The sequence below is a fragment of the Pseudomonas sp. PvP025 genome (assembly GCF_017832155.1).
In the GTDB taxonomy this organism is placed as follows: domain Bacteria; phylum Pseudomonadota; class Gammaproteobacteria; order Pseudomonadales; family Pseudomonadaceae; genus Aquipseudomonas.
This window is the reverse complement of record NZ_JAFIBJ010000001.1, coordinates 460,417-575,759: the sequence shown is the minus strand read 5'-3', so window position 1 is coordinate 575,759 and position 115,343 is coordinate 460,417. Positions and strand designations below refer to the sequence as shown.

Genomic DNA, 115,343 nt, shown 5'->3' with positions numbered 1-115,343 from the left:
CCCTCCGACGTGTCCTGAGCAATCGACACTGTGCGTGAGCAGAAGGTTTAAAGAGTTTTGAACGTGCGGGTGCGCAGTCTTGCCAGGTCGTACATGGATGCCAACAGGATGCACACTACGATATTTGCATTGAACGATCGCCCGCGCCGCGGGCTCTACCGCTTGGCAAGATTGCCCCTATCACCTGAGGTAACTCCGCATGTCTTACGACTATCAAGGTCCTGCCAGCGTTATCACCGCGTCGCGCCACCTGGGCACCGAGGCCGTTGAACGCCTGAATGAGTCGGTTGATATCCAGATGACCGGCAGTGGTAAACCGACCATCGTGCGCCTGAGTTTCCAAACGCCGCTGCAGTGGCCGGGTCACCCCAACCATGTGACCGTCAACCTGCCTGATGGCACCACCGTGGGTGGTGTGATCGTCGAGATTGAACGGCCAAATGACGGGCCAGGCTTTGTCACCTTCACCGTGGACGATTGACGTCTCAGTTATTTTGAATCTTCTGTGAGGTCAATCATCTGTTACTCATGAGCATAGGGAGGTCTCATGAAACGCAACGATTTATTCACTATTTACTACCAGCTGCACGGTGACCCCAAGTCCTTCATCGTGCGGGCATCGCAGATGAACAATGCCGAAGCCTGGCATTGGGCAAGCTGCGATGCAGGGGTGGCTGTGATACCCAGGTTTGGTCAGCAGAACCTCAAGCGTGTCTCCCGCCCCACGGCCGAGAAATACGGCATCACTGATGTGCAGTGGAGCAGCGCTACCGAGATTAATTGGGCACAGAGCGTTACATCATGAACAGTCAGACACTCAATCGCAGCACCAGCCCCAGCCATACCTGGGATGACGAGATCGCGCAGAACACCGCCCTGTTCTTCGAAGCCGACCGACTGGACGCCCTGGCGTACCAGTTGATCGAGTCCTACAGCGGCGATCCGCTCACCTGGGCACGTTTTACCGAAGCGAAAAAACTCGCTGATACCCAGCGCACAGCGGCGTATCGCGAGTGGATGCGCATTCAGCGCGCAATGCGCACGTAGCGCGAAGCTTGCACCAAACAGGGACCTTGACCGGTTCCGGCCGATGCCTGGGAGTGCCTGATGCTCATCTACCCCAAGAGTCACTTCCAGCCCTACCCCCACGCCAGTGGCGGATGGGGTTCTGCCCAATCGGTAATGCGCATCCTGTGGCGCGAACAGGCGCTGGGTAAAGCGCCGGCGGCATTGCTCAAACAGAACAAGCCGGACGGCTTCGCCTGCGTGAGTTGCGCCTGGGCAAAACCCGGCCGTCCCCATGCGCTGGAGTTTTGCGAGAACGGCGCCAAGGCCACCGCCTGGGAACTCACCTCACTCAAGACCGACCCGGCCTTCTTTGCCGAGCATAGCCTCAGCGAGCTGCGCGAATGGTCGGACTATGCGCTGGAGCAACAGGGTCGCCTGACCCACCCCATGCGCTACGACCCCGTCACGGACCGCTACCGCGAAACCTCCTGGGCAGAGGCCTACCGCGACATCGGCGCGCAGCTCAAGGCCATGGACCCGGACAGCGTGGTGTTTTATGCCTCGGGGCGCGCGTCGCTGGAAACCTCGTTCATGTACCAGCTGTTCGCCCGTGCCTACGGCAGCAACAACCTGCCCGACAGCTCCAACATGTGCCACGAAAGCACCTCGGTGGGGTTGCAGGAGAGCATCGGGGTGCCGGTGGGCACCGTGACCCTCGACGATTTCGAGCACACCGACTGCCTGTTCTTCTTTGGCCAGAACGTCGGCAGCAACAGCCCGCGCATGCTGCACCCACTGCAGGATGCACGCCGGCGCGACGTGCCGATCATCACCTTCAACCCCTTGCGCGAGCGCGGCCTGGAGCGCTTCGTCAACCCGCAGTCGCCCAGAGAAATGCTCACGCCCGAGTCGACCCTGATCAGCACCCAATACCACCAGGTCGCCATTGGTGGCGACACGGCGGCCATCACCGGCATCGCCAAGGCGTTGCTGGCCATGGATGACCAGGCCACCGAGCACGGCACGCCGGCGGTGTTGGACTATGACTTCATCGCCAGCCACACCGAAGGCTTCGAGGCGTTCACCACCTACGTACGCGGCTGCGACTGGGCGCAACTGGAACGCCAGAGCGGGCTGACCCGTGGCGCGCTGGAAGCCGCCGCCACCGTGTATGCGCGCAGCCAGCGCGTGATGCTGGTGTATGGCATGGGCATCACCCAGCACCGACACGGCGTGACGAACGTGCAGATGCTGGTCAACCTGCTGCTGCTGCGCGGCAATATCGGCAAGCCGGGCGCGGGCATCTGCCCGGTGCGCGGCCATTCCAACGTGCAGGGCCAGCGCACCGTGGGCATTACCGAAGACCCGAAGAAAGTCCCGGTGGACCTGATCGAACAGCACTTCGGTTTCAGCGTGCCGCCGCACAAGGGCCTGTGCACGGTGGATGCCTGCGAAGGCATTCTCGACGGCCGTGTGCGCGGCTTCATCGGCCTGGGCGGCAACTTCCTGCGGGCGATTCCCGACACCTCGCGCATGGAACCGGCCTGGCAAAATCTGCAGTTGAACGTGCAAGTGGCGACCAAGCTCAACCGCACTCACCTGCTGCCCGCGCGCGCCATGTGGCTGCTGCCTTGCCTGGGACGCATCGAAATCGATCGCCAGAACGGCGTGCCGCAGCTGTATACCACCGAGGACAGCACCGGCTGCATCCACAGCTGGCGCGGCAATGCCGAACCGGTCGGGCCGCAGGTGCGCGCCGAAACCAGCATCGTCGCCGGGCTGGCCATGGCCACCCTCGCCAACGGCTGCACCATCGACTGGCAAGCCTGGAACGACGACTACGCCAGGATCCGGACCGCCATCGCCACGGTCTATCCGAAGATTTTCCACGACATGGAAACCCGCATGGCCGAGCCCGGCGGCTTCCATCGCCCGATTGCCGCCGCGCAAAGACAGTGGGAGACGCCCAGCGGCAAGGCGCAATTCGTCACCCCCGTGACCCTCGCCGAAGACGATGACGTCAACCTCGCCGAACCTGACCGCGATGTGCTGCAACTGATGACGCTGCGCAGCAACGATCAGTTCAACACCACCATCTATGGGTTCGACGACCGTTTTCGCGGGGTAAGCGGCACCCGTGAGGTCATTTTCCTGCATGCCAACGACATCGTGCGCCTGGGGTTCGCGGCCGGCCAGCAGGTCATGCTGACCACAGCCATCGAGCCTGCGGTAAAGCGCCAGGTGGGGCCGTTCGAGATCATCGCCTACGACATTCCCGAAGGCTGTGCCGCCGCGTATTACCCTGAATGCAACCCGCTGCTGCCGCTGTGGCACCACGCCGAACGCAGCAAGGTGCCGGCCGCCAAATCGGTGCCGGTGCGGCTCAGCGCGAAAAGGGTAAACGGCCACTGAAGGTGGCCGCAAGGCGCTTGCCTGCTGCACGCAGGCAAGCGGGGGTTTATCGCTTAGCTCAAGACCACATCGCGCATTGGCGGGATATAGCCGTAGTCATAGGCTTCGCGCACAAACGAGCGGTCGCCGTGCAGCTCGATTCTGACGGTGGGCGCCTCGGTGCCGCCGATGCGGAAGTCGCCATCCTGAGTGGGGACGCTGTCGATGAATGACGTCACCAGGCCGTTGGGCATCACGCAATGCGAGTAGGTCTGGAAAGGCTGCGCGGGTGGATTACCGAGCACCAGCCCGGAGGCGTTCATCGGGCGGTACGGGCCGAACAGGTGTTCGCTGACAAAGCCGTACACGCCATCCGGGCCGGTAACGCCGTCGGCATAGGTGAACTTGTGGCTGATGGTGAACAGGTAGTATTTGTTGTCCTGGAATACGTAATGCGGGCGTTCGGTCTGGTCGTTGACGCCGACTGCCGTCACCAGAGGCGGCAGTATTTCCCACTCTTCGCCCGTCAGGTCCTTGGCCACGGCGATGCCGATACAGCCCACCTGAAAACGCGCGCCGCCGACTTCTTCATGCCCCGGCGGGACCAGGCCCATTTCATCAGGGCCGACCGTATGAGTGCCGCGCTCGCCGGCTACATTGCCTTCGAACACCATATATAACTTGCCATCCTGCGGATCGATAAACGGGCTCGGGTCCCGAAAGTTCCACGTCGCGTTTTGTGCTTCGGTTTGATAATAAGTGCCGTCTGCCGCAAATAAAAACTTCACCTTATTGAAATTGACAAGTTGCACGCCTTCTTCACTTGTCACGATCTGGCCTTTTACTTTGGCAATGGTCGCGCCCGGCGTAACACAGGTGTAATACAGGTCAATATCACCGTTGTTATTTAACAGAATAGGCGTGCCTGCCCATTCCCGGGTGGTGGGCGACACACCTTCGGCCATGACACGGCCGCCGAAAATCCAGTCCTTGCCGGTGCGTGAATACCAGTAGCAGATGCGCGCGTGGCCATGGCGATCCTCCCAGTCGCGCTTGATGTCATAGCGCCCGTTGGCATCGATAAACTGCGGGTCGTGGGGGCGGCGGTCGGCGGTGAGCGTGAAGATCACCGACCAGCCATCGACGGAAACCACCGCGCCGTCGAGGTCGCGCAGGGGCATGGTGTCCCAGATAAAGACAGTGTCACTCATGACGGGGAAGTCAGGCCGTACTAACGGTTGCGTGGTAGTCGGGTCATTTTCATTGACTTTCAGCGCATCAGCCCGGGTCCAGCGTGTGGGTGTGTGATTCGCAGGTTTCATGTTGATGTCCTTTTACTGACGCTCAAGTGACAAGCGGTATTTGAATTCAAGGCGCACGATGACTTCGAATGATTAATGGCATTCAGTCCAACAGCGCTAATAGTGCGAAACAAGGTTTAACATAGAACTTGCAACAGGCATTATGAAAAATTATTTAAGGAGTCAAAGGCCACTATCTACAACATGGCAAGTTGATGGCCTTGAGCAACTACTTACAACTAGATCAATCAAGATTGCTATATAACCAACCCGGCCGCTACAGCAAAAATTCCGCCCTGATCAGGGTGCCGCCGCCCTCGCGATTGCTGGCGGTGATCGACCCGCCATGGGCCTGGCAGATCGCGCGGGCGATGGACAGGCCCAGCCCGCTGCCGCCGGAGTAACGGGCACGGGAGCGCTCCGCACGCCAGAAGCGATCGAACACGCTGTCCAGGTGCTCGGCTTCGATGCCCGGCCCTCGATCCGCGATCTCGATCACGATGCGCGCCTGGACCTGCTGCGCGGTGATGGTCAACGCGCCGCCACCGGCCGCGTAGCGCAGCAGGTTGTCGATGAGGATGTTGAGCACCTGGCCCAGGCGATCGCGATCGGCATTGATCGACAACGTGCGGGCAATGCTGACGTGGGTCTTGATGGCGGCCTCGTCCAGTTGCGGCTGGAACCACGCCAGGCGTTCGCTCACCAGCGCTGCCAGGGAGAACTCGCCGCGCTCCAGCACCAGCCGCCCTGCCCTGGCCATCGACAACAGGTGCAGGTCATCCACCAGTTTGCGCAGTTGGTCGAGCTGGCGCTTGACCATGCTCAGTTGCACGGCATCGCTGGGGAACACCTCATCGAGCATGCCCTGCACCCGGCCCATGGCTGCGTTCAACGGGGTGCGCAACTCGTGGGCGATCACCGCGCTGGACTCGCGCACATCGCGCTCGTAGCGCTGCAACTGGGTCGTCATGCTGTTGAAGTCGCCGATCAAGCGGCGCAGTTCGTCCGGTGTGTGCGGCTGGATCGGCAGGCGTGTGAGGAAATCCCCCCCGGCGACCCGTCGCGCGCCCTGGGCAATCGCCGAGAACTGGCTGGACAAGGGCCGCGAAAACCACAGGCCAAAGAAAATAATGATCGGAATGGCGACCAGCACCAGGCCGGCGAGGATCAGCCAGTCGCGATTGGCGATGTCCGGCTGGAAGAACTCCACCGGGTAATACTCGGCCACCAACTGACGCAGGCGCACCTCGTTGAGTTGCGGCTCGGCGCGCAGTTGCAGCAACTCCTCGCGCGCTTCGGGCGGCAGGTGCTGGAGGAAATACCAGTCCGACACCCAGAAGTTGATCCACATGCACAGCGCAATCACCACCACCGCGCCAATCGCCAGCAGGCTCATGCGCATGCCCACCCAGCGCCACAGGGGTTTGTCGTTGACGCGAGACGTCTCAGTCATGGCGATTACCGGAACCGATAGCCAATGGAGCGTACCGTCACCAGCACGCCGGCGATGCCATGGGTTTCCAGTTTGCGCCGCAGGTTATGCACGTGGGCATCGACCACGCGGGCCAGCGCTTCGCTGTCGGGCAGGCAGATTTCCAGCAATTCGTCGCGGGTGAAGGCCTTGGACGGGGTCTTGAGCAGGGTCGCCAGCAACTTGAATTCGGTGGGCGTAAGGTCCAGCCACTGCGGCGGCGCGTCACGCTGTTCAATCGCGGCGGTGAAGGCGTCGAGGTCCACCCGCAGGTTCTGGTGCCGCAGCACCTGCTCCACTGGCTGGCTGGCGCCGGTGCGCCGCAGCACCGCATGCACCCGCGCCACCACCTCGCGCGGGCTGTAGGGCTTGACCACATAGTCGTCGGCGCCATAGCGCAGGGCACCGAGTTTTTCCGGCTCGTCGCCCATGGCCGTGACCATGATCACCGGTGTGTCGCTGCTGCGGCGCACGGCGGACAACACGTCGGTGCCACTCAGGTGCGGCAGCATCACGTCGAGCAATATCAGGTCTGGTTGCCAGCTTTTGTGCAGGTCAAGCGCGCGCCGGCCATCCTCGGCCAGGGCCACCTCGAAGCCGTCGCGGCGCAGGTAGGCTTCGAGGATATTGGCGCTGTCGGCGTCGTCTTCGACAATGAGGATACGTTTTCCTGACACAAAGAAGCCTCTTGATGAAACCTTGATAATTCACGAACGGTTTATTGAAAGTCCGCTGTCAGTATCGCCCTACCCCGACTTTCGCGAACCGATGCTATGCCGACCACCGCACCGCTGTCCAAGCCTATCAAGCTGCCTGAACGCCTCTGTGCGGTTTTGCTGCTGAACGGCGCGCTGACTGCTTGTGCACTGGCGCCTGCCTACCAGACGCCAGCGCTGCCAGTGCCGGGCAGTTGGACCGACGCACCGGTAACCGCCCTGGCACCCACCACGCAAAACCCCGTGGAGCCGCTGTCCGGCGAAGAAACACAACTGCTGACCGGGCTGGATAGCTCGGCGCAGTTGCCCCATTTGGTTGAGCAGGCGCTGGCCTACAACCGCGACCTGCGCCTGGCGATATTGCGCGTCGAACAGGCCCGCGCCGAGTACGGCCTATCTCGTGCCGAGCGCCTGCCCACCGTCGGCCTGGGGCTGCAACGCAACCGCCAGCACCTGCACGACCAGGCCGCCGACGAGCGCTACGGGCAGGACATCGCGGTGGCGTCCGTGGGCATTGCGGATTTCGAACTGGATTTTTTCGGCCGGGTCCGCAGCCTGTCCGACGCGGCCCGGCATGACTACCTGGCCACACGCTACGGCGCCCTTGCCGCGCGCAAGGCGTTGATCGTCGAGGTGGCGCGCCTGTATTTGCAGGAGCGCTTGCAGGCCGGCATCCAGCTCGATACCCAGACCCTCCTCGAGCACCAGAACCAGTTGCTGCACCTGATCGACGGCCAGCAACAGGCAGGCCTGGTGGCCCAGGACACACTCGACACGCAACGCCTGCAGGTGCGCCGCGCCGCGCTGCAAGCGCAGGACGCGCGTGCCGAGCATGAGCGCGCCGTGCAGGCGCTGTCGTGGGTCAGCGACTATCAGGTGGCCCCTTCAACGGCGGCCACCCTCGGCCCCTCGGTGGACCTGAGCACCCCGCCATGGCTGGTCGACCTGCCCTCGCAACGGCTGCTGCAGCGCTTCGATGTGCGCCAGTGCGAAGAGGCACTGCGCGCCGCCAATGCCAACATCGGTGCCGCCCGTGCGGCGTTCTTCCCGTCGATCACCTTGAGCACCGGCGCCGGCATCGCCAGCCCGCACCTGAGCAGCCTGTTCGCCTCCGGCAGCGGTGCCTGGCTGTTCACGCCGCAACTGAACCTGCCGCTGTTCGACGGCGGGCGCAATCAGGCCAACCTTGACCTGGCCCACGTGCGCCAACAAGCGGCCGTCGCCCAGTACGAAAAGACCGTGCAGGACGCCTTCCGCGACATCGCCGACCTGCTGAGCCAGCGCCGGCAAGCCCTGGCCGATGCCGCCACGCAGGTCGAGGTGGCGGCCTTGACGGCAGCGCAGGTCAGACGTGTCGAGCAGCAGATTGCCGTCGGTGCGGCAGCGCAAATGGAGCAGCCGGTCGCCGCGATTCGACTCGCCGAGTCCACCCTCCAGCTGCGCAACGCCGCCTACCCCGTGTTGTTCAATCGCCTGGCGCTGTATCGCGCGCTGTCGGGCGCACCGTTGGCCTCCTTTGCAGACAGGGTTTCACCATGAACGTGAGCACCTCCGCGCTTCGCCTCTGGGCCCATTGCCTGCTGCTTGGCCTGACCTGCCTGATGGTGGCAGCCTGTTCGCGCGAGGAGCCGCTGCCGGAGCCGGCCGTGAGGTCGGTGAAAGTCACCCGCGTGCACGCCGCCGATGCCGAGGGCCTGCCGTTGACCGGCGTGGTGCGCCAGCGCCAACGTGCCGAACTGGCCTTTGAGGGCGCGGGACGCCTGGTCGCGTTGAACGTCGACGTGGGCGATACCGTAAAGCAGGGCCAGGTCCTTGCGAGCCTGGACAGCGCAGTGGTGCAACTGCGCCTGAAGCAGGCGCAGGCCAGCCTGTTTGCCAGCGTCGCGCAGACCGGCGAACGCAAGCGCAACCGGCTGCGCCAGCAACAGTTGTTTGCCCAGGGCAACGTCGCCGCCAGCGCCGTGGAGCAAGCCGAAACGGCCTGGCAAGCGGCCGTCGCGCAACAGGCCGCGGATGAAACGGCGCTGAATCTGCTGCGCCGCGATCAGCGCCAGGGCCAGCTTGTTGCGCCGTTCAACGGGCGCATCGTGGCGCGCACGGCGCAGCTGTACAGCGAGCTGTCGCCGGGTCAGGTGGTGATGGAGCTGGAGGCCGCCGATGCTGCGCAGGTCATCGTACCGATCCCGGTGGAACAGGCCATCGGCCTCAAACCGGGGGATCGCGCGGTCGCCACCGACCCGAGCGCGCCCGGCTCAAGCCTGCCGCTGGTGCTGGAGGGCCTGTCGATGCGCGCGCAGAACGGCGTGCTGCAAAACGCGCGCTTTCGCCTGCTCGCCAACGACCTTGCGCTGCCCAGCGGCGTGAACCTCACGGTGAATCTGGTGAGTGGCGCGCCGCTGCCGCTGTCCATTCCGACCCAGGCGCTGCGCATCGGCGCCGACCCCAGGCAGGTGCAGGTATTCGTGTATGACCCGGCCCAGGGCAAGGTCACGCTGCGCGACATCCGCATCGGCCTGATCGACCAGGGCCGCGTCGCCATCGACGCGGGCCTGGCGGACGGCGAACAGGTGGTGACCACCGGCGTTGCGTTTCTCGATGACGGCCAGCCCGTCAACCTGCTGCCATCTTCCAGCCGCTTGAGCGTCACCCAATGAGCAACCTGACCCTGCATGCCTTGAATGCCAGCCGTCTGACGTTATTCAGCGCGCTGCTGATGCTGCTGGCGGGCGTGGCCACCTTCCTCGGTTTCCCGACCCAGGAAGAACCGTCGGTCACCCTCCGCGATGCACTGGTGAGCATCCAGTTCCCGGGGCTGCCCAGCGAGCGCGTGGAAGAACTGCTGGCGCGGCCCACCGAAGAAAAACTGCGCGAGTTGCCGCAGATCAAGACCATCGCCACCACCCTCCACCCCGGCAGCGTGATCATCCAGGTGACCGCCCGCGACGACATCAAGGACCTCGGCGTGCTGTGGCAACAGGTGCGCAACAAGGCGACCGAGGCTGGCGCGGGCTTTCCGCCCGGCACCCAGGGGCCGTTTGTGGATGACAATTTCGGTCGGGTCGCCGTGGCCTCCATTGCCGTCACCGCGCCCGGTTACAGCATGAGCGAGATGCGCGGGCCGCTCAAACGCCTGCGCGATCAGTTGGGCGGCTTGCCCGGCATCGGCCAGGTGACGTTACACGGCGTGCAGGAGCAGCAACTGTCCATCGACTTCAACCCGCAGCGCCTGGCGGGGCTGGGCCTGTCGCCACAGCAGCTGTTCCAGCAGTTGCAGCAACAGAACGTGCTGGCGCCCGGCGGCATCGCCGAGATCGGCGGGCAGAGCACCACCCTCACGGTCAGCGGCGAACTGCTCGGCGTGGAGCAACTGCGCCAGTTGCCGATCCAGTTGCCGGGCGCCGCCGGCGGCGCGCAGTCGGTCGCGCTCGGCGCCATCGCACAGGTGTCGGTGATGGCCGCCGACCCGCCGCAGACTGCCGCGATCTATCAGGGTGAAGACGCGGTGGTGCTGGCCGTGTCCATGGCCGACGGGCAGAACATCCAGCAGTTCGGCGCCGCGCTGCGCAGCCGTCTGGCGCAGCTGGAAGCGCAATTGCCGCTGGGGTTCGCCACCCATATGGTGACGTTCCAGGCGGATGTGGTCGATCAGCAGATGAGCAAGATGAAGCACGTGATGATCGAGACGGTGGTCATCGTGATGGCGGTGGTGATGCTGTTTCTCGGCTGGCGCACCGGACTGGTGGTGGGCGCCATCGTGCCGTTGACCATTCTCGGCACCTTGATTGCCATGCGCATGCTCGGCGTCGAACTGCAGACCGTGTCGATTGCGGCGATCATCCTCGCCCTCGGTTTGCTGGTGGACAACGGCATCGTGATCGCCGAGGACATCGAGCGCCGCCTGCATGCCGGCGAGGCACGGCGCCAGGCCTGCGTGGAGGCCGGACGGACCCTGGCGATTCCGTTGCTGACCTCGTCGCTGGTGATCGTGCTGGCGTTCTCGCCGTTCTTTCTGGGCCAGACCAGCACCAACGAATACCTGCGCTCACTGGCCATCGTGCTGGCGCTGACGCTGCTCGGCTCATGGCTGCTGAGCATCACGGTGACGCCGCTGCTGTGCCTGTATTTCACCAGGGCCGCGCCCAACGAGGCGGCGGACGAGGGTTACGACAGCGGCTTTTACCGTGGCTATCGCACCGTGATCAGCCGCGTGTTGCAGCACAAGCTGCTGTTCCTGGCGGCGATGCTGGTGCTGCTGGCCGCCGCCGTGTTCGAGCTGATGCGCGTGCCCTATGACTTTTTGCCGCAGTCGGACCGTTTGCAGTTCCAGGTGCCGATCACCCTGGAGCCGGGCAGCGGTTCGCGCAAGACCCTGCAAAGCGTGCGCGAGATCAGCGTGTGGCTGAGCAAGGAGCCGGCGGTGGTCGACAGCATCGGCTACGTCGGCGACGGCGGGCCGCGCATCGTGCTGGGCCTCAACCCGCCGCTGCCGGCGCCGGAGACCGCGTACTTCACCGTCAGCGTCAAGGCCGGCAGCGACCTCGACGCGGTGATCGCCAACGTGCGCCGCTACCTGCTCAAGCAACACCCGGAACTGCGCGCCGAGCCCAAACGGTTTTCCCTGGGCACCACCGAGGCCGGCGTGGCGATCTATCGCGTCATCGGCCCGGATGAAAACGTATTGCGCGCCCTCGCTGCGCAGATCGAAGCCGCCCTGCTGCACGTGCCGGGCACCCTGGATGTGCGCGACGACTGGAGCACGCGGCTCACGCGCTATACCGTTGAGGTCGATCAGCCCGGCGCGCGGCGCGCCGGCGTGGACACCCAGGCCATCGCCCAGGCCCTGCAACTGCATTTTGGCGGCCTCCAGGTTTCGTCCCTGCAGGACGGTGAAACCCGCGTGCCGCTGGTGGTGCGCGAGCCGGCGCCGGTGAGCGGCGCCGCGCCTGACCTGCGCGGCATTCTGGTGTATCCGGCCGATGGCTCGACGCCCGTGCCGTTGACGGCGATTGCACAGATTCGTGCGTCCAGCGAGCCGTCGACCCTGGTGCGCCGCAATGGGGAGCGGGCAATCACCGTGGTCGGGCACACCCCGGGATTGACCGCCACCTCCATCGTCGAACGGCTCGCGCCGCACGTGGCCGCCCTGCGCCTGCCGCCCGGCTACCGGATTGAGCTGGGCGGCGAGATCGAAGATTCGGCGGAGGCCAACCAGGCGCTCCTGCAATACCTGCCCCACGCGCTGGTGGCCATGCTGTTGCTGTTCGTCTGGCAATTCAATTCGCTGCGCAAGGTGCTGATCGTGGTATCGGCCATCCCGTTCGTGTTGATCGGCGTGGCGGCCGCGCTGCTGATCACCGGCTACCCGTTCGGCTTCATGGCCACGTTCGGTCTGCTGTCACTGGCGGGGATTATCGTCAACAACGCGGTGCTGCTGCTCGAACGCATCGAAGCGGAACTGCAGGACGGCCTGGCGGTGCACGACGCGGTGGTGAATGCCGCCGTCAAACGCCTGCGCCCCATCGTCATGACCAAACTGACCTGCATCATCGGGCTGGTCCCGCTGATGCTGTTTGCCGGGCCGCTATGGGAAGGCATGGCGATCACCCTGATGGGCGGCCTGGCGCTTGGCACCCTGGTCACGCTGGGACTGATCCCGGTGCTTTACGTCATGCTGTTCACGCAGCGCAGGATTCCACACACAGAGGCGACAACACGATGAACGTTCTGCTCAAGGCAACGCGCGGTATCCAGCAATTATCCAAAGGGGCCGTGCTGCTTGGCGCGTTGTCGGTGAGTCTCGGCGCCCTCGCCTCCACCACACACACTGGGGCCTTCGTGCACCCGGGCCTGTTGCAGACCCAGCAGGACTTCACGCGCATCCGCGAAAAAATCGTCAACCGTAACCATCCCTGGCTGGAGGGCTGGCAGAAGCTGATCGACAACAGGCACGCGTCACTGACCTGGCAAGCCAACCCGGTGCCGGTGGTTTACCGTACCTCCGGCGGCCCCAACAACTACAACAAACTGTTCAACGACGCCGCGGCAGCCTATGCCCTGGCCCTGCGCTGGCAGATCTCCGGCGATGCGGCCTATGCCGACAAGGCCGTGAGTATCCTCGACCAGTGGGCCTCCACCCTCACCGGCATCGAGGGCGAAAACGGCAGGTCCCTGGCGGCAGGCTTGTACGGTTACCAACTGGCCAATGCCGGGGAAATCCTGCGCGGCTACCCGAAATGGAAGGCTGAGGACTTTCATCGATTTCAAAGCATGATGCTCAGCGTGTTCTACCCCATCAACCATGACTTCCTGGTCCATCAGGACGGCATGCTGCCGGATCACCACTGGGCCAACTGGGACCTGGCGAACATGAACTCGATCCTGGCCATCGGCGTGTTGACCGACCGCCGCGATCTTTATAACGAAGCCATCGACTACTTCAAGCACGGGGCCGGCAACGGCGCCATCGAACACGCCGTGTGGAAGCTCTACCCCGAGGGCCTGGGCCAGGTCCAGGAAAGCGGCCGCGACCAGGCCCACACGATGCTCGACATCGCCCTGCTCGGCAGCTTCTGCCAGATGGCCTGGAGCCAGGGCGACGATCTGTTCGGCTACCAGAACAACCGCGTGCTGCAAGGCGCCGAGTATGTGGCCAAGTACAACCTGAACCATGAAGTGCCGTTCACCCCATTTATCAACAGCGCGTTCAAGCAGAAGGTGATCTCGCCCGACAAGCGTGGCGATATCCGCCCGATCTGGGAGTTGCTCTACAACCACTACGTGGTACTCAAGGGCCTCAACGCGCCCTATGTGAAAGCCTTCGCGCAAAAGGTCCAGCCCGAAGGCGGCGGCGGCGACTACGGCCCCGACAGCGGCGGCTACGATCAGTTGGGGTATGGGACCTTGCTGTATTCGCTGGGGGAGTATGGTTTGAGCAAGGCTGAACTGGTGCCGTGAGGCAGGCGTTGTGGCAATCGGGCTTGGTATAGGGAGCAGGTTTGCGTGGCAAGCGGGCTCGTTGTAGGAGCAGTTTTTTCTTGGCCAGCGGGCTTGTTGTGGCAAGCCCTAATGCCGTTCAGTGAAGCGCAGATTCCCTGTGGCGAGCAGGCTTGTCCTGCGTTGGGCTGCGCAGCAGCCCCAAAGCCAGGCGCTGAGCCGTATCAGGTACACCGCGTTTTGCTCGATGGGGGGCGCTTCGCACCCCAACGCGGGGCAAGCCCGCTCGCCACAATAAGCTCTTTAGCCACAGCGCCGGTTTGCCCGCAACTGAACAGCAGCTGAAGCACATCGCAATCAGCTTCAAACCATTTGATAAAGCCGTCCGGGTATTTGGATGATGGCCGGCCTGCGGTAGGCCACTCAGGAACATGCCGATCGTGGCGAGCGGGCTTGCCCTAATGCCGTTCAGTTAAGCGCAGATTCCCTGTGGCGAGCAGGCTTGTCCTGCGTTGGGCTGCGCAGCAGCCCCAAAGCCAGACGCTGAGCCGTATCAGGTACACCGCGTTTTGCTCGATGGGGGGCGCTTCGCACCCCAACGCGGGGCAAGCCCGCTCGCCACAACAAGCTCTTTAGCCACAGCGCCGGTTTGCCCGCAACTGAACAGCAGTTGAAGAACATCGCAATCAGCTTCAAACCATTTGATAAATCCGTCCGGATATTTGGATGATGGCCGGCCTGCGGTAGGCCACTCAGGAACATGCCGATCGTGGCGAGCGGGCTTGCCGTAATGCCGTTCAGTTAAGCGCAGATTCCCTGTGGCGAGCAGGCTTGTCCTGCGTTGGGCTGCGCAGCAGCCCCAAAGCCAGACGCTGAGCCGTATCAGGTACACCGCGTTTTGCTCGATGGGGGGCGCTTCGCACCCCAACGCGGGGCAAGCCCGCTCGCCACAACAAGCTCTTTAGCCACAGCGCCGGTTTGCCCGCAACTGAACAGCAGCTGAAGCACATCGCAATCAGCTTCAAACCATTTGATAAATCCGTCCGGGTATTTGGATGATGGCCGGCCTGCGGTAGGCCACTCAGGAACATGCCGATCGTGGCGAGCGGGCTTGCCCTAATGCCGTTCAGTTAAGCGCAGATTCCCTGTGGCGAGCAGGCTTGTCCTGCGTTGGGCTGCGCAGCAGCCCCAAAGCCAGGCGCTGAGCCGTATCAGGTACACCGCGTTTTGCTCGATGGGGGCGCTTCGCACCCCAACGCGGGGCAAGCCCGCTCGCCACAACAAGCTCTTTAGCCACAGCGCCGGTTTGCCCGCAACTGAACGGCAGCTGAAGCACATCGCAATCGGTTTCAAACCATTTGATAAATCCGTCCGGATATTTGGATGATGGCCGGCCTGCGGTAGGCCACTCAGGAACATGCCGATGATGCGTCGAAATTCTTTTGTGCTCTGCCTGTGTTTGCTGGCGGCGCCGCTGTGCCACGCCGCTGCGGCGCCTGAAGGCTTTGCCCGAGGGGTCAGCGGCGGCGGCCAGGCTGCCGCCGTGCACCCCGCCACCCTGGAGGAGTTGAAAAACGCTCTGTGCGACCGCTTCGATGCGCGCGGCAACTGCATCGACACCACGCCGCGCGTGATCGCTCTGGACCATACGTTCGATTTTCGCGGCTCCGTAGTAACCGACGGCAGCGCCCGGGTGACCGAGGCCGGTTGCATGGCCAACGCTTGCCCCAAGGGCGGTGGCCAGTGGGCCATCGACGGCGCCAACCATTTTTGCCAGTCCAAGCCGCCGGCCACGGTGAGCTATGACAAGGCCGGCCTGCAGCGCTTGAAGGTCGGTTCGAACAAGACGTTGCTGGGCGTGGGCGCCCATGCCGGGATTCAGGGCATCGGCTTGTTGATCGGCGGCGGCGCGCGCAATGTCATCGTGCGTAACCTCACGCTCTCGGACATTAACCCCCGCGTGGTCTGGGGCGGCGATGCGCTGACGCTGGACGACGCCGACGGCGTGTGGATCGACCACAACACCTTCGCGCGGATCGGCCGGCAGATGATCGTGAGCGGCTGGGGCAGCGCCACCCATGTGACGATTTCCAACAATGAATTCGACGGCCGCACGCCCTATTCGGCGACCTGTGACGGTCACCACTACTGGGTCTGGCTGTTTCTCGGTCATCACGACACCCTGACGCTGGTGGGCAACTACGTGCACGACACCTCGGGACGTGCGCCTCACGCCGGCGGAATGGGCGATGCCGAGGTGCGTGCGCAACTGGTCAACAATGTGTTCGCCCACCTGACTTACCAGGGCGCGATCATGTCGCGCACCGCCAGCGCCCATCTGCTGGTGGAAGGCAATGTCTTCGACGACGTGTCCCACCCGCTGTTCAACGATACCCGCCAGCCCGGCACCGCCTTCGCCCTCTTCGCCCCGGCCGCCGATAACGCGTGCCGGGCAGCCATCGGCAGGCCCTGTGTGCCGAACCAGCAGCATCAGAGTGGCGACGATTATCGCCCGCAGGACGCGGCGGCACTGGAGGCGTTCAGCCAATACCGCCAGTACCTCGTCGCACCGCAGCCGCCCGACAGGATGCGCCTGCAGGTGCCCCGCGATGCCGGTGCGGGCCATATGAACCTGGAGAAAAGCTGATGCGACGTCTCATGCTGATCATGCTGTGCACCCTGACAGCCCAGGCCCACGCCGCCGGTTTCGGCTTTACCCGCAGTGACTCGCACATCGTGGTCGACACCGGCGCCAACCTGGTCTTCAGTGTGGACACGCACAATGGCGACCTGGTCTCGATGCGCTATCGCGGCAACGAACTGCAGACCACCGAACCCAAGGCTTCGCAGATTGCTTCGGGCCTTGGCAGCGCACAGGTGGAGGCGCGCACCGTGGGCGATGTGATTGTGATCAGCGCGCGGTCAGGTGAGCTGATCCACTACTACCTCGCCAACAAAGGCCGCGCGGCGATCTACATGGCGACCTACGCGCCGACCCTGCTGCCGGTGGGCGAGCTGCGCTTTGTGGCGCGGCTGGATGTCAGCAAGCTGCCCAAGGCCCAGCGTGGCACCGACTCCAATGTCGGCACGGCCATCGAAGGCAAGGACGTGTTTTTGCTGGCCGACGGGCGCACCAGTTCCAAGTTCTATTCGGCGCAACCGATGATCGATGACCCCCTGCACGGCGTCAAAGGCCCGGGGGTGGCGGTGTACATGCTGATGGGCAACCGCGAGCTGAGCGCGGGCGGCCCGTTCTTCAAGGACATCGCCACGCAGAAAACCCCGGTCACCCACGAGCTGTACAACTATATGTTCTCCAACCACACCCAGACCGAGCCCTATCGCGGCGGCCTGCACGGCGTCTATGGGTTGCTGTTCACCGACGGTGACGCGCCAGGCGCAGCGTTGACCGACCTTGGGTTCGTCGACGACCGCCTGGGACTTGCCGGCTTTGTCGGCAGCGCAGAACGCGGTGCCCTCGCCGGCCAGGTTGGCGGCGTGGCCCATGGCCTGCCGGCAGTGGTGGGCTTGAGCAATGCCAACGCCCAATACTGGGCGCGGGCCGACGGCAACGGGCGGTTCCAGTTGACGGCGATGCGGCCGGGGCATTACCGCATGACGCTGTATCAGGGTGAACGTGAGGTGGCGCAGAGCTGGGTGGATATCAGCGCAGGCGCTACCAGCCAGGCGAGCTTGCAGGCACACCCGCCAGCGGGTCATGTGAAATGGCAGATCGGCACACCCGATGGCACGCCGGCCGGGTTTCTCAATGCGCGTCTGCTGCCCTGCGCCCATCCCAGTGATGCGCGCATGACCCCTTGGGCGCCCGTCACCTACAGCGTTGGCACCAGCAAGCCCGACGCCTTCCCCGCCGCGCAATGGCGCGACGTCAACAGCCCTACGCGCATCCAATTCGTCCTGGCTGCCAATGAGCTGCGCGCTTACCGCCTGCGCCTGTTCATCTCGCTGGCCCAGGCTGGCGGAAGGCCGACGGTGAGCGTGAATCAGCAGTGGACAGCGCCGCTGCCGCAGGCCTCCAACCAGCCGGACAGCCGTGGCATCACCCGTGGGACGTATCGAGGCAACAACACGGTGTTCGACGTCAATGTGCCGGCCACGGCCTTGCATGCAGGGGTAAATTCACTGGAGATTGGCGTGGCTTCGGGTAAAACGGGCCAGGGTTTTCTGAGCCCGGGCTTTGTGTTCGACAGTGTGCAGTGGGTGCAGGACTGATGCCTCGCGAACCCTGAAACAATTAGACATCTAATTGTTATTGACTCAATACAGAGCCAAAAAAATCAACACTATATTTCGAACAAACTTAAAGTTGCGAACAAGAGTGTCGATATTAATTCCACGGGTGAAAGCGCCCACACCTGAGGAGTTACCATGTTTTTGCGAAAACTAAATCTCGCACCGCGATCGGCTGTTTGTTTCGGTTTTTTCTGCCTGATCATTATTGCGATGGGGTTGCTGGCACTCAGGCAAGCCGGGCTGCTTAGAACAGCAGAGAAGTATGTCGAAACCAACGTGTTGCCCAGCGTACAACTGTTGGGCCAACTGGACCGGGAGTTTGTCACCATCCGAGGCAACAACGCCCGGGTGCGCAACCCGATCGAGCCCCAGGAGCGCCGGACCAAGGCGGTCAGCGATATCCAGCAATCGCGGCAGTTGATCGATCAATATGCGCAGTCCTTGAAAAACCTCATCGTCACGCCGCAAGGCCAGGAAGCGTTTGCACGTTTACGCGAAGTACAAGCCGACTATTTCAAGACTCAGGACAATTACCTTGCGTTAGTTAGCGCACAGCAATTGGAAGGCGCAGTCGCCATATCAAACGGGCCAATGAAAGTAGCGGCGGATAATGTCGAAACTGCATTAAAAGCGCTTATCAGCGTTAACCAGGACAAAGCAAAAAAAGCCGGACAGGAGGCCGATGACGTTTATGCGCAAACACTGATGATCGTCGGCGTGTTCCTGCTCCTGTCGATAACCGCCTCTTTACTGTTGGCCTGGCTTTACACCCGCAGCCTTACAGTGCCGATCAATCAATCCCTGCTGATGGCCCAGCGCATTGCCGCCAATGACTTGAGCCAGCGCATCGAGGTGGACGGCTCCGACGAAGCGGCGCAACTGTCAAAAGCCATCGCCACCATGCAGTCCAATCTGCGTGATGCACTGGCGCTGATCGGCGACTCCTCCACGCAACTGGCGGCCACCGCCGAAGAAATGCACGCCGTGACCGAGGGCGCGTCGCGCACCATCCAGCGGCAGAACCACGAAATTGAAATGGCGGCCACCGCCGTGACCGAAATGACCGCCGCCGTGGAGGAAGTCGCAGGCAATGCGGCCACCACCTCCGATCTGACCGCGCAATCCAGCTCGGCCGCCATCGCCGGGCGCAATCAGGTGAACGACACGGTCGCGGCCATCAACATGATGGTCGCCAACGTGCAGTCCACCTCCGGTGAAGTGCAAGTGCTGGCGACCATGGCCAATGACATCAGCAAGGTGCTGGACGTGATCCGGGCGATTGCCGAGCAAACCAACTTGCTGGCGTTGAACGCCGCCATTGAAGCCGCGCGCGCCGGTGAAGCCGGTCGTGGCTTCGCGGTGGTGGCCGATGAAGTAAGAGCCCTGGCCCATCGCACGCAGAAATCCACCCAGGAAATCGAGCAGATGGTCAGCTCGATCCAGACGGGCACGGGCAATGCGGTGTCGTCGATGAACCAGACCAGCGCTCAAGCCAGCAAGACCCTGGACATGGCCAACGGCGCCGGCAAAGTGCTGGGCGACATCACCGACTCCCTGAGTCAGATCAACGAGCGCAACCTGATGATTGCCACCGCCGCCGAGGAACAGGCCCAGGTCGCGCGCGAAGTGGATCGCAACCTGGTGAGCATCCGCGACTTGTCCAGCGAGGCCTCCGAAGGCTCGAACCAGACGGCGATTGCCACAGCCGAGCTGACCAAGCTGGCGACCGACCTCAATCAGCTGACCCGCCAGTTCAAGCTTTAGGCCGGGTCGCCAGCCGGTTGCAGCCGTACAACAGCATGCCCAACAGCAGCAGTGCGCCGCCCCGCAACCAGGTGTCGAGGCTCTGCTGGCTGAGCAGGAGCAGGCACGACACAATCGCCAGCACCGGCACCCAGGTGGGCACGCGAAAATGGTCGACGTCGAGGGTGTCACGGCGCAGTACCAGCACCGCCAGGTTGGTGCTCAGAAACACAAAGAGCAGCAACAGCACCACCGTCTGCGCCAAGGCCGCCAGGGTGCCGGTCAACGTCAATGCAATGGCCACCAGGCTGCTGGCGATGATTGCCACCCAGGGCGTACGCCGCTTGGGCAGCACCCGCGACAACGGCTCGGGCAGCAGGCCCAGGCGGGCCATGCCGTAGGTCAGGCGGCTGGCCATGATCATGGTCAGCAGCGCGCCGTTGGCCACCGCCACCAGGGCAATGAACGCAAACAGCCTGGGCGGGATGTTCAAGCCTGAGGCGCGCACCACTTCCAGTAACGGCGCCGAGGTCGCCATCAGCCTGTCCATTGGCAGCACGGTGGACGCGGCGACACCTACCGCCATGTAAACAACGCCCGCCGTCACCAGCGCGCCGAACAGCGCACGCGGGTACACCTTGCGCACGTCACGGATTTCTTCGGCGAGGTTGGCCGATGTCTCGAAGCCGACAAACGAGTAGAACGCCAGCAACGCCGCGCCGAGCACGGCGAGCATCGGGTTGATGCCGGGCTTGAATTCGAACGCGCGGCCCAGGTTGGCGTCGCCCATCTGGAAACACCAGGCCGCCGCGACCACCACCAGTAACAGCCCGGACAGTTCAATCGCCGTCATGAGCATGTTGGCGCCCAGCGACTCCTTGATCCCGCGCGCATTCAGCAGCGCAATCACCAGCAGAAAGATCGGCGCAGCCAGAGGGGGCGAGATATCGATGAACGCTGCCAGGTAGTCGCCGGCAAACGCCAGCGAAAGCCCGGCGGCGCTGGTCACCGCTGCGGCGAGCATGCTGAAGCCGACCAGAAAGGAAATCAGTGGCGACTTGAAGGCCTTTTCGGCGAACACCGACGCGGCGCCCGCGTGCGGGTATTTGGTCACCAGCTCCGCGTAGGAGCCGGCAGTGAGCATGGCGAAGAACAGTGCCACCAGCAGCGGCACCCAGATCGCCCCGCCCACCTCGCCGGCAATGGTGCCGGCCAGCGCATAGACGCCGGCGCCGAGCACGTCACCGAGGATGAACAGAAACAGCATCGGGCCGCTAATGGCCCGGCGCAGGGACGGTTTGGCGCTACTGGGGGATTGGGTCATGGGCGGCTCTGGCGGCAGGTGATGAAGGCATCCTTGGTGGAGGACTGTTGCACAGTTGAAGTTCCATCAGGATGGCGAAGCTGCGGGCAAATGAGGCTCGCCCGTGCATTTCGTCGCCTCACCTCGCGCACCGTCCACATCGCAACTACTGTATAAATGAACAGTAAAAAAACACCTCACTTAAGGACAAGTATCATGACCGACGATCTGAAGCAGTCAGGCTCCAGCACCACTTCGCAGACCACTGTCTCACTGGAACAGGCCAAGGCCGGCAGGGTGCTGGAGTTCACCTGGGCCCCCAATACCAACACCACCACCACCATCCTCTCGGCAGACTGTGTCGACTATCGGGTCGACACCTCCCAGGGCAGCCCGACGGGCGACAGCCACTCCATTGCGCGGCTTACCTACGTGCAGGGCAAGGGCGGCGGCCAGATCGGCACGCTGTACCTCGAAGAACTGCGCACGGGCGTACGCACCAACACCCAGATCGGGCTGATGGTCGGTCGCAAATGGGTGTTTGACTCCGATGCCGACACCACCGGCAGCATCGGCACTTATGTGGTCGAGCAATTTGATGACATGCGCGCCAGCGTCAATTACGTGGGCGCTTTCGCCCGCGTCTTTGCCGACCCCAGGATGGTGACCTACCACGCCGGTGGCCACGTGCACACCAACACCTCGATCACCGGCAGTCGCCCCCTGACCATGGCCGATTCAGGCAAATCGATTCTGGTCATCAGCAACACCGACGTCACCCTGACGATAGGTGAGGAAGTCACCGAAGGGTTCAAGGTGACGCTGATCCAGGCCGCCGCCGGCAAGATCAACCTCGCTGCTGCGGGCGACCATACGCTGTACAGCAACGCCGGCAGCCGCATGAACACGCTCAATCCACTGGACGAGCTGGAAATCAGCTCCTTTCCCGCAGGCCCGGTGTTTCTGGCCTTTCGGGTCAGGCCTGCTGCTTAGCGGTCGGGGGCGCTGGCAAGGAGGGCAACAGGCGCTGATCTTCGCGCAGCAGACAACGGCCCACATAAGCGCCGTTGTGCTGCTTGCGATCAGAGCCTGACCCAATTCAGATCCACCGCCCCCTGAATACCGTCAACCTGTCCCTTGCTGCTGTGCTGCCACCATCGCCAACTCTTGCCCTGCTTGTTCCATGTTTGCGGAACTGTAGGTTCGGTGACGTTCCAGTTGGCGATCCACAGCGGGCATTCGCTAAAGTCATATGTGTGCCAGGCCACGCGGTTGTTCCAGATGTTGGGCGAGGCATAAATATGCGGATAGGCCCCCTCCAGCAGCGAAACCCGAACAAGCGTCACCAACTGGAACAGGGCGTCCGCCATCTGATCCGCAGTGGCGCTTTCGTTGCGATGGGTCTCGACATCAATGGCCAAAATGTCCTGCCCGAGCTTGAAGTCCACCTCGGCAAGGCGCGCCTTGATATTGGCCAGTTGCTCACACGGCGTGCTGCTCAACGCACGGAAATAGTGGTAAACCCCGGCCTTCAAGCCGTTCGCCTTCATCCCCTGGAAGTTCTCGACAAATGTGGGATCGGTGTAGTCACCGCCCTCGGTCATCTTCGCTATCGCATGGGTGATGCCGGCGCCCGCCACGCGCGCCCAGTCGATGTTGCCCTGCCAGCGCGACACGTCGATACCGCATGCATTTTCCCGACTGTTCGATTCTTCACAACTCATCTCTGCTCTCCTGCAATGGGTGATCGTCGCATTTTTCCATCGGCGATCAGCTCACATGCACTATCGGAGTAGCACTTTCTGGGGGTGCGCGTAGTGGACTTGCATAGTCACGCCTACTCAAGGATGCACCGGCGTCTCCCCTGTTCAGCTCCCAGTATTGATGCCTGCCTCGCCATCAAGCTCTACCGACTTGACTCCGGGTATGCCACGCAACCTCTGTTCAAGTTGGTCGGGATTATCTGACTTCGGCGTCTTGACGGCAAAGCCGCCAAGATTGTCATAAGTAAACAGGATCTTTGCGCCGGCTTTATTGATTTCACGCTGGATCAGCGTGCGCTTGAGGTGGGTATTACAATCACACAAGACGATGAACGTGGACGGGACGTGTGACGAAGGCGTCTTTATTTCCGTCGCTCCAGCGTTGAGCGACGAGACGGACAACACGCCTGCAATCAATAATAAAAGCCGATACTTCATAGCCGTAGCACTCCATTTTAAATACGCACGTTATAGACAGCGGTGTGACACAGACGACCCCGGAAACTTTCTATTCGACCCAACTGGGCGCGCGAAAATGGCCATCCGTTTCGTCGACCCCTTCCGACAAGATACTTAATGCAGCGTCAACGGCGGCCTCTTTGACAAAGAGTGAACAGTCGACCAGCCTGTGCGTGAAATCACCCAGCACCCACAGGCCTGGCTTTACTTCAGCGACTTTCGTATAGGTACCGAGCGCGTCCAGCAGCCTTTCACTTGCATTGATTACAACAATATCGGCATGACCACGCACAGGTTTCGCGTCAGCCCTCGAGTCGTCCATAAGACTGCATAGCGCTGCCATCTGCGCAGCACTCATGGCGCTCTCGAAGACGTGTTTAATATGGTGCTCGAAGTGATGATCCATTGAGGAACTCCTGTTTTTTTACCACTGTTACCAGGCTGACACCCTGTTGGTTTTTTTGGCAGACATGCAGGGAACGTTGTCATACAGACTTTCCGGCCCCTCGGAAAAAGCCAGGCGTGTCGCGATCTATAGTTTGAACCGCATGACCCTCTGATTAAGCTCAACCGCCAGGCGCGAAAGCTCATGGCTCGCCGAGTTGGTCTGATGGGCACCTGCTGATGTTTGCAGTGACAAATCACGGATGTTAACCAGGTTGCGGTCAACCTCTCGCGACACCTGGGCCTGCTCTTCGGCGGCGCTGGCAATCACCAGGTTTCGCTCGCAGATTTCGCCAACGCTGCGGGTAATTTCCTCCAGTGCTTGCCCCGCACTGCGGGCCACACCCAGTGTGGCCTGGGCTCGAACACTGCTGTTTTGCATTGACGCGACCGCCTGGCTGCTGCCCTGCTGTATGCCGCTGACCATCACCTCGATTTCCTGAGTGGACTGTTGCGTGCGATGAGCCAGCGCCCGCACTTCGTCGGCAACGACGGCAAAACCTCGGCCCGCCTCACCGGCTCGAGCAGCCTCGATGGCCGCGTTGAGGGCCAGCAGGTTGGTTTGCTCGGCAATGGCGCGAATCACATCCAGCACCTTGCCAATGTCGCGCGTCTGACCTGCCAGGCTGCCCACTTGCTCGGCAGTGACCTCGACATCGGTGGTCATCTGCTCAATGGCATTGACCGTGTCCTGGACGCGCTGACGGCCTTGCATCGCCGCCGCACTCGACTGTTGCGAGGCGGTCGACGTACTCACAGCATTGCTGGCCACTTCTTCAACGGCGGCGGTCATCTGATTGACGGCTGCCGCCGCCTGCTCGATCTGGTTGTTCTGCTGCTCGAGCGTACTTGAGCCTTCCTCGGTGACGGCGTTGAGCTCTTCGGCGGCCAACGCCAATTGGGTCGCCGAGCCGGAGATATGCTGCAAGGTATCGCGCAGGTTGGTCTGCATGGCTGTCAAAGCCTGTTGCAGGCGAGTCACCTCGTCACGGCCCTGAATGTGCACAGTCTGGGTCAGATCACCTCGGGCTACGTCTTCGGCTGTTCGTAGGGCGTCATTGAGGGGACGAATAATGCTTCGCGTCAGGATAACGGCCAGTAACGCGGTCAGAACGGCCGTCAATATCAGTACTGCGATGATGACGTTACGTGCCGTCAGGTAGTTGCTGGAAGACGCCATCACTGCAGCTTCTGAATCCTTGCGGTTATCCTCCAGCAGCCAGTCAACCAGTGGCGCCATTTGGCTTGAGTACTTCTTGAGATCCCCTTTGATCAAAGCCCGGATCTCATCTTCACGGTTGGCCAGCGATGCCTTGCGCAGTTCATCCTGCGCCTTCACATAATGACCAAGCGCTTCCTTGAACTGGCCAAACCTGGCCGTTTCTTCATCGCCATTGAGCAGCGGCTCGTAGTCATTGACTATTCGGTCTGCTTTTTTAGTCAACTCTTCGATGCGCGCATCAGACTTTTCAATATCCGCCTGGCCTGCGCTACGGTTGACCAATACCGCATAAGACATGGTGCGAAGGCGCGCTGTCGTATCCGCCAATTCTCCCAGAAGGCGAGTGGGCGCCAGCCCGCCTTTAACGATGGACTGGGTCGTGTGATACAGGTCAGCCATCTTGCCCAGGCTCATTACACCGAGGAACAGTACAAACAAGGCCATGAAGGCGAAAAAGAGTGAGGCACGCGGCGCGATACCAAGATTACGAAGCGTCATGATGGGTCGACTCAATAGGATACAGGCCAATAGCGAATCAGCGGGAGTCGGTTGCGAGAGCCGTTATAAGCCTTGAGCTCTAACGACCTCCCCCGCTGCTGCATGCAACTTCTCCTCCCGTTGGCCTTACATGAAGTTATAGGTGTAATCGAAAATAAGGCGGGTTTGATCGGTATTGGATCCCCCCGAGCCGTCGCCTCGATACGCACCGTGTCGCAGCGTCGCGCTCAGGTTTTTCAGCGGTCCTTCCTGCACGGTGTAGGCAACACGCATGTCGCGTTCCCACTCAGAATGATCACTGCCGTTTTTCACGTCCCTGATGTCATCACCGTGCAAGTAGGCGACGCTCATTTTCAAACCGGAAATGCCCATGGAAGCGAAGTTGAAGCTGTATTGGCCGAATGTCGTATTTTCCCCTGCACGGGCGAACTGATTGATCATGCTGTTGGTGAACAGATAGAAATCCGACCCGCCCTGGCCCTCGTTACGCCCACGGCTGTCGGCGATGCTTCCATTATTGACCCACACAAACCCGCCATCATCACTCACGCGCTGATGACCGACCATGATGGAGTGACCGCCGAGGGCATAAGTAAACATGGCACTCCATGTCTTGTTGGAAACCTCACCTGCCTCTTTTGCGTAACCACCATTGTTGTTGAAGCGATAACCCACCTGGCCATTCTTGCCATCGGAGTTGCTGTCGAAGTAACGCAGGTCGGTTTTCAGGGTTTGATCATTGCCAATCGGCACCAGATAAACCAGGCCGAGGAAGGTTTGATTGTAAAAATCCTTCAGTTGAGAGTGATAGGCTTGAGCGGTCAAGTTCCTGGTAATTTTCCAGTCGGCTCCCGCGAACTGGAAACTGTTGGAGTCCTTTGTTGCGCCGGATACAGACAGCCCGGAACTATTGCTGGAGGCGCGGCCAACAGCGTCCGTGATCTTGCCGACGTTCAGCGTTACATCATTGAGTACTTTGGAAGTTAACATACCGCCCTGGAAAGTCTGCGGCAGCACACGACTTTCGCTGGCATTGAGAATCGGCAGTTCAGGACTTAGTGCATTGCCCACCTTCAGCGTTGTATCGGCGAGTTTGACCTTCACGTTGGCGCCCGCGCGACTCCAGGTCTGTTCAGCAGAGCCATCCGAATCGCTTGGCGAAAACGTGTTTTTATCCGGATGATGCCCCCTGCCCCCATCCAGATGAATCCCCGTGAGCACTTGCGCATCCAGGCCCAGGCCAATCGTGCCTTGGGTATAGCCCGACGCATAATTGAAGAGCAGCCCCTGGGCGGCTTCCTTCTGATCCGCACCACCGGCGCGGTTGTCGTTATTGAAATACAGGGTGCGCGAGCTGATGCTTGCCTTGGATCCAGAGATAAAGTCGCCTGCGCCTGCTGCTTCGCCGGCATATACGCTGAACGACGATACGTTGGCGAGCGCAATGGCCACCGCCAGAGTTTGCTTGTTCATACTGCCCCCAAATAGTGTGCCAACGAACGTGGCTTATTAACACCGCAGCGATAAGCGGCGCTTTTTTATAGTTGAATGGGTCCGCGGGCCAGCCCATCAATGATGATCACTGACGGGCACCCTTGAGATTAATGAAAACGCTGGAACTTTCTGACCTGTTGACTAACAGTATCCAAACGCGGAGCGTCTTATTGGCGCGCTAACTCATGGAGCGCTATCAAAAGACTCTTTGAGTCCACGCTGGTTATTTAGCGCCTGTTATAACCGGACAGGTCTTGGGTGTCGGTTGATCAAACAACACAGCCATCCCGCAGTTGGAGGTAAACATTTTCAAATTATCGTGGCCGACGCCTGGCACCATGACCACCTTCTGTTTCAAGTGCGCCGGGTGCCGCTTTTTCATGTAATCGAAATAAGCGCGTCCTCGCGCGAGCCGATAAGGCCCTTGCGACATACCCGCGCATGACCGATCGATGAAGTGTTTGTAGGGGTCTGTGTCTGCCTCACCGAGCAGGTACACGACATTGCGCGCGGCATAGTCGGACTCCAGCGTTTTCACATTCTGCGATGACACATACTCGGGGCCGTCCTTGAGTTGATATTTCCATTTGGTCGCTTCCGGGCACGCACCGCCTGCCAGAGCCTGGCTGTCGGGGCGTTCGTCACTGAAGTACAAATAGCTGGATGGATTGGCAACCACGTAGCGAAGATCGATATGGGCACGCGTCAATATCGGATCGGCGCGCCCCACTACGGCATAACGTTGCAGGATCTGCGCGCCGGCCGAGTGCCCCATCAACACCACGCTGGACAGCGCCGGGTACAGACGTTTATCGGCAAAATGCTCGAGCAGCGCGTCAAGCGCCGCGAAGGAACTGAGGGGCACAGGCCCGACCGCCGCCTCTCCACCTTTCCAGCCCTCCTGCGTCCACGCCAGACTCCGGGCAGGCAGCGAAAAGGCTTTCACATCCGGAGCCGTCAGAAATTGCGGGGCAACCATCATTGCCCCTTTGCCCAGCGATCCAGCGCCCGCGAGGATCTGTTGACCCGTTGCGAAATAGGTGTCGGCGTTTCTGAGCGTGCCATGTATGACGATAAACACTTTCGTGACGTCCGGCGCTACCGCGTTGATATCGCCACTGGCAAACACCGGAATCACGCCTTCGCCGCTCGGGCCACGGACCAGCAGTTGCTGATTGCCTACTTTTTTAACCGGTTCATCCAGTACGGCGTCGGCGTTGGCAACCACCGCTTTTGGCGGTAACTGCTGACATCCGTACAGTGCGATGGACAAGGGGACACACAGCAGAACACCTTTGGCGTTCTTCAACGTTTTTATTATTTTCATCATTGCGCTCCAGGTTGAAGGGGTCTTCATCACAACATCAACATTCGTCAAAACGCTCAGGTCGTTGCCTCTTGAACGTGCAACCGATCCTCTGCGGCGTAGATCGCCGTATGCAGCCCGCCCTCGGCATCGCGCCAGGCGCGGTACATGCCGGGTGTATTGAACACCAGCGCGGTGTCACCGTTGGGGGCCACGGCAACCACGCCGCCGTTGCCGCCCACCGCTTTCAGCTCACCCAGCACCACCTGGTCGCACGCCTTGCGCAGTCTGGCGCCGGCGTATCGCATGCGTGCGGCGATGTCGTGGGCGACGGCACATCGAATGAAAAACTCGCCATGCCCGGTGGCGGAAATAGCCGCGCTGCGGTTGTCGGCCCAGGTGCCGGCACCAATCAGCGGCGTATCACCGATGCGTCCGTAACGCTTGTTGGTAATGCCGCCGGTGGATGTCGCTGCGGCCACCTGGCCGCTGCGATCCAACGCCACCGCCCCCACCGTGCCGAACTTTTTCTCGATACCGCCGGGTTCCAGGCTGAGCGTTTGCGGGCTCAGGCGCTGGGCTTGCCATTGCCTGCGGCGCAGTTCGGTGTCGAACCATGCATTGTCGACCTGCTCCAGCGCCTGGGCGGCAACGAACTGGTCGGCACCGACGCCAGACAACAGCACGTGGTCGCTGTGTTCGAGCACCGCACGCGCAGCCTTGATGGGGTTGCGCGCAAAATGGATCCCGGCCACGGCGCCCGCTTCACGGTGGTCGCCGCTCATGATCGCGGCGTCCATTTCATGATCGCCCTTGTCCGTGAATACGGCGCCTCTGCCTGCGTTGAACCAGGGACACTCCTCAAGTTCCACCACGCTGGCCTGGGCGGCGTCGAGCGCGCTGCCGCCCCCCTCCAGGATGCTCAGTCCGGCCTTGAGCGCGCTCAGCAGACTGGCGTGCACGGCGTTCTCGTCTTCGGCGCTCAAAACGCCCGCTTGCAGGACGCCGGCCCCGCCGTGCAACGCGATTGCGATAGGAGATGTCATGCCGGCTGCGCCCCATGGTTCAGAATCTGGTTGAGGAAGCGTTGCGTGCGTGGCGACTGCGGCGAATGGAAAAACTCGGAAGGCGGCGCCTGCTCAATGATTTCTCCACCATCCATGAACACCACACGGTCGGCCACCTTGCGAGCGAAACCCATTTCGTGGGTCACACAGATCATGGTCATGCCGTCTTCGGCCAGGCCGGTCATCACCTCAAGCACTTCGGCGATCATTTCCGGGTCCAGTGCGGAGGTCGGCTCATCGAACAACATGATCCGTGGCTGCATGCACAGTGCGCGCGCGATGGCGATGCGTTGCTGCTGGCCGCCGGAGAGCTGCGAGGGATACTTGTTGGCGTGATCACGCATCATCACCTTGTCCAGCAACTGCAAGGCGCGCTCGATGGCTTCGGCCACCGGCACACCCAGGTTGGCCGTTTGAGGAAGGGTGCAATTCTTCAGCACCGTAAGGTGCGGGAACAGATTGAAGCTCTGGAAACACATACCCACCTGGCGACGCAACTGCTCCAGATGCTTGCCGTCAAGTGCGTGGCCCAGGACTTCGATCGTGCCCTGCTGGTGCTGCTCGAGCTGGTTGATGCAACGAATGAGCGTCGACTTGCCGGAGCCCGAAGGCCCGCAGATCACCAGCTTTTCACCCGGCGCCACCGACAGTGAAATATCGCGCAGCACGTGGGTCTGTCCGTACCACTTGTTGAGGTTTTCGATACGCACGACAGGGCCGACATCGGTGTGATTGGCAATGTTCATGAGCGGTCATGCTCCAGGTTATTTTCGAGATGGCGGGCATAGCGCGACAACGCGAAGCAAATAATGAAGAAGTACAGGGCAAGGAAGATGTAGATCTCGTGGTCATGCCCCGCCCATTCAGCGGACGCGGCCGTGCTGCTGGCGATGCCGACGATGTCCAGCACGCCGACAACCATCACCAGCGTGGTTTCCTTGAACAGGCCGATAAACTGGGTCAACAGTGGAGGAATGGTCTGCCGGAGCACCTGCGGCAGGATGATGTGCCCCATGGTTTTCCAGTAACCGAAGCCCAGCGCCTGCGCCGCCTCGTATTGCCCCTTGGGCAAGCTCTGCAAGCCGCCGCGCACGGTTTCGGCCATGTAGGCCGCGGTGAACAGGATCAGCACCACCTGCACCCGCAGCAGAATGTCGAACGCCACACCCGGCGGCAGGAACAACTGGATCATCAGCGACGCCATGAACAACAGGCTGATCACCGGTACCGAGCGCACCAGCTCGATGTACAGCACGCAGAGAAGGCGGATGACCGGCTTCTTCGAGCGCCGCCCCAGCGCCAGCAGAATGCCCAGCGGCAGCGCGAAAATCATGCCGATGGTGCCCAGCATCACGGTCACGGTCATGCCGGCAAACTGCGTTGACGAAACGCCTGGCAGGCCTGCGCCGCCCTTGAGCAGCCACCACATCAGCAGCGGCAACATCACCAGGTACGCCAGTAAGGCGCGGCGGTCCAGACGCTTGAAAAACAACAGGACAAACGCACCGACCGCCAGCAGGAATGCCAGGTTGACTCTCCAGCGCTGAGCTTCCGGGTAGAAACCGTAAACGAAGAGATTCCAGCGCTCGATGACCGGTAACCAGCAGGCGGCGTTAGGGTTGCAGGCGTCGCGGGTGCTGCCGACGAACGTCGCGTCCAGCACCAGCCAGTTGAGCGCCTTGGGGATGCACACTGCCAGCAAAGCTAGCACCAGCAGGGTCAGCAACGAGTGGCCGACACTGGGGAACATCGACTGGCGCACCCAGCGCCAGACGCGCACCGAGAGGGTCGACTGCGGTGGCAAACGCACCGGGACGATATGAGTCAATTCGTTCATGCTCAGTGCCCCCGCTTGCCGATGCGATAGTTGTAAACGTTCATCGCCAGAGAAATCACCAGGCAGATCACGCAATAGGTCGCCATCACCAGCACAATGCATTCGATAGCCTGCCCCGTCTGGTTCAACGTGGTGCCGCCAGTCGACGACACCAGTTCCATGAACCCAACCACAACGCCAAGCGATGAGTTCTTGACGATGTTCATGTAGGTGTTGGTTATTTGCGGGACCATGGCGTAAAGCGCTTGCGGTGCAATCAGCTGACGCATGGCGGTGCCTCGCACAAAGCCCAGCGCCTTCGCTGCTTCGTACTGGCCTCGGTGCACCGCCTGGATGGCGGCACGCACCGTTTCAGCGATGTAACTGGCGCTGTAGAAAGAAAGCGCCAGCCACAGCGCCAGCAACTCCGGCACCAGGGTGGCACCGCCGTGAAACCCGAAGCCCTGGCGGGTCGGCACGTCCCAGTGCAACGCAGTACCGCTGGCCGCGTACACCAGCAGCGGCAGCAATAACGCGCACGCCAGCACCCAGGGCCAGCGGCGTGGCGTAAAACCACGCCAGCGGGCACGGGCATCACGGCACTTGAAGGCGACGATGGCGGACAGTGCGCCCACGCCCATTAACACCAGGCCCCAGCCGACGGCTGCGCCCTGCTGCGGCCACGGCACCTGCAGGCCCGCGTTGCTCAGGAAAAACACGTCTGCCAGCGAGAAAGCCTGGCGGACGCTGGGCAGTGCGAGCATCAATCCGTACCACCAGATCAGATGCACCACCAACGGGACGTTGCGCAGAAACTCGATACTCATCCCGCACAGGCGATTGACCAGCCAGTTTTCCGAAACCCGGCCAACGCCCAGCAGCACACCGATCAGCGTTGCCAGCACGATACTGATGACTGACACCAGCAAGGTATTGAGCAGGCCAACGAGATACGCCCGCCCGTAGCTGTCGGAGGGCGTGTAGTCGATCAGCTGGAAACTGATGTCGTAGCCTGCCCGGTCCGTCAGAAAGCCGAAACCGGACGCAATGTTCAGGGCTTTGAGGTTGAGGCTTGCGTTGTGTGCCAGGCCATAAAACACCAGCACCACCAGCAGCAGCACGAGCCCCTGCTGCAGCGCACTCAGCAGGCGTGCACGGTTAAAACGTTGGGTCAGCATGACGACATCCCGTTTCGTTGATTGAAGTTGGCCACTCAGCGGATCGGCGGCGCATACAACAACCCGCCGTCTTTCCAGAGGCGGTTCATTTCACGGGGGAAGTTCAAACCGGTTTGTGGACCGAGGTTACGGTCATAAATCTGCGCGTAGTTGCCGACCTGTTTGATCGCCCGGTACGCCCAATCGCTGTCCAGGCTGAACGCCTTGCCGACGTTGCCATCGGTGCCCAACAAACGCGCGACATCGGCTGACGCGGTTTTGTCCGCGTGCAGTTTATCGACGTTGTCGGAGTCCACGCCCAGCTCTTCGGCCGTGATCAACGCATAGGCGGTCCAGGTCACGATGTTGCGCCACACGGCATCGCCCTGCGCGACGTAGGCCCCCAGCGGTTCCTTGGAAATGACCTCAGTCAGCAGCGGGTAATCGTCAGGTTTGTTGAACAACGCGCGGCGCGCCGCCAGGCCGGACATGTCGTTGGTGATGGCATTGCACCGGCCCTTCTGGAAGGCGGCGAACAGTTCAGGGCTCTTCTCAATGACCACCGTGCGGAAGGTCAGGCCGCGCTTGCCGAAATAGTCTGCAAGGTTCTGCTCAGAGGTGGTGCCTGGCGACAGGCAAAAGGTCGCGCCTGCCAGGTCGGTGAGCTTGGCGATCTTGTCCTCGGCGTGCGTCATGAAGCCTTGCCCGTCATAGAACCAGATCGCCGTAAAGTCGACGCCCAGGCTCGCCACGCGGTCCGCCGTCCATGAAGTGGAACGCGACAGCACGTCAATTTCGCCAGAAGCCAGCGCGGTGAAACGGTTTTTGCCGGTGGTGGCAATGAACTCCACCTTGTTCGCATCGCCCAGCACTGCAGCCGCGATGCCTCGGCAAAGGTCAGCATCCATGCCGGTCCATCGGCCCTGGTTATCGATGATCGAAAACCCCGGCTTGTCGCTGGCGACGCCACAACGCAGGCTACCGTGCGCTTTTACGTTTTCCAGCACACCTGCCTGTGCCGTGCAGGCGCCGAACAGGATCAACGCCAGCGAGCACGTCTTGAGCAACGCGTTCAGACCATTCACTTTATGCATAACATTGCCCCAGAGCGGTAGTTGTTCTTATGATCGACGATGCACCCAAAGGGTCTTTGCAGGCTTGGGTTCGTCAATACAATAACCAGCCATCGAAAGGTAACGTTAGCGCCGATTGATTCACTTTCCCGTTCAGCCTATCGACTAATGGAATAACTATGGATATTGAGTGGTATGAGGATTTCCTCGCATTGGCAGACACGGGAAAATTTACCGCCGCTGCGAGCATGCGTGGCTCATCGCAATCCGCCTTGAGTCGACGCATCCAATTGCTGGAAACGCGCCTGGGCGCCGTCCTGATCGACCGCAGCAAGAACCCCATCCGCTTGACGGTCGCCGGCCAGGCCTTGCTGCCGAACGCCCTGGAACTGGTACGTCTGGCGCGCGACTGTGAGCAGAGCGTGAAGATCCTCGACTGCCCGTTGAGCTTCGCATCGCTGCACACCCTGGCCTGCAATTTCTTTCCAGACTGGATCAGTCACGCAATGCCGCCAGGCGAACAGGTGTTTACCCGCATCGACACCAGCTACCGCAGCACAGATGATTACTACATGGCACTGCTGTCCGGCCGCTGCGACTTCATCCTGTTTTATCGGGAAGCTGAATCGCAGGCTTACGCCCAGCGTGAGGAGTTCGAAACACTGTCGCTGGGCCACGACGAGCTTTACTGGGTTGCAACGCCACAACTGGCTGAGCATTGCACTCAGTCAGATGGCCCGATCCCGTGGCTGACCTATTCGCGCAGCGCCCAATTGCACGAACTCTCGCGCACCCAGGTCAGTCGCCACCCTCAACCCGAACGCCTGCAACGGGTATTCGAAGCGACGGTGTCCGAGGCGCTCAAATCCATGGTCGCCAACGGCCACGGTGTCGCTTGCATGCCCCACACCATGGTCGCAGGGATGATTGAACAGGGCGAGCTGGTCAGGCTGTACCCGCAAATGGAGCCTGATCATCTCGAAGTCATACTGGTGCGCTGGCTGGGTAACCGTAACACGCAGGCGCAAGCGTTATGGGCGCGTCTGGCGGGTGCTTGATTGCGGATAAGGGCTTCGTTGGCCATTAAAAGCTTGGCGATAAAGGCGATTGCGTCCGCTTAAAATACGTGGACATCATCGCCCTTAATGCTGGAATTCGGTAGGTGACTTGACCGGACGGATACGCATCAGCAACGAGTGTGAATGGTTGAACTCAGATGGGTCTCGATGAAGGAGGTCAGCAGGGAGGGCGGTACGTGAAAATGCAGAGCCCAAGTCTGGGCGACTTCAATCTGAGGGTCAGTATTTCTGCACTTAAGCGCAAAAAATGCGCGACTCTAAAACCGATTCCCTCTTTAGCGTATCCACCAATGACCTTCTCTGCAATTCGCAGAGGAATGTCGATTGAGAAGAGGTCACGTTGCCGCGTTAACGCATAACGCCTTTAACAGTTATGCGCGGATTACATTCAGCCCTCGACTTTTCAAAAGCTGGCAATCGAGCGCGATGTAAGAACTTTCGGCTTTTCGTACTCCGGGAAAACGCTACTGATTGCCACGGGCGCAGACTGCGATCTCGGAGACATGCTGCCGTGCGCCCTCAGCGTCCGCTTTAACCGAAAGTAGCCTGTCAACATGTGTACAGACATCAGGCAAAAAAAAAGCCACTCATCTGAGTGGCTTTTTTTTTGAATCTTGGAGCGGGAAACGAGACTCGCATCTGGTGTCCGACCCATTGAAATCTAAGGGGTTTCTTTTCTTGCCGAAGCAGGAAAAGACTCAATTCTGGACTTGTTTTTGGGGTGTTTCAAGAGCGAAAAAAGGGGTAATTCTAAGCAAGGCTATTGGATTCTACCCAAAGCCAATGGACGAACGATCATCAAGCTGGCAGTGTCATTTTCACAGGATCAACAGACTAGTAATTCCATCCGGAAAAGACGGACCAACAGCCGCCTCCCAACTCTTACCACTCGACGTCCGAGGTCGTTGCAGCGCTAGAGTTCATCCAGCCTTACCAGTCAGACTTGGTACCGGTATTCGGGAGCTCCTGCGGTAAAGCAGGACTCTTGAATGTGTGCCGCTCTATGAGACCCACCTCAGTGCCACTGATCCTAATCCTAGGAAGCCTCAAAAGTGTTGCTCGCTCTCCCACCGAGGAACCAACAATTGCTAAATATGCATATCGATTTTGTTGGGCGAACGCGCAAGGACGGGATTTGCGTGATGGGGCGGCCGCTACCTTGTCCATCGTTAATGGAACCGGTTCGAGGGCGCAGCAAGCCCATTACAAATCTCGAGGCCAGGGTTAGCTTCTGGTGTCGACCATCGATTTGTGCGTATACTTCGAAAAGTTATCATTCGCTTTTCTTGGACAGATTTGAAGCTAGGAAGGCAATTGGATTTTTCAGCGAAGTCGACACGGTAGTCAGTCATAATGCCTTTATTGAAGCCTCCTTTTCTCTCTCTGCTTTGGCGACACAAATTCTCCGGTCTATGTGTTGTTTTGGTGGTCTTGGCCATCGTCGGCAGCGCACTGTGGAGACAGACGCAAGCCGCTCCTCCCGCACCGTCCTCAGTCGTGGTGACGCGCGCAAATATCGAGACCACTGTCACGGCGCTTGGAAACCTCCAGCCCAAGCGTTACGTTGATGTCGGGGCTCAAGTTTCCGGGCAGATTCTGCATCTGCATGCGCAACCAGGTGACCTGATTGCCAAGGGTAAGCTTCTGGTTGAAATTGATCCAAGCGTACAAAAGGCTGCGGTGGATGCCGGCCGAGCATCCCTCAGAGCGCTAAAGGCCCAATTAGTTGACCAGTCCGCCCAACACAAACTTGCCACCCAGCGATACGCCCGCCTGCACTCTCTGGTCATTGACGGCGCTACCAGCCTCGATGACCTGCAAAGCGCCCAAGCCACACTGACCTCCACGGGTGCGCGTATAGAGCAACTCAAGGCTCAAATCGCCCAGACCCTGGCGACCTTGAACGCAGACGAGGCGAGGTTGGGCTATACACGAATCTATGCGCCGATCACGGGAACCGTTGTATCCGTCGATGCGCGTGAAGGACAGACGCTGAATGCGACCTATCAAACTCCCGACATTTTACGCATAGCCGACCTGACAACGATGACGGTGTGGACCGAAGTCTCGGAAGCGGATGTCGGCAAGGTAAAGCCTGGAATGCGCGCCTATTTCACGACCCTCGGCGACGACCAAAGGCGATGGGATGGCAAGGTGCGTCAAGTTCTGCCCGCCCCGCCCACCCAGACGAGCATCGGCGCCGGAAAGAGCCCGGCATCCGGCAACAGTAAAGTTGTCGTCTACACGGCTTTGTTCGATGTCGACAACGCGGATTCGGCACTCATGCCACAGATGACTGCCCAAGTCGCCTTCATTCAAGAACAGGCTCAAGACACCCTTGCAGCCCCCTTCTCCGCACTGACTCCGGTCGGCGCCAGTCAAGATGTGTTCACTGCTCGAGTCAAACATGACGACGGCACTACAGAAGTTCGTCAAGTGCGCATTGGTGCTCGCAATCGTTATACAGCGCAGATTCTCGAGGGCCTGAAGCTGGATGACGTGTTACTGCAAAACGATGACAACGTTGCGAATCCAAAAGGATGAAGGCGCACTGCACAGCAACCTTCAATGGCGATACCGCTCTTATAGAGCTGCGTAATATCCACAAGACCTATAAGGCTCCGCCCAATGCCCAAGGGGACTTCTCTGCAAGCTCAGACGTCTTGCGAGGCATCAATCTCAAGCTACACGCGGGGGAATTCGTTGCCATCGTAGGCGCTTCAGGGTCGGGCAAGTCGACCCTGATGAATATCATCGGCCTGCTCGACAACCCAAGTTCAGGCACCTATCTCTTTAACGGCAAAGACATGGCTGACCTGGATGCCGACGCTAAGGCATCACTGCGCAGCAGTGCTTTTGGCTTTGTTTTCCAAGGCTATCATCTCCTTTCAACCGAAACAGCCAGGGAGAATGTAGAGGTTCCGGGGCTATACACCGGGCAGCCACCCGACGAACGCCGCGCACGCGCTGAAGAGTTGCTGGGAAGGTTGGGTATGGGGGACCGCCTTGAACACAAGCCTCATCAGTTGTCTGGTGGCCAACAGCAACGCGTCGCAATTGCCCGGGCCTTGATGAACGGGGGGCAAATCATTCTTGCCGACGAGCCCACGGGGGCACTCGATAGCACAAGTGGCGCCGAAGTCATCGCCATGCTTCACGAATTGTCGGCTGCTGGGCACAGCATAATTCTGGTCACTCACGATCGGCACATTGCCGCTCAGGCTCATCGCATCATTGAGATCAGCGACGGAGAAATCGTTGGCGACAACGCCACGCTGGCGTGCCCTGAAAAATCCTCTGCCGAACAACCATCGCCAAAAAGGCGTACGGCATACCAGACTCGACGCACTCGCGTGCCACTGATCGAACTGGCCAGGACTGCCTGGCGATCAATGCACCTGAACCGCATAAGAACCGGACTGACGTTGCTGGGCATCATCATCGGCGTTGCATCAGTGATAATCATGCTTGCTATCGGAAGCGGATCACAACGGCAAGTCATGGCCCAATTTGACACTCTGGGTGTCAAAACCATGTTTGTGTTTCCAAAAAACGACAGCACGCGATCACAGAGCGCCCCACTCACCCTTGAAGATGCAAAAACGATTCGCACCCTGCCGAACGTACAAGCTGTAGCCCCCTACAGCCAGCATAGCGTGGTAGCTCGTCGCGGAAGTGTCGACCAGGAAACCTATGGCGGCGGCGCTACCATTGACTGCCCTGCGGTGCTCAACTGGAGCGCATCCGAGGGCTCGATGTTCAGTGCTCAGGACTACGCAGGCACGGAAAAGATAGCGATCATCGGCCAGACTGTAAAAAATGCGCTATTCGCCGACGGCTCCTCCCCCATAGGCCAAACGATCTTGATTGATAAGGTGCCATTTCTGGTCGTGGGGGTGTTTTCCGCCAAGGGACCAAGCGGGGGTGTCGATCAGGACAACCGGGTAACGGTTCCTTACAGAGCTGCGGCCGCGCGTCTATTTGGTCATCCATACCCTTCCTATATCGCAGTGCAGGTTATCGACATCAATAAGACCAGCGAAACCATCGAAGCTATCAAGGCCGTGCTGACGAGAGAGCGGCGAACGGATGATATCCAAGTGTGGAACCCGATCGAAACGGTTCAGGCACAAGAGACCTCATCACAATCGATGACTCGAATGCTGGGCCTCGTTGCCGCCGTGTCGCTGATCGTTGGCGGAATTGGGGTTATGAACGTGATGCTGATGAACATCCGGGAACGCATTCGAGAGATCGGTATGCGAATGGCCACGGGAGCGCGCCAACGTGATATCCAATTTCAATTTTTGATCGAAGCAATCATGGTAACGACCATCGGAGGCATCACGGGTGTGGTAATAGGCGTACTGGCGGTCAATACGCTGGATATGATCGCGATACCTGTTGACATATCCATGATCGCTTGCGCAGGTGCACTGGCCTGCTCTGTATTAACCGGTCTGATATTTGGCTTCATGCCTGCACGCAAGGCAGCCCTGCTCAATCCCGCCCAAGCGTTGGTCATGAACTAGGAACAGCATGATATGCAATGCTGCACCCCCTGGTTGCGCCTTGAGTTTCACGCCTTATAAATCCAAGGCGCATTTTCGCGCAAGCGTGGCAACGCGGCGTTGCTGCAAGCGCAAAACTGGCTCGGCGGCTGTTCACGGTTGAGGCTTGCCTGATTCGTGCGCTATGCTGGCTGCAGCTTATTGACGTTGAATTCGCTAGGTTCCCAACAGGCGCGCCAATTATTTTTGAGTAGAGAAATGGACTTGTCTTATCTCCCTTGCCACATCGCCAAGGTATGGAACAGCAGCACCAGCCGCGACCTCTTTGAGTTGAATCGAGCTGATATCGAGGAAGAGTTCAAGCGTGCCGGACTTATTCTTTTTCGTGGGTTTGAAGTTACCCCGCAGTCCTTTGAGCGCTTCGCCTCTCAGTTTTCCAGTCAGATCATTATCAGCCCTGGAGAAGCAAAATCAGGAACTGCCGTGGGCAGTGGTGTCCAGTTGATCGCTCGGGACGGCGCTGAACAAGATCTTCATCAGGAAAACGGAGCGCTTGCTTCGCGCCCAGAGCTACTCTGGTTTTATTGCGCCACTCCAGCAGACGGTGAAGGAGAAACAACCTACGCGGATGGCATCGCGGTGTGGCAAGCGCTCTCAGAGAATACCCGCAAGCTGTTCCTGTCCAAGCGAGTTAAGTATTCAGACAGCTTGCCCCGTGAAGCATGGCTGACGCCGGATGGGTTTCTCGACGCCCGCATGCATGTAGGCCAGTTGAGGCTAAAAGGCTCGATTGTTCGTTTTGACGATCAAGACACGTTGATCAGGGAATATATAGCGCCCGCTGCCACGCAGCCAAAATGGAGTGAACAAACGGCATTCGTCAATAGTTTATGCGGCCCCTATGATCACGTCGTGACCTTAGAAGACGGCTCCCCAATCCCCAGTGATGTCATTGAGGAAATACATGCCGTGCATACAGCCTTAATACGCGCGGTCACTTGGCAGTCAGGCGACATCCTGCTGATTGATAACACCCGGTATGTGCACGGTCGGCGTGCATTTCAAGACGTTAAAAGAACACATTACACTTTTATGTCATTGGCGAACTTCTAAGGCATTCAGATGCGCACATACGATGCACTTACCAGTAGCCCCGTGGCATTCGCAAAAACGACATGCAATCTGTGTGATTCGGACATTCCCGTCACGGCTGATCGATACCATTGCCTGGACTGCCATCAAGACTTTTGCAATGCATGTAAAGCCTCGCAGCACGCCCACGTTCAGGGTCACCCCGCTTTCCACCTTTGCGTTGTATACCCTGGCTTGAAAACGCCCGATGATAGCCAACGCAAAGATATCATCTCAGCGTGGCGGGAAGACCTGGAACGCAATCAACGCTTTGGCGCAGCCGCCACTTTTTTCTCTGATTACGCACTCGCTATTCTCGACGCAAAGACTGAACGTCTTGGCCTCATGGGCGAAACTGCGATCTACGCTGAACTGGCGCTGAATCGGATCATTGAACTTAGAAGTATGGGCCGTTTTGTGGACTTCTTTGCACGAAGAACCTTGGCAGGCACGGTACTGGGCGGCGGCATGCAGGTTTTTTCGCAGGGTGTCAGCGACGCGAATCGATGGAAAGGCATCCCATTGCTTAAGGGTGTCTACGATTTCGCGCTGTACCCTTTGATGCTGAACAAGATAAAACCGGCAACAATATTTGAATTCGGGAGTGAGGCCGGTGGTAGCGCATGCTGGCTCGCTGATCTAACCGCTTCTTTCGACATCGATTGCCACGTTTACTCTGTGGACCTGACTCCGCCCAGCCTTAAACATGAACGCATTACATTCATACAGGGGGATTCGCGGTCACCCGAGATAGCATTCCCTGCCGAACTGTTACTTCAAGCCCCCCATCCCTGGTTGATCGTTGAGGATTCCCACGTCAACATCCAGGGTATTCTGGAGTACTTTTCCAAGTTCATGCAGCCAGGCGATTATTTTATTATAGAAGATGAAAACGCAGAGTCGGATATTGGCAAGCATCTCTTAATGCATCCTGGGCAGTACTGGGTGGATACATTTTTCACTGATTATTTCGGATACAACGCAACTTGCAGCTCTGATCAGATTCTTGCCTTCAAGCCCACTATCGACGGCATTGATGAGAAGACCCCTTAGTAGTCGCGCTTCTTTTTAAACCCTGTGTCGTAGGTAGCCCATGGAAAAAAACGATACTCACCCGTCGAGTCTATTTCAGTCAGCCATATCTGGCGACACGCACGCTCTTGCTATTCGCAGAGATCGGGTAGCGCAGGCTTCAAGGTCGTTGGCAGCGTTGAAAGCGGTACAACGGATAAGCTCAGACTCGGTCAATTTTCATGAAACCGCACTGCAGGGCCTTCCTTTGATCATTGAAGGTGTCGTCGGTGACTGGTCTATCAATTCATATAAACGTGATGACCTGCGCCATAGTTTCGGTGCGTTGAAAGTTTTCCCTAGAATGGGCGACTACGTTATGCCACTGCCCACGGAAGGCGTGACGAGTAATGAAATGACTTTGCTCGATTACTTGGACTTGATCGAGCAGGCGGGTCCAACGCCCCCCCCTTACATCGGCGATCACTCGCTGCCAATCAGTTCCATGTGTGATTGGCCGCCGTATTTTGAAAACTGGCATACGCCCCGGGTATGGCTAGGCCCCTCTGGAACCGTTACCCGTCTGCACTGTGATTTCGAAGATAATTTATTTGCCCAGATCTGGGGGCGTAAGCGTTTTTTACTCTATCCACACTCTGCAAGACCTAACCTCTATATTGAGGAGGTTCATTCAACTTTGTTTATCTCCTCGTTCGATCCCGAGTACCCGAATTACGACCTCTACCCCTTGGCTCGGTCAGAGGAGGCCGTAGAGTGCATTTTAGAGCCTGGCGACTTGCTGTATCTACCTGCAGGCTGGTTTCATCATGTCAAGGCATTGGACTTTTCTTTATCAGTCAACCGCTGGACCCCGGACGAACCGATAATAATAACGGCCAGTAATTGATCTCGCCCGCCAGGATCTACACTTACACACCTGACAGACACTCACAGCAGGATAGGATCATTCTGCCAACAACCAGAGCATCCATGATCTGCCCTATGGATGCCCCGGCTATCCCTATGTTTACACGACGTCCAAAGCGATTTTCGTCACAACGTACTCCCCTACGTCCCGAACGGCAGGCTCCTGCACTATGCTGTCGTGCAAACAGTCCAGAATGACATTCTGGATCGGATCCGTTACATAGTGGCGCCACTGTTCACTTTGCGTTTCTCCGTATCGCGTACTGCGTCGCGCACTGAAGTAGGTAATCTTTCCAGAGTACTTACGCTCGATCGGCTCCTGCCCCAACAACGTATTATTAATACTTGTCTTGACCACTCTTTTGAATACTTCGACATCCAGCATGCCTAAAGGACTGTTCTGCGAATGCAAGTAGGCATGAAAAGCGCTCAGACTCTCAGTGACAGCCCCCTCACTACACACAGGTGAATCAAGTTCAGAGAGTATTGCCTCGAACACCAACTTTTCGGTGATCGTTTTATTATTCAGCCCTTTTACAGGCACCCGAGCGTCGAGCAAAATCACCTCGCCGACTTCATGCCCTAACTCAGATAACGTACACGCGACCTCAAAGGCAATCCTACCGCCGAAAGACCAGCCGATCAGATGATAAGGACCTGCTGGCTGAACGTTCAGTATGCAGTCTACATACTCTTGAATCATTTCCTTAAGCGTTGCCGCAGGCGCTTCGTCATGCTCTATACCGCGCGCTTGGAGCCCGTACAAAGATACACCCGGTAGATGCCTGATAAGCTGAGAATAGGGCCAGCAGAGTCCACGCCCAGGGTGCATGCAGAACATCGTGGGTGAACCCGTTTGGGTGCGTAGAGGCAGCAACATTGAAAGCGAGGATGCTTGCGGCCCTTTCAATTGCTCCGCCAGTTGCGCCACGGTGGGCGCTTCAAACAGGCTGCGGATCGCCAAGTCCACACCCAGCTCTTCGCGCACAGCGTTGACCAGGCGCATGGCCAACAACGAGTGCCCGCCCAGCTCGAAGAAACTGTCGTCGATGCCCACGCTGTCGACCCCCAGCACCTCGGCAAACAAACGGCACAGCCTTGCTTCCTGCTCGTTGCGCGGAGCACGGCTCTCTTGCTTGCGCTCCGACGGTTCCGGCAGCGCGCGCAGGTCCAGCTTGTCATTGGCGGTACGCGGCAGTGACTCGAGCACGATCAAGGCACTCGGCACCATGTACGCCGGCAGGCGTTGCAGCAGATAGTGGCGCAAGACGTCGACTTCTACAGATTGGCCTTCATGCAACACCACATACCCAACCAGGCGCGAAGCCTCGCGCAGCACTACCGCTGCTTGTGCAACCGCAGCATGCCCCACTAATGTCGCCTCGATCTCCCCGGGCTCCATACGCACGCCGTTGATTTTCATCTGCTGGTCGGCACGACCGCGATACAGCAAGCATCCGTCGTCACGCCACTGCCCCAAATCCCCGGTGCGATACATGCGGCTACCCGCCGGACCATGGGGGTTGGGGATAAAGCTTTGCGCCGTCAAACCACCCTGCCCCAGATAGCCCCGCGCCAAGCCCATGCCGGCCAGGTAAATCTCACCGGCCACGCCTGCCGGCACCGGCTCAAGCCGCTCATCCAGAACATATACCTGGTAGTTGGCAGATGGCATACCAATCGGCAGGTAATTCAACGTGTCCAACTCGTCCCATACCACCCGGTACCCAGTGGCATCACAGGTTGCCTCGGTTGGCCCATACAGGTTGGTGATACGCTCGGCCCCCAGGGCCTGGCGGATATCCCGACACAGTTGCGTCGATACGGCTTCGCCGCCCAAAAGGACATGCCGCACCTGCGGTTTTTCGTCGCCACTCTGCAATGCATGAGCCAAGTAAGAGGGAACGCCACTCAAAATGTTGATGCCCTTAGCCCGCACGTACGCCCATAACAAACCTGGGTCGTCACGGACGCTGTCATCGATCACCACCACACAGGCCCCCCTGATCATGGGAGCACTCATCTGTGCGATTAACGCATCAAAGGACGGACCACTGAGCAGGCTCATGCGATCGCCAGCGACTATATCCAGCTCACGCCCCAGGCCCTCGATCTTGTTGGTAATGGCCGCGTAGGTCACCATCACGCCTTTAGGTTGCCCGGTCGAACCCGATGTGTGCACCACATACGCCAGTTGCTCGCCTTGGCGCTGACACAGGGGATCCTGCACGCCATGGCCTTCCAGCCAGTCAGCGGCAAACGCGCCGTCCAGCGGCTGCCAAGGCAGCAAGGCCGGCAGGTGCTCCAGGGCCGACGCCAGGCACAGCCCTCGGCGCGGGCGCACATCCTGAAGGATGGCGCTCAAGCGCTCCACAGGGTGGTTGAGGTCCAGGGGCAGATAAGCCGCACCGGTCTTGAGCACGGCCCAAATCCCCACCACCAGTTCCACCGAGCGGGGCATGGCCAAGGCCACCACGTCCTGTGCACCGATGCCTTCGGCCAGCAAGGCATGGGCCACGGCATTGGCGCGGGCATTAAGCTCGGCATAGCTGAGTTGAAGCTCGCCATGACAAAGCGCCTGAGCCGTCGGCGTGCGTGCCACCTGGGCCTCGAACAACTGCACCAGATCCCCGGCAGGTGCAGGGTGTGCGGTGTCGTTCCAACCCTGCAAGACTTGCCGGCGCTCCTCTGGATGCAAAATATCCAGCTCGCCCAGCGGCGCCTCGGGTGACTGGGTTGCCGCCTCCAGAAAGATCACCAGGCGCTCGGCCAAGGCCTCGGCCGTGGCCGGGTCGAATAGATCCGAACGGTACTCCAGGGCACCGTGCATGCCGTTCAAATTCGCTTCCTCGCTGAACATCAGCGACAGGTCGAACTTGACCTTGTTGGCACTCACCCCCAACGGGCTCACCGTCAAGCCCGGAAACGCCAACTGCTCAAGCCGCGGGCCTTGACTGGCCTCCAGGGTCATCGACACCTGGAACAAGGCGTGGTGCGCCAACGAACGCACAGGGTTGAGGGCCTCGACCAAGCGCTCAAAAGGGAAGTCCTGGTTCGAATAGGCTTCCAGATCGCTGGATCGCACCCGGTCGATCAAGGTCAGGAAATCCGGATTGCCACGGGTATCGGTACGCAACACCAGGGTGTTAACGAAGAAGCCCACCAACGGGTCCAGACTTTCGTCCACCCGACCAGCAATCGGGCTGCCAATCGGGATATCGTGCCCCGCACCCAGGCGGCTCAACAAGCCTGCAAAAGCAGCCTGCAACACCATGAACAACGTCGCTCGCCGCGCGTTGGCCAACGCTTGCAGGCGCTGGTGCAATGCCCTCGAGACCTGGAACCTCGCCACCCCGCCATCGGGGCTGGCCACCGCAGGACGTGGCCGGTCTGTCGGCAGCGCAATCTGCACCGGCAGGTCTTGCAGGGCGTGGCGCCAATAGGCCAGCTGATGAGCAAGCGCACTCTGCTCATCATCGAGCTCGCCCAGCCAGCGACGCTGCCAGACACTGTAGTCCGCGTACTGGATAGACAGGACTGGCCACCCTGGGGCAGCCCCAGTGCAACGGGCCTGATAGGCTTGGCCCAGGTCATTGAGCAAAGGCCACTGTGAAGCGCCATCGGTGACAATGTGGTGCAGCACCAGCAGCAAGACCTGCTCATCGGGCGCCAGACGCAACAGCCGGGCTCGCCATGGCGGCGAACAGTCCAGTGCAAAAGGCCGCTCGACCTCGGTAAGCAGTACGCTTTCCAACTCGGCAGCATCGATATCGGACTCGGCAAAATCCACCTGCGCCTGGGGCGCAATCACCTGCCAGGGCTCACCGGCCTGCACGTGGAAACAAGTGCGTAGACTTTCATGCCGTATCGCCAGGTCAGCCAGCGCTGCCTGCAACGCTTGCGAATTCAAATCACCGTGCAAGCGTAAGGCAATCGGTACGGTGTAGGTTGACGCATCGCCCTCCAACTGGGCCAGGAACCACAGCCGCTGCTGAGCAAACGACAACGGCAGCAACGCCGGGCGTGGCAAGGCGATCAAGGGGGGACGTGTTGCGTCGAGGCCTATGAGTTCACCCACCAATTGCGCCACCGTGGGCGCTTCAAACAGGCTGCGGATCGCCAGATCCACACCCAGCTCTTCGCGCACAGCGTTGACCAGGCGCATGGCCAACAACGAGTGCCCGCCCAGCTCGAAGAAACTGTCGTCGATGCCCACGCTGTCGACCCCCAGCACCTCGGCAAACAAACGGCACAGCCTTGCTTCCTGCTCGTTGCGCGGAGCACGGCTCTCTTGCTTGCGCTCCGACGGTTCCGGCAGCGCGCGCAGGTCCAGCTTGTCATTGGCGGTACGCGGCAGTGACTCGAGCACGATCAAGGCACTCGGCACCATGTACGCCGGCAGGCGTTGCAGCAGGTAGTGGCGCAAGACGTCGACTTCTACAGATTGGCCTTCATGCAACACCACATACCCAACCAGGCGCGAAGCCTCGCGCAGCACTACCGCTGCTTGTGCAACCGCAGCATGCCCCACTAATGTCGCCTCGATCTCCCCGGGCTCCATACGCACGCCGTTGATTTTCATCTGCTGGTCGGCACGACCGCGATACAGCAAGCATCCGTCGTCACGCCACTGCCCCAAATCCCCGGTGCGATACATGCGGCTACCCGCCGGACCATGGGGGTTGGGGATAAAGCTTTGCGCCGTCAAACCACCCTGCCCCAGATAGCCCCGCGCCAAGCCCATGCCGGCCAGGTAAATCTCACCGGCCACGCCTGCCGGCACCGGCTCAAGCCGCTCATCCAGAACATATACCTGGTAGTTGGCAGATGGCATACCAATCGGCAGGTAATTCAACGTGTCCAACTCGTCCCACACCACGCGATACCCAGTGGCGTCAACTGTCGCCTCGGTCGGCCCATACAAGTTGGTGATGCGCTCAGCCTTCAGCGCTTGCTGGGTATTGCGGCATAGCTCTGCCGAGAGTGCTTCGCCTCCAAGTATGACGTGTCGTACCTGCGACTTGGCGGAACCGCTCTGCAGTGCGTGCGCCAGATAGGACGGTACACAATATAAAACACTGACATTCTGGGCTCGCAGGTACTCCCAGAAACGCTGCAGATGATCCCTCACCTCATCATCGATCACTACCAAGCAAGCGCCCATGATCAGGGGCATACTCACTTGCTCGATCAGTGCATCGAAGGACGGGCCGCTGAGCAAGCTCACACGGTCGTTTTCTGCTATTCCCAGGTCACGGGCTCGAGTATCGATTTTGTTGGCAATGGCCGCGTAGGTCACCATCACGCCTTTAGGTTGCCCGGTCGAACCCGATGTGTGCACCACATACGCCAGTTGCTCGCCTTGGCGCTGACACAGGGGATCCTCCACGCCATGGCCTTCCAGCCAGTCAGCGGCAAACGCGCCGTCCAGCGGCTGCCAAGGCAGCAAGGCCGGCAGGTGCTCCAGGGCCGACGCCAGGCACAGCCCTCGGCGCGGGCGCACATCCTGAAGGATGGCGCTCAAGCGCTCCACAGGGTGGTTGAGGTCCAGGGGCAGATAAGCCGCACCGGTCTTGAGCACGGCCCAAATCCCCACCACCAGTTCCACCGAGCGGGGCATGGCCAAGGCCACCACGTCCTGTGCACCGATGCCTTCGGCCAGCAAGGCATGGGCCACGGCATTGGCGCGGGCATTAAGCTCGGCATAGCTGAGTTGAAGCTCGCCATGACAAAGCGCCTGAGCCGTCGGCGTGCGTGCCACCTGGGCCTCGAACAACTGCACCAGATCCCCGGCAGGTGCAGGGTGTGCGGTGTCGTTCCAACCCTGCAAGACTTGCCGGCGCTCCTCTGGATGCAAAATATCCAGCTCGCCCAGCGGCGCCTCGGGTGACTGGGTTGCCGCCTCCAGAAAGATCACCAGGCGCTCGGCCAAGGCCTCGGCCGTGGCCGGGTCGAATAGATCCGAACGGTACTCCAGGGCACCGTGCATGCCGTTCAAATTCGCTTCCTCGCTGAACATCAGCGACAGGTCGAACTTGACCTTGTTGGCACTCACCCCCAACGGGCTCACCGTCAAGCCCGGAAACGCCAACTGCTCAAGCCGCGGGCCTTGACTGGCCTCCAGGGTCATCGACACCTGGAACAAGGCGTGGTGCGCCAACGAACGCACAGGGTTGAGGGCCTCGACCAAGCGCTCAAAAGGGAAGTCCTGGTTCGAATAGGCTTCCAGATCGCTGGATCGCACCCGGTCGATCAAGGTCAGGAAATCCGGATTGCCACGGGTATCGGTACGCAACACCAGGGTGTTAACGAAGAAGCCCACCAACGGGTCCAGACTTTCGTCCACCCGACCAGCAATCGGGCTGCCAATCGGGATATCGTGCCCCGCACCCAGGCGGCTCAACAAGCCTGCAAAAGCAGCCTGCAACACCATGAACAACGTCGCTCGCCGCGCGTTGGCCAACGCTTGCAGGCGCTGGTGCAATGCCCTCGAGACCTGGAACCTCGCCACCCCGCCATCGGGGCTGGCCACCGCAGGACGTGGCCGGTCTGTCGGCAGCGCAATCTGCACCGGCAGGTCTTGCAGGGCGTGGCGCCAATAGGCCAGCTGATGAGCAAGCGCACTCTGCTCATCATCGAGCTCGCCCAGCCAGCGACGCTGCCAGACACTGTAGTCCGCGTACTGGATAGACAGGACTGGCCACCCTGGGGCAGCCCCAGTGCAACGGGCCTGATAGGCTTGGCCCAGGTCATTGAGCAAAGGCCACTGTGAAGCGCCATCGGTGACAATGTGGTGCAGCACCAGCAGCAAGACCTGCTCATCGGGCGCCAGACGCAACAGCCGGGCTCGCCATGGCGGCGAACAGTCCAGTGCAAAAGGCCGCTCGACCTCGGTAAGCAGTACGCTTTCCAACTCGGCAGCATCGATATCGGACTCGGCAAAATCCACCTGCGCCTGGGGCGCAATCACCTGCCAGGGCTCACCGGCCTGCACGTGGAAACAAGTGCGTAGACTTTCATGCCGTATCGCCAGGTCAGCCAGCGCTGCCTGCAACGCTTGCGAATTCAAATCACCGTGCAAGCGTAAGGCAATCGGTACGGTGTAGGTCGACGCATCGCCCTCCAACTGGGCCAGGAACCACAGCCGCTGCTGAGCAAACGACAACGGCAGCAACGCCGGGCGTGGCAAGGCGATCAAGGGGGGACGTGGCGCGTCGAGGCCTATGAGTTCACCCACCAATTGCGCCACCGTGGGCGCTTCAAACAGGCTGCGGATCGCCAAGTCCACACCCAGCTCTTCGCGCACAGCGTTGACCAGGCGCATGGCCAACAACGAGTGCCCGCCCAGCTCGAAGAAACTGTCGTCGATGCCCACGCTGTCGACCCCCAGCACCTCGGCAAACAAACGGCACAGCCTTGCTTCCTGCTCGTTGCGCGGAGCACGGCTCTCTTGCTTGCGCTCCGACGGTTCCGGCAGCGCGCGCAGGTCCAGCTTGTCATTGGCGGTACGCGGCAGTGACTCGAGCACGATCAAGGCACTCGGCACCATGTACGCCGGCAGGCGTTGCAGCAGATAGTGGCGCAAGACGTCGACTTCTACAGATTGGCCTTCATGCAACACCACATACCCAACCAGGCGCGAAGCCTCGCGCAGCACTACCGCTGCTTGTGCAACCGCAGCATGCCCCACTAATGTCGCCTCGATCTCCCCGGGCTCCATACGCACGCCGTTGATTTTCATCTGCTGGTCGGCACGACCGCGATACAGCAAGCATCCGTCGTCACGCCACTGCCCCAAATCCCCGGTGCGATACATGCGGCTACCCGCCGGACCATGGGGGTTGGGGATAAAGCTTTGCGCCGTCAAACCACCCTGCCCCAGATAGCCCCGCGCCAAGCCCATGCCGGCCAGGTAAATCTCACCGGCCACGCCTGCCGGCACCGGCTCAAGCCGCTCATCCAGAACATATACCTGGTAGTTGGCAGACGGCATGCCAATCGGCAGGTAATTCAACGTGTCCAACTCGTCCCATACCACCCGGTACCCAGTGGCATCACAGGTTGCCTCGGTTGGCCCATACAGGTTGGTGATACGCTCGGCCCCCAGGGCCTGGCGGATATCCCGACACAGTTGCGTCGATACGGCTTCGCCGCCCAAAAGGACATGCCGCACCTGCGGTTTTTCGTCGCCACTCTGCAATGCATGAGCCAAGTAAGAGGGAACGCCACTCAAAATGTTGATGCCCTTAGCCCGCACGTACGCCCATAACAAACCTGGGTCGTCACGGACGCTGTCATCGATCACCACCACACAGGCCCCCCTGATCATGGGAGCACTCATCTGTGCGATTAACGCATCAAAGGACGGACCACTGAGCAGGCTCATGCGATCGCCAGCGACTATATCCAGCTCACGCCCCAGGCCCTCGATCTTGTTGGTAATGGCCGTGTGGGTCACCATCACGCCTTTAGGTTGCCCGGTCGAACCCGATGTGTGCACCACATACGCCAGTTGCTCGCCTTGGCGCTGACACAGCGGATCCTGCACGCCATGGCCTTCCAACCAGTCAGCGGCAAACGCGCCGTCCAGCGGCTGCCAAGGCAGCAAGGCCGGCAGGTGCTCCAGGGCCGACGCCAGGCACAGCCCTCGGCGCGGGCGCACATCCTGAAGGATGGCGCTCAAGCGCTCCACAGGGTGGTTGAGGTCCAGGGGCAGATAAGCCGCACCGGTCTTGAGCACGGCCCAAATCCCCACCACCAGTTCCACCGAGCGGGGCATGGCCAAGGCCACCACGTCCTGTGCACCGATGCCTTCGGCCAGCAAGGCATGGGCCACGGCATTGGCGCGGGCATTAAGCTCGGCATAGCTGAGTTGAAGCTCGCCATGACAGAGCGCCTGAGCCGTCGGCGTGCGTGCCACCTGGGCCTCGAACAACTGCACCAGATCCCCGGCAGGTGCAGGGTGTGCGGTGTCGTTCCAACCCTGCAAGACTTGCCGGCGCTCCTCAGAGCGCAGGATGTCGAGGCTGTCGATCATCACTGGCCGGCCCTGTTCCATCGCACTGGCCAAGCCATGCATTGCCTGGAGCATGTACTCACATATCCGCTTCGCTGGAATTGGCGCCGCAACATGTGCAATCAACTCCATCGCGTCACTCTGGTCTTCGACAGTCAAGCAGAAGGGATAAGTCGCCCCCACCTGCCCGCCCAACCACTGCATACCCATAGGGAGCGAATCACTGAGCGCGCTCGACTGAGTGCTACGCCGGTAGTTGAGCAATGCACTGAACAACGGCGCAGGTGCGCAGATGCGGCTACAGCGCTGAGCCAGCGCCAACGGTGCGTGTTCGTGACGCAGCAGCGCCGTCAGACCGGCATGGGTATTGAGCACAGCATTGTCGACCGACAGGTCCTTTAACCCCAAGTAAAGAGGCAACGTGTTGATCAATAGCCCCATGGCCTGCTCGGCAAACTCCAGGGAAGACGCACGACCTAGCAGCACGGTGCCAAACACCACGTGCCGGCAAGCGCTGGTACGAGCGACTACCAGCCCCCAGGCAAGGTGGCACAGGCTGCCCAGGTTAACGCCGAGACGCCGGGCATGAGCGTCCAATTGCTGTAGAAGCGCCGAAGGCACTAGCTGACGGTGCTCCTGAGTATGAGCAGGGTCCACGTGCGCGACCCCGAACGGCAAACTCGGTTCACGTACTTGGGACAGATGCTCACGGAAAAATCGTTCATATCTTCCGGGGTTAGGCTCCAGGAAGGTTTGCGCCACAAAATCACGGAACCGTCGGACTGGCGGTAACGTGGAATCTTTGTCCGCCAGTAGGGAAACGACCTCATCATTGAGCATGTGCAGCGTCAAATGGTCTCCAACCAGATGATGCAGGCGCAGATGGAGCAACCATCTATTCGCCTGAGGATCTGCTGCAACGCTCGCACGCAACAGACCCGCTTCGCCGATATCAATGCTATGCAGGTGCGGATCGTAACGTTTACGAAGCTGGTCAAGCACAGGCCCGTGCCGCTCATCGAGCTGCGGATAAACGATTCGCAGAGGTGCTTGGCGCCAAACGACCTGAACCGGCGTGGAGAGGTCACGCCAAAAAAAAGAGGTGCGCAAGATATCGTGACGGGCGATAACCTGCTCGACACCCTCAAGGTAGCGATCAAGCAATGAGCGGTCTGTAAATGCAATCTCGTAGGCCATCAGGTACGGATCACCCTGCTGCGCCAACAAATGATGGAACAGGATGCCGTCCTGCATGGGCGACAGCGCGTAAATATCTTGAATATTTGCGACGCCGCCTGGAACACGCTGCACCAGCAGGTCGATGTCGGCCTGGGTCAGAGAAGCCAAAGGCAGCATCTGTGCCGTGATCGAGGTGGTGTCAGGCGTGATCGTATTCGGGGGTACGACCGTCTGGCATGCCTCCCGCAAAGCGACGGCCATGTCCGCCAATCGCGGAAGGGCGAAGATCGAATGGACGTCCAGCGCGAAGCCATACTTTCGCAGCCTGGCAACCATCGATACCGCCAGTAGGGAATGGCCGCCAAGCTCAAAGAAATGATCATTGCGACCGACCTTCTCAAGGCCCAACACACTCTGCCAGACCTCCACCAGCACATGCTCCTGCTCCGAGCGCGGGGCCTGCTCTTGTGCCGTGGCGTGTACAACACGTTCGGGAACAGGCAACGCCTTGCGGTCGACTTTCCCGTTTACGGTCAAGGGTAAGGTCTTCAGGAACACCAACACACTGGGCAACATATGCTCGGGCAACACTGCCCGCAGATACGCACGCAGCACGGGGACCAATTCGTCCTGCGCCTCGCCTTGGGGCACCACATAAGCGACAAGCTGTTGGTTCCCGGCCGCATCAGGGCGTGCGTCCACAACGGACTGGCTGACCTGCTCATGCAGCACCAGTTTCGACTCGATTTCGCCAAGTTCAATACGCGTGCCGCGCACCTTCACTTGAAAATCGCTGCGCCCCGAGTACTCAAGGCTGCCGTCGGCTCGCCAACGCCCCAGATCACCTGTTCGATACAATCGCGCCCCTGGCTCGGTGCCAAATGGATCAGGCACAAATCGCTGGGCCGTCAGAGAAGGACGGTTCAGGTAACCACGACTGACGCCGGCTCCGCCGATGTAGATTTCCCCTACGCCCCCGACAGGCAACAACTCGCCAGCAGCGCCGAGCACGTAGACCTGAGTATTATCGACAGGCTTGCCAATCGTGACATCGCTTGCGCCAATGCCCTCAAAACAGTGACTCGTCGACCATATGGTGGTCTCGGTCGGGCCATACAAATTCCAGAATGATCCTGCGTAAGCATGCAGTTTGTGCCGAAGCCCCGCAGGCAAAGGCTCGCCCCCCGACAGCACGCGTATCTTGCGTGAAGGCCAGCCTTGCTCTGCCAACATTCGCCAAGTCGAAGGCGTCGCTTGCATCAAGGTAACTGCATGGGCATCTATAGCGCTCGCCAACAGTTGAGGGTCAGACGCAACCCGTCTCGATGCGAGCACGACACAGGCACCGTGAACCAATGGCAAGAAAAGCTCGAGCGCGGCGATATCAAAGGACAGCGTGGTCACCGATAAAAACGCGTCAGTACCATCTATTGGGATACGCCGCTGCATCGCCTGAAGAAGGTTGACCACATTGCGATGCTCCACCATCACACCTTTCGGCACGCCGGTGGAACCGGACGTATAGATGACGTAGGCGAGGTCATTGCCTGCGACCGTTGGCAACTCCCGGGACGACGGCAGCGGCACATCGGGCCCGAACAATGAGCGCGACTCAAGCACTCGGCAATGGAGCGGCAGGTCAAGCCCCTCTACATTCCGCCTGTCGCTTAGCACAATGCCCGCGCAGCAGTCCGCGAGCATGAATGTCAGCCGTTCGGCAGGATGGCTAGGGTCCAGCGGTACATAGGCCGCCCCTGCACGAAGTATTCCGAACAACGCAACGAAGATATCCAGGCCGCGATCGAGCAACACCGCCACGCAATGGCCAGCGCCTACGCCTTGCTCAATGAGCGCTCCCGCCAACTGGCGGGAGCGTGTTTCAAGTTCTTGATAGGTCAGCGAATGATCTTCATAGATTGCCGCGCAGGCGTCAGGCGTGATTTGCGCTTGTCGTTCGAACTGACGGTGCAAAAGTGCAGGCTCAACCTCCTGGCTTTGCGTGTCATTCCATTGACACAGCATCTGCTGCATATCATCGGGCGAGAGCATCCGCAACGTATGGATCGGCGCGAGCGGACGCTCACAAATGTCCTGCAGCAGTGCCTGAAAGTGCCGTATGTAACGGGCAATAGTCACTTCGTCGAACAGATCAGAGTTATATTCCATGCCACCCAACAGGTGGCCCTCGTGACCGTCCTCCATGAAGGTGCAGGTGAGGTCAAATTTACTGACATGGACAGGAACATCCAGGGGTTCAACGCGCAACCCTGGTATTTCAATCCCGCCGCGCGGGGCATTCTGCATTACCATCATGACTTGAAACAAAGGTGTGTGGCTCAAACTTCTCGTCAGTTTGAGCTCGCTGACCACTTGCTCGAAGGGCACATCCTGATTGGCGTAGGCTTGCAAGGCCGAAGCCTTCACCTGCTCAAGTAACTGGTTGAAACCGGATAAGGGCTGGACCTGCGCGCGCAATACCAGAGTGTTCACAAAAAAGCCGATCAATGGTTCCAGCTCAAGCCGGCTACGACCTGCGGTGGGGACCCCTATGCACAGGTCCCTTTGCCCGCTGTAGCGGTGCAACAGCACGCAGAATGCTGCCTGCAACACCATGAAAAGCGTTGCACCCTGTGCCTGGCCAAGCGCTTTGAGCCGTGTGACTGTGCGCCTGTCCAAGCGCAAGCCTAAACTCGCCCCACGGTAGGTCTGGACCGCAGGCCGAGGTCGATCCGCAGGCAAGTCCAACACCTCAGGAGCCCCCGCAAGCTGCCCCCGCCAGTACGCCAACTGCTCCCCTCGTAATCCACCCTGGGCCCGTTGACGCTGCCAGACCGCATAGTCGAGATACTGCAGAGCCAACGCGGGAGGCTCGGACTCCACTCCGGTCAACCCCTTGGTGTAAAAGTCCACTACTTCCTGAATCAATACCGTCATCGACCAATCGTCGGCGACGATGTGATGCAAATTTATTAATAAAACATGCTCGGTCGACGTCAAACGCACCAAGCTTATGCGCAGCAATGAGCCTTGAGTCAGGTCGAAGGGCTTGACTGCCTCTTCCTGCATGAGCGCATCGATACGGTCCCGCTGTTCTGCAGGGCTTGATGGCCCCAGGTCCAGAAAAGCGATCGGGCACACTGAAGTCGGCTGCACGCACTGCCTGGGCTCTCCGTCCACTTCAATAAAAACAGTGCGCAACACATCGTGACGCGCGAGTAACGCGTCGATTGCAGCCTGCAGCAGATCAATATCAATCGCCCCCCCGCGCAGGCGAACGGCTGTCGAAATCGTGTAGCGTGCGCTTCCCGGTTCGTAGCGATCGAGAAACCATAACCGCTGTTGGCCAAAGGACAGCAGCGACGGCAGCGCGCGCTGTTCAGCAGGCAGCGGTAGCAGTGCGCCGGTGTTGCGCAGGCGTTCGACAATCGCGGGTTTGTTATCGGCAATCAGCTGCTTGAAGGCGGCGGTCAAGACCCCTTTCGGCGCCTTGACACTGAGTTGACCCTGGGCACCCACGCTAAGTCGAATACCGGAGCGATCCAATGTCTGCAGAATTTCGATCAAGGGATCTTGCGGAATAGACGAAACGTCAGCTTGCACAGTGAAAAACTCCAATCCATGAGTAATACGCAGATAGCCCAGCGGGCGAATCGCGCGTCCATTCCTTTGGGGATAACCTTGGGGCTGGTCGCGCATAAGCAATCCAAAACGCCGAGCCCAGGCAGGCTTAATCATCGAAATCGTAACACAATGAATCTCGGGAGCGGTACGCTCTCTAGGGCTTGGCCCGTTATCCTGCGTTGGGATTTGAATTCTGCGTCCCCAGCCTGCAATTGGACTTGCGTCGCACGAAACAGGCGTGGGCAGAGGGGAATTGAAAACTTGAACACAGTAGCGTTCGGTTACGCATTGCCCTAAGATCCTCCGGATCTGAGCACTGTATTTCATACGCCAGACATCACACCTTGCGATGTGCTTGCCAAGTCCACTGGCTGTTTATGTGGGTCCCGACAGGATGTTTTGAATCGGCAGGTTTGCAACACCCCGCAAAAAACCATGAGTTCAAAAGCGGTGCTTGTGCAATGGCTTTAATCGTTACAGCACCTTCTTGCGCAGTCTTCGTCGTACCGCCAGCGGTAAGTCTGCCCAGGCCGTTGGTGCTCATGGAATGATCGAACGTTTGAAAGGACTCTCTGCGTGATTAAAAGGTTTCCGTTACTGTCCCGCCTTTGCTTACTAATTATTATCCCGGCAGTAACAGCACTCGCGCTGATATACCACTCCATGCTTTCTTCGTTGCCCTCGCCGCGGACCACGCTGGCATGGCCCGGCAATGACCCTGGCAACGTCACCATTTTACGCGACGAGCACGGCGTCCCCCATATCCAGGGTGATTCCGACCTGGCGGTCTTTTACGCAATGGGGTACGCCCAGGCACAGGATCGTCTCTGGCAATTGACGCTGCAGCAGCGAATCGCCCAGGGGCGCCTGAGTGAAGTTTTCGGGCGAGGCCTGATCAAGCAGGACGCGTGGTTTCGAACACTGGGTTTATACCGCACTGCAACCAAGGATCTGCTGGCCCTGAGTGATTCCGCGCGTGCATCGCTGCAAGCCTATTCAGATGGTGTAAATGCCTGGGTCGCCGGACATCCCACGCTGCCCCCCGAGTTTATTGCGCTCGGGATACAGCCGCTGCCCTGGACGCCGGTAGATTCACTTGCCTGGATCAAAGTATTTGCGTTGAACCTGTCAGGCAACCTGGATGACGAAATGCAGCGTTATATAGCCAGCGCTTATTTCACTAAAGAACAGATCGCCTTTTTGTACAAAGGCCATGACGCTGAAAGAGCTGACATTTCAGAAGCGCAGAAAAGTGCCAGGATGCAGGCATTGGCCGCAGTCCTGGAGGGGCAGCGGCTCGTAAAGGCAGACCTCAACCTCGGTGGGAAATGGCTTGGAAGCAACGCTTGGGTTGCTTCAGGGCGACTATCAAGAGAAGGCCGCGCAACGCTGGCAAATGATCCCCACTTGGGTCTTAGCATCCCGTCGTGGTGGTACCCGGCCACGCTCGAAGGCAAGCACCTGAGAAGCACCGGCATGAGCCTGGTCGGTCTTCCGGCCGTTGTGCTGGGCCTGAATGACGACATTGCCTGGGGCGCCACCAGCATGACGGCTGATGTCCAGGATCTGTATTTTGAAACGCTCGATGCCGGCAGGCCGGGACATTATCTATACAACGGGAAATGGGAACCGTTGGAGGTGAGGTCGGAAGAGATAAAAGTAAAGGCAGATTTCCCGTCGTTCCTGCGCACCGAACTCAAGCCGGTGCAGTTGCAAATCAGAAGTACCCTTCACGGACCAATCGTCACCGATACCGAGCCTGCGCTGGATGCCACCGGTGCATTGCGCTGGGTCGCACTGGAAGTCACAGATACCACATACGAAGCCCTGCTGAATTTGAATTACGCCAGGAACTGGCAGGAGTTCAAATCGGCATTAGCATTGTTCGTGTCCCCGGCCCTCAACTTTCTATACGCGGATGTTCAGGGCAATATCGGATACATGGGCGCCGGTCGGATCCCAATACGCAAGCAAAGGCAAGGTGCCCTCCCTGTTCCAGGCATGAATGACCAGTACGCATGGCAGGGCTACATTCCTTTCGACAAAATGCCCCAGCGATACAATCCGCCGGAAGGTTACCTGGTGTCGGCCAATGACGACATCACCGGACCCGATTACCCATACTTCATTTCCGATAGCTGGGCACCTCCTGGCCGCGCCCAACGCATTCGCCAACTGCTGGCGCAAAGCATCGAGCGAACGGGCGAGGTTGACTTCAACGCTCATCAGCAGATACAGCATGACGTGCTCAGCCTTCCCGCTACGCGAATGATGGGCGCCCTCGGCTTGCTCGCGGGGCGCACACCACGTCAGGAACAAGCCCTGGAGCGCTTGCAACATTGGGATGGCAGCATGTCAATGGACAGTGTTCCCGCAACGATTTTCAATGTGTGGATGCGCCATCTGGTCGACCAGGTCTTCGCCGCCAAAGCAGCAGTGCCATTTAATCAGCGAGGGCATATCGCCAATATTGAAGCCATGTTCGCCAACACCACAACCGATCAGCTCTACGCCGCCCTGACTGAAGCTGACAGTCCCTGGTGCAGGCCAGGAGAAAAACCAATGCCTTGCGCCACAGCCCTTTACGCAGCGCTGGATAAAACTCTGGATGAACTGGAAAAGCTCAAGGGCACCGACATGCAGGCATGGCGCTGGGGCGACGTTCAGTCGGCTTTCTACGAACATAACCCGTTCAGTTTTATCAAGCCGTTCAATACGTTTTTTGAGCGTAAAGTCGGTACGCCCGGCTCGACCGATACCGTCAATGTCGCTTATTCGAGGTTCAGCCATTCAGAGGGTTACTTGAAGCACACCGGAGCGGGTTTTCGCCAGATCATACAGATGGGGCAAGGTACAAACGTTTATTCATATATGAATTCCACTGGGCAATCCGGCAACGTCATGAGCGCTCACTACGCAGACATGCTTATACCTTTTGAGCAAGGCCAGTACTATCGCATGACGCTGAAGTCGACGGGTATTGAAAAGGACTCTTCAGGAAGCACTCCACACCATGATGCTCATCAGTGAATTTGGGCGCAAAGCGCCTAACCGTCTATTTATTGCCCTGATCCTGGGCTGCCTGGCGGGCGTGTGTTATGCGTGCCTGATCCCAATCGTATTGAGCAGCCTGAGCGGCGAGAGTGATGGCATCGACCTGGCAGAGGCTGCGCGTTACACGGTCCTGTCGATAGAAATTGCCGACCACAGAATCGCAGCCGTATTCCTGGCGCTCTGCGTATTCATAGTATTTGCGCGGACGACATCGCGTGCCATATTGACGCGAATCTCTTCGGAAATGACCCTGGACCTACGCACCCACTTGTATGAGCGCATAACAGGCGCAAACTTAAGTAACTTGGAATCCGTCGGCTCATCCAGGCTGTTGGCGGCAATGACCGAGGACATTCGACGTGTGGTCGTGGGCGGGCAACTGTTACCCGACTTGCTAATGAGCAGCGTGACACTCCTGGGCATGCTGTCATTCCTGGCCTTTCTGAACACGGCGGCGTTCGTGTTCGTTGTTCAGGCAATCTGCATTGGCGTCCTGACCCATCAATTGCCGGTATTCTTTGGCAATCGCAGCTTCACCGCGTCACGACAAATATTCGGCAAGCTGCAAACGGCAATGACAGGCCTGATTTTCGGCGCGAAAGAACTAAAGTTGGATGCGCAGGGCCGTAAGCATTATATGGAAAACGTTGTTCTTGCTCACGAACGAGCGTTACTCAAGGCAGACAAGACCACGTACACCATTCTGGTTGCAGCGAACTCATACGGGGACCTGTTGAGCTTCTTCCTGATTGGGGTGGTGTCATTCGTATTCGTCAATTATCACACTGTCAGTAATACGCAACTGGTCGGGATTGTTATGGCCTTGCTCTATGTGGCAGGGCCGGTCTCAATGATCATCGATGTGATTTTTCCGATCACCATGGGTAAAACCGCCTTGCGAAATATAGAAAAATTATTCATCGAGCTGTCCGAGGACAGCTCGGCGAAGACATTTGCGCCTGCGGGTCACTGGGAGTGCATGCACCTGTCCGACCTCGTCTTTCAGCACGCAACCAACACCCACGCAGACGCCTATAAGGTCGGTCCGATTTCCCTGGACATCCGCCGTGGGGAGTTGACGTTCATCGTCGGCGGGAACGGTTCGGGCAAGACGACGTTGTGCAAAATGATCTCTCTGCATTACATGCCTTTGCAGGGAACCATCAGTTTCGATGGACGCGCGGTGAATGATGCATCGCGTGAAGGGTTTCGCCAGGAAATCGCAGCGATCTATTCTGACTATCACCTGTTCGACCAATTATTGTGCCCACTGACAGACCAGGTTCAAGACCAGGCGCAAGAGCTCCTTGTTGATTTAGGACTGGAGGGAAAGGTCACGATTGAAAACGGCGTCTTCTCGACATTGGCGTTGTCAGACGGCCAACGCAAGCGCCTGGCTCTTCTAGTAGCCTTGCTTCAAGATCGTGGGTTGTACATTTTCGATGAATGGGCTGCCGATCAGGACCCAGGATTCAAGCAGGTTTTCTATCGCAGGGTGCTGCCGAAACTGCGCGAACGAGGCAAGGCGGTTGTGGTCATCAGTCACGATGACCGCTATTTCGATGTCGCTGACCAAGTCGTTACCATGGAATACGGTTCATTGCTCAGCCTGCATCGGTGCGACGCATTGGTGAGCGAGCCCCTACCCGATAACGCGTAATCGGGAGATGAACATTTTTCGCCACGGCCACTGAGACGCCATCCAGAGGAATTTTGTTGAATATGGAAGTACATGATCTGATCGGTGTCGGCTTCGGTCCTTCAAACCTGGCCCTGGCCATTGCACTGCAGGAGCACGGCTCGCGAGGCGAGCCTGTGCGCATGCTATTCCTGGAGCGGGAACCGAGATTTGCCTGGCATGAGCACATGATGTTGGCCGATACACGGATGCAAGTTGCCTTTCTCAAAGACCTGGTCTCGTTGCGCAACCCCAGGAGCCATTTCAGCTTCGTTAACTATCTGCATGAACAGAATCGTCTTCAGGACTTCATCAACCTGAAAACCTTCTACCCCAGCCGTCACGAGTTTGGCGATTACCTTGCCTGGGCTGCGGGCCATTTCAGTGACTGCGTCGAGTACGGGAATGAGGTACTCGAAGTTACGCCTCACCTGGGACAAGAAGGTGTCCACCTGTTGAAGGTCCATACCCGCGAGAGGCAGGGCCAGGACCACTATCACCTGACGCGCCATCTCGTCATAGGCATTGGCGGCAGCTCGCGCATCCCTGATCAATTCGTGCAGCTCAGACACGACAAGCGGATATTCCACTCAAGTGGCTATCTCAAAAGCATACCCGAGCACATGCACGCCCAGCGTGTCGCAGTCATAGGCGCCGGGCAAAGTGCAGCCGAGATATTCATGGACCTGCCAAATCAATCGGCAAATGTGCAGGTCGACCTGATCATGCGCAACAGCGCCCTGAGAGTCGCTGACGATAGCCCTTTCGTGAACGAGATCTTCAACGCCGACCTGATCGATCAACTCTACGACAGCCCTGAGCAGAATGCTGCTTACATCAAGGACTTCTGGCATACCAATTACGCAGCGGCCGATTTGGCCCTGGTGGAGAACATCTATCAAGTGATCTATCAGCAGAAAGTCAGAGGCCTGAACGGCCATCGCATCCTGAACAATCAAGAAATCACGGCGGTCCAATCGTGCGCCGAGGGCGTCAGTATCACCCTGAAGGACCGGTGTAGAGATGCATGCACCACCCACACTTATGACGCGGTGATATTGGCCACCGGCTATCGGCGAGACCATCATCTGGCCTTGCTCAAACCACTGGCCAGCTATCTGGGCGACTTCCGCGTGGACAGGCAGTACCGCTTGCACACCACGCCCGATTTCCGCCCCTCAATCTTTCTTCAAGGCGCCTGCGAGAGCTCGCACGGCCTGAGCGACACGCTATTGTCAGTACTTGCCACTCGAAGCGCGCAAATCACCGCTGCGCTCACCGCTTCACTGAGCGCCTGTGAACAAGGGCAGCTCAGGTGATCTGCCACGCCACCGTATCAATCGAGTGGGGCTTTCGTCCGGTTATATCCGCACGCAATACACTCGCTTTCGCCAACTCGGCGGCCGAAAATCGCAGAGGCACCTTGACACGCTGAACCCAGGGGGCGGCGCAAGTGCCCATGCGCTTCCAGCTCAAATACACGAAGCGCTCCTGCGGTTTCCCATGGACAAAAGCCCCGGCATAGTCGACGACCCCACTGCCCTTGTCGCGTAGTTGAATTTCACAGGAGAATTCATGGCTCCCATTTTTAGCCTGCACGCCAGCATGAACCGCCTGCTCCTTGTCTTGCAGGCCGACGAGCGCAGACTCTCCAATTTCCGGTAACGTCTTGCACACCAGGACAAGCTTCAAGCTGCTTGGCAAATCGCTCATTTTAACCTCTTATCCGAATAAAACGGCAGCTTTTCATGACTGCCCTGCTTGCGTATTCAATACCGTAGGCGGTGACAGGATCAAGCCGCCTCGCTGCTCCACTCACTGATCAGTCAAATCTCAAAACTCTCGAACTCAACAAGCCGTGCGCTGTCGATGCGAGCCGCAAACGCATGCAGCACCGACACCTCAAAAACATCAGCCATCGGTAGCTCCAGTTCAAATTCTTCGCGTATTCGCGCTGTCAGTTGACCGACCAGCAGCGAGTGCCCTCCAAGCTCGAAAAAGTCATCGTGTCGACTCACCTCTGCCACACCGAGCAAGTCTGACCACGTATGGGCCAACCAGACCTCAGTCGTGCCTTGCGCAGGCTCGTAAAGGCGCCGCGCATAATCATCCGAATGCACAGGTGGCAACTTTGCAACATCCACCTTGCCGTTCACTGTGAGCGAAAAATTCTCGATCTGAACGTAGGCGACGGGCACCATATAGCCTGGCAGATACGCCGTAAGGTACTCACGAAGTGCGACCGGTGATACTGGCAGCTGATCACTGTGCCGGGCACGACAATAAGCGACGAGTCGTACGCCGCCCTTTTCTTCCGTGCGCGCTATGACGTGGGACTGCGCAATAGCAGGATGCATGGCCAACCGCGACGCTATGTCCCCTAGTTCGATACGGAAACCGCGTATTTTCACCTGCTCGTCGGCACGCCCTGCAAACTCCAGCTCGCCATCGGCACGCAAGCGTCCCAGGTCGCCGCTGCGATACATTCGAGCACCCGGTAGTGGGGAAAACGGATCAGGGACAAAGCGTTGTGCTGTTAAGGAGGGCAGGCGATGATAGCCACGGGCAACTCCTTGGCCAGCAATCCAGATTTCACCCAGAGTCCACTCCCCGACCGCTTGTAGCTGATCGTCAAGAACATACACTTCGCGCCCAGCAATCCCACGGCCAACCGAGCGCTCCGCCCCCGGCCGGGTGTCATCCACGGTTAAACGGCGCCAGGTCGTATGGATAGCCCCCTCTGTTATGCCATACATGTCGGTAAACCGTGTTTCACCGCCGGGATTCGAATCGAACCAACCAGCCAGCATTGTCGGGTCCAGTTGCTCACCCCCAAATATCACCTGGCGCAGTCGGTGGGCACCAGGAGCCCGCAGGTGTTCGTCGAGCACCTGGCTGAAGGCTCCCGGCGTCTGACTGAGTACGGTCACACCTTCCCGGCAAAGCAAGCGATAGAACTCATCAGGCGCGCGGGTAACGGCAGCCGGCACCATCAACAGCCTGGCACCGGCATGTAGCGCACCAAACAATTCCCAAACGGAGAAATCGAATGCGATCGAATGGAAAAGGCTCCAGACATCCGACCCATCCGTTCCCAGGGTTTTGGCCAACGACTCAAGCAAGGTGCTGACTTGCGCATGCTCTACGGTCACGCCTTTGGGACGCCCTGTGGAGCCCGATGTGTAAATGACATAGGCCGTGCACTGTGGCGTCAGCTCGACCTCCGAATTGCACAGTCCTTGGGACGACAGGCTGCTCCAAAGGGCATGATCCTGATGGAAGTCCACAATCGTCACGTCTGTGAGCGGGCCCAGCGCTTCCTTGCCGACCTGATCACACAGCACCAGGACCGGTTGGCTATCGTCAATGATCTCCTGCAAACGCCCCCGAGCCGATGCGGGCTCCAGCGGCACATAACCACCACCGGCCTTGAGTATCGCGATAATGGCAACCACCAGTTCGATGCTGCGGCCCATCGCAACCGCAACATGCGCGCCTGGCCCTACGCCCAGCGAGAGCAAGTGACGCGCGAGCCGATTTGCGCTGTCATCCAGCTCACGATAACAAAGACTACGCCACTGATCGGTGATCGCGATAGCATCCGGCGTTTCCAGTGCCCAGTGGGCAACCGCATCATGCAAGTAGCCCGACATGTGCTTTGGCGCAGTCGATGCAACAGCGAGTGCGCTATCGCGCAGGGGCGAAGCAGGCGTAGCACCACAGATATCCTGTTCTTCGCTCATGTCGATCAACACACTCTTGAGCCCCTGCAAAACCCCCGCGATGTAGGACTGATCGAACAAGGCTGTCGCATACACGAGCGTGCCTGCTATCACATCGGTACGTTCCTCCATCATCAATGCCAAATCGCAGTGGGTGGTCAGGATCTGCGGGTGGACCTCAATAATCTGCAGGCCATCAAGCAGCACACTGCCTGACGGGGTGTTCTGCCAGACGAGCATTGCTTGGAACAGTGGGTTGTAGGCTCGGCTACGAACGGGGCTCATGGTTTCGACAACTTGCTCAAACGGCACATGCTGGCGGTCCTGCGACTCGATGACCAGGCCCTTTATCCTCGCCAGCAATACAGCCACGCTCGGCTTGTCGCCGAGATCGACATGCAGTGCCAAGGTGTTGACGAAACAACCAATCAGGCTTTCCAATTCAAGGGTTGGCCGGTTCGCGACAGGCGATCCGATAACGACAGATGACTGGCTCGCCAACCTGGCAAGCAGCACCGCATAGGCGCCCAGCAAGATCATATATAGGGTTGCACCATGACGGGCAGCCAGGTCGCGCAGCGCACTGGTCAGGTCCTGGTCGAGCGTGAAGGCCAGGCCCGCACCTGCCGGATCCTGCACGGCAGGACGCGGGCGACGGGTGGGCAGCGTCAAGCAGGCGGGAGCACCGGCCAGCTGCTTTCGCCAATAACGCAGATCGTCATCGAGTGCGACGACGGTCTCGCGCTGCCATACGGCGTAGTCGGCATATTGCAAATGCATCGGCGCCAGCGGGTAGGCAGCGCCCTGGGCGAAGTGCCCGTACAAGCCAGACAGTTCATTGGCAATCAGGCTCATTGACCAACCGTCGCAGATAATGTGATGCATTGACACGACCAGCACATGTTCGTCGTCAGTTACTTGCAGCAAAGTAGCGCGTATCAAGGGACCTTGCGCAAGATCGAAAGGCCGCTGGGCGGCACGCGCGAATAGCCCGGCCAGGCAGCACTCCGCCTCTTCGCCTGCACACAGAACCTGGGTATGCCACTCAAGGTTTGAATCGACAGGAACGACAACAGCATGTGGCATGCCATGGCTTTCCGGGAACACAGTGCGAAGCACTTCATGACGCTCGATCACGCCCTCGAACGCAGCTTTCAGTGCGTCCTTGTCCAACGCACCCGTGATCCGCAGCCCGCCCGACAAGTGATAGGCCAGGCTTTGCATAGGGTCGATGCGGGACAGGAACCACATACGCTCCTGAGCGAACGACATGCGTGCCGGGCCTGTACGCCGGCCAATTGCTGCGAACGGCCTGCGTGTCGTCCGTTCCAGTACCTGCGCGAACGCCTTCAGCTCCGGATAGGCAAATACATCGCGCACGCTCACCAAAGCCTGGGTCGCGGCACGGATCCTGGATATCACGCGAATAGCCAGAAGCGAATGCCCGCCCAGCGCAAAAAAATCGTCGTGGATATCTATGACATCGCGCGCGAGGAGCTCAGACCATACGCCGGCCACCAGTGCCTGCATCGGCGTCAAGGGAGTGTGGGTCTCACGCTCAGCGCGCTTGAGCGTCGAAGGCGAAGGCAATGCCGACAGGTCGACCTTGCCATGGGTATTGACCGGCCATTGCACCAAGGGAACAAATATGGACGGCACCATGTAGAGGGGAATCAAACCACTCAGCCTGGCTCGCAAGACGTCGCTGCCAGGCGAGACGCCATCATCGCAAATAACGTAAGCGATCAACCGTTCCTTGTCACAGACAACCTTGGCATCGAGTACGCCGTTGACCGACCGCAACGCCGACTCAACCTCCGCGGGCTCAATACGGTAGCCGCGCAATTTAATTTGCGTATCGCTCCTGCCGATGTACTCGATCGCGCCGGTACGCGTTTGCCGTCCAAGATCACCCGTACGGTAGAGGCGCGAACCTGGCGGGCCAAATGGATCAGGTACGAAACGTGCCGCGGTCAACGCAGGTCGATCAAAATAGCCTCGAGCCACACCCAAGCCACCGACGCAAATCTCTGCCACTACCCCGACAGGCGCTAACCTTGCCTGGTTATCTACAATGCACACACGGCTGTCGCCCAGTGCCTTGCCAAGCGGCAGCGGCCCTTGCGCCCGCGCCTGCTCACCGGTCAATTCGCCGACAATGGAGTTCACCGTTGCTTCGGTCAAACCATACGTATCGCAAAGCCGAATGCCATTTGTTGCGGGGTTTCTGAACCAACTGCGCAATGCCTCATGCTGGAGCTTTTCGCCTCCGGCCAGGACCATTCGCAACGGCGGCTTTGGCAGACAGTCGAGATCACCGGCATCCAGTTGCTGCGCCCATAGATGCCAGAAGGCTGTCGGCAGGTCGGCTACGGTGACGCGATGGCGAGCCAGGTACCCAACGAAGGCGGCATCCGGTGCGATCGGCCCGTCAGGTCGCACCACGATCCCAGCGCCAATGCTCAGGGCGGGAAAGATCTCAGCGATCGAATTGTCAAAGGATGGCGAGGCAAAATGCAGGACTCGATCCGTTTCATCCAGCCCGCACCACTGTACCTGAGCACGCATGAATGCAACGACACTGCGGTGCTCGACAGCCACGCCTTTGGGCTCACCGGTCGAACCTGAAGTGAACATCACATACGCAGTCTGTGTCGGTGAATGGAAACGCGCAGGCGACCATGCCTCTTCGTGCGCACAGCACTGGCACTGCTCGAGTTCGCGCACATCAAAGTAAGAAAGCCCTTGCTCCAAAGCCAAAGCACCGGCCTGCGCCCCACCGATGACCAGCGCCGGCCTGGCCAGCCCAAGCAACAGCCTGAGGCGTGCCTGCGGGTAGCCCGGGTCAAGCGGAACATAAGCACCACCGGCTTTCATCACAGCCAGCATCGCGATGACCATTTCCACGCTGCGCGACATGCACAGCGCAATTCTATCCTCCCGCTTCATGCCTGAATTATGTAAATGCCTGGCCAGCCGGTTCGCGCGGCGATCCAGTTGCGCGTAATCAAGACTGCCAGCAGCGCTGATAAGACACGGAGCACGCGGCGTGCGAGCGGCTTGAGCCTCGAACAGCCAGTGCACGCAGGCCTCGGGCATAGCCGGCCTGTCGGCGCGGTCTGGCGCCGGTTTCATACACAGACGGATCAACTCTTGCGTCGGCATCACATCAAGATCACCGGCGCGGCACCCAGGTGTCTGCTCATGCGCGTCTGCCAGGCGCTCCAGAGCCCGCTCGCAGCAGCGAGTGATCATGCTCGGATCAAGATGGGCCAGGGTCTGCACGGTCAACGCCAGCGCGTGCCCCGAATCATCTACCGAAAGTACCAGCGGGAAGCTGGTACGTTCGCTGCCGGGAGCAGGCTGTGAATTCTGTACCGATAGCGGTTCTTGCTGCCCAGGCAGATAGCGATAGTCCAGCAGTGCACCGGTCAGCGCGCCCCCCCCTTCAATCGCGCTGCAACGGCGCGCGAGCGATAACGATGCGTGTTCATGCTCAATCATTTTGCCGAGTAAAGACTGCGAAACGTTCAAGCATTCGGTGATGCTTCGTCCTTGCAACTTCAGGCGAAATGGCAGTGTATTGATGAGCATGCCTAACATTTGCGAAGTCCGGGGCGCTTCGGTCATGCGCCCCGACAGTACGGTACCGAACACCACGTCATCGCGCCCACTCAAGCGCGCAAGCACTAACGCCCATGCACAGTGAAGCAGCGCTGGCATGCCCAAGCCTCGTCGGCTCGCCTGCTCACGCAGCCGCTGGACGAGCGAAGCGTCAAGCGTTAACCGCGCTTCACCCAACGATGCTCGCAGATCAAGGGCTTCGAGCAAGCCAAACGGGGTGGTGGGGGTGCGCAAGTCCCCCAGCAATTCACGGAAGAATGACTCGTCACGTTGCGTCCCCAGCTTCCACACTCTGAGCGCATAGTCAGGGAACTGGGGAGGTGTCGGTAGCCCATGCCCCCCAGTGCGCAGGATCACGCTTAGCTCGTCCTGCATCACGCGTAACGACGTGCGGTCACCAATCAAATGATGCGACATGACCAACAATGACCAGCCTGCTGTAGATGAGCGAGCGACCAACCCGTTCATCAGGGGCGCGCGGCCTATGTCAATCCGGTGGCAAGGCAAGCCCGCCTGCGCCGCCAGCCACTGATCATCGGCACCTGCATCCGGAGCCTCGATTTCCTGCAAAGGGAACTCGACGTGGCGCAGCACCACTTGCACCGGCATGGCGAGACCATCCCACTGCATCGCCGACCTTAGTATCGCGTGACGCGAAATAACCTTGCGCAAGGCCGAGACAAAACAGTCAAGCTCATCACGCGATGCAAAGTGAATGGTCTGGTGAAGGACATAAGGGTCGGCATCGCCGGACAGCATATGATGGTAGAGCAAACCTTCCTGCAAGGGCGTCAGCGGGTAGATGCCTTCAAGATTATCCTCACCACCCGGCACTCGCGAGACAATCAGCTCGCGATCACGGGCGTCGCAGATGAAGGTGTCTTCTGCGCACGCTTGCGCGGGCTCAATCAAATCTCGCTCAACCAATCGGCGGCGCAACGCCTCGCGCTGTTGCGCAGTCAGAGACTTATAATTGGCGAAAAGGTCATCGCGCATCGATTCTTCCTTGAATATTTTGTTGATTGTCACGCTGCCTGTGAAGCGCTGAAAGACGTAGCCCACAGCACGATCGATGCATCGCGACCAATTGGTAGAGTGGCATAAACTCCACTAAGATGTCTTCCTAAACGGCGCCCTCAGCTGTCCCGCCGGGCCCTATCCACCTATTCCGGCCATGTTAACTATGCCTGTCACCAAGTGCTTGCAGCCGCCACGACCGATTGACGTGATTACCCGCCCCGACCTTCAAACCTTCGACAGCCTTTACGTCAAACTTGCCAGGCCCGTACTGATACGCGGCCTCACCGATGGCTGGCCTGCGCGTCGAAAATGGACCCACGATTTTTTCGCGAGACACTTCGGTGAAGTACTGGTGAGTGTGTGCCGCAGCAACGGCCGCGACCCACAGCAAATGCGCCTGGACGACTACCTGCAGTATCTGGATGCCTCCCTCGACCGCGACCCCCTCTACCTGTCGAACTGGGTTTTCGAACGCACTTGCCCGCAATTGCTCGACGACTACACCAACCCCTCACTCTTCGAACGTCTCGAATCCAGACTGCCCGAACACCTGCGCCCGCAATGGCGCTGGATGTTCATCGGGCCCGCCGGTTCCGGCACACACCTGCATGTCGACGTGCTCGACACCAGCGCCTGGAATGCGGTGATCACCGGTCGCAAGCGCTGGCGCTTCTACGCCCCCGAGCAACAGCCGCTGCTGTATCAGGGAAAGGTGGATTGCTTTTCTCCCGACCTCGAAGCCTACCCACTGTTCGCTGACGCGCATGCGATCGAGTGTGTGCAGCAGCCAGGCGACCTGGTCTTCACTCCTAGCGGCTGGTGGCACCAAGTAATCAATGAGCGCGCCGGGATCTCCGTTACCGAGAACTTCATCAACCGCGCCAACCTTGAACGGGTCAAGCGGGCGGCGCAGAGAGCGAACCTGCCGTATCTCGACGAAGCTGTCGCCGCGATCGGCTGAAGCACAGCCGTCGCGGCTCGTTCGCTCGAATCACTTGATCTGTTGCGCAACCTCCAGCAGATCCAGGGACGCAGCGCCTGGCCAAATGTCACACAGGCGCGCCACTCGGCTCAGCAACGCCTGCGCCAACGGTTGTGGACAGGCCTGGGACTGAAAGCGCAACGTCAGACGCGCCCGCGCACCCTGCTCACAGACCAGTATCAGCGGGTAGCCTTCGTTGATGTGGAACCGCGTGTCCTCGACACGCAGTCCTGTACGTGCGCTGAACAGTTGATCGGTCGTGGCATGGTTCTCATGTACATAGATAGCATCGAACAGCGCCAGCTCGGCTGGCCAACCGATACCGCGCTTGATATCGGGAAGCGATGCGTGTTCATGGGATTGCAGGTCCGCGATGCAGCGCTGCGTGGCTCGCATCCATTGCTTCAATGTACGGCCCCGATTGAGGGTTGCTCTCAACGGCAAGGTACTGATCAGATTGCCGACCGTATTGGCATAGCATGCGCGCTCGCCATGGCGCCCCGAGGTGACAAGGCCAACCAATAAGTCACGTCGTTCAAACGTTACGGCAAGGGCCAAGGCAAACCATGCCGAAAAAGCGCTTGCCATCGTGACCTGTGCATCAGCCAAGGCCGCAGTCAGGCGTTGCAGTTGCGCCTGAGACAGCTCGAACGAAACCTCGACGGGCACGGCGTCGTCCCCCCTAGTCTCGAGCAGCGCCACGGGCTCGGCATGCGCAAGGTACTCAGACCAAAAGCGTGGTTCATAACGGCGCACTGACTCGGTGGCAAGCAGCAAATCACGATAAGAGTGGTCCTCATCAACCTGCAGGTCCGGTTGAGGGCCAAGGCGGCAATACAGGTCGGCCAGCTCCGCCATCATCAGTTCCTGGGAACGCCCGTCGGCCACAAGGTGGTGTTGCGTCCAAACCCACAGGTGCCGGTCGGCAGACAGTCTGACCAACCGAATGCGCAGTAAAGGTGGAGTGGCCAGATCAAATGGCCGCTCGCGCTCGTTTCGCACCAGTGTTTGCAATTGCTCCGCCTGTGCGGCAACAACAGGCGAGTCGTACTGGTAGTCAAGCGCAACCTCGTCGTGGAGCCGTTGACAATGCCGTGCGCGAAGATCCTCTGCAAATGCCGTCCGCAAGGCTGGGTGACGGCGTATCAGTAAACGCAGTGCCGACTCAAAGCGCGCAGGATCAAGCGCCCCCACAAGCACGCAACTGAACTGCGACACATAGAGTGAGGCGTGCGGTGCCGCGAGGCAGTGATACAACATACCTTCCTGGGCAGCCGTAGAAGGATAGATGCCATCCTGGATGTTTCGGGTCGAGGTCAATGGCCCTGCCGGCGGGCGTTCGCCCTCGGTTCCCGTGGCCAGGTGCTTGGCCAAGGCTCGGACCGTTGGATAGTTGATGATGTCCTGCATGGCGATAGACAGCCCTGCCCGCTTTGCCCGCGCCGAGATACGAATACTCTTGAGGGAGTCGCCACCCAGCGCAAAATAGTTGTCATCGGACTGTACTGGACGGGCAAACGATTCACACCAGATATCCAGCAGCATGGCCTCCAGCCCGGACAACACATCGGTGGACGATGCTGTCGCCTCACCTCGCAGTTCCCCGAGCAGTTCGCTGAGAAATTGTTCCTTGTCGCAATTGCTAGGCATATTGATCGTCCAGTGTAACGTTCAGAGAGGAGCTGACAGGCAAAGGCGGACCGGGAAAGACGATCTCGGCCAATGCCTCGTCAATCGAGTCACACCTTGCCAGCGAATGCAGGGTTCTCACGATAACCGCTCGCAAGCGCTCGACATGAGTGACATCGACACGGCGGGCGTCATAGTCAAACAGGATACGCAAGCCTTCACCGCCGTGATCACGATTGAAGTGAATCGTCAGCGGCACGTAAGTCTGGTCGGATGCGTAGTGGCTGGCGACATGCAAAGGCATGTGCAGCAGGCCACGATAGACATGGAAGTGGGTGTACACAAATAACGTATCGAACAACGTCCGACCGCCGTTCATCGCGACCAGTTGGGCATAGGGAAAGCGCCGGTAAGGCAGGTAGCTGCGCTCTGTTTCGAAACAGGTTTCCATCAGCTGCCGCCAAGTGCTGCCCTGAAGGTTGATCGCGATGGGAAGCAGATTATTGAACACGCCCACGCAACGTTCGCCGCCACTCAGTTCCGGCCTTCCATTGAACTCCATGCCACTGCACTGCTCGGGCACGCCCGTGACGCTAGAGAGCGCAGAAAAATGCACTGCCATCAACAGGTTCTTCAATGGCACGCCGGCGGCTTGCCCGATGGTTTCCAGACGCTCCACCCACTGCGGCTCCACCTGCCAGGTCAACCGGCTGTGCACCGCACTGGGAGCGGTCGGTGGCAAGTCCGCTTGATTGAACTTGCTGTTGGCCAGCAACTGGCTCCAGAAATGACGCTGGGTGCTGCTGGTCAAGGCTTGTTGCTCCAACGCGACAAATTCGGCGTAGGACAGCCTGCGCTGTTGATCAACCAGTGGTTGCTGTAGTGCACGATAAGCAGAATAAGCTTGCAAGAGCTCGGTGAGCACCGTCGCAACACACCAGCCGTCGAGGGCAGCGTCAGCAAAGGTCAGCTGGAAGCGCTCGCTATCCAGCAAATGCACCGAGCAACGGAAATGGGGCGCCGCCTCCCAGGCAAAGGCGCGCTTCTTCTCTGCGCTGATCCAGGCATCCAGCCGCGCCTGCCGTTGCTCAGCGGGCAGCGTCGTCAGATCCTCAACCACCAGAGGCAACTCGACGCAGCGGCGAACGATCTGAATCGGTTCGTCGAAGCGTTCGATATCAATACAGGTACGCAAAAAGCCATGTTCGGCGGTCACATTCTTGAGCGCACTGTGCATCGCGCGCTCATCCCATGGCGTAACAAGCTCCAGCGTCGTGACAAAGACCTCGTAGTGATCATCATTGAAATACTTGAACAGAATGCCGCGCTGCAAGTAACTGAGCGGGTAAGCATCTTCCACATCATCCGTTGCCAAAATGGCACGGTCACGCTCACTGAGCAGGGAAAACGGCGCGATGGTTTCGCTTGGCGACACACACCAGGACGTATTCTCGATCTGCGCGTGCATCGCACCAAAGCTACTGTGCCGGAACAGGGTCTGTACCGACAGCGCGATACCCGCGGCACGTAACCGACCAATAAAATGCAGTGCCAGAATCGAATCACCACCGCAGGCGAAGAAATCATCTTCATCGAGGGGTGGTGCCCCCCCAAGAACTCTCTGCCATTGGCCGGCAAGCTGACTGCGCAGGTCGTGCGCTTCATCGACCGGCAATAGGCCGTTCTCACGCACCAGCAAGCTGCGCAATTGCGCACTATCCGCCTTGCCGCTCGCCAACAGCGGCCAGTGCGTCAGCAATCGCCATTCACGGGGAACCATGAACTCTGGAAGCCAGGCCCGCACGTGAGCTTCCACGTCACGCGGGGTCAAGTCGGTGTGCTCTTCAACCTGCAGGAAAGCGCAAAGACGTTCGGCTCCAGCCACTTCATCGAGCAAAACCACCGCATTGCGCACCCCGGCAAGGGAGGAAATCGCTTGCTCAATTTCGGCCAGTTCGATGCGGTATCCCGCGACCTTCACCTGCCCATCCTGGCGGCCAAGATAGTGAATATTGCCGCTGGCATCAAAACGCACCCGGTCGCCGGTACGGTAGCAACGTGACAGACTGCCCAGAGGTGATGGCGTGAATTGCGTAGCGCTCAGCATGGCTTTGCCGACATAGCCGATTGCCACTTGCGGACCACCGACGACGAGCTCGCCCTCCGCCCCCGGGAGCACCGCCAGCCCGTGCCCATCGACAATCGAGACCTCACAATTGGGCGCCGGCCGGCCAATGGAGATACTCGCCTGGTGTGCATGCACTTGGGCATAGGTCACATCAATACCCGCCTCGGTGGGCCCGTAAAAATTGTACAGCCGTACCTGCGGCGCGGCGTCAAAGAAAGCCCGGGCCTGGGCTTCCAGCAATCTTTCACCACTGCACACGACCTGACGCAATCCCGCAAGTGCCTGACATACACCCTCAATACCCAGCCAATGCCCCAACACGCTGGGAACAAAATGCGCCACGGTCACGCCATGCTGCGCAATAGCTGCTGCCACGGATTCAGGAAAGCGCTCGTGTGCCGGCTGGATACACACGGCCTTGGCCCCCAGGGCCAACGGCGCCAGAATTTCCCAGAGCGACACATCAAAGGTCCAGATAGTCTTCTGCACAAAAACGTCTGCGCGCGAAAGCGCGAGCCGGTCGATCATCCAGTCGAGTCGATTATCAAGGGCTCGATGACTGATCAGTACACCCTTTGGCTGCCCCGTACTGCCCGAGGTATAGAGCAGATAGGCGGCCGCATCGCCAGGCAGGGCCTGGTAGGGCAAAGCGTCCAGCGCCTGCATAGCGTCCATGCCCTGCTCGGCGTCGATCATCGGCAGGGCAATCTCCAACGGCAGGCTCCCCGCTTGGGCAATGACTGCCACGGCACCGCTGTCGCGCAGCATGTAATCACGCCTGGACGCGGGCATTGTCGGATCGATGGGTAGATAAACGCCGCCAGCAAGCATTACCCCCAGACAGGCCGCTACTCCCGACGGGCTGCGCGGCAACATGACTGCTACCACCGGCTGATGACCGTCAAGCCCATGGGCCAGGGCCAGCACTTGCCTGGCATACTGCGACGCAGTCTCGAGCAGGCGAGCGTAACTCCAGGTCTCATCGTCACCCGCCGAAATCAGGGCAGTCGCCTGCGGATGAGCCAAGGCATTGTCGACAATTCGCACCAGGGTGGAGGGCGCAATGGTGCCTGGTTCAACACCCCACTGATGCAAACGCTGACTGACCGCTGGCGGCAGCCTTGTCGCCTCTGACAGCGATACGGTGGTGTCTTTGGCAATGACCTCCAATGCGAAACGAAACTGCTCGAGCCAGGACGACGCAAGCAGAGGTTCCAGTGCATCACAGCGATAGTCGACGCACAGCTGCAATTGATCTTTGTCACCCAACAATTGCATCTGCACCGGGTAATGCGTGTAAGCAGGCGTCAATGGGTAAGGCGAGAGTTCAAGATCGCCGAGGCGGATGTGCGCGTGCTCCCGTTCAAACGCAACATCGACGCCACCAGGCCCCGCATCGAGGCCGGCCATTTCGAAGTAGGCGAACACGACATCGAAACAGGTGCCGGGCGTGCTTGCGCTAGCGGCAAGGTCCGTACCGAGTTGCGTCAAGGGCATGGCTTCGTGGGCCAAGGCACTGGAGAGCCTGTCTCGAACAGCAACCAGCGCATCGTTGATCGGAGCGGCTAAATCGACCTGTGCATCCACCGGCACAAGATTGGCGAACATGCCTACCGTTTCCTGATATCGCCCGGCGCGGTTGAGCAACGCGACGCCGTAGCGCACTCGCCGGCGACGCGTGAGCACCGCCAGACTGGCCTCCAGTGCCAGCTGCAGCACGCAGCCCACCGTGGTCCCGGCGCTGGCCGCCCTGGCCTGAATGGCTTTCACCAGGTCGGCAGGCAATTCGCTGCGCTCCCGGCGGGACTCGTACCGCTCAAGGCCGTGGGACAGCAGCGGCAAACGAGGGTCACCGGCTGGGTCCAATGTACCTTGCCAGAACGCCACATCCTTGCGTACCTGTTCTGAGGCCAGGTATGACTGGTGATCGAGGCAGTATTGCCCGTAGGCCACCGCGCCGGGTAACTGCGCCAGCGGTTCGTTGCGCGCGGCGGCCTGGTAACACGCCAGGAGATCACGCCATACCAGCAGGAACGACCAGAAATCAGCTACCGCATGATGCACTTGGAGCAACAGGTACGACACGTTGTCGCTGCTGCGCAGCAGAACGACCCGGTAAAGGCGCGCCGCATCGGCCTCAAGGCCACGTGCCGCCCAAGCGTGCAGCCTGGCGCGGGCGCCGTCATCACCGTCCAGTTCTTCCAGTACCACTGGTTGGGTAGCTTCGCAGTCGACCACATAATCCAGCCCGGCCGCGCCAGAAAGCAGCTGGCTGCATAATGCTGCGTGCTTGAGCTCCAGCATGACCAATGCGCGCTGTAATACTTCAAGCTCGATCCCACCCGTAATCCGCACGGCGCGTTGCAGCGTATAAATCGGTGCCCCGGCCAATGTCTGGGCGAACACCAACGCACGTTGGTAATGAGTCGCCGGAAAACTGTTTCTGCCATAGGGAGCAGGCAGGGCGTCGGCCCGAGTTGCAGGTACGCGAATGTCTTCAAGCAGATCGCCCACACGGGCAGATGCATACATTCTGGCGCGGTTAAGCGCACAGCCAAAGCGGCGCTCCAGTTCGAACTGGATCCGCACGATGGTCAGCGAGTCTGCGCCCAACTCAACCAGCGTTCGCTCAACTTCAACCTGTTGCACCGATAGGCCGAGCAATCGAGCGATGATTTCCAGTGCAGGCCCAGACGTCTCTTGACCCTCCACGACAGCACCGACATCGGCTGCCAGCCGCGCATCACGGACACACAACGTCCCGAGCAACCGCCCGGCTTCAAACAACTCGCGTACGCGCTCACGCTGCAGCTTGCCGCTGCTGGTACGTGGTAGTGGACGCGTGGTGAACAGCACGGCGGACACGGTAATCGGGAATAGGGCTTCGACCTTTGCCGCGCACGCCTCACCGAGTGCAGCGAACTCATCGACATTGATGGCCGACGCACGTACCTGGTAGACGAGGGTAAGGCTCTGACCGCCGTCCCGGCTGAATGCGCCCGCACAGTTGGGCGCGAAACGGGCGTCGAGCTGCGTCATGGCGAACTCGATGTCGGTAAAGAAATACTTGCGTCCTGCCACTGCAATCGCGCTGCCGACCCGACCCAGCACATGCAAACCGGAGCGTCCCATGTAGCCCAGGTCACCGGTGGCAAGGTAACTGCGGGAAGGATCCTGAGGCAGGACGTGCGCGAACGCTTGCCGCTCGATGTGTCCGTTGTGCACATAACCGTCGGCCAGGCTCGACGCTGACACCCAGATCTCGCCAACCTGACCCGCCGCACATTCGCTGCGATTCGCCGCATTGACGATTTTAATCACCGGGCCACCCTCCTCGGGTAGCCCACAACTGGCAAGTGCACCCAGGCTCTCAATTGACTCGCGCTCGACAGGCTTGTGCACCAGTCCTGGGGCGTCATGCGCCAACCCGCGCCGCGCAGTGACCAGCAAAGTCGCTTCCGCCATGCCATAGGCGGGGCACAGAGCCTGGGGATGGAAACCGTGACGGGAGAACCGCTCGGCGAAGGCCGCCAACGTGGCATGGCGTACAGCCTCTGCCCCGCACACCGCGCTGGACCAGCTCGAAAGGTCGATGCCTTGCAGCTCCTCTGGCGCAATATGCAGGCATAACTCATAAGCAAAGTTAGGCGCGCTGCTGACTGTGCCACCAAACTGATCGATTGCACGCAACCAGCGCGAAGGTCGCTGCATAAAGGTTGCAGGCAACATGTGCACGCTTGTCGCACCAAGGTGATAGGGCAGCAGCAACTTGCTGACCAACCCCATGTCGTGATGCAGCGGCAGCCAGTTGACGAACCTTGATTGTTCGCTGAAACCGAAAGTACGGACCAGCAATTCGAATTGCGTGTGCAGCGCCGTACGGCTCACCACCGACCCCTTGGGCTCCTGGGTGGAGCCAGAGGTGTACTGAACGAACGCGACAGGTGAATCAACCCGCGTAACTACCGGATACCCGCTCTCAAAACGGTCGCCGATGCCCACCACCTTGATGGCGGTCTGCTCGCGCAACGTCTCGATTGCCGTATGCTCCTGGCGCATCGCATCGGTAAGCAGCAACGTGGCGCGTGAGTCACGTGCAATGGTGGCCAACTGACCGCCCACACTGTAACGGTTTAGGTTCGACGAAAGCCCGACCGGCACGGCACCGACGTATTGGCAAGCCAGAAAAGAGATTGCGAAACGCAGCGGATCGCGCAGCGTGATCAGCACGTGCTGCCCCTCGCGCAGGTCGCAGGCATGATAAAGAAACGCCGCGGCGTCGCGGACCGCATCGTCCAGTTCGTCGTAGCTGCACGATGTGGCGATGGTCTCGCCGTCGCGCAGGTAATGGAACATGTTCCTGCGAGCGGTTGCGGTTCGATCAAGCAGCGTGGTCATGCTCGAGCCCTTTCCAGAGAGTCATGCGACAACGCGCACTTGCGGCCAGGACCGACACTGTCATCGGATAAAAGCCCGTGCCCTGCGTCGAACCACGACGCCGGAAAAAAGACACTGTTCTGCTTCCCGGTGAGAAGGAACTTGATGTTCGACTGCATTGCATTCTCGCTTGGCTGTTCAGTTCCATTGAGCTGCGCCCTCTCGTGATTCCGAGAGCGACGCAATCAATCCTTGATGTTCAACACCACTAGTCGTTCGACGATACGCTCGGCATCGCGTGCGATATGACCCACGCTTTGTGCATCCGGAAAAGTGCCGATCAACAGCGGCCCCATCGCAAACAGGCGACCGGCGCCCGCCTCCAAGGACGCTCGTGCCGGCAACATCTCGCAGGTGCGCGCATTCACGCGCACTCCACCCAATTCGACCGATCTGCCCGCGTCATGGGCATACACCCCGCACGCCAAGCCGCTATCGTACAACTGCCGTAGCAAAGGCGAGGCGCTATGGGCAAGCCGCGTGTCAGACCCGGCGGCCGCTACGACAAAATCAAACTCACCGACGTGCCTGCTCCTCCCGCTTTCATCCGCCAGACTGAGGCTATGCACACGGCGTTCGTTGCTGTAATCGAGCTGATAGCCCGCAGGCGCAGCCAGGGTGCAAAGTACTCCGCGGTCAAACAGAGCGTCCAGGCGCAGCGCATTTTCACGCGCCATCGGCATAGCGGCCCGGTAGTAACGCGAACGTATCGACAGGAAGCGGAGTTTGTCCCGATCAGTGAAGTCAGCGAAGGCTTCGCTCAACAGCGGCAACCCACCGAAAAGCGCGGTTTGCCATGCAATCACAGCGCCTCCGGCTGTTTCCTGAAGATCCCGCTTCAAGCGTTCTGCGGATTCGCCGGCACAGAGCCGGCGTAACTCTGCTTCCAGCGAGGTCTCTGGCACTGCCTCTGTGCCGCCCTCAAAAGCGACCTGCAGAATCATCCGCTCGATCTCATCCAGGCCAAACCTGTTGCCAGCGCATCGTTGCAGAACCGTATCAGACAGCACACGCCGGCTGAGCGTATCAACATCCAGCGCGGGCGGCGGCGCGCCCCACACCTTGGGTAACTCACCGCTGCCAGAGAGCACGCTCATGCGCAATCGGGCCGGGTCCGTACCGAAATTCGCATCCAGACCGGCCACCACGTCAACGGCCGTCAGATAGCTGCCCAACACCAAGACATCGGCCCTCCCCGTCGCCACACGCGCCTGAACACGCTCGCACAGCGCACGGAACGGCCACGGGCGCAGGTGCGCCTGGCCGACGAAACGTTGTTCGGCAAAGGCGCTATGCCCGATTGCCAGAACCACATGCCGGGCCTGGTACAGGGCGCCTTTGTCACTGCGCAGGGTCCAGCCCTGGCCGGCGCGCTCAACCGAGCTGATAAGGGTTGCGCTCCTGCTTGTGACGCTAACCCCCAGGCTGACGAGAAAGGCGACGATCTGCTCGAACCGCTTCAGTTCGCCCCGACCGACCTCCGCCCTCCGCGAAGGTGTGGCAAGACTCGACACGTGAACGTCACTGACATTGTCCGGGCACCAGGCCAGTCCGGTGCCCCATCCGTGTCCCTGCTCATAGATCCCGATAGTCAACGTGGAAGGGAGTCGTCCCGCCACGACCGCATGGGCTATGCCCAACAGCAGATACTTGGCTGACTGGCCTCCTCCGACGATAGCCAGGCTTTCGAACATATCCATTCAGCTATCAGGCTTCAATTGCATATCGATATGAGCTGCCAGAGCGGCAATACTCGGCGCATCGATCACACTGCCAAGAGACAGGCTGATGCCAAATTTCTCGCGCAGGGCCACAATCAGGCGACTGAATGAAAGTGAATGACCACCATTCATGAAGAAGTTGTCATGTACACCTACCTGCTCGACGTCCAGCACCGAGCACCAGCATTGTGCCACGCCAACCTCTGTCGGGGTCCTGGGCGCCACGTATGTGGACTCCAGTTGCGCCTGTGCGATTGCCGCCAGCGCGCGGCGGTCGACCTTGCCATGCGCATCCAGCGCCAAGGTGTCGAGAACAATGATCCTGGCCGGGCACATGCTCATGGGCAAGCGCAGCCGCAATGCAGCGTTCAAGGCGTCGACACTGAAATGGTTGGCCGACACCGGGACGACACAGGCCACCAGGCTCACCGCAGGCTCGCGCAGTTGTATCAGTGTGGCGTCCCTCACAGATCGCTCGGCTTTGATAGCCGCGAGGACTTCAGCGCTGTCGATACGCACACCATTGATCTTCAACTGATCGTCCCGACGCGCGACAAACTCGATGTTACCATTCGGCAGGCGGCGTGACAGATCGCCTGTCACATACATCCGCGCACCCGGCCGATGGCTGAACGGGTCCGGCACAAACGCATGGGCGGTAGCGCCTGGAGCCCCCACCAGGCCCCTGGCCAGACCCGCTCCGCCAATACACAACATGCCGCAGCTACCCAGAGGCACCGGCCGAAGTGCGCGATCAACAACGTAGAAGACGTACCCATCCAAGGGCTCGCCGATCGGCACTGTACGGGGATACGCGTCTCGGGCGGCACGAAACAGGCTGGCATTGATACAGGTCTCGGCAGGGCCGTAAGCATTGACCAATGTCCCGCCTCGCTCCACCACCGCCGCAACCAGCGACCCATCCAGCGGTTCTCCCCCGACAAGCACATGCGCCGGTTTAGCCAACGCGTCGGCGCCGCCCACCCGCAGGCAGCGCGCGAGCAGGCTTGGCGTCATCTGCACGATGCTGATCGGGCGTTGCTCGAGCGCAGCGATAATCGCCCGCTCCGAAGAAGCTTGCAGGGGGCCCATCACGAGCAGCCGCGCACCGGCACAAAATGCGAGCATCCACTCCCATAGCGAAGCATCGAAGGTCGCGGTGGTACGTCCCAACACAATCGCACCGGGTTCGAGGGGTAACTGCCGAGTCAATGCGGCCAACTGGTTGGCCAGCGCACGGTGCGAGACAGCAACGGCACGCGGCTCCCCGCTGGTGCCGGAGGTAAAGATAACGTAGGCCAGCAGGTCGGGATGCAGTGGCGGGCGCAGCTGCGACGGTGCGCACGCTGTCATGGGCATGCCATGCGTGCGCAGGCCTCCATCGGGGTCGACGATCACCCGGACCCCCGTGCGCTCGATAATCTGCTGCATACGTGCTTGCGGCAGGTTTTCACCCAGCGCGACAAAGTGTGCCCCCAGGCGCCATACCGCCAGTGCGGCGACCAGATAGCGCAGCGGATCAGACACCGTTAACCCAACACATTGCTCAATGCCAACACCGCATTGCTCCAGCGTGCGCACCTGTTCTTCGACAAGCAACCCCAGCTCACGGTAAGTCCATGAGCGTGCTCCATACTCAATGGCAATGGTTTGGGCATGCTGATCGATGACCTCATTGATACGTTCAGGCACCGACTGCGGCGCGGTCTCGTCACTACCGCCAACCTGCATAACGCTGGATTGCTCCGCGAGTGCATCAGGGGCTTTCAATTGCCCGACCGACGCCATCACATCGTCGCTCGCCCGCATCAACGTTCTGTGCAATTGGCCGAGTAAGAAATCCAGCGTGGCTTGCGAATAGCACGCCGCATCGGCACAAAGCGCAAGCGCCGGCTGCGGCCCCCGCACGAAAATTGCTTCGAGGCAACTCGACGGGGCGAACGAAGGGTGCAGATGCTCACGGCAGCTTGTGTCCTGGCCATCGAAATGTTGCAGGGTGCGCGTGGAAAACCGCGCGCCGAGACGGTCGGCATCGATCGAGAGATGCTGCTCGAAGAAACACTCCTTCCACTCCCCGCCCTCCTCCAACTGTTTATCGACATGCTTGGCCAGGCTGGCAAAAGGGCTGCTATCTGCGACGTTGAACGTCATCGGCAATTCAAAACCCAGCCGCCCGAGCAGGTCGCCGAATCCCTCGTCAGCACTATCTGCAACCACCACGACCAGGTCCTTGGTTTCCTCTGGGAGAAGGCGCTCCAGCACGACCAGCCAACTACTCAGCACCAACGCATCAATGGATACCCGCAGTCGTGCGGCAATCGACTCCAGGCGCTGTGCAAAGATCGGTTCCAGGCTTAGCGTGCTGAAAGAGGCTCTCCAGGGTGCGACTGTCTCCAGGCGCTCGCCGATGCGCAGGTCACACAGCGGACGAAAAGATAATGCCATCCGTGTCCAAAACTGTTTGCCGAACTGCGCCTCCGGGCTGGCCATCAGTTCGCGTTGCCACTGTACATAATCCAGATAGCTGGACTGCTCATCCGCCCCTTTCACCACACCCTGGGCGCATTCAAGCACCCGGTGCACAAAACGGGACAAGCCGTCAGCATCAAATACCCAAGGACGCGCAACCGCTATCAGCCACGCCGCGCCGTTGATCGATACCTGCGTCAACGCACAGGGACAGTCACCCTGGCGCAGCACTTGCACTATGCGCTCACACGCGCGATCGAGGCTGGATGCCTGGGCCATGTCGACGGGGCAGCGTTGCTCCATGCCCGGTAACGGAATATTGGCCTCAAGTAGCAGATCGCCAGCCCACTGACGCAGTTTCTCAACGGGAATTTCATTTGATAGAGAGAACGTGCTGCAGATGACTTCTGCACGGCCTTCGCTGAAGGAACCACGGCCATAGGCCTGAAGTTGCGGCAACGAAAGAGAAGAAAGGCTCATGGATGTTCTTCCTGAACAAGTAACGAATTATGCAGTTGTGCCCATTCAACGCGGTCAAGTTGAGCAAAATAAAGGGTTCTCACTCCTTCGTATGGAGTGCGGCCATGAGCTACGCAAAGGTTATCGACCAAGAGCACATCACCAGCCTGCCATTCAACTGACAGTGTATTGGCCTCATAAGCCTGCCCGATCGCCGCGAGCGTGTCGAGCGCAATAGGCGTTCCATCGGCATGACAGGTGTCATTGACCAGCAGGTCCGCACCGGCATCCGTAAGCAGCGCTTGCCGAGCGTGTTCCGGCAGATTCGAATGGTGAAAGAAATACAGGTGGTTGATCCAACTGGCCTTGCCGGTGCGGGGATGGATACCCACACATGGCCGCGTCTGTGTGGTCGTCAGCACGTCATTGCTTTTCCATTCGAGTGAGATTCCATCACTCAAAGCCATCGCTTCGACGCTCGCCCGGTCATTCACGCCAAACGCTTGCCTCCAGGACATGCCGAAGTTCGGATGGTAGGTACGCATCAGACGATAGCCGTGGCCGGCGAATGAGGCCTTGACGGGTTCGGGTAGCGCCCGCCATACCGCTCGGCCATCAGCAAGCAAGGTCGCTCCCCCGGTATGAGAAGGTTGACCGCAATAAAACAGCAACTTTGCCGGCATCGTTTTCTGATAGGAGCATTCGTTGTGAAAGGCGATGGGGTATCGCCCCGGGTATTCGGTCGCGGTATACACGTTGCCAGCGATGTGACTGCGTGGAGAGGTCTCCTCTCGACTTTCACAGGCGCCGTGGCCGACCCACTGGCCCAGCAGTTCGAGTTCGCGTGCGCCCCCCACTTCGAAGCCGCGAAACAACAGGGCACCACGCTCATCGAGCAGGGCATTGATGTGTGCACAATGACGTCGGAAAACCTCTGCCAACCGGGTCCCTGACTTAACCGGAGTGAACGTCGACATGAACGGTCTCTCGTCACCAACGTGCAGCACAAGATCCTTCCAGGTGTCCGCCGTCGCGGCCGTAGCGGCCCCGGCAGTCCGCGAGAAACGCTTCTTCCATTCATGCATTGTCGTTTTCCCCGTTTACATGCGATGGACGATGCCGTTTCAACCTGGCAAAAGCACTCCGACGCCCGTCATTGTCCTGCTGCTGACGAGCCTGGACTGCGGCAATAAACTGGCTGCAGGAGGTATTGGACGAGACGACAGCGAGCCCTGCAAGCTGCAAGTATGACGATTGGAAGTCACTGGCCAGCGCCTCGGTATGAGGCAAGGCGCGATAGGCCACACTCATTCGCAGGCTCGAATGTATTTCGCTCAGGTAGCAGACAAAAGGAACATCGTGCTCCTGTTCATTGTGAACATGGTTCGCCACGACCGAACACCCCGGCAGAGAAAAGGTGGCATGGGCATTGTTATGGAAGCCGAACAGGTAACCGAAACACGACACCCCTGCCGCAGTACCCTGCGCCTCGATCTCATGATGCGCCAGCCACTTGTGCGCCAAAGCACCACGCAGGGTTCTTCCGACTTGCGCAACCATCGACTCGAACGATGACTGGGGCTCGACTCCCTGAACGATGGGTACGCGGTTGACAAACAGCCCGACGGTGCGTTCGAACTCTGCCTCATCGCGCATCGAAGCATCCACGCCGATGCATTCGGCACCTGGCGCATTATTGGCTTCCAACAGCAAGCGAAATAGCGCAAACATCGTCGAATATAACGATTCGCCACAGCGCTGTGACAGTGCCCGCAACTCGACCAGAAGTGACGCTTGCAGCACAAAGTCGAACGAGCGCATGGGGTGTTCTGCCAAGGTGACAGGTTCCAGCGCCTGGCCAGGACGATCAGCCGCAGCCGCAAATCGTGCCGCGCGACTGAGTTCATCTCGCCACCACTTGCGCAATGACCCACGCCCATCACGGGCGATGGCCGCTTGTTCATAAGCCGCGAACGCCGGATAGCCCAGGGTGCCGGTTTCCTGTACCAGACGCTTGCCAGTATGCAGGGCAAGGTAGTCGCGGCAAAACTCATCAACAATGATTGCGAAAGAGGTCCCGTCACTGGCGATGTGGTGTCTTCGCAGCGTCAACAACACATGCTCTTTGCCCAGCATCAATAGCTCCACGTCAAGCAATGGCCCCGCAGCCAGGTCGAAGGTGCGCCTCGCCTGATTGGCCGCGACACGCCGCAGCAAGACCGATGGGTCATCCACCAAGTGCGCAGGTCCCCGCTCTACCACTGCTTCGAAATGCCGCACGGAATGAACCACCTGCCGGACCGATGGGTAGCCCTCCTCGATGAATCCCGTGCGCAAGGCGACATGGCGCTCGACCAGTGCATTGAGCACTTCTGTGACGATGGCGTGGTCCAGGCGGCCCTTGATCAGCACACAGCTGGTGAGTCCGAACCGCGTGGTATCGGGCCGAGCCCGCTCCACGGCCCAGATTTCCTCCTGGGCGCTGGAAAGCGGGACGGCGATAGAACCAGTGGCTCCGTCCATCCGTACGCCGAGCAACTGACGCAGGTCACTTTTATGTCGAACCAGTCCTTCGAGCAAATCACTGCCCAGGCGCTCTCCGCGGCCCTTGACCTGCAGCCCGTCCTGCTGGGGCAGGATGCGTCCGCCCTGCCGATACAACTCGACGAGCAGTGAGAACGCCGGGGATTCAGAGCCCAATGCTGACCTCCGAGGCCGAGGATTTCTCGGCAAGTTTCCTATCGATGTACGCCACGAACCCACCAAAAGTCAGGGTATCGAGCAGCGTCGAAAGTGATAGGTCGACCCCGTAGGCCTGCTTCACAAGCGCGGCCAGACGCAGTGCCAGGAGCGAATCCCCGCCCGCTGTGTAAAAGTTGTCCTCCATGCTTTGAACACAAACGCCTAGCAGCTCTTCCCAGATCTGCGCCAGAACACGGGGGGTGCCTTGTACCGCGAAAGACGGCACCTGCGTTTGACGCGGCGACTGCACGGCAGCGCTTAATTGCAATGTGTCCAGATAGCGCCCGTAATCGGCATGCGTCGCGCGTTTCTGGTAATCCATGAGTGTTTGCAGATCCTGGGCACACACGACAATTTCATCGTGCTCCGATGCCAGGGCCCTGAGCAACAGATCGACACCTTGGCGTGCCGACAGGCTTTGCAGCCAATGGGAATCGCCCCAGGTATCGGACTCGCTGTCGCGCCTGTCGGTGTTCAACGCGTAGCGTGCCTGGAATTCGAGTTGTGCGTAGGCCCACATGCCGTCAGCCTGCCAATCGGTCCAGTTGATACACATAAACCGGCATGCAGCATCGCCGCCTTCACGCGCATGAGCATTCAAGTAACCGTTACCGATTACGTAGCCGGCTTCGCCGAATTTTGCTTTGTGCAGGACTGTACCGATGGACGAGAAGTTGACATGAAAGCGCGGGGCGAGGCCGGCAAAAGCCTCGGTCACGTGAGACACACCGTGGGTCTTGGTGCGTACCGATTGCTCGAGCGCCGCGAACGAACGATTCCTCAATACGCCCTGACGATCGACCTCCCCTGCCAGGTAGAGCACACCGTCAACGTTGCCATGGCGTTCACCAATGCTCCGGGCAGCAGCGAACACTGCGTCGCGCTCATTGGCATCGGCGTGTTCGAGTTGCAGGGACATCGCCCGGCCTTGGATCGTGGCGAGCTGTTGGCGAATAAGCGCCTGCTTTTCGTTGTCCTCGGTAGCGGGAAGGTCGAGCCAGTTGGCGCGATGGACGATGACCAGATGCAGCTCGAAGCGACTGACCAATGCCTGGGCGATTGACAGGCCGAGGCCGCCCAGGCCGCCCACAAGGACGACCACGGCTCCATTCAGGTCGGGCTCGGTGCCAGGAAGGTCAACGCGTTCATGGTAGGGCTGCCAGAGATGACGACCACGAATGGCTAGCGTATCGCCATCATGCGCGGCCGTACAGGCGGCGACAAACTGCTGCGGCAATCTGCCCTGCAGCGGAAGCTCGACATGGCGCAGATGAAACTGCGGATACTCCAGCTCAATCATTCGCATCATGTCTTGGGCCAGGCTTGCCTGTGCCTGCACGCGCTCGTCACCGGCGACTCTGTAAAGGCCGCGGGAGATGAGCAACCACTCGACAGCGGCCTCGCCTTGGAGTTGATCAAGGGCCTTGGCTGCCCAGTGTAGTGTACCCAGCGAAGTGACTAGTGCATCGCCCTGCTCGCAACCCAGCACCGGCGCATCCCAGGCATATACCACCCGGTCGATCTTGCCGTGGCGGTGCAGGCACGCCTGGATCGCGGCCCGCACATCCGCTTCGGCGCCCGGCACAGCGGCCCGATCATCAGGATACACCGGGTCAAGGCCTGCACGTACGATGCCCATGACCGTTACAGCATTCTCGCCGGCCAGGCTGTCGATTCCCGCACGAAGCATCGCATCATCGACAAATGCAAGCACCACCTCACCCGCGCGCCAAGGCTGAGGGCACAGGCCTGTGACGCGGCGCCAAGCTGGCACATAAGTGTGCTCCGTGCTCCGCGACTTCGGCGTGGCAAACCAGAGCAGCGATTCGGCCTTCTCGTCGAGTCGCCCGACCAGGGCATGTTCACTGCATGCCGACGCCAGCAGATGCCGGTAAGCTTCGATCGACAATAACGGGCCGTGCACCCGCTGATCTTCGTAGCGCCACCATTCTGGAAGCATGCCCCAGATCAACTGAGTCGACAGCCGCGGATCAACCGTGTCGATCTGGCACATTACGCCCTGTTCGTTAATGACGTCGCCAAGGTTATCCAAGGCAACGTGCAAATCTGCGGCTACATGGAGAACGTTAAACCCGATCAGCGCATCGAAATGGCCGATGGGCAATCCTTGGGTGGCCGGGCGGCGATCAATATCGAAGCGCGCGAAATGCAGATGGCTGGAGGTCGACGTAACGGTGCCTTCCAGCCGCTCGCGCGCCTTGGCGACAAGCCGCTCATCGGCATCGGTTACCCAATACTCCATGATGTGTTCGCTGCCTGTGGCGACGAGCAGGTGCTCAGTCAGGGCAATATGTCCGCAACCGATCTCAAGTACGCGCAACGGCCGATCCAGCTGGGCTGCGAACTGGCGCAGAAAACTGTCGATCTGGTTGAACTGATCAGCGAGCACCGCACTGCGCTGCGCATCACAGGCAATAGCGGCTGCGATCGCGTCATGGCCTTGGTTGGCCAATACTTCCAGAACGGGGCGTCCCTGGCAGACAATCGATTCGCGCTGACGCGCCAATTCGGCGAGCAACTTCACCAATGGCGTGTAGACAGGCCAGCGCTCACAGATGCTGGCAGCCAGTTGCGAAGAATGTGGCAAGTCCGTCAGGCCTGTTGGCCTCAGAGCCGTTTGTTCGGGCGTGAACAAACTGCGCGATAGCAGCACGTCGATGAGGTATTCGCCAAAACGTGCGTATGCGGGCGCCAGCCCGAACTGCTCAAGCACTTGGACACGCTCTAACGGTTGACGAGCACTCAAGTCAATGGCGCGGTCGGCGAGAAAATCTCGCACCAGGGCAATACAGTAGTCTTCCAACGCCGCGTGCACGGTCCGGTCCTGCTCCCGTGAAGGCGCCTCAGGGACTGCCATCAATGCCCTGCGCCACACCGGTACGCTAAGCGCTGCCCGCGCCTCCATTCGACACAGCGTGCGGCGATAAGGGTAAGCCGGCAAATGCAAACGAAGTGCTGTTACTGGGAACCGGTCACGCAGGTCCACCGGTTCATTGGCGAGCCAGGCGCTGATCATGGAGTCCGCCTCATCGATCGCAAGGCTCGCTGCAAGGCCTTGCTCGAGTTGTGCCAGCAGCTCGTCGAGGTCTCGACAGAGGAACGCCACGCGGCAGGCATAAGGTTTTCTGCCAACACACAGCGTGTAGGCCAGGTCCGTCAGGTCAGGACTTTCGGCGAGGACGTACGCATGCAGGGCACTGATCACATCCTCCAGCACATCCGTGCGATGCGCACTGAGCAGGATAGGTACGGGCTGGTTCCCCTGGCTCTGCAGCCGCATACGCTGCGGCGCGGGTTCAAGCACGACGAATACATTCGTGCCACCCATGCCGAGCGAGTTGACGCCGACATAGCCGGTGCCGGCCCCCTCAAACAATGATCCGCCTTGCGACTCGACGCGAAAGGGCGAGGTCTGCCAAGGCACCAGTGGATGGCCCTGAGTGAAGCCTATCTGCGGCGGTCGCTTACGCTCTGACACGCATAAGGCAGCCTTGATCACACTGGCGACGCCGCTGGCACTGTCAAGGTGACCGATATTGGCCTTGACGGAGCCCAGCGCACAGTATGCGCCATCACCGCCTGACGGTCCGAAGGCCCGATGCAGCGCATCAAGCTCAATGGGATCTCCCAGCGCGGTGCCGGTGGCATGGGCCTCTATGTAAGCAAAGTCTTTCGGATCGGCCTGGGCCGTGGCCAGCGCCAGACGGATCGTTTCGACCTGGCCTTCAACGGAAGGCGCTGCATAGCCAACCTTCCGCCGGCCATCGTTGCCACAGGCACTGCCGGCGATAGCGCAATAGATGGAATGGTTATCGCGCACGGCTTCGTCAAGGCGCCTGAGCACAACCACACCCACCCCGCTTCCACCGATGGTTCCCGTGGCATCAGCCGAAAACGGCCGGCAGTGACCGTCCTGGGAATACACACCGCCCTCTCGGTAAACGTGTCCCTGGCGTTGTGGAAAGATAATGGATGAACCGCCGACAAGCGCTACATCGCACTGGTAGGTAGCCAGCGCAAGGCATGCGAAATGGAGCGCCGCGGCCGAGCTGGAGCAGCCGCTGCCGACACTGACGGCTGCCCCGGTCAGCCCCAGGCGAAACGCGATGGTTGTGGCGATATGGTCCTTGTCATTACCCAACAAAGCCCCCAGGCCGTCCATGTTTTCTTCGAGCACGTGCTCCAGCAGGTAGGTGCTCATACTCGCGGAAAAGAACACGCCTACCTTGCCCTCATGGGGCGCCATGCCGCCACACCCCGCATCCTCGAGTGCTTCGTGAGCGCATTGCAGCGCAATGCGCAGCTGCGGATCGAGCCTGCGGGCTTCCCCCGGGGTGTAACCGAACAGCTCATGGTCAAATTCATCCACGCCCGGCATGACGGCCTCGGCCCCAACGAACGCGTCGCGGTCCATGTCACCTGGAGCGAAACGGCTGCGGGCACGCTCAATTGCCTCGAAGCGCTCTACCGACTCAACGCCATCCAGCAGGTTCGACCAGTAGCGGTGCACATCCTCGGCACCGGGAAAGCGGCACGACAGGCCAACTATTGCGGCCTTGCCCAGCCACTGCTCATCTTCAAACTGATTTATCGTTTCCATACTTAACCTTGTGGCGACGCAGGGCCGTCTTGTAATTTTTCACGCTGGAGGAAGGCATATCGTGCCGGATGGAACGAGAAGACTGATCGAGTCGACCCGCGAGTTGCTCCACGGTCGTGTAGTTGAACAGGTCGACCACACTCAGCGGCTCGGCACTGTTACCCGGCAGCCGATCAAAAAGCGCCAGCAGCAGCAACGAATTACCACCGGCTTCAAAAAAGTTGGTGCGGATATCGAAACGGGTATGTCCCAGGACCTCTGCCCATAACCCCATCAACAGGGTTTGAGTCGCGCCTGCAGGCTGCAGTCCGGTCAATGGTTGGGCGGCGAGATGCGCAAGCCTGGCACGCAATGCCGTCACATCGAGTTTTCCGGCAGGCGTTCTTTGGAGGGCAGGGCTCAACACGAAACGCTGCGGCGTCATCGCACGCGGCAAGCGCTCATAGCAGTGCCGGCGCAGGTCATGCTCCTGCACTGACGCGATGTCCGCTTCGACGAAAGCAACCAGTTGAGCATCGTCTTGCCCCATGCAGACGCATGCTGCGGTAACGAGAGGATGGTCGAGCAGCACCCGTTCGACTTCCTCCGGTTCCAACCTTACGCCCATATTTTTGAGCTGACGGTCCCGACGCCCGACGTAGTGCAATATCCCGTGTCCATCGACGAATACCAGGTCGCCGGTCAGGTACATCCGGCCTGCTGCGTGCGCAGTGAAAGGATCAGGTACAAAACGCGCCGCCGTCAGGGCCGGCATGCCCAGGTATTCCCGAGCGATGTGCCCGCCGATGGCCAACTCGCCCAGTGCGCCATTGGGCAACAGCGTCCAGTCATCACGCAACACGTAACAGGCCAGGCCATCGCGAGGCACGCCGATGGGTACAGGCCCGCCCGCCGCAATCTTGTGGATACTTGTGTAGACCACCGCCTCCGTAGGCCCGTACAGGTTCCAGACTTGAGCATGCGGCACTTGGGCTGCCAGTAGTGTGGCCAACGCCGGCGAGAAGGCCTCACCGGCGACAAACAGATGCGTCGCAGCCTTCAAGGAAATACCCGCGGCAAGGGCAGATCTCAGTACCGACGGCACGGCGGCTATTGCGCCCGTTGCCGATGCACGCAACCGCTCCAGGTAGGTCTGCCCCGCGTCGATATGCAACGGGCAACCCGTCACCAGTGGAGCAAACACTTCGAATAGCGAGACATCGAACGATGCATGTGTGAGGACGTTGAACGCCGCGAGCTCATTGAACGCGAAGGCTGCGCTCGCCCATTCGACAAACCGGGAAAAAGCGCGATGAGACACGCTCACGCCCTTAGGCTCACCGCTGGAGCCAGACGTATACATGACATAGGCGAGCGAATCGACATGCAGCGTCGGGCAGTGCTCGAGTGGTGCAGGATCGACGCCGTCCCACGCCAGCTCATCAGGCAGCATGACCGGCACGCCAACGGCACATTCAATTCCCGGCCTTGCGAGTGCCGGATCACACACGATGAGCAGATCGATGCCATCGCGCTGACAGATCATCACGACACGCTGCTCAGGCATGTCCGCGTCAAACGGCACCACACACGCGCCCGCACGCATCACCCCAAGCAGGGTGGCAATCATCCGCGCCGAAAGACGGCCCCATACCGCCACACAGGCTCCACGGTTTACGACACTCGCAGGCAGGCCAACGCTGATGTGGTTGACCAACCCCGCCAACTGCCTGTAACTGAAGTACTGGGCACCGGTTACGGCAGCAGCATCGGGGTTGCGCAACACGGTCTCGTCAAACCACTGCAGCACATTGCCCTCGCGTGCTGCCAAGGCCACAGGCATTTGCGCCTGGCGGCGAACTGTGGCCGCTTCGACTAATCGCTCGCAAATCGAAGTGTCTTGCGCACATAGCGGGAGCAAGGAGGCATACTCATCCAGCATCTGCCGCGCAATTGCTGCTTCCAATGAAGCGGGCCGATATTCAAAAGCCAGTTGCAAGACGCCCTCACTGCGCGCCGCACAGGCCAGCAAATTAGTCTTGGCCTCTCGATTGCGCAGGCTCATGGAGACGCCTTGCACGTTTCCCAACGACAGATTCATGGCCGGGCCGGCCATTACAAACAATGTCCCCGGCAACTCAGTACGCACGCCGCCCTTGCGCGCCGAGTGTTCGGCCAAGATATGCTCCATCGGTGGGTATTCAGGGGAGAACGCGTCATTAACCTGGCGGGTAATGCTTGCACACAGGCTGGAGAATGTGCGATCAGGCCCGACCGTGCTGGATATGATCGCCAACTGCTGGACAGGTCCCACGACATTCATGAAGCGCTCGTCCAAGCGTGCAGTCACTGGCGTCACAAGCCCGGTGTTGCGCGAACGGGAGTAACGCGCTTGTAGCATCACGAAAGCGGACAACAGGAAAACGAACTCGGAAACCTTCATTGCACGCGCCGCATTGGCGACAGCCGTACTCGCGGCAGGCGTCAGGTCCAGCCTCGCAAGTGCCGTACGGTTGTCGCCGGCTTGCGAATGCGGACGCGACGGCGTACTCGTCTCGCCTGTGGCCAGCTCGAGCCGCTCTACGCATTTATCCAGCAGCGGTGACCGCTCGCGCGTTTGCAGGTGTTCCCACTGGACGTAATCCCGATAAGCAACCGGCGCCGGCAACGCCTCGGCACCTGCGCTATAAAGCACAACGAATTCCTGCAGCAGTTGAGCGCTGGACCACTCATCACAGATCAGGTGATGAAGGACCCACAACAGGTAGCAGCTGCCATCGCGTGCCGTCACCAAGCGGACGCGGAACATCGCAGAGCGTGCCACATCCAACGGCCTGGCCGACTCCTCCTCAATCCAGCTGCGGATCGCGACGGACAGGTCTTGACCCGGCAGGCAGATGACGGACAGCGCGGCAAAGTCCACCTCTGCCTGCGCCGAAACCACACTCACCAGATACTTGCCGAAACGCACGAAGCCCTGCCTCAGAACTTCGTGGCGCTTGACCAGAGTGCTCACGCATTCAAGCACCCGGCCCGCCTCCAGCGCACCGTCCATGCGCCAGGCGAGCGGCACCAGATAGTTGTCGCCCTCCCCACCCATAGCGTGCGCAGCATAGATGCGCTGCTGCGCACGGGAGGGCGGCGCGAGCCGGTCCCCCTGAGCAAGACGTTCGACAAGGGCACCGCGGACCTGAGCTGCGCGGGCCTTGAGTTCATCACTCAACGCCCCGACAGGGCCGGCATAACGCAACCGCCCTCCCTCACTCCACAGCTCAAGCCCCGCAGCAACCAGATCTCCGGCAACCTCAGTGGCGTTACAGTACGCCACTTTCAAGTTCTTCCTTAGGCTTGTCGTCGGCGCGCGAAGCTGCATGCGACTCCAGTGCCAGGGCGAGGCCTGCAATGGTGTCCATTGAAGCGAGCAGCGTACGAACCGGAATGTCGACGTCGAGCGTGCTGCGTACCTTTGCGGCAACACGCAGGGCCGCCAGCGACTCGCCCCCCAATGCCATGAAGTCGTCGTAAATACCGACGCGTTCGACATTGAGCGCGGCTTGCCAGATATCCGCCAGCATCGCCTGCAGGGGCGATTGCGGCGCGGCAGATACAGCACCGGCTGCAGCCTCCATCGCCGAGTGTTCAAGCGAAGCCAGATCGACCTTGCCAGTGCTCGAGACCGGTACCGCGTCAACGAATACGAACTGTGCGGGCAGCATGTACTTGGGCAGGTTCTGCTTGCAGAACGCCTTGAGTTGATCGACCGACAGTTCCTCTGCGCTATTGCGGCGAACCACATACGCGACCAGCTGCTTGATGCCATTCACCGGTTTGACCACCACGACAGCCCGGTGCAGTTGAGGGTGAGTGGCTAGCACGTGCTCGATTTCCCCGGGCTCAACCCGGAAACCCTGGACCTTCACCAACCGGTCACGCCGCGTCAGAAATTCCACGTTGCCTTCAAGATCGATGCGAACCAGGTCGCCGGTACGGTACATCCTGGCCCCTGGCACTTGGCTGAACGGGTCAGGCAGGTACACCGCTGCTGTCTGTGCCGGTGCGCCCAGATAGCCTTGGGCGACACCGGCGCCGCCGATGTATAGCTCACCCGGAACCCCTACCGCCAGCGGATGCATGCGCCCATCGAGCACGTAGAGCTGCGCTCCGGCAATAGCGCGACCGATGGGCATCGTCGACATGTCGCGATAGGACTGGCCACGCCACACGCTCGCCCAGACAGTCGCCTCGGTAGGTCCGTACTCATTGAACACGGTAACCCCCGCAATGGCTGCGGCACGCGCATAGGTGTCGCACGACAGGGCTTCACCGGCCGAGATGATCTGGCGCAGCTTCAGCGTGACGAAATCGTCCGCGGCCAACAGCGTGTCAAGCAACGAAGGCGTGCACAGCGTCATGGTTACGTTTGTCGTGCGCAGGAACCGGACCAGCTCCACCAGGTCAAGCAGGGTATCCTCATCCGGGATGACCAGTGTCGACCCGCCCACCAGAGCGCCGAAGATGACGCCAACCGCACTGTCGAACGCCGGGGAAGACAGCAGCGCACAACGGTCATCGTGCCCCAGCCCGTAATAGGCCACTCGCTCGCGTGTAGAGCTGTCGAGGTTAGCGTGAGACACCACCGTCGCTTTAGGTGTACCGGTGGAACCGGACGTGAAGATCACGTAGGCGGCGCTATGGCCTGATACAGCTACGTCCACCACTGCGTCGCCGCCGGCGACCGCCGCATCCGAATAGCGCACAAAGCGAATATCGCCTTCAATGCCCGGCACAATCTGCGTATGGACCGCGTCGTCACAGACCACTGTCCCACCGGTTTGTGCAATAGCAGCCGACAGGCGCGCTACCGGTTGCTCGGTGTTAAGCGGCACATAGGCGGCGCCAGCCTTGAGGATCGCCAGCATGGCAACGATTGCAGGAATGCCTCGGGACATCAGCAACCCAACCATGTCTCCTGGGCGCACTTGCTCTTCAAGTACAAGCCGGGCGGCGAAGCGCGTGGCCATGGCATCCAACTCAGCAAAGCTGATGTTCGACTGTCCACTGACGATTGCCACTTGCTCGGGCGAACGTCGCGCATGCTCCCTGATCCGCTTCACGACGGATTCAAATGCCGGCTGTTTGAGCGCCGGTGCAGCGTTGTTCGAGGCCAGTACGCAATCCAGCTGTTGCTGAGGCAGGAAGGACTGCGCATGGTAGTTGGCCGTTGGATCAGCCACCATCGCCGACAACACGGCCAGATAGAAGTCGCCAGCGACGTCCATCACCGCTTTGTCATAACGCAACTTATCGTACTCGAGGCGTACGCGCAGGTCCTTGTCGAAAGGCGTCAGAAACGCATTGACACAGAAGGGGAATGTTGACTCCGCATAGACCTTGAGGCCCAGCATCTTGAGGTTCGGCCACTGCTCCAACGCATCGGTAACGTGGTAATGGTTGAAGAAGAACAGCGTCTCCGACAGCGGCTCGCTGCCGTGCTGGCGCTTGACCTCCGCCATAGGGTAACGCCGATGAGCCAATACCTCATGCTCACTGTTCAGGGTATCGAGGATCAAATCGCTCCAACTGCCTCCGGGCAGGCTCATGCGGAACGCCAGGCTGTTGACGAAAAGGCCGATCACCGCATGACTGTCGCGGTTCTCGGGCCGCCCATTGGATACGGTATAAGACATTACATCGTCTACCCCGCCGAGCAGGCTCATTACTTTCATGTGCGCGGCCAGCAGTACGGACTTGAGCGGCACGGCCAGTTGATTGGCCAGGCGCTTGAGGTCATTGGACAACTCGACGCTGATGGGCACCTCGAACTTGATAATCTCGCGCTGGCCCAGGTCCGCACGTGGCGCCACGAAGCTTGGCAGACGCATGACCGAGACGTCACGCATCCTCTCGTTCCAGAATTCCCGGTAGCTGTCATCGCTGACTGCTTGCTGTTCGAGCAAGATCGAATCGCGGAACGTAGAACGAAGCTCAGGCAGTTCAAATGCCTCCCCGTTGACCCGAGCCATATAGCGATTGACCAGCTCGGTCACCATCAAGGCATCACTCCAGCCGTCGATGATTTCGTGGTGGAAACTGTAGCTGAGCTGGCAACTGCCCTCCGAGAAATGGTGCAACATGAAACGGATTAGCGGGTACTGTTCGATTTCGAAGCCGCGCTTTTTTTCATCTTCAAGCCAAGCATCCACATAATCCTGGTGTGTCTGCGGATCAACGTCCCTGAGATCCAGGTACCCAAACTCCGGCTCGCTGGCTTTGTGGACCAGTTGGAGGGGCCGGCTGAAGTGAGTCAGGTCGAACGAGGTGCGCAGCAGCGGATGACGCGCAACCAATTCCTCGACAGCGGTGCGCATTGCCGCGACATCCACGGGCATTTCTACGTGATACGAGCAGATAGCATGGTAAACCGCTGACTTTGCGGCGAACTCGCGGTGGTAGATCATGCCTTCCTGCAGGAGATTGAGCGGATAGGCATCCTCCACATCGTCCGGCACCACCGCCCTGTCCTTTTCCGACACCAGGTAGAACGGTTCGGACATCGGCACGTCGATCGGCGTCGCCGCCTCGCGCACGGCCTTGGCCAGTGCACGGACCGTCGGGTTCAGGTGCAATGTCGCGATAGAGAAGCGCACACCACGCTGGTAAGCCATCGAGGTCACTTCGATACTGCGCAGCGAATCGCCACCCAACGCGAAATAATTGTCATCCAGAGCGATGCCTTCGTGTTGCAGCACACGCTGCCAGACGGCGATAAGCGTTTCTTCGACACTATCGATATGGCCATCGGCTGCTGCCGGCGCCTGCACCACCTCAAGCTCGGCCAGCGCACGACGGTCGATCTTGTCGTGGGCCGTCACGGGCAAAGCGGGCAAGGCAACTATGCGCGAAGGTCGCATGTACTCAGGCAGCACGTTGGCCAAGTGCCGAGCAACCGCCACCTCGACGTCCGCGGCCTGGGTCTCGACAAAGAGCGTCAGGGTCGAACTGGAGCCAGCGTGCGTTACCACTGCCGCTGCATGACGGACTTGGCCGACCTCCAGAGCCAGGGTCTCGATCTCGGCCAGTTCAATCCGATAGCCGTTGAGTTTGACCTGCATGTCAGTACGCCCGAAGTATACGAACGTACCGTCCTCACGCTGTGCGCCAAGATCGCCCGTCTTGTAGCACAGGCCGTCGGCCCAATGGACGGACTTGAGTTTTTGCGCGGATAGCTGCGGGTTGCCCAGGTAGCCGGCCATGACACCTGTACCGGCGATCAGAATCTCTCCGCGGGCCCCGACAGCTGCCAACTCGCCCTGTTCGTCAACCACATAGAGGGTCATCCCATCGATCGGCGTACCGATCGCCATGGTTTCGCCATTAGCCGAGGCTGCACCGGTCCATTGTTGAACACAGCATCCGACTGTTGCCTCCGTCGGGCCGTATTCGTTGTAGAGACGGCCATTAGGGAACAACCGCTCAAGGGCGACGCAATCGCGTACGAACAACTCTTCTCCGCCGATCACAAACACGTGCGCGACCGTGCTCAAGCGGCCCTGTGCATCGAACCAGTCAACGATGGCACGTACGTGCGTCGGCGTTACCTTTACAACAAAGGGTTCACGGCTATCCGCCAGGCGATTTAACAGCGACTCCAACGCCGACTCGTTTGGCAGGATATCGACACAGCCGCCAGATGCGAGCGGCACAAGGAAGCTGGTGATCGACAAATCGAAAGTCGCCGCCGTATGCCAGAACGCCTGATAGGTGCCGTCGGTTGCATAAGTCTTGGCGGCCCAGGACAGATAGTTGGCCAGGCCGCGACCAGTGATCTGCACACCATTAGGCTCCCCAGTGGTACCGGAGGTATGCAGCACGTAGGCGATCTCATCGCCGGAGCCATAACCATTGGCCGGTGCCGGCGCCCCCTGTCCGTCTTCACATAACTCCTGCAGTGACAGAGCAGGCCAGTCGATCCCCGGTAACGTGGTCCGCCCGGAGGTGATGACCAGCGCCGGCGCACAGCGGGCAAGCATGCGCTGCAGACGCACAAGAGGCGATGCAGGGTCGACTGGCACATAGGCCGCTCCCACCCTCAGGACCGCCAGGGTTGCCACCACAAAGTCGATGCTGCGCGGCATAAAAAGCACAACATGACTGCCGGGGCTTACGCCTTTTGCTATCAGCCCGCCACTGGCGATGCACACACGCTCATCCAGCTCACGGTAGGAAATAACGCGCGCATCCTCGCGCAACGCGACCGCATCGGGTACACGCCTTACTTGCTCATCGAACATAGAGAGGGCCGAGAGAGTAGGTGCTTGGTGATGATCCATAATCATTTTCTTCGTTCCGTTCGTAAGTTGGTTTGGGCGGGGCCGGCTCGCCTCCTCGCCGCTGCGAGACCGGGTTTAAGCAAGCATTTTTACATAGTGTTTGCGCAGTCCCGTGTAGGCATCACGGCCATGCGCAGTCACCAGGTTGTCGATGAGCAATACATCGCCTGGCTGCAGCAGAACTCGATAAAGCGCCTGTTCATAAGCGCCTTTGAGCAGTGAATAAGTGGCGGGTTCTATCGCGCAACCATCGCCATAGAGGGTCTGAAACGGATAGATATCCTGGCCGAACAGATGGGCGAAAGCGCTGCGCGTCGCCTGCGGCAGCGACATCGCGTTGAAAAACACGCCATGGTTGAACCACGCTGACTGGTTGGTCTGCGGATGAGTTGTGGACCAGCTCGATGTACGCTGCACGACAAGCTGGTCGCCCTCGTGGTACCACTGATAACCGCGCTCCTGGAGCACGCTGGCCAACTGTTCTTCGTCGCGAACGCCAAACGCCTGCTGCCAGGAATAACCGATGCCGTCGATGAAACGACGCTTGTACAGCAAGCCTCGGCGGTCGCAGTCTGCGCTCAGTTCCTGCGGTATGCCCGCGTACACGCGGCGGGTGTCGGCGAGAATCATTGCTCCCCCTTGAGGTGCGGGGCGCTCGCAGTGAAATGCAAGGAATTGAGGCCAGCAAGAGGCGTAGGCGTTTTCGTTGTGCAGGAAAATCGGTTCACGGGCGGGATACTCCGTCGCGGTATACACGTGTTCCCCCACTTGTGTGCGTGGCGTGCTGCGCTCTTCATATTCCAGGGACACACCGGTGAAAGCGGTCATCGCATCGGCGAACTGTTCGGCCCCCTCAACCGCAAAGCCACGAAAGAGCACCGCCCCTTCATACCTGGCCCACTCACTCAGCTCGGCACTCCCGTTACCTAATACATCGCGTAGAAGCATGTTCGGCAAAGTGGCCCGCACCAGCAGCGTCGAGGCTGTATCGTCAAGTCTCTCAAGCAAGACACCCAACGGCAGCATGGATTGGCAAGCGCTCAACCTGGCATTTGAATCAGCAACCGACATCTTGCCGACCTCGCGCATCCTTGGTGATAAGAAGGCGCTCCGAAGCGTCTAGCTCGACCTTCTGCGCCCCTAGCTCATTCATATAGCGACGCAGCTTGGCGCCCAGGAACGCGTCTGGAAGCAGCCGCGGCTCACCACTTTGTTCTTCAAGATGAATTCCCGACAGGTGAGCCTCGCGGAGCAATTCAGCCACCCTCCCCTGAATCCCGGCGCCGGCGCCCGTGACCGATGAAGGTGGGGCCTGCGGATGAAGAAAGTCGACAATCAGCACAATCCTGTCCTCATCACTGAGGTTCCACACTTCGTGCTCGAACGAATCGTCGAACACAATGCATTTACCTGCCTGCCAGCGCACTGATTCCGAGCCCACCCGCATGACCGCATCGGATGGCGTCTTGATGCCCATGTGCAGGCGCAATCGACCGTTGGTTTCACCACAGTGCGCAACAATGTGAGTGCCCGGGACTATCCGGGACAACATGACCACGCCAGCGCCCAGTATTTCTGGGGCCAGTGCATTGAGGACAGCAAAGGTCGCGGGCAGATGACGTGCGGCACGCTCCGAGCGTACACCCGCCTCAAAGAAGACCAACTCCTGCCACTGTCCGCCGGTTTCCACCAGTGGTTCTTCAACGTCTGAAAAATCCTGGTAGCCGATCTTCACAGCCGCAAGCACTTCGTCGACGATGACCTGACCATGGGTTTCAAGGTGGCGAGCCAGCTCGAAATCTTCGGCACGATAGAGTGCTGGGCCGGCAATGCTCTTGATATAACGGTTGGGGCGTTGCAACGCGCTGGGAAAGTAGCCTAACTCCGCCATTACCTGGGCCAGTCGTCGTGCCGCTGTCCAATCGGCACAGGCAGCCATCTGCCCGATCAGTTCGTTAGCGCGAGCACGCAAGCGTTCTTGTGTACCGTCTATATTCATCCCTTGCTCCAATGCTGCCTCTCGATGCGCACCCTGCGGGCCACTTCCGTTTGCTGTGTTCACCAGCCTCCAGCGGTGGCGAACCTTTTTACGACGTCCAGTGTCTGGGCCGCACTTTCACGGTGAAAGAAGTGACCTCCGGCCACTTCATGCACATACAAACGCCCACGCGTGTGCTCTCGCCAACGCATCGCTCCTTCCCGGTCATGGTCTTCATCGAAGCTGCCGAACAGTGCAACGACGGGACAATCCAACGGCACTTGCACCACGGCAGGGGTATAACGATTGAACAACGTGAAGTCCGCGGCGATCACCGGCATGAAGTGTTGAATGAAGTCCTGGTCCTGCATGACAGCATCATTCACTCCACCCAAACGGCGGACCGCGTCCATCAGGCCGGCCTCTTCATTAAAGCGCGTCTTCTCCTTGCATACAGCCGATGGCGCGTAGGCGCCGCCGGCGAACAGGATTCTTGGCCCAGGCAAACCCGCTCGCTGCAGTCCGCTGGCAACTTCGTAGGCCAATAACCCACCCAAGCTATGCCCATAAAAAATGAACGGCGTATCATCCCAACCGGCCAGCACCGCTATGATCTCGTCGACCAAGGGTTGCCAGGCGGTGACAGGCGCCTGGTTTATGCGCTGCTCGCGCCCGGGCAATTGGACCCCGTAGATACCCACCCATGAGGGCAAGTGATTGCTCCAGGCGTGGTAGATCGATGCGCCCGCCCCAGCGTGAGGAAAGCACACCAGGCGCACCCGCTCATCACCACCACGCGCAAGAGACCGTATACAGTCAGCAGCCGACATTCAGTGACCCTCCAGACAGCGGCAACGTGTGAGGCGAATCTGCCGTGGCACACAAGAGCGGATAACGCGTACCCAGCGCAAGACGTCCGTCCTTGCTATGGACCCCGCCTGAATCAGGCCCTTCACGGCTGTCGAAGACGATATCCGTACAGGCCCGGTAGAATGAAGCCTCAGACAGGCCGGCTGCGCTGAGCGTATCGCTTTGTCTTTGCCAGGCATTGCGCAGCAACGCGACAACGTCGCTTTCATAGCCAGGCTCATTAACCACAGACACGCCGGTGAAACCGGCTTCATGCAACCAGCTCACCAACCTGTCAGGTTCTACCCAGAAGCGCGCCTCGCTGCCCGTCGCATCGGCACACAGTCCGGCAATCCGGTTGCGAAGCGAGCACGCCATTGTGTCGCCCGTCTCATATTGCAACGCGAACACGCCGTCCGCAGCCAAATGTCGGCGGGCATTAGCCAGCATCGCTTGCTGCACGGGCGCACTGTTGTAATGCAACACCAGCCGCATCAGGACAATATCTGCAGGCTTACCTGAGTAGCCGGCAATTTCACCCACTACCGCATCGACCCCGCGAGCAAGCGCACGGGCCACAAAGCCAGGGTTCGCATCGACAACCAAGGCATCGCATTCAATGCCACGCCTTGCCAACGCATTTATACACCGATCGAGCAGCAACCCTTGTCCACCGCCGAAGTCGATGACGCGCAACCGCTCACGCTCTGCGGGTAGGTTCGGCAGCACAGCCGCCTGCACAAACTGGTCAGCATCGAGCACTGAACCAAAAAACGGATGGCAGGTTTCCAGATCGACCCGACCAGCGATGTCATCCGACGTGCCTGGTATCGCAAAGGCCATGCTCAGCTCGCATTCTCTTGCATCCAGCGACGCAGGCTTTGCGGACGCATGTCGGTCCAGACCTCACCGATGTAATCGAGACACTCCTGTCGCGTGCCCGTCTTTCCCTCTGCACGCCAGCCGTTCGGCAAATCGCGCTCCTGTGGCCAGATTGAATACTGCTCCTCGTCGTTCAGTACGACACAAAAGTTAACCTGCTCATCATTGTCGAACATCGAAATCTCCTTCCTGTAGATATTCATGGTGTTGTTTAACTGCTATGGCAGGCACGCGTCGATGACGCTCCTGCCCTCCTGCCCCTCATACAAACGGCACAGTGGAATCTGTCGAAGCCATAAGCATTGCGTGAACTTCCTTAATCGTTCCCACCCAACGGCTATTGCTGCGCACCAGCCGAGTCATCCCGTTCACGGTTGGCTCGGCAAGTACATCGTGCAATCGTAGCTCGATGAAGTAGAGGTCATACAGGCGCCCCAGAATGCCAAGGGCATCGATCGACGTGCCGCCAATGCGGAAGAAATTCGATTCGCCCGAGACCTGTGAAACGCGTAATACATCACACCAGATCGCGCGAACGGCGGCTTCGACCAGATCCGCCGGCTCGTCCGGTTCCGGCACGCTCAAACCATCATTCAAGGCTTCGACTGCGCGCGGCTCCGCCGTGTCGATGACGACAGACACAGGCGCGCAGCCGACCCGGGCAGCCGCGTACTCACTCAGCAACATCGACGCAAGCTCGCGCTCGCCACGCAGATCGCCCTGCATGATGCTCTGCTGACGCACGTCGAGCGGCCCGGCAAGCACCGCGCAGCGAACCCTGGAACCCTGCAGAGCGGCCAGGCCGTTCGGGTTGAAGCCCAGCATGCACATGCCCAGGTTACGCTGCGGCGCATGGGTCATAAGACGCTGGCTGAACGCACCGATCGCCAGTCGAGCAGCGCGTTTTACTGCTGCGTCGTCCGAAGGGCAATCCACATACAATTCGATCAGCAGCTCTGTGCCGCTGTGCACAAACCCGTCAAGTAAAGGGTGCGGACCACACAACTGCTGCTCGGTAAACCGGCTGCCGGCCTCATAGGCAAAGACTTGCAAGTCCGCTCCCTGACGACGGTACACACAAGCGCGAACCGCAAGAGATGGCAGCTGTGGGCGCGGCTGCGAATCACGGCCAGCGCACAGTTCGAACGCTGCCAATGGGGTCATGCCCGGGACAGCAGGTAATACATCAAGCGCGCCTCCGCGCATGCACAAACCACGCTCACGAGCGGCTTGATCGATAACGGCGCTCATCGTGCCCGCCTCGAGCTCGGCGAACGCCATCGCCTTGTCTGCGTAGTGCGTCGCGATACGCTCGATGTCTGCTGCCAACACTAGATAGACGCCGTCATTGGGTATTGAACGGCCAATCACATCCTTTCCGCAGTCTTTCAAGCTACGCGCCACCGGGTCGAGCCTGTACCAACCTGCCGACAGTCCGTAACCGTCAGGCACACCCAGGTAGGCATGCACGGCGTAGCAACTGCCGGCTGAGGGATAGGGAAACTTGGGCAATGGCATCGAAGGTACGTCCAGCGCCGCCAGACTGCCGATCCATGCCAGTACATCAGCCAGATCGATTGGCCGCGTATGCAGGGGCGTGCCGCACGGCATGTGCGCCGCTTCGAACCAATGCTCAAGGAAAACCGGCTCTAATGCCGCGCCCCAAAAAGCTCGATAGCTACGACGGGCGAGTATTGCCGATCGTGAAGACGCGTCCGGATCAGGGACCAACCAGTCACCGTTCACATCCTTGGCACCCACCATCCGCTGGCGCATATGCTCAAGGCGATCAAACCAGGAAAGCGAACTTGCGAGTGCATCTGCTGAACTTCTAGCCCATCGCTCCAGCACAGGCACGGCCAGACGCACAGCCGCCGCAGGCGCAATGCCGCGGTCGGCGGTCTGCTTCCACGCCTCGATGACATGAGGGTGCGCATCGAGATGCGCCACAACGGCATCAACAGGGTCCTGTACCGCCCGTACCCGCGCCAAATGATCACTGCAAGCGCTCAACAGTTGCGCCGGCGCCTCCAACTGTGGCGCGCCCCAAGCATTCGGATCATCGCCCAACCGCTCGAGTGCAGCCACGTAGAGTGCGAAAAGCGCTTGTATCAGTTGCGCATCAAACACATCGTCGCGGATATCCCAGGCGAGGAGCAGGTTTCCATGCTCCTGGTAGACCTGGTGGTCAAGCCAGACCTGAGGCGTCTGTGTGAGGGCATGCACTACCTCGCCCTGGACATCATCGAGCGCCAAAGAGGCGCCGCTGTTGACGGGAAGCACCAGTGCACTGGTGAACACAACGGGAGCGAGCGCGACTCTGCCGCGATGCCTGGACAAATCCTGCAGGACTTGCACGCCGCTGTACTGGCTATTGTCCAGGTCCGACAAGATCTGCCGGCACAATGCCCCAATCGCCTTGTTCAACGGCTCGCTGTCGTTGCATCGGTATTCGAGCAGAAAGGTCGATGCAAAGTCGCCAACGATATCGTTGATGTCAGGATGAATCGGCGGCCGGTTGAAGTGGGTGACGTTGATGACAAAGGATGCATTGGCACTGGCCAGACGCAGGACCCGACCAAAGACTGTCAGCAGCATCGATGAAGGCGTGGCGCCGCATTCGAGCGAGCGCATTTTCAAACGCGTCCACCGCTCCTGATCAATCACTTGGGTATAACGGGTAAACCTCGCCGCTGTCGATTCGTCTGCGGCGTGGTTGATTGGCAGCGCAGGCGGTGACGGCAATGTTTCAAGCCGCTCCTGCCAGTAATTACGCATACGCGAGTAGTGCGGTGAATGACGGAAGGTGGCCATGTAGTTGACGTAGTCACGGAACGCGAAATTCAGAGCTGGCAACGAACCTGCATCCTCCCGATAGAAGGCAAGCAGGTCCCGGGCAATGAGGTTGGTGCTCCATGCATCCGCAATGATGATGTCAAGGCTGATATGCACGCGTACCACGTTGTCTGCATGCCGACTGGCTGCAATAGAAAACAATGGCCATTGGGTGGGGTCATAGGCGGCCAGCGAGAGTCGGCGGCGAGTGGCGGCCAATTGCTGCGTTTGCTGCTCGGCGGGCTGGCTGCGAACGTCATCCACCGCAATGACGTAGCGCGGTACCCGCTCAAGCACTCGTTGTTCGCCCCCGTCCCTGAACACGCAACGCAGCATGCCATGCCGCTCGACGATAGAGTTCACCGCCCCTTCGAAGCGATCGAGATCCAACCCACGATAATCGATCTCGATATAGGAGTGGGCGGCAACGGCGCCCAAGGTCATGTCGTCGCGTCGCCCGACATGATATGAACGCTGGATGTCCGTCAACGGAAACGGCAGGAACTGTTGCGCCGAATCAGCGGCAACGGCCATAGGCAGCGGAGCGACTGTCCCGCCTCTGGCGTCCCGGCAGCTTTCCACATACTCGGCAAGTGCTTGCAAATTCGGATAATCGTAGATCGCCCGTGCTGTCAGGTCCAGGCTGAAGATCGAATTGAGCTTGGCGACGAAGCGGGTGGCGACGAGGGAGTCCCCGCCATTCGTGAAGAAGTTGTCTTGTTTCTGCGGATGCATCACCCCCAGCATGACCTGCCAAAGCTCAGCGACTACCGGTTCGACAATCACATCACTCGACCCGCGGTCCCGCAAGGTACCAGCCTCGCAGACCACCTCATCACGCAGCGCAGCGCGGTCGACTTTTCCATTGGCGCCCATCGGCAAGGCAGCCAGGATTTGCAGCGCAGTCGGTACCATATAGCCGGGTAAATGGGCTTTGACATGGTCCAGTAACAACCGACGGATTTGCGCTCCGCTCATTTCGTCGCTGCCAGGCGCAAGCACCACATGAGCATTCAATTGGCGGCCACCCGTCACGGTCGATACGGCATTTTTTACTAACGGATGCGCCTGCAGCACGCTTTCAACTTCGCCAAGTTCGATCCGCAAGCCATTGAGTTTAATTTGCCCATCGCGTCGGCCTATAAAACGGATATCGCCGTCAGGTAGATAACAGCCCATGTCGCCCGTGCGGTATAGACGCTCCCCCGTTCGAGGATGATCAATGAACTGCGCAGCTGTCTTCTGGGGTGACTCCCAGTAGCCGCGAGCCAACCCTGCCCCACCAATATAGATTTCACCTGTCGCCCAGACAGGGCAAGGCTGGAGCAGATCGTCAAGTACATACATTCGCTGGCCCGGCAACGCTCGGCCATAAGGAATACTGATCCAATTCGGATCGATCGATTCGACGGGGAAATAGATGGACCAGATCGATGCTTCGGTAGCTCCACCCAGTGAAATCAACTTCGCGCCAGGCGCAACCTGCTTCAGGCGTTCGTACACCGTCAACGGTAACCAGTCACCGCTGAGCATGGCCAGACGCAGACTGGCCAAGGCCTCTGCACGGCCCGCACTGGCGTCGACCATCAATTCCATGAGCGCCGGCACAGAGTTCCACACTGACACGTGATGCTTTCGAATGATTTCGGGCCAGCGCCAAGGGCGCGCAGTCTCCTCCGATGTCAGCATCACGCAGGCGCCTCCGGTAAAGAGCGGCCCCCAGATATCGAACACGGAGAGGTCGAAGCATAGGGAAGATACACAGAGGATACGATCGCGCGCAGTCAAATCGAACAGCTGGTTGATCGAGTCAATCGTGTTGACTACCGCACCGTGTTCGATCACCACGCCCTTGGGCGTTCCGGTGGTTCCCGACGTAAACATTATATAGGCGACGTCATCCGGCCGGGCACCGACCGGCTGCACGCATGGCGCATGTGCGAATGCCGAGTCGTCGAGCACCAGCGCCGGGCAGCAGGTCGCATCGTCAACGTCCGAATGGCTGTGGACCAGCAGCACCGCAAGCTTCGCCGCAGACATGACCGCATCACGTCGCGCCGGGGGCCAGGTCGGATCAATCGGCACATATGCGCAGCCGCCCAGGGAGACGGCGAGCATAGCGACGACGGCTTCCCAGCCCTTATCCAACAGCAGGCCTACACGTTCACCAGGATGTATGCCACGAGCCTCAAGCCCCCCCAGCAGCCGTAGGGCGAGGTCAAGCAACTGCGCGTAGGTGAGCTCGCGACCAGCCGCGATGAGCGCGACCTGATCCGGATGGGTGCGTGCGGTCTTGAGTACTTGCTCAGGCAATGTACCGTTCGCAATCGGGTTGTCTTCAAGCCTGCAGTCACAGGCTGGCATCGACGTGGTACGAAGACTGACCGTCCAAGAATCATCTCGGGTCGCCAGCGCCGTCAGCAGGCACTGGTAGTGGGCAAACATCGCCTCGACCACTGCGGGCTGGAACATGTCGTCGATGGCATCCCAGTTAACGACCAACCCGCCATCCGCCTCCTCGATCTGGCAGTCTATCCACACATTTGACGTTTGCGTGACACTGTCTATCAGTCGCCCGGACAGCAGACTCGACTGATGAGCATCCGCCTCTGGCAGACCCAGCGCACTGGTGAATACGACGGGCATCGCAATTCGTTCGCCGCCGTTGCGCCGAGTCAGTTCACGTTGAACTTGCACACCACAAAACGTCCGGTTCTCTAGAACTTCGCGCAATTGCAATTGCATTCGAATAAAAGTATCGGCAGCGACTTCATCACCTGTGGGCTCGCAGTTGAAGACCAACGAAGAGGTGAAGTCGCCCACCAGCTTGTCGATGTCCGCATGCAGAAGTTGGCGATCGAACAGCGTCAGGATGAGCGAGAAAGCCTCATTGCCGCTCCAGGTTTCAAGGGTGGATGCGTAGGCACCCAGCAACACGCTGGTGACCGAAACGCCGGCCGCTGCCGCTTTGACCTGCAGGGCCTGCCATTGGTCTCGCGACATGCGCATCCCGCGACGCTTGAAGCGCAACAGTCCTTCATCAGCCGGTCGGTTCCGCGCGATTGGCAACTGCGGTGTCTTGCCCAACTGATCTATGCGCGCAAGCCAGTAAGCTTTGGCCCGATCAAACTCGGCCCCTTGACGGGCGGACTGGGTCGCGAGCACGTAGTCACGAAATGAGATCGCAACCTGCGGCAGCACGACGTCTTCTTGACGGTAGATCAACTCCAGTTCACGCATCAGCAGGCGCGCACTGAAGAGGTCAATGAAGAGCATATCGAACGCGAAAAAAAGCCGGTAACGATTACCGCCGAGCCAGCCTGCCGCAACACGGAACGAGGGCCATCGCCCTGGTTCAAAGCGCAACCTGGAGAACGAGTCCCGCCGGTGCTCTAGCTCAGTTGCCAGCGCTTGCCCGGCCAGCCGAGACAGGTCCCACGTCTCGATTGAGTAGTGGGGAACTTCAGCCAGGATACGCTGGGCATCCTCGCCAACGAGAACAGCACGCAACATATCATGGCGACGAATAGCACGATTGAGTGCCTGCGTGAATGCAGGCAACGACAAGGTGTCATAGTCCATGGAGAACGCACAGATCGTAGACATCTGCGCCTTATCGTTCACGTCATGCCCGATCCGATAAGCCTGTTGCATGAGCAGCAGCGGGAAAGGCTCATGGCGCGATTGCACATCGGCGCTCAAAGGAGTCCGGGTGACAATCCGCCCGCTCTCAACCTGCTTGCTGATCTGCAAGACAGTGCCACGAACGGTAGGTGCTGCAAAAAAATCAGCGAGGCGCACTGAGCAGCCGAACTGCAAGTTCAACGTATCCACCAAGCGGATCGCCATGAGGGAATGACCACCGACCTGCTCGAAATGATCGTCAATCGATACGGCGGTATCGCCCAGGACCTGGATCCAAACACCCAAGACTTCGCGTTCCAGTACTGTAAGGCTGGCGTGACCAAGGGTTTTATCTTCAACCGGTAGCGCCAGCGCATGAAGTGCTTTGCCATCGCGCAGTAATTTGCCCGAGTCGGTACGCGCAATCGCACTCACTAACACCCAGCGGCCAGGGATAGCATGCGCCGGCAACAAGCTACGTGCATGCTCGAGCAGCTGGGATTTGGACAGCTTAGCGTGCGCTGAGTAAAAGGCCGTCAACCGCCTGCCATCTTGCTCATCCACTATGACTGCAATGTCGCGCACTCCCGGACAGGTGCCAATGGCCTCCTCTATCTCGAGTAGGCTGGTGCGCATTCCGCGCACCTTCACCTGCATATCGGAACGCCCGAGGTAGTGACAACCCCCCGACTCATCGACGCGGCCCAAGTCGCCGGTGCGAAACATGCGACCATCCTGAAGCGCCGGCCAATATCGATCTGCGGTCAGCTCAGGCGCGTTATGGTAACCGCCACCCACTGGCACCCCCCAGATGACAATCTCGCCTGCAACCCCGCGAGGGACCACATTACCGCGGGCATCTATGATGGCAAGGGCTGTATTGGCGATCGGCCGACCGATTAGGGGTTCCGCTTCGTCGACGAGGTGACAGGTGGCATCTGCCGTCACTTCAGTAGAACCGTAGATATTGAGCAGCGGCACACTTGGAAATACATCTCGAAACGCCTGCGAGACGGAGCGAGACAGCGACTCGCCGCTGCAGTGAACCCTTTTCAAGACAGGTTGCAGCCCAGGCTCATGGGTATCGAGAAGCGACTCAAGATACGTCGGCACCACTGTCAAGTGCGTGATGCGCTCGCGAACAAGCAACGCCCAGAACTGCCGAGGATCACGAACGGCATCGTCAGGCGCCACTACTGCACAGGCACCACCGAGGATCGGCGCAAGCATTTCAATGATCGAATCGACAAACATTGGCGGGCTACGCAGTACGACCCTATCACCCGGCTCATACGGGTAGTTGCTCCATTGCCAATGAAGTCGATTGAGTACGGATTCCACCAACCCATAGGCACCTTTGGGCTGACCAGTGCTGCCAGAGGTGTAAATAAGGTAGGCAGGCGCCGCGCGCGCCTGCCGTTGAGCCGTTGGCACCGCACGAGGCTCGCCTGGTTCGGCCAGGTGTATGTCGAAAGCTGCACAATCAGAACTCAATGTGCGCAGCCGTTCAAGGCCCTGTGCATCCGTAATGATCAATGCAGGAGCACAGTCCGCGATTTGTAATTCTAAACGGGCATCGGGAGACGACGGCGGCAACGGCACATAGCAGTGCCCCTCACTCAAGATCGCAAGTAGCGATACTACCAGATCTATAGAGCGGTCCAGATGCACGCCAACCCTCAAGCTATGCGCTTTCAGTGATCGCAGCTTGGCAGCGACCCCCTCGACACGCTCTTGTAACTGGCCGAAGGAAACCACCGTGCTTCCTGAACGTATGGCGTCCTCATCAACACAGCGTCGGGCGGTTGACTCGAATAACTGGGCAACCGTTTGCTGGGGCCACTGCCTCCTCTCACCCTCAATGACACTGCTTTGCGAAAGCAAGCCAGCGTTGCACATGACGCTATCCACAGGTTGCCCAGGGGCGCTTATCAGTTGCTCGCACAAATGGATAAATCGCGTGCCCAGACTCTTCACTGTCGCTTCATCATAAAGCGTCGAGTCGTACTCTAGAGAGAGCGAAAATGCATTCGACTGCTCGGCAACCATAACGGTTAAATCAAACTTGGCCGGCGCTTCAGGTAATGTCAGCGGGGTAAACTCGACGCTGTCAATCCTGGAGACTGCCGCACCGTTCTGGTAGACGAAAACTACAGAGGCATCCAGCAGTTGACCTTTTTTGGCAGCCTCCATGCGCAACTGGTCAAAGGGATAATCACGATGCGCAAAAGCATCTTGCCAGGCGGACGATACCTGCTGCAGGTAAGATAAGAACGGTAAGCCTGGGTCGGCATGCGGCTTTACCAATACATGATCAACGAAACAACCGATGACATCGAACCAGCGTGCATCATCGCGATAACCGACAGTTACCGGAAGGCACCAACTGCCCGAGCCCGCCTCTCCTTGCTTCAGCAATAAACCAAGTACCGCGAGAAACACGGTAAATGGCGACACTCCCGCAGAGGAACACAGCGCCCTTAATTCAAGGCTACTGTGCTGCGCGAGCGCGAAAAACTGCTTGCGCCCCCCTCCGGACTCAACCATGGCCCGTGAACGATCACAAGGTAACGCAGCACAATGCTGCCCCTCGATGAAGCGATGCCAATACGTGCGAGAAGCCTCAAACACGCTGGGGTTAGCCTCCAATTCAATACGCCGGGCATGCGCGTACTCAAAGAATTGCAATTTGCTTGATGCCTGTGCTGCACTTCCTAAATAGCGGGAAACGAGCTCAGAGACCAACACCCCCTGGGACCAACCATCCGAGACGATATGATGCACCGTCAACACGAGCACACTTTCGTTTGCACTGAGTGCGAAATACGCACAGCGGAGCAAAGGCCCCCGCCTCAAATCGAATGGTTTGCTTACATGCTTTTTGATCGCTGCGTAAAGCCTGCGCCAACGCTCCGGAGCAGGAAACATTGACAGATCTTCGACCAACAGAGGGACAGGTACATAAGCACCAGCAAACTGCCAAAGCATACCGTCGCGCTCAACAAAACACGCCCGCAATGAGTCATTAGTCTCAATAACGCTGTTAACAGCCGCTAAAAGCCTATCTTCCTCGAGAACGCCATTGATGTGAACGGCAATAGGTGAATTGTAGACAGCCTCGTCGGGAGCGCGCTGCTCTTTAAGCCAAATAGATTCCTGCAAGTGTGAAACGCGAAAACTTTCTTCCTTGGCAGCCGACCGTAGATTACTGGGTCCAGACTTGAACATATCAATTCCATTACAGTCGTTTCAACACGGGCTTGCAGGAACACTACCCAACACAGGCACAGGGGGCCGCGCAGATATCCAGCAATCTTTTAACACCCATCACTCACCCAGCGACACCCCCGCCCCCTCAACGGGAGAGAAGACGATATCGCTGACATGAAAATCAGTCGTGGTCATGGTGCTCGTCTTCTAAAGATTGGCCGAACTTTAGGAGATTGCCATCCAGATCCAAAACGTACAATTCCAGGGTTCCCCAGCCAGTGTGCACAACGTCCCGTATTTCTGGTAACGCCGCTTTCAAATTAGCGTGAACCTCGCGTATGTCCTCTACTCGAATATAGCAAGACGTACTCTCCGCAATGCGTTTGTCATCGCACTTCCAAAAGTGCAGTTCTATCTCGCCCCACGCCGCCATTCCATAAGAAAACTCGTCAACTTGATGCGCTTTGAATCCCAAAGATCTGTAAAAATCCAGCGTACGCCCAATATCTGTCGACGCCAGGATAGGGATAGCCTTGGGCAAACGCTCTTTGTGATCAGTCATAACTTTCTCCACAGTAACCATCTACCAAACCCGCTACCAACTATCAATCGGATTTGATTCACTTGATGAGGCAATACCATATACCGGCTATACACCTTAGACAATGCAGGCCCCACACAGAAGCACACAGATGAATGCGATATTCTAAAGGGATCGTTAGAACCGGGGGGGCAGGCCTGCCACTTATTAGCCATTAGCGAAAGTAGCATTCCGCATGAAGCCAAAAGTCTTGGAGGCAGTGCCGAACCGAGCGTCGGAGACGCCTAGGATGGGGACGACTTTCACTTTTTCTGTCATATACGATCCTTGTACGGTGTAGGCAGAAACGCAATAGTACCTGCCCTCCGTGAAAAATCAACATACGAATTCAAATTGGACTATTGACACGCCGTGTGATTCGCAAAGCTGCTGGACGACTGCAACTCGCTCTCAAATACACCAACGCCGGCCAGACACGAGGCTTAACTTTCCTGACAGCACGAATAAGGGAAGGCGGAATGCCCCGCCAGCAGAAATAACACTCGTCAGACCCCGAACCCACTACAGAACTGACCACGACGGCATAACGACATCACGGACCTCGAACAAAAAATATTGACACAGCAGCCAATACCATGCCTTGACAAGACTTGAATTACCTGATGCGTCAATCAGGAGTGCCGCACAGGTGATTCCGGGTAAAAAAAGCTTTCCGGCCGACAGTCATCAAAGCGGCCCGCTTGTGCGGAAAGTCGAAATATTTATTCAGTACAAATTCATGACGCCTAAGCAGCGAAATAACCTTCGAATTATCCGCGCGCGGCTCGACAACAATACGATCTGTTCTTATATCATCGAGAAACAAATAATGAACAATCGAAGACATCAAGCAATCGGTTCTTCGGCGCCCCAAGAACTGTTTCTCTCCTACCAAGACATGAAAACCACGATCATAGTCTTGCGCCTCACAAAAGGGAGCTATTCGATCCTCTTTTGCCCAATAAGCTTCAATGTATGCAAAAGGTTCGCCTGAAAAGCAGGCAACCATTGAATATATATGAGGGTCACTCTCAATCCGACTCAAATACTCAAAATGATCATCAAGAGTTCCACCCTCCTGCCAGTATGGCAACACTCGCGGATCATTCTGCCATTTATTAAACATCACGAGATCACTTTCAATTTCCAGACGTCGAAATGTTAAAATATCCTGCAATGCCGGATCGAAGCGACGATAGCACTCTCCACGGGGCTTCGGGAGCCTGACAGGAGCGCCCCCCTTATCTCTCTCCACATCTATAGCAGGCTGGAGTATTCGCCTGGGCGACAACCATGGACTGGCGACTTGTAAAAAATCAGCACTTGAGAACACATAACGCTGCCACCCCTCACCGAGCGCAACACATTCCGACACCGCGACAGAAAGATCAACTGGAAGAGAATCAACTTCAACGAAAAAAAATTTCGCCTCAGGCCGAATTATAATTAAGGCATAGAATAAAGACCACAACGCCTCATCTCGTAACGACAACTCGACTGTTTTAACTGAAGCTCCACACACCTCATCTACCGTATTTATCCTGGCGATCAGCATCGGGCTCTCACCATACGACAGCTCAACTACTTCCTCCTCCATTTTTATAATCAGCTGGTTCCCATTTCGTAGCGGAACAGTAAATAATTTCGCATCCATGACGCCTCACCCTCACACTTACCAGATAGATAAAAACTTTGTTTAGACTAACTAACTAGGCAACATCATTACATAACACGAAAATGAAGGCCAGCCCCGGCAAGCGACCAGTTCAAAAGTCATCTATCACGATCTGCATGCAGTATGGGCTAGCACGCTCGGTTCGGCGCTACGGATCAACCTGTCGACTCAGTTCGTCAGATACAACTCCCAAGATATGCGCGAGGCCGTTGCAGCCAGAGAGGGTATAGTCCTTGGCACGAGGTTTGGCGTGTCGGCAGAAGACCGATTGGCAGAACTGCAGAAGGCCGTTCCAGTGGAGATCGAGCACCTACGCCGTGACTGGAGGACCGCGAAGAGCGCGCGATCATTCGCGCTGCCGAACGACGCCAACGCGACCGACGCGTCCAGGAAAACGCAGAAACCCTGCTTGACGCTTTGCAAGCCAACCCCGAAAGCGTCGATCAGGCCTTGCTGGAGTCCCTCTCCCGATTGGCCAGCGGTGCCAGTCGTGAAGATGCCGAACGTCTGCTGGCCGAGGGTTTCGGCCACTTGAGCAAGGCAAACGAGGAGCCAACCCTGAGCGATACCCAACGCGCCCTCGCGCAGCAACTCAAGCTCGACGAACCCGAGCTTTCCCTGCGCGAATGGATTGCGGCCCGGGAGCCGGATGCAACGCGCGACGTACGGTTGCTACGCATTGACCGCCACATCGTGGAGCTGCAACTGCTGCAAGGCGCTAAGCGTGCCGCGCCGTTCCTCCTGGCGCTGGAACGCGCTGAAACGGAAGCCGATGCCAAGCGGCGCAACCTGCTGCTCGACAGCCTAGTACTCGACCTCGCCGCTGCCACCCGAAACTTCCAGAGACAGCGCGAGTGTCTCGAACAAATGCAGGATCTGGCCAGCGAAGTCAAAACCTACACAGGCATCGAACACACGACCTTGCTCGGTCATATTGGCACTTGTACAACCGACACCGAGCTCTCGGTAATGACCGGACTTATCGAGCAGTGTAAAACGCTTATCGCTTCCCACTTACAGGATCAGGCCGCCCTAGCCCGCCGCGAAGCCGTGCTCGGCGGCTTGGCCAGCCTCGGCTACGAAGTGCGCGAAGGCATGGCGACTGCCTGGGCAGAAACCGGCAAGGTCGTGCTGCGCAAGGCCGCTACTCCCGGCTACGGAGTGGAAGTGGGTGGCAAAGCCGACAATGGTCGTCTGCAGGTTCGCGCCATAGCACTCAGC

General features: G+C 59.4%; 57 protein-coding genes and 1 pseudogene (1 of these 58 running past the window's edge). 23 read left to right on the top strand and 35 right to left on the bottom strand.

The genetic code is table 11. The features are described from left to right. The first annotated feature begins 199 nt into the window (after positions 1 to 199). From JOE32_RS02450 to JOE32_RS02435, 4 genes are all read left to right on the top strand, one after another. On the top strand, positions 200 to 481 hold the full coding sequence (locus JOE32_RS02450; protein WP_209981101.1) for a hypothetical protein: 282 nt from the start codon (positions 200 to 202) through the stop codon (positions 479 to 481). A 66-nt stretch (positions 482 to 547) separates the two neighbouring features. After that, entirely contained in the window at positions 548 to 805 is a 258-nt protein-coding gene (locus tag JOE32_RS02445) for a DUF6555 family protein (RefSeq protein ID WP_209981099.1), read from the top strand. After that, complete coding sequence (locus JOE32_RS02440; protein ID WP_209981097.1) at positions 802 to 1,047, top strand: hypothetical protein; 246 nt, start codon at positions 802 to 804, stop codon at positions 1,045 to 1,047. The genes JOE32_RS02445 and JOE32_RS02440 overlap by 4 nt, the downstream gene beginning before the upstream one ends. 60 nt (positions 1,048 to 1,107) lie before the next feature. Next, positions 1,108 to 3,420 carry an FdhF/YdeP family oxidoreductase gene (locus JOE32_RS02435; protein ID WP_209981095.1) on the top strand — a complete coding sequence of 771 codons (2,313 nt, stop codon included), beginning with the start codon at positions 1,108 to 1,110 and terminating at the stop codon, positions 3,418 to 3,420. Positions 3,421 to 3,473: 53 nt separating this feature from the next. Here the strand turns inward: JOE32_RS02435 and JOE32_RS02430 are convergent, their stop codons facing one another. From JOE32_RS02430 to JOE32_RS02420, 3 genes are all read right to left on the bottom strand, one after another. Next, the gene (locus JOE32_RS02430; protein ID WP_209981092.1) at positions 3,474 to 4,721 is read right to left on the bottom strand and encodes a glycoside hydrolase family 68 protein; all 1,248 of its coding nucleotides are present in this window, start codon (positions 4,719 to 4,721) and stop codon (positions 3,474 to 3,476) included. A gap of 256 nt (positions 4,722 to 4,977) precedes the next feature. Continuing rightward, positions 4,978 to 6,153 (bottom strand): ATP-binding protein, encoded by a 1,176-nt coding sequence (locus JOE32_RS02425; protein ID WP_209981090.1) that lies wholly within the window; start codon positions 6,151 to 6,153, stop codon positions 4,978 to 4,980. 5 nt (positions 6,154 to 6,158) lie between these two features. After that, positions 6,159 to 6,848 carry a response regulator gene (locus JOE32_RS02420; RefSeq protein WP_209981087.1) on the bottom strand — a complete coding sequence of 230 codons (690 nt, stop codon included), beginning with the start codon at positions 6,846 to 6,848 and terminating at the stop codon, positions 6,159 to 6,161. Between the two features lie 96 nt (positions 6,849 to 6,944). Between JOE32_RS02420 and JOE32_RS02415 the strand changes: the two genes are divergently transcribed. The 7 genes from JOE32_RS02415 (at position 6,945) to JOE32_RS02385 (ending at position 19,838) form a co-directional block, all read left to right on the top strand. After that, positions 6,945 to 8,426 carry an efflux transporter outer membrane subunit gene (locus JOE32_RS02415; protein ID WP_209981085.1) on the top strand — a complete coding sequence of 494 codons (1,482 nt, stop codon included), beginning with the start codon at positions 6,945 to 6,947 and terminating at the stop codon, positions 8,424 to 8,426. After that, positions 8,423 to 9,541 carry an efflux RND transporter periplasmic adaptor subunit gene (locus JOE32_RS02410; RefSeq protein ID WP_209981083.1) on the top strand — a complete coding sequence of 373 codons (1,119 nt, stop codon included), beginning with the start codon at positions 8,423 to 8,425 and terminating at the stop codon, positions 9,539 to 9,541. Before JOE32_RS02415 ends, JOE32_RS02410 begins: the two co-directional genes overlap by 4 nt. Then, positions 9,538 to 12,606 (top strand): efflux RND transporter permease subunit, encoded by a 3,069-nt coding sequence (locus JOE32_RS02405; RefSeq protein WP_209981081.1) that lies wholly within the window; start codon positions 9,538 to 9,540, stop codon positions 12,604 to 12,606. Before JOE32_RS02410 ends, JOE32_RS02405 begins: the two co-directional genes overlap by 4 nt. After that, positions 12,603 to 13,841, top strand: a complete 1,239-nt coding sequence (locus JOE32_RS02400; protein WP_209981079.1) for an alginate lyase family protein — start codon at positions 12,603 to 12,605, stop codon at positions 13,839 to 13,841. The genes JOE32_RS02405 and JOE32_RS02400 overlap by 4 nt, the downstream gene beginning before the upstream one ends. 1,402 nt (positions 13,842 to 15,243) lie before the next feature. Further along, entirely contained in the window at positions 15,244 to 16,467 is a 1,224-nt protein-coding gene (locus tag JOE32_RS02395; RefSeq protein WP_209981077.1) for a pectate lyase, read from the top strand. Continuing rightward, entirely contained in the window at positions 16,467 to 18,053 is a 1,587-nt protein-coding gene (locus JOE32_RS02390) for a rhamnogalacturonan lyase B N-terminal domain-containing protein (RefSeq protein WP_209981075.1), read from the top strand. The genes JOE32_RS02395 and JOE32_RS02390 overlap by 1 nt, the downstream gene beginning before the upstream one ends. Before the next feature lie 156 nt (positions 18,054 to 18,209). Continuing rightward, entirely contained in the window at positions 18,210 to 19,838 is a 1,629-nt protein-coding gene (locus JOE32_RS02385; protein ID WP_209981072.1) for a methyl-accepting chemotaxis protein, read from the top strand. On the opposite strand, the gene JOE32_RS02380 is transcribed toward JOE32_RS02385, so the two are convergent. Continuing rightward, positions 19,828 to 21,141: an APC family permease gene (locus tag JOE32_RS02380; RefSeq protein WP_209981070.1), complete on the bottom strand. Its 1,314-nt coding sequence runs from the start codon at positions 21,139 to 21,141 to the stop codon at positions 19,828 to 19,830. The genes JOE32_RS02385 and JOE32_RS02380 overlap by 11 nt on opposite strands. A gap of 195 nt (positions 21,142 to 21,336) precedes the next feature. Here JOE32_RS02380 and JOE32_RS02375 point away from each other — a divergent pair, with 195 nt between their 5' ends. Beyond that, positions 21,337 to 22,113, top strand: coding sequence for a hypothetical protein (locus JOE32_RS02375; protein ID WP_209981068.1), 777 nt, complete (start codon positions 21,337 to 21,339; stop codon positions 22,111 to 22,113). An 89-nt stretch (positions 22,114 to 22,202) separates the two neighbouring features. Here JOE32_RS02375 and JOE32_RS02370 read toward each other — a convergent pair whose 3' ends face one another. The 11 genes from JOE32_RS02370 to JOE32_RS02320 all read right to left on the bottom strand — a co-directional run bounded on the left by JOE32_RS02370 (position 22,203) and on the right by JOE32_RS02320 (position 33,440). Next, positions 22,203 to 22,844 (bottom strand): glycoside hydrolase family 25 protein, encoded by a 642-nt coding sequence (locus tag JOE32_RS02370; protein ID WP_209981066.1) that lies wholly within the window; start codon positions 22,842 to 22,844, stop codon positions 22,203 to 22,205. A gap of 144 nt (positions 22,845 to 22,988) precedes the next feature. Continuing rightward, positions 22,989 to 23,321, bottom strand: a complete 333-nt coding sequence (locus JOE32_RS02365) for a hypothetical protein (protein ID WP_209981064.1) — start codon at positions 23,319 to 23,321, stop codon at positions 22,989 to 22,991. A gap of 70 nt (positions 23,322 to 23,391) precedes the next feature. Continuing rightward, entirely contained in the window at positions 23,392 to 23,748 is a 357-nt protein-coding gene (locus tag JOE32_RS02360) for a hypothetical protein (RefSeq protein ID WP_209981062.1), read from the bottom strand. A 126-nt stretch (positions 23,749 to 23,874) separates the two neighbouring features. Next, positions 23,875 to 25,506: a methyl-accepting chemotaxis protein gene (locus JOE32_RS02355; RefSeq protein ID WP_209981060.1), complete on the bottom strand. Its 1,632-nt coding sequence runs from the start codon at positions 25,504 to 25,506 to the stop codon at positions 23,875 to 23,877. 126 nt (positions 25,507 to 25,632) lie between these two features. Then, the gene (locus tag JOE32_RS02350) at positions 25,633 to 26,979 is read right to left on the bottom strand and encodes an OprD family outer membrane porin (RefSeq protein ID WP_209981058.1); all 1,347 of its coding nucleotides are present in this window, start codon (positions 26,977 to 26,979) and stop codon (positions 25,633 to 25,635) included. Between the two features lie 244 nt (positions 26,980 to 27,223). Next, positions 27,224 to 28,327 carry an alpha/beta fold hydrolase gene (locus JOE32_RS02345; RefSeq protein WP_209981056.1) on the bottom strand — a complete coding sequence of 368 codons (1,104 nt, stop codon included), beginning with the start codon at positions 28,325 to 28,327 and terminating at the stop codon, positions 27,224 to 27,226. Between the two features lie 56 nt (positions 28,328 to 28,383). After that, complete coding sequence (locus tag JOE32_RS02340; RefSeq protein WP_209981054.1) at positions 28,384 to 29,352, bottom strand: isoaspartyl peptidase/L-asparaginase; 969 nt, start codon at positions 29,350 to 29,352, stop codon at positions 28,384 to 28,386. After that, the gene (locus JOE32_RS02335; protein WP_209981052.1) at positions 29,349 to 30,119 is read right to left on the bottom strand and encodes an amino acid ABC transporter ATP-binding protein; all 771 of its coding nucleotides are present in this window, start codon (positions 30,117 to 30,119) and stop codon (positions 29,349 to 29,351) included. Before JOE32_RS02335 ends, JOE32_RS02340 begins: the two co-directional genes overlap by 4 nt. Further along, positions 30,116 to 31,210 (bottom strand): amino acid ABC transporter permease, encoded by a 1,095-nt coding sequence (locus JOE32_RS02330; protein ID WP_209981049.1) that lies wholly within the window; start codon positions 31,208 to 31,210, stop codon positions 30,116 to 30,118. The genes JOE32_RS02335 and JOE32_RS02330 overlap by 4 nt, the downstream gene beginning before the upstream one ends. A gap of 2 nt (positions 31,211 to 31,212) precedes the next feature. Further along, the gene (locus tag JOE32_RS02325; RefSeq protein WP_209981047.1) at positions 31,213 to 32,367 is read right to left on the bottom strand and encodes an ABC transporter permease subunit; all 1,155 of its coding nucleotides are present in this window, start codon (positions 32,365 to 32,367) and stop codon (positions 31,213 to 31,215) included. A gap of 35 nt (positions 32,368 to 32,402) precedes the next feature. Next, positions 32,403 to 33,440 carry an amino acid ABC transporter substrate-binding protein gene (locus JOE32_RS02320; RefSeq protein WP_209981045.1) on the bottom strand — a complete coding sequence of 346 codons (1,038 nt, stop codon included), beginning with the start codon at positions 33,438 to 33,440 and terminating at the stop codon, positions 32,403 to 32,405. A gap of 158 nt (positions 33,441 to 33,598) precedes the next feature. On the opposite strand from JOE32_RS02320, the gene JOE32_RS02315 reads away from it, so the two are divergent. The 6 genes from JOE32_RS02315 to JOE32_RS02290 all read left to right on the top strand — a co-directional run bounded on the left by JOE32_RS02315 (position 33,599) and on the right by JOE32_RS02290 (position 42,058). After that, the gene (locus tag JOE32_RS02315; RefSeq protein ID WP_209981043.1) at positions 33,599 to 34,477 is read left to right on the top strand and encodes a LysR family transcriptional regulator; all 879 of its coding nucleotides are present in this window, start codon (positions 33,599 to 33,601) and stop codon (positions 34,475 to 34,477) included. A 1,374-nt stretch (positions 34,478 to 35,851) separates the two neighbouring features. Then, entirely contained in the window at positions 35,852 to 37,042 is a 1,191-nt protein-coding gene (locus JOE32_RS02310; RefSeq protein WP_209981041.1) for an efflux RND transporter periplasmic adaptor subunit, read from the top strand. After that, positions 37,039 to 39,030 (top strand): ABC transporter permease, encoded by a 1,992-nt coding sequence (locus JOE32_RS02305; RefSeq protein WP_209981039.1) that lies wholly within the window; start codon positions 37,039 to 37,041, stop codon positions 39,028 to 39,030. Before JOE32_RS02310 ends, JOE32_RS02305 begins: the two co-directional genes overlap by 4 nt. A 237-nt stretch (positions 39,031 to 39,267) precedes the next feature. Further along, positions 39,268 to 40,122 (top strand): TauD/TfdA family dioxygenase, encoded by an 855-nt coding sequence (locus JOE32_RS02300; protein WP_093127768.1) that lies wholly within the window; start codon positions 39,268 to 39,270, stop codon positions 40,120 to 40,122. A gap of 213 nt (positions 40,123 to 40,335) precedes the next feature. After that, positions 40,336 to 41,193, top strand: coding sequence for a CmcI family methyltransferase (locus JOE32_RS02295; protein WP_209981037.1), 858 nt, complete (start codon positions 40,336 to 40,338; stop codon positions 41,191 to 41,193). A gap of 40 nt (positions 41,194 to 41,233) precedes the next feature. Next, positions 41,234 to 42,058, top strand: a complete 825-nt coding sequence (locus tag JOE32_RS02290; RefSeq protein ID WP_209981035.1) for a cupin-like domain-containing protein — start codon at positions 41,234 to 41,236, stop codon at positions 42,056 to 42,058. Between the two features lie 120 nt (positions 42,059 to 42,178). Here JOE32_RS02290 and JOE32_RS02285 read toward each other — a convergent pair whose 3' ends face one another. Continuing rightward, positions 42,179 to 56,221, bottom strand: a complete 14,043-nt coding sequence (locus tag JOE32_RS02285; RefSeq protein WP_209981032.1) for a non-ribosomal peptide synthetase — start codon at positions 56,219 to 56,221, stop codon at positions 42,179 to 42,181. Positions 56,222 to 56,470: 249 nt separating this feature from the next. Between JOE32_RS02285 and JOE32_RS02280 the strand changes: the two genes are divergently transcribed. From JOE32_RS02280 to JOE32_RS02270, 3 genes are all read left to right on the top strand, one after another. Continuing rightward, positions 56,471 to 58,924 (top strand): penicillin acylase family protein, encoded by a 2,454-nt coding sequence (locus JOE32_RS02280; protein WP_093127383.1) that lies wholly within the window; start codon positions 56,471 to 56,473, stop codon positions 58,922 to 58,924. Further along, the gene (locus tag JOE32_RS02275) at positions 58,908 to 60,608 is read left to right on the top strand and encodes a cyclic peptide export ABC transporter (RefSeq protein ID WP_209981030.1); all 1,701 of its coding nucleotides are present in this window, start codon (positions 58,908 to 58,910) and stop codon (positions 60,606 to 60,608) included. The genes JOE32_RS02280 and JOE32_RS02275 overlap by 17 nt, the downstream gene beginning before the upstream one ends. Positions 60,609 to 60,670: 62 nt before the next feature. Beyond that, positions 60,671 to 61,945: a lysine N(6)-hydroxylase/L-ornithine N(5)-oxygenase family protein gene (locus JOE32_RS02270; protein ID WP_209990263.1), complete on the top strand. Its 1,275-nt coding sequence runs from the start codon at positions 60,671 to 60,673 to the stop codon at positions 61,943 to 61,945. Here JOE32_RS02270 and JOE32_RS02265 read toward each other — a convergent pair. Next, a complete protein-coding gene (locus tag JOE32_RS02265; protein WP_093127373.1) occupies positions 61,938 to 62,339 on the bottom strand; it encodes a DUF5990 family protein in 402 nt (133 codons plus the stop codon). The two genes, JOE32_RS02270 and JOE32_RS02265, sit on opposite strands and share 8 nt — an antisense overlap. Before the next feature lie 113 nt (positions 62,340 to 62,452). After that, positions 62,453 to 69,034: a non-ribosomal peptide synthetase gene (locus JOE32_RS02260; RefSeq protein WP_209981028.1), complete on the bottom strand. Its 6,582-nt coding sequence runs from the start codon at positions 69,032 to 69,034 to the stop codon at positions 62,453 to 62,455. 163 nt (positions 69,035 to 69,197) lie between these two features. Here JOE32_RS02260 and JOE32_RS02255 point away from each other — a divergent pair, with 163 nt between their 5' ends. After that, positions 69,198 to 69,953 carry a cupin-like domain-containing protein gene (locus JOE32_RS02255; protein WP_159420418.1) on the top strand — a complete coding sequence of 252 codons (756 nt, stop codon included), beginning with the start codon at positions 69,198 to 69,200 and terminating at the stop codon, positions 69,951 to 69,953. A 30-nt stretch (positions 69,954 to 69,983) separates the two neighbouring features. On the opposite strand, the gene JOE32_RS02250 is transcribed toward JOE32_RS02255, so the two are convergent. The 17 genes from JOE32_RS02250 to JOE32_RS02170 all read right to left on the bottom strand — a co-directional run bounded on the left by JOE32_RS02250 (position 69,984) and on the right by JOE32_RS02170 (position 114,101). Then, positions 69,984 to 71,624: a condensation domain-containing protein gene (locus tag JOE32_RS02250; protein WP_209981027.1), complete on the bottom strand. Its 1,641-nt coding sequence runs from the start codon at positions 71,622 to 71,624 to the stop codon at positions 69,984 to 69,986. Beyond that, on the bottom strand, positions 71,617 to 78,129 hold the full coding sequence (locus tag JOE32_RS02245) for a non-ribosomal peptide synthetase (protein WP_209981025.1): 6,513 nt from the start codon (positions 78,127 to 78,129) through the stop codon (positions 71,617 to 71,619). Before JOE32_RS02245 ends, JOE32_RS02250 begins: the two co-directional genes overlap by 8 nt. Positions 78,130 to 78,353: 224 nt before the next feature. Next, positions 78,354 to 79,868 carry a hypothetical protein gene (locus tag JOE32_RS02240; RefSeq protein ID WP_209981022.1) on the bottom strand — a complete coding sequence of 505 codons (1,515 nt, stop codon included), beginning with the start codon at positions 79,866 to 79,868 and terminating at the stop codon, positions 78,354 to 78,356. After that, positions 79,869 to 82,838: an AMP-binding protein gene (locus JOE32_RS02235; RefSeq protein ID WP_209981020.1), complete on the bottom strand. Its 2,970-nt coding sequence runs from the start codon at positions 82,836 to 82,838 to the stop codon at positions 79,869 to 79,871. Then, complete coding sequence (locus JOE32_RS02230) at positions 82,835 to 83,902, bottom strand: TauD/TfdA family dioxygenase (protein WP_209981019.1); 1,068 nt, start codon at positions 83,900 to 83,902, stop codon at positions 82,835 to 82,837. Before JOE32_RS02230 ends, JOE32_RS02235 begins: the two co-directional genes overlap by 4 nt. Continuing rightward, positions 83,895 to 85,517, bottom strand: a complete 1,623-nt coding sequence (locus JOE32_RS02225; RefSeq protein ID WP_093127345.1) for a condensation domain-containing protein — start codon at positions 85,515 to 85,517, stop codon at positions 83,895 to 83,897. Before JOE32_RS02225 ends, JOE32_RS02230 begins: the two co-directional genes overlap by 8 nt. Further along, positions 85,507 to 90,180 carry a beta-ketoacyl synthase N-terminal-like domain-containing protein gene (locus JOE32_RS02220; RefSeq protein ID WP_209981017.1) on the bottom strand — a complete coding sequence of 1,558 codons (4,674 nt, stop codon included), beginning with the start codon at positions 90,178 to 90,180 and terminating at the stop codon, positions 85,507 to 85,509. Before JOE32_RS02220 ends, JOE32_RS02225 begins: the two co-directional genes overlap by 11 nt. Beyond that, a complete protein-coding gene (locus JOE32_RS02215; protein ID WP_209981015.1) occupies positions 90,158 to 93,532 on the bottom strand; it encodes an AMP-binding protein in 3,375 nt (1,124 codons plus the stop codon). The genes JOE32_RS02220 and JOE32_RS02215 overlap by 23 nt, the downstream gene beginning before the upstream one ends. Next, positions 93,474 to 98,489, bottom strand: coding sequence for a non-ribosomal peptide synthetase (locus JOE32_RS02210; RefSeq protein ID WP_209981014.1), 5,016 nt, complete (start codon positions 98,487 to 98,489; stop codon positions 93,474 to 93,476). The genes JOE32_RS02215 and JOE32_RS02210 overlap by 59 nt, the downstream gene beginning before the upstream one ends. Before the next feature lie 75 nt (positions 98,490 to 98,564). Then, a complete protein-coding gene (locus JOE32_RS02205; RefSeq protein ID WP_209981012.1) occupies positions 98,565 to 99,560 on the bottom strand; it encodes a TauD/TfdA family dioxygenase in 996 nt (331 codons plus the stop codon). Next, entirely contained in the window at positions 99,547 to 100,488 is a 942-nt protein-coding gene (locus JOE32_RS02200; RefSeq protein ID WP_054097933.1) for an aspartyl/asparaginyl beta-hydroxylase domain-containing protein, read from the bottom strand. The genes JOE32_RS02205 and JOE32_RS02200 overlap by 14 nt, the downstream gene beginning before the upstream one ends. A 59-nt stretch (positions 100,489 to 100,547) precedes the next feature. Continuing rightward, the gene (locus tag JOE32_RS02195) at positions 100,548 to 101,297 is read right to left on the bottom strand and encodes a thioesterase (protein WP_209981009.1); all 750 of its coding nucleotides are present in this window, start codon (positions 101,295 to 101,297) and stop codon (positions 100,548 to 100,550) included. Next, positions 101,284 to 102,159, bottom strand: coding sequence for a class I SAM-dependent methyltransferase (locus tag JOE32_RS02190; RefSeq protein WP_093127318.1), 876 nt, complete (start codon positions 102,157 to 102,159; stop codon positions 101,284 to 101,286). The genes JOE32_RS02195 and JOE32_RS02190 overlap by 14 nt, the downstream gene beginning before the upstream one ends. A gap of 2 nt (positions 102,160 to 102,161) precedes the next feature. Continuing rightward, the gene (locus JOE32_RS02185) at positions 102,162 to 102,374 is read right to left on the bottom strand and encodes an MbtH family NRPS accessory protein (protein ID WP_054097936.1); all 213 of its coding nucleotides are present in this window, start codon (positions 102,372 to 102,374) and stop codon (positions 102,162 to 102,164) included. Between the two features lie 85 nt (positions 102,375 to 102,459). After that, the gene (locus JOE32_RS02180; RefSeq protein WP_209981006.1) at positions 102,460 to 111,885 is read right to left on the bottom strand and encodes a non-ribosomal peptide synthetase; all 9,426 of its coding nucleotides are present in this window, start codon (positions 111,883 to 111,885) and stop codon (positions 102,460 to 102,462) included. 163 nt (positions 111,886 to 112,048) lie between these two features. Continuing rightward, positions 112,049 to 112,429, bottom strand: coding sequence for a VOC family protein (locus JOE32_RS02175; protein WP_054097938.1), 381 nt, complete (start codon positions 112,427 to 112,429; stop codon positions 112,049 to 112,051). A 646-nt stretch (positions 112,430 to 113,075) separates the two neighbouring features. After that, positions 113,076 to 114,101 (bottom strand): GNAT family N-acetyltransferase, encoded by a 1,026-nt coding sequence (locus tag JOE32_RS02170; RefSeq protein WP_093127309.1) that lies wholly within the window; start codon positions 114,099 to 114,101, stop codon positions 113,076 to 113,078. A 217-nt stretch (positions 114,102 to 114,318) separates the two neighbouring features. Here JOE32_RS02170 and JOE32_RS02165 point away from each other — a divergent pair. Continuing rightward, positions 114,319 to 115,343, top strand: a pseudogene (locus tag JOE32_RS02165) (hypothetical protein); it runs 207 nt beyond the window's last position.

What these genes read in the sequence shown, in the direction of transcription:
- JOE32_RS02410 (WP_209981083.1), top strand. Translation starts at nt 8,423, where the DNA reads ATGAACGTGAGCACCTCCGCGCTTCGCCTCTGGGCCCATTGCCTGCTG.
- JOE32_RS02185 (WP_054097936.1), bottom strand. Translation starts at nt 102,374, where the DNA reads ATGTTCGACAATGATGAGCAGGTTAACTTTTGTGTCGTACTGAACGAC.
- JOE32_RS02355 (WP_209981060.1), bottom strand. Translation starts at nt 25,506, where the DNA reads ATGACGCTTCGTAATCTTGGTATCGCGCCGCGTGCCTCACTCTTTTTC.
- JOE32_RS02175 (WP_054097938.1), bottom strand. Translation starts at nt 112,429, where the DNA reads ATGACTGATCACAAAGAGCGTTTGCCCAAGGCTATCCCTATCCTGGCG.
- JOE32_RS02370 (WP_209981066.1), bottom strand. Translation starts at nt 22,844, where the DNA reads ATGAGTTGTGAAGAATCGAACAGTCGGGAAAATGCATGCGGTATCGAC.
- JOE32_RS02405 (WP_209981081.1), top strand. Translation starts at nt 9,538, where the DNA reads ATGAGCAACCTGACCCTGCATGCCTTGAATGCCAGCCGTCTGACGTTA.
- JOE32_RS02250 (WP_209981027.1), bottom strand. Translation starts at nt 71,624, where the DNA reads ATGCCTAGCAATTGCGACAAGGAACAATTTCTCAGCGAACTGCTCGGG.
- JOE32_RS02180 (WP_209981006.1), bottom strand. Translation starts at nt 111,885, where the DNA reads ATGTTCAAGTCTGGACCCAGTAATCTACGGTCGGCTGCCAAGGAAGAA.
- JOE32_RS02200 (WP_054097933.1), bottom strand. Translation starts at nt 100,488, where the DNA reads ATGAATATAGACGGTACACAAGAACGCTTGCGTGCTCGCGCTAACGAA.
- JOE32_RS02430 (WP_209981092.1), bottom strand. Translation starts at nt 4,721, where the DNA reads ATGAAACCTGCGAATCACACACCCACACGCTGGACCCGGGCTGATGCG.
- JOE32_RS02380 (WP_209981070.1), bottom strand. Translation starts at nt 21,141, where the DNA reads ATGACCCAATCCCCCAGTAGCGCCAAACCGTCCCTGCGCCGGGCCATT.
- JOE32_RS02330 (WP_209981049.1), bottom strand. Translation starts at nt 31,210, where the DNA reads ATGAACGAATTGACTCATATCGTCCCGGTGCGTTTGCCACCGCAGTCG.
- JOE32_RS02315 (WP_209981043.1), top strand. Translation starts at nt 33,599, where the DNA reads ATGGATATTGAGTGGTATGAGGATTTCCTCGCATTGGCAGACACGGGA.
- JOE32_RS02450 (WP_209981101.1), top strand. Translation starts at nt 200, where the DNA reads ATGTCTTACGACTATCAAGGTCCTGCCAGCGTTATCACCGCGTCGCGC.
- JOE32_RS02210 (WP_209981014.1), bottom strand. Translation starts at nt 98,489, where the DNA reads ATGGATCATCACCAAGCACCTACTCTCTCGGCCCTCTCTATGTTCGAT.
- JOE32_RS02350 (WP_209981058.1), bottom strand. Translation starts at nt 26,979, where the DNA reads ATGAACAAGCAAACTCTGGCGGTGGCCATTGCGCTCGCCAACGTATCG.
- JOE32_RS02245 (WP_209981025.1), bottom strand. Translation starts at nt 78,129, where the DNA reads ATGACCACGCTGCTTGATCGAACCGCAACCGCTCGCAGGAACATGTTC.
- JOE32_RS02190 (WP_093127318.1), bottom strand. Translation starts at nt 102,159, where the DNA reads ATGGCCTTTGCGATACCAGGCACGTCGGATGACATCGCTGGTCGGGTC.
- JOE32_RS02365 (WP_209981064.1), bottom strand. Translation starts at nt 23,321, where the DNA reads ATGAAGTATCGGCTTTTATTATTGATTGCAGGCGTGTTGTCCGTCTCG.
- JOE32_RS02390 (WP_209981075.1), top strand. Translation starts at nt 16,467, where the DNA reads ATGCGACGTCTCATGCTGATCATGCTGTGCACCCTGACAGCCCAGGCC.
- JOE32_RS02335 (WP_209981052.1), bottom strand. Translation starts at nt 30,119, where the DNA reads ATGAACATTGCCAATCACACCGATGTCGGCCCTGTCGTGCGTATCGAA.
- JOE32_RS02310 (WP_209981041.1), top strand. Translation starts at nt 35,852, where the DNA reads ATGCCTTTATTGAAGCCTCCTTTTCTCTCTCTGCTTTGGCGACACAAA.
- JOE32_RS02240 (WP_209981022.1), bottom strand. Translation starts at nt 79,868, where the DNA reads ATGGATATGTTCGAAAGCCTGGCTATCGTCGGAGGAGGCCAGTCAGCC.
- JOE32_RS02395 (WP_209981077.1), top strand. Translation starts at nt 15,244, where the DNA reads ATGATGCGTCGAAATTCTTTTGTGCTCTGCCTGTGTTTGCTGGCGGCG.
- JOE32_RS02435 (WP_209981095.1), top strand. Translation starts at nt 1,108, where the DNA reads ATGCTCATCTACCCCAAGAGTCACTTCCAGCCCTACCCCCACGCCAGT.
- JOE32_RS02300 (WP_093127768.1), top strand. Translation starts at nt 39,268, where the DNA reads ATGGACTTGTCTTATCTCCCTTGCCACATCGCCAAGGTATGGAACAGC.
- JOE32_RS02340 (WP_209981054.1), bottom strand. Translation starts at nt 29,352, where the DNA reads ATGACATCTCCTATCGCAATCGCGTTGCACGGCGGGGCCGGCGTCCTG.
- JOE32_RS02375 (WP_209981068.1), top strand. Translation starts at nt 21,337, where the DNA reads ATGACCGACGATCTGAAGCAGTCAGGCTCCAGCACCACTTCGCAGACC.
- JOE32_RS02325 (WP_209981047.1), bottom strand. Translation starts at nt 32,367, where the DNA reads ATGCTGACCCAACGTTTTAACCGTGCACGCCTGCTGAGTGCGCTGCAG.
- JOE32_RS02360 (WP_209981062.1), bottom strand. Translation starts at nt 23,748, where the DNA reads ATGGATCATCACTTCGAGCACCATATTAAACACGTCTTCGAGAGCGCC.
- JOE32_RS02265 (WP_093127373.1), bottom strand. Translation starts at nt 62,339, where the DNA reads ATGAGCGATTTGCCAAGCAGCTTGAAGCTTGTCCTGGTGTGCAAGACG.
- JOE32_RS02305 (WP_209981039.1), top strand. Translation starts at nt 37,039, where the DNA reads ATGAAGGCGCACTGCACAGCAACCTTCAATGGCGATACCGCTCTTATA.
- JOE32_RS02425 (WP_209981090.1), bottom strand. Translation starts at nt 6,153, where the DNA reads ATGACTGAGACGTCTCGCGTCAACGACAAACCCCTGTGGCGCTGGGTG.
- JOE32_RS02445 (WP_209981099.1), top strand. Translation starts at nt 548, where the DNA reads ATGAAACGCAACGATTTATTCACTATTTACTACCAGCTGCACGGTGAC.
- JOE32_RS02270 (WP_209990263.1), top strand. Translation starts at nt 60,671, where the DNA reads ATGGAAGTACATGATCTGATCGGTGTCGGCTTCGGTCCTTCAAACCTG.
- JOE32_RS02195 (WP_209981009.1), bottom strand. Translation starts at nt 101,297, where the DNA reads ATGTCGGCTGCTGACTGTATACGGTCTCTTGCGCGTGGTGGTGATGAG.
- JOE32_RS02215 (WP_209981015.1), bottom strand. Translation starts at nt 93,532, where the DNA reads ATGCAGCTTCGCGCGCCGACGACAAGCCTAAGGAAGAACTTGAAAGTG.
- JOE32_RS02400 (WP_209981079.1), top strand. Translation starts at nt 12,603, where the DNA reads ATGAACGTTCTGCTCAAGGCAACGCGCGGTATCCAGCAATTATCCAAA.
- JOE32_RS02345 (WP_209981056.1), bottom strand. Translation starts at nt 28,327, where the DNA reads ATGAAAATAATAAAAACGTTGAAGAACGCCAAAGGTGTTCTGCTGTGT.
- JOE32_RS02230 (WP_209981019.1), bottom strand. Translation starts at nt 83,902, where the DNA reads ATGCATGAATGGAAGAAGCGTTTCTCGCGGACTGCCGGGGCCGCTACG.
- JOE32_RS02170 (WP_093127309.1), bottom strand. Translation starts at nt 114,101, where the DNA reads ATGGATGCGAAATTATTTACTGTTCCGCTACGAAATGGGAACCAGCTG.
- JOE32_RS02320 (WP_209981045.1), bottom strand. Translation starts at nt 33,440, where the DNA reads ATGCATAAAGTGAATGGTCTGAACGCGTTGCTCAAGACGTGCTCGCTG.
- JOE32_RS02285 (WP_209981032.1), bottom strand. Translation starts at nt 56,221, where the DNA reads ATGAAATACAGTGCTCAGATCCGGAGGATCTTAGGGCAATGCGTAACC.
- JOE32_RS02440 (WP_209981097.1), top strand. Translation starts at nt 802, where the DNA reads ATGAACAGTCAGACACTCAATCGCAGCACCAGCCCCAGCCATACCTGG.
- JOE32_RS02275 (WP_209981030.1), top strand. Translation starts at nt 58,908, where the DNA reads ATGATGCTCATCAGTGAATTTGGGCGCAAAGCGCCTAACCGTCTATTT.
- JOE32_RS02205 (WP_209981012.1), bottom strand. Translation starts at nt 99,560, where the DNA reads ATGTCGGTTGCTGATTCAAATGCCAGGTTGAGCGCTTGCCAATCCATG.
- JOE32_RS02415 (WP_209981085.1), top strand. Translation starts at nt 6,945, where the DNA reads ATGCCGACCACCGCACCGCTGTCCAAGCCTATCAAGCTGCCTGAACGC.
- JOE32_RS02235 (WP_209981020.1), bottom strand. Translation starts at nt 82,838, where the DNA reads ATGAGCCTTTCTTCTCTTTCGTTGCCGCAACTTCAGGCCTATGGCCGT.
- JOE32_RS02220 (WP_209981017.1), bottom strand. Translation starts at nt 90,180, where the DNA reads ATGGAAACGATAAATCAGTTTGAAGATGAGCAGTGGCTGGGCAAGGCC.
- JOE32_RS02385 (WP_209981072.1), top strand. Translation starts at nt 18,210, where the DNA reads ATGTTTTTGCGAAAACTAAATCTCGCACCGCGATCGGCTGTTTGTTTC.
- JOE32_RS02290 (WP_209981035.1), top strand. Translation starts at nt 41,234, where the DNA reads ATGGAAAAAAACGATACTCACCCGTCGAGTCTATTTCAGTCAGCCATA.